The 83,120-nt window shown below is 66.3% G+C and carries 82 protein-coding genes (1 of these 82 cut by a window edge); 42 read left to right on the top strand and 40 right to left on the bottom strand.

Annotated elements, in window-relative coordinates:
• The 4 genes from PSQ39_RS08690 to PSQ39_RS08675 form a co-directional block, all read right to left on the bottom strand.
• Positions 1-589: branched-chain amino acid ABC transporter substrate-binding protein (locus PSQ39_RS08690; RefSeq protein ID WP_273926342.1), on the bottom strand; the 589-nt coding region annotated here is incomplete at its 3' end.
• Positions 590-723: 134 nt separating this feature from the next.
• On the bottom strand, positions 724-1,050 hold the full coding sequence (locus tag PSQ39_RS08685) for a hypothetical protein (RefSeq protein ID WP_273926341.1): 327 nt from the start codon (positions 1,048-1,050) through the stop codon (positions 724-726).
• A gap of 2 nt (positions 1,051-1,052) precedes the next feature.
• Positions 1,053-1,484: a DNA polymerase III subunit chi gene (locus PSQ39_RS08680; RefSeq protein WP_273926340.1), complete on the bottom strand. Its 432-nt coding sequence runs from the start codon at positions 1,482-1,484 to the stop codon at positions 1,053-1,055.
• Positions 1,481-3,004 carry a leucyl aminopeptidase gene (locus PSQ39_RS08675; RefSeq protein WP_273926339.1) on the bottom strand — a complete coding sequence of 508 codons (1,524 nt, stop codon included), beginning with the start codon at positions 3,002-3,004 and terminating at the stop codon, positions 1,481-1,483. The genes PSQ39_RS08680 and PSQ39_RS08675 overlap by 4 nt, the downstream gene beginning before the upstream one ends.
• A gap of 23 nt (positions 3,005-3,027) precedes the next feature.
• Here PSQ39_RS08675 and lptF point away from each other — a divergent pair, with 23 nt between their 5' ends.
• From lptF to PSQ39_RS08650, 5 genes are read left to right on the top strand one after another with little or no spacing between them, the layout of a single operon-like run.
• The gene (gene lptF, locus PSQ39_RS08670; protein WP_273926338.1) at positions 3,028-4,149 is read left to right on the top strand and encodes an LPS export ABC transporter permease LptF; all 1,122 of its coding nucleotides are present in this window, start codon (positions 3,028-3,030) and stop codon (positions 4,147-4,149) included.
• Positions 4,146-5,243, top strand: a complete 1,098-nt coding sequence (gene lptG / locus PSQ39_RS08665) for an LPS export ABC transporter permease LptG (RefSeq protein WP_273926337.1) — start codon at positions 4,146-4,148, stop codon at positions 5,241-5,243. The genes lptF and lptG overlap by 4 nt, the downstream gene beginning before the upstream one ends.
• A gap of 41 nt (positions 5,244-5,284) precedes the next feature.
• A complete protein-coding gene (locus tag PSQ39_RS08660; RefSeq protein WP_273926336.1) occupies positions 5,285-5,641 on the top strand; it encodes a sirohydrochlorin chelatase in 357 nt (118 codons plus the stop codon).
• 60 nt (positions 5,642-5,701) lie between these two features.
• Positions 5,702-6,643, top strand: a complete 942-nt coding sequence (locus PSQ39_RS08655) for a CysB family HTH-type transcriptional regulator (protein ID WP_273926335.1) — start codon at positions 5,702-5,704, stop codon at positions 6,641-6,643.
• Between the two features lie 34 nt (positions 6,644-6,677).
• Positions 6,678-7,853: a pyridoxal phosphate-dependent aminotransferase gene (locus PSQ39_RS08650; RefSeq protein ID WP_273926334.1), complete on the top strand. Its 1,176-nt coding sequence runs from the start codon at positions 6,678-6,680 to the stop codon at positions 7,851-7,853.
• Positions 7,854-7,944: 91 nt separating this feature from the next.
• Here the strand turns inward: PSQ39_RS08650 and PSQ39_RS08645 are convergent, their stop codons facing one another.
• A complete protein-coding gene (locus tag PSQ39_RS08645; protein WP_273926333.1) occupies positions 7,945-9,159 on the bottom strand; it encodes an HD-GYP domain-containing protein in 1,215 nt (404 codons plus the stop codon).
• Between the two features lie 203 nt (positions 9,160-9,362).
• On the opposite strand from PSQ39_RS08645, the gene PSQ39_RS08640 reads away from it, so the two are divergent.
• Positions 9,363-9,635, top strand: coding sequence for a hypothetical protein (locus PSQ39_RS08640; protein WP_273926332.1), 273 nt, complete (start codon positions 9,363-9,365; stop codon positions 9,633-9,635).
• Between the two features lie 13 nt (positions 9,636-9,648).
• Here PSQ39_RS08640 and PSQ39_RS08635 read toward each other — a convergent pair whose 3' ends face one another.
• The gene (locus tag PSQ39_RS08635; RefSeq protein ID WP_273926331.1) at positions 9,649-10,131 is read right to left on the bottom strand and encodes a MerR family transcriptional regulator; all 483 of its coding nucleotides are present in this window, start codon (positions 10,129-10,131) and stop codon (positions 9,649-9,651) included.
• Positions 10,132-10,206: 75 nt separating this feature from the next.
• Here PSQ39_RS08635 and PSQ39_RS08630 point away from each other — a divergent pair, with 75 nt between their 5' ends.
• The 6 genes from PSQ39_RS08630 to PSQ39_RS08605 all read left to right on the top strand — a co-directional run bounded on the left by PSQ39_RS08630 (position 10,207) and on the right by PSQ39_RS08605 (position 18,529).
• The gene (locus PSQ39_RS08630) at positions 10,207-12,231 is read left to right on the top strand and encodes a heavy metal translocating P-type ATPase (protein ID WP_273926330.1); all 2,025 of its coding nucleotides are present in this window, start codon (positions 10,207-10,209) and stop codon (positions 12,229-12,231) included.
• A 41-nt stretch (positions 12,232-12,272) separates the two neighbouring features.
• The gene (locus PSQ39_RS08625; protein WP_273926329.1) at positions 12,273-12,695 is read left to right on the top strand and encodes a hypothetical protein; all 423 of its coding nucleotides are present in this window, start codon (positions 12,273-12,275) and stop codon (positions 12,693-12,695) included.
• A gap of 226 nt (positions 12,696-12,921) precedes the next feature.
• Positions 12,922-14,346, top strand: a complete 1,425-nt coding sequence (locus PSQ39_RS08620; RefSeq protein ID WP_273926328.1) for a TolC family protein — start codon at positions 12,922-12,924, stop codon at positions 14,344-14,346.
• A 2-nt stretch (positions 14,347-14,348) separates the two neighbouring features.
• On the top strand, positions 14,349-15,818 hold the full coding sequence (locus tag PSQ39_RS08615; RefSeq protein ID WP_273926327.1) for a multicopper oxidase family protein: 1,470 nt from the start codon (positions 14,349-14,351) through the stop codon (positions 15,816-15,818).
• 118 nt (positions 15,819-15,936) lie between these two features.
• A complete protein-coding gene (locus PSQ39_RS08610; protein ID WP_409242011.1) occupies positions 15,937-17,112 on the top strand; it encodes a P1 family peptidase in 1,176 nt (391 codons plus the stop codon).
• A 4-nt stretch (positions 17,113-17,116) separates the two neighbouring features.
• A complete protein-coding gene (locus PSQ39_RS08605; protein WP_273926325.1) occupies positions 17,117-18,529 on the top strand; it encodes a TAXI family TRAP transporter solute-binding subunit in 1,413 nt (470 codons plus the stop codon).
• Between the two features lie 13 nt (positions 18,530-18,542).
• On the opposite strand, the gene PSQ39_RS08600 is transcribed toward PSQ39_RS08605, so the two are convergent.
• Together PSQ39_RS08600 and ettA are read right to left on the bottom strand one after the other, a co-directional pair.
• Positions 18,543-21,098, bottom strand: a complete 2,556-nt coding sequence (locus tag PSQ39_RS08600; RefSeq protein ID WP_273926324.1) for a DUF1631 family protein — start codon at positions 21,096-21,098, stop codon at positions 18,543-18,545.
• A 117-nt stretch (positions 21,099-21,215) separates the two neighbouring features.
• The gene (gene ettA / locus PSQ39_RS08595; protein ID WP_273926323.1) at positions 21,216-22,877 is read right to left on the bottom strand and encodes an energy-dependent translational throttle protein EttA; all 1,662 of its coding nucleotides are present in this window, start codon (positions 22,875-22,877) and stop codon (positions 21,216-21,218) included.
• Positions 22,878-23,111: 234 nt separating this feature from the next.
• On the opposite strand from ettA, the gene PSQ39_RS08590 reads away from it, so the two are divergent.
• Positions 23,112-24,962: a DEAD/DEAH box helicase gene (locus tag PSQ39_RS08590; RefSeq protein WP_273926322.1), complete on the top strand. Its 1,851-nt coding sequence runs from the start codon at positions 23,112-23,114 to the stop codon at positions 24,960-24,962.
• A gap of 69 nt (positions 24,963-25,031) precedes the next feature.
• Here the strand turns inward: PSQ39_RS08590 and PSQ39_RS08585 are convergent, their stop codons facing one another.
• The 9 genes from PSQ39_RS08585 to PSQ39_RS08545 form a co-directional block, all read right to left on the bottom strand.
• The gene (locus PSQ39_RS08585; RefSeq protein ID WP_273926321.1) at positions 25,032-25,427 is read right to left on the bottom strand and encodes a cupin domain-containing protein; all 396 of its coding nucleotides are present in this window, start codon (positions 25,425-25,427) and stop codon (positions 25,032-25,034) included.
• A gap of 124 nt (positions 25,428-25,551) precedes the next feature.
• Positions 25,552-26,604, bottom strand: a complete 1,053-nt coding sequence (locus PSQ39_RS08580) for an L-idonate 5-dehydrogenase (RefSeq protein ID WP_273926320.1) — start codon at positions 26,602-26,604, stop codon at positions 25,552-25,554.
• A gap of 34 nt (positions 26,605-26,638) precedes the next feature.
• A complete protein-coding gene (locus PSQ39_RS08575; RefSeq protein WP_273926319.1) occupies positions 26,639-27,703 on the bottom strand; it encodes an ABC transporter ATP-binding protein in 1,065 nt (354 codons plus the stop codon).
• Between the two features lie 35 nt (positions 27,704-27,738).
• A complete protein-coding gene (locus tag PSQ39_RS08570) occupies positions 27,739-28,590 on the bottom strand; it encodes a carbohydrate ABC transporter permease (protein ID WP_273926318.1) in 852 nt (283 codons plus the stop codon).
• Positions 28,587-29,486, bottom strand: a complete 900-nt coding sequence (locus tag PSQ39_RS08565; RefSeq protein ID WP_273926317.1) for a carbohydrate ABC transporter permease — start codon at positions 29,484-29,486, stop codon at positions 28,587-28,589. The genes PSQ39_RS08570 and PSQ39_RS08565 overlap by 4 nt, the downstream gene beginning before the upstream one ends.
• A gap of 93 nt (positions 29,487-29,579) precedes the next feature.
• Positions 29,580-30,956, bottom strand: coding sequence for an ABC transporter substrate-binding protein (locus tag PSQ39_RS08560; protein ID WP_273926316.1), 1,377 nt, complete (start codon positions 30,954-30,956; stop codon positions 29,580-29,582).
• A gap of 51 nt (positions 30,957-31,007) precedes the next feature.
• Entirely contained in the window at positions 31,008-31,751 is a 744-nt protein-coding gene (locus PSQ39_RS08555; protein WP_273926375.1) for a FadR/GntR family transcriptional regulator, read from the bottom strand.
• A 112-nt stretch (positions 31,752-31,863) separates the two neighbouring features.
• A complete protein-coding gene (locus PSQ39_RS08550) occupies positions 31,864-32,811 on the bottom strand; it encodes a 2-hydroxyacid dehydrogenase (protein ID WP_273926315.1) in 948 nt (315 codons plus the stop codon).
• A gap of 42 nt (positions 32,812-32,853) precedes the next feature.
• The gene (locus tag PSQ39_RS08545) at positions 32,854-33,831 is read right to left on the bottom strand and encodes a Bug family tripartite tricarboxylate transporter substrate binding protein (protein WP_273926314.1); all 978 of its coding nucleotides are present in this window, start codon (positions 33,829-33,831) and stop codon (positions 32,854-32,856) included.
• A 174-nt stretch (positions 33,832-34,005) separates the two neighbouring features.
• On the opposite strand from PSQ39_RS08545, the gene PSQ39_RS08540 reads away from it, so the two are divergent.
• From PSQ39_RS08540 to PSQ39_RS08525, 4 genes are all read left to right on the top strand, one after another.
• Entirely contained in the window at positions 34,006-35,739 is a 1,734-nt protein-coding gene (locus PSQ39_RS08540; protein ID WP_273926313.1) for an IlvD/Edd family dehydratase, read from the top strand.
• Between the two features lie 65 nt (positions 35,740-35,804).
• Positions 35,805-36,728, top strand: coding sequence for a 2-dehydro-3-deoxygalactonokinase (locus PSQ39_RS08535; RefSeq protein WP_273926312.1), 924 nt, complete (start codon positions 35,805-35,807; stop codon positions 36,726-36,728).
• Between the two features lie 41 nt (positions 36,729-36,769).
• Positions 36,770-37,423, top strand: a complete 654-nt coding sequence (locus PSQ39_RS08530; protein WP_273926311.1) for a 2-dehydro-3-deoxy-6-phosphogalactonate aldolase — start codon at positions 36,770-36,772, stop codon at positions 37,421-37,423.
• Entirely contained in the window at positions 37,420-38,232 is an 813-nt protein-coding gene (locus PSQ39_RS08525; RefSeq protein ID WP_273926310.1) for an SDR family NAD(P)-dependent oxidoreductase, read from the top strand. The genes PSQ39_RS08530 and PSQ39_RS08525 overlap by 4 nt, the downstream gene beginning before the upstream one ends.
• Positions 38,233-38,275: 43 nt before the next feature.
• On the opposite strand, the gene PSQ39_RS08520 is transcribed toward PSQ39_RS08525, so the two are convergent.
• Complete coding sequence (locus PSQ39_RS08520) at positions 38,276-38,788, bottom strand: MarR family winged helix-turn-helix transcriptional regulator (protein WP_273926309.1); 513 nt, start codon at positions 38,786-38,788, stop codon at positions 38,276-38,278.
• Between the two features lie 50 nt (positions 38,789-38,838).
• Between PSQ39_RS08520 and PSQ39_RS08515 the strand changes: the two genes are divergently transcribed.
• Complete coding sequence (locus PSQ39_RS08515) at positions 38,839-39,417, top strand: PaaI family thioesterase (RefSeq protein ID WP_273926308.1); 579 nt, start codon at positions 38,839-38,841, stop codon at positions 39,415-39,417.
• A gap of 57 nt (positions 39,418-39,474) precedes the next feature.
• Positions 39,475-39,885 carry a lactoylglutathione lyase gene (gene gloA, locus PSQ39_RS08510; RefSeq protein ID WP_273926307.1) on the top strand — a complete coding sequence of 137 codons (411 nt, stop codon included), beginning with the start codon at positions 39,475-39,477 and terminating at the stop codon, positions 39,883-39,885.
• Positions 39,886-39,996: 111 nt separating this feature from the next.
• Here the strand turns inward: gloA and eda are convergent, their stop codons facing one another.
• Positions 39,997-40,650, bottom strand: a complete 654-nt coding sequence (eda, locus tag PSQ39_RS08505; protein WP_273926306.1) for a bifunctional 4-hydroxy-2-oxoglutarate aldolase/2-dehydro-3-deoxy-phosphogluconate aldolase — start codon at positions 40,648-40,650, stop codon at positions 39,997-39,999.
• Positions 40,641-42,464: a phosphogluconate dehydratase gene (gene edd, locus PSQ39_RS08500; protein WP_273926305.1), complete on the bottom strand. Its 1,824-nt coding sequence runs from the start codon at positions 42,462-42,464 to the stop codon at positions 40,641-40,643. The genes eda and edd overlap by 10 nt, the downstream gene beginning before the upstream one ends.
• Before the next feature lie 281 nt (positions 42,465-42,745).
• Here edd and PSQ39_RS08495 point away from each other — a divergent pair, with 281 nt between their 5' ends.
• The 9 genes from PSQ39_RS08495 (at position 42,746) to PSQ39_RS08455 (ending at position 50,749) form a co-directional block, all read left to right on the top strand.
• Positions 42,746-43,768: an AraC family transcriptional regulator gene (locus PSQ39_RS08495; protein ID WP_273926304.1), complete on the top strand. Its 1,023-nt coding sequence runs from the start codon at positions 42,746-42,748 to the stop codon at positions 43,766-43,768.
• 206 nt (positions 43,769-43,974) lie between these two features.
• Complete coding sequence (gene andAc, locus PSQ39_RS08490; protein WP_273926303.1) at positions 43,975-45,240, top strand: anthranilate 1,2-dioxygenase large subunit AndAc; 1,266 nt, start codon at positions 43,975-43,977, stop codon at positions 45,238-45,240.
• 4 nt (positions 45,241-45,244) lie between these two features.
• A complete protein-coding gene (gene andAd / locus PSQ39_RS08485; RefSeq protein ID WP_273926302.1) occupies positions 45,245-45,721 on the top strand; it encodes an anthranilate 1,2-dioxygenase small subunit AndAd in 477 nt (158 codons plus the stop codon).
• A 10-nt stretch (positions 45,722-45,731) separates the two neighbouring features.
• Positions 45,732-46,085 (top strand): anthranilate 1,2-dioxygenase ferredoxin subunit AndAb, encoded by a 354-nt coding sequence (andAb, locus tag PSQ39_RS08480; protein ID WP_273926301.1) that lies wholly within the window; start codon positions 45,732-45,734, stop codon positions 46,083-46,085.
• A 56-nt stretch (positions 46,086-46,141) separates the two neighbouring features.
• Entirely contained in the window at positions 46,142-47,341 is a 1,200-nt protein-coding gene (locus PSQ39_RS08475; RefSeq protein WP_273926300.1) for an ABC transporter substrate-binding protein, read from the top strand.
• A gap of 25 nt (positions 47,342-47,366) precedes the next feature.
• Positions 47,367-48,287 carry a branched-chain amino acid ABC transporter permease gene (locus PSQ39_RS08470; protein ID WP_273926299.1) on the top strand — a complete coding sequence of 307 codons (921 nt, stop codon included), beginning with the start codon at positions 47,367-47,369 and terminating at the stop codon, positions 48,285-48,287.
• Positions 48,288-48,300: 13 nt separating this feature from the next.
• Positions 48,301-49,278: a branched-chain amino acid ABC transporter permease gene (locus tag PSQ39_RS08465; protein WP_273926298.1), complete on the top strand. Its 978-nt coding sequence runs from the start codon at positions 48,301-48,303 to the stop codon at positions 49,276-49,278.
• On the top strand, positions 49,275-50,033 hold the full coding sequence (locus tag PSQ39_RS08460; RefSeq protein ID WP_273926297.1) for an ABC transporter ATP-binding protein: 759 nt from the start codon (positions 49,275-49,277) through the stop codon (positions 50,031-50,033). Before PSQ39_RS08465 ends, PSQ39_RS08460 begins: the two co-directional genes overlap by 4 nt.
• The gene (locus tag PSQ39_RS08455; RefSeq protein WP_273926296.1) at positions 50,030-50,749 is read left to right on the top strand and encodes an ABC transporter ATP-binding protein; all 720 of its coding nucleotides are present in this window, start codon (positions 50,030-50,032) and stop codon (positions 50,747-50,749) included. The genes PSQ39_RS08460 and PSQ39_RS08455 overlap by 4 nt, the downstream gene beginning before the upstream one ends.
• Before the next feature lie 114 nt (positions 50,750-50,863).
• On the opposite strand, the gene PSQ39_RS08450 is transcribed toward PSQ39_RS08455, so the two are convergent.
• Positions 50,864-51,409 carry a phasin family protein gene (locus PSQ39_RS08450; protein ID WP_273926295.1) on the bottom strand — a complete coding sequence of 182 codons (546 nt, stop codon included), beginning with the start codon at positions 51,407-51,409 and terminating at the stop codon, positions 50,864-50,866.
• A gap of 386 nt (positions 51,410-51,795) precedes the next feature.
• Here PSQ39_RS08450 and PSQ39_RS08445 point away from each other — a divergent pair, with 386 nt between their 5' ends.
• Positions 51,796-52,551 (top strand): PepSY-associated TM helix domain-containing protein, encoded by a 756-nt coding sequence (locus tag PSQ39_RS08445; RefSeq protein WP_273926294.1) that lies wholly within the window; start codon positions 51,796-51,798, stop codon positions 52,549-52,551.
• A 36-nt stretch (positions 52,552-52,587) separates the two neighbouring features.
• Here the strand turns inward: PSQ39_RS08445 and PSQ39_RS08440 are convergent, their stop codons facing one another.
• From PSQ39_RS08440 to PSQ39_RS08390, 11 genes are all read right to left on the bottom strand, one after another.
• Complete coding sequence (locus PSQ39_RS08440) at positions 52,588-53,943, bottom strand: FAD-binding oxidoreductase (protein ID WP_273926293.1); 1,356 nt, start codon at positions 53,941-53,943, stop codon at positions 52,588-52,590.
• A 52-nt stretch (positions 53,944-53,995) separates the two neighbouring features.
• Complete coding sequence (locus PSQ39_RS08435) at positions 53,996-54,814, bottom strand: ABC transporter permease (protein WP_273926292.1); 819 nt, start codon at positions 54,812-54,814, stop codon at positions 53,996-53,998.
• The gene (locus PSQ39_RS08430) at positions 54,811-55,650 is read right to left on the bottom strand and encodes an ABC transporter ATP-binding protein (RefSeq protein WP_273926291.1); all 840 of its coding nucleotides are present in this window, start codon (positions 55,648-55,650) and stop codon (positions 54,811-54,813) included. The genes PSQ39_RS08435 and PSQ39_RS08430 overlap by 4 nt, the downstream gene beginning before the upstream one ends.
• Before the next feature lie 84 nt (positions 55,651-55,734).
• Positions 55,735-56,763: an ABC transporter substrate-binding protein gene (locus tag PSQ39_RS08425; RefSeq protein ID WP_273926290.1), complete on the bottom strand. Its 1,029-nt coding sequence runs from the start codon at positions 56,761-56,763 to the stop codon at positions 55,735-55,737.
• A 101-nt stretch (positions 56,764-56,864) separates the two neighbouring features.
• Positions 56,865-57,725 (bottom strand): creatininase family protein, encoded by an 861-nt coding sequence (locus PSQ39_RS08420; RefSeq protein ID WP_273926289.1) that lies wholly within the window; start codon positions 57,723-57,725, stop codon positions 56,865-56,867.
• 44 nt (positions 57,726-57,769) lie between these two features.
• The gene (locus tag PSQ39_RS08415) at positions 57,770-58,240 is read right to left on the bottom strand and encodes a RidA family protein (RefSeq protein ID WP_273926288.1); all 471 of its coding nucleotides are present in this window, start codon (positions 58,238-58,240) and stop codon (positions 57,770-57,772) included.
• On the bottom strand, positions 58,237-59,544 hold the full coding sequence (locus tag PSQ39_RS08410) for an amidohydrolase family protein (protein WP_273926287.1): 1,308 nt from the start codon (positions 59,542-59,544) through the stop codon (positions 58,237-58,239). The genes PSQ39_RS08415 and PSQ39_RS08410 overlap by 4 nt, the downstream gene beginning before the upstream one ends.
• Entirely contained in the window at positions 59,541-60,128 is a 588-nt protein-coding gene (locus PSQ39_RS08405; RefSeq protein ID WP_273926286.1) for an NAD(P)H-dependent oxidoreductase, read from the bottom strand. The genes PSQ39_RS08410 and PSQ39_RS08405 overlap by 4 nt, the downstream gene beginning before the upstream one ends.
• Before the next feature lie 123 nt (positions 60,129-60,251).
• Positions 60,252-60,986 carry a TetR/AcrR family transcriptional regulator gene (locus PSQ39_RS08400; protein WP_273926285.1) on the bottom strand — a complete coding sequence of 245 codons (735 nt, stop codon included), beginning with the start codon at positions 60,984-60,986 and terminating at the stop codon, positions 60,252-60,254.
• Positions 60,986-61,546: a nucleoside deaminase gene (locus tag PSQ39_RS08395; protein ID WP_273926284.1), complete on the bottom strand. Its 561-nt coding sequence runs from the start codon at positions 61,544-61,546 to the stop codon at positions 60,986-60,988. The genes PSQ39_RS08400 and PSQ39_RS08395 overlap by 1 nt, the downstream gene beginning before the upstream one ends.
• Positions 61,547-61,709: 163 nt before the next feature.
• Positions 61,710-64,988, bottom strand: a complete 3,279-nt coding sequence (locus PSQ39_RS08390) for an ATP-binding protein (protein ID WP_273926283.1) — start codon at positions 64,986-64,988, stop codon at positions 61,710-61,712.
• A 131-nt stretch (positions 64,989-65,119) separates the two neighbouring features.
• Here PSQ39_RS08390 and PSQ39_RS08385 point away from each other — a divergent pair, with 131 nt between their 5' ends.
• Positions 65,120-65,731, top strand: coding sequence for a gamma-glutamylcyclotransferase (locus PSQ39_RS08385; protein WP_273926282.1), 612 nt, complete (start codon positions 65,120-65,122; stop codon positions 65,729-65,731).
• Between the two features lie 69 nt (positions 65,732-65,800).
• Here the strand turns inward: PSQ39_RS08385 and PSQ39_RS08380 are convergent, their stop codons facing one another.
• Positions 65,801-66,415, bottom strand: coding sequence for a nucleotidyltransferase family protein (locus tag PSQ39_RS08380; RefSeq protein WP_273926281.1), 615 nt, complete (start codon positions 66,413-66,415; stop codon positions 65,801-65,803).
• An 86-nt stretch (positions 66,416-66,501) separates the two neighbouring features.
• Between PSQ39_RS08380 and PSQ39_RS08375 the strand changes: the two genes are divergently transcribed.
• The 3 genes from PSQ39_RS08375 (at position 66,502) to PSQ39_RS08365 (ending at position 70,766) form a co-directional block, all read left to right on the top strand.
• Positions 66,502-68,100 carry a sensor histidine kinase gene (locus PSQ39_RS08375; RefSeq protein WP_273926280.1) on the top strand — a complete coding sequence of 533 codons (1,599 nt, stop codon included), beginning with the start codon at positions 66,502-66,504 and terminating at the stop codon, positions 68,098-68,100.
• Positions 68,097-68,804: a response regulator gene (locus PSQ39_RS08370; protein ID WP_273926279.1), complete on the top strand. Its 708-nt coding sequence runs from the start codon at positions 68,097-68,099 to the stop codon at positions 68,802-68,804. The genes PSQ39_RS08375 and PSQ39_RS08370 overlap by 4 nt, the downstream gene beginning before the upstream one ends.
• An 87-nt stretch (positions 68,805-68,891) precedes the next feature.
• Positions 68,892-70,766, top strand: coding sequence for a potassium transporter Kup (locus PSQ39_RS08365; RefSeq protein ID WP_273926278.1), 1,875 nt, complete (start codon positions 68,892-68,894; stop codon positions 70,764-70,766).
• A gap of 48 nt (positions 70,767-70,814) precedes the next feature.
• On the opposite strand, the gene PSQ39_RS08360 is transcribed toward PSQ39_RS08365, so the two are convergent.
• The 3 genes from PSQ39_RS08360 to PSQ39_RS08350 form a co-directional block, all read right to left on the bottom strand.
• Entirely contained in the window at positions 70,815-71,324 is a 510-nt protein-coding gene (locus PSQ39_RS08360) for a putative Ig domain-containing protein (protein ID WP_273926277.1), read from the bottom strand.
• Between the two features lie 228 nt (positions 71,325-71,552).
• Positions 71,553-72,191 (bottom strand): CoA transferase subunit B, encoded by a 639-nt coding sequence (locus PSQ39_RS08355; RefSeq protein ID WP_273926276.1) that lies wholly within the window; start codon positions 72,189-72,191, stop codon positions 71,553-71,555.
• A gap of 2 nt (positions 72,192-72,193) precedes the next feature.
• A complete protein-coding gene (locus tag PSQ39_RS08350) occupies positions 72,194-72,901 on the bottom strand; it encodes a CoA transferase subunit A (protein ID WP_273926275.1) in 708 nt (235 codons plus the stop codon).
• Between the two features lie 88 nt (positions 72,902-72,989).
• Here PSQ39_RS08350 and PSQ39_RS08345 point away from each other — a divergent pair, with 88 nt between their 5' ends.
• The gene (locus PSQ39_RS08345; protein ID WP_409242005.1) at positions 72,990-73,559 is read left to right on the top strand and encodes a LuxR C-terminal-related transcriptional regulator; all 570 of its coding nucleotides are present in this window, start codon (positions 72,990-72,992) and stop codon (positions 73,557-73,559) included.
• 75 nt (positions 73,560-73,634) lie between these two features.
• Positions 73,635-74,141, top strand: a complete 507-nt coding sequence (locus PSQ39_RS08340; protein WP_273926274.1) for a DUF1993 domain-containing protein — start codon at positions 73,635-73,637, stop codon at positions 74,139-74,141.
• A gap of 120 nt (positions 74,142-74,261) precedes the next feature.
• Here the strand turns inward: PSQ39_RS08340 and PSQ39_RS08335 are convergent, their stop codons facing one another.
• Positions 74,262-74,465: a hypothetical protein gene (locus PSQ39_RS08335; protein WP_273926273.1), complete on the bottom strand. Its 204-nt coding sequence runs from the start codon at positions 74,463-74,465 to the stop codon at positions 74,262-74,264.
• Between the two features lie 182 nt (positions 74,466-74,647).
• Between PSQ39_RS08335 and PSQ39_RS08330 the strand changes: the two genes are divergently transcribed.
• Positions 74,648-75,229: a peroxidase-related enzyme gene (locus PSQ39_RS08330; RefSeq protein WP_273926272.1), complete on the top strand. Its 582-nt coding sequence runs from the start codon at positions 74,648-74,650 to the stop codon at positions 75,227-75,229.
• 28 nt (positions 75,230-75,257) lie between these two features.
• On the opposite strand, the gene PSQ39_RS08325 is transcribed toward PSQ39_RS08330, so the two are convergent.
• Entirely contained in the window at positions 75,258-75,926 is a 669-nt protein-coding gene (locus tag PSQ39_RS08325; protein ID WP_273926271.1) for a TetR/AcrR family transcriptional regulator, read from the bottom strand.
• A gap of 120 nt (positions 75,927-76,046) precedes the next feature.
• Here PSQ39_RS08325 and PSQ39_RS08320 point away from each other — a divergent pair, with 120 nt between their 5' ends.
• Positions 76,047-76,928 carry a metal-dependent hydrolase gene (locus tag PSQ39_RS08320; RefSeq protein ID WP_273926270.1) on the top strand — a complete coding sequence of 294 codons (882 nt, stop codon included), beginning with the start codon at positions 76,047-76,049 and terminating at the stop codon, positions 76,926-76,928.
• A 45-nt stretch (positions 76,929-76,973) separates the two neighbouring features.
• Here the strand turns inward: PSQ39_RS08320 and PSQ39_RS08315 are convergent, their stop codons facing one another.
• A complete protein-coding gene (locus tag PSQ39_RS08315; protein ID WP_273926269.1) occupies positions 76,974-77,396 on the bottom strand; it encodes an acyl-CoA thioesterase in 423 nt (140 codons plus the stop codon).
• Between the two features lie 12 nt (positions 77,397-77,408).
• Positions 77,409-78,191, bottom strand: coding sequence for an SDR family oxidoreductase (locus PSQ39_RS08310; RefSeq protein ID WP_273926268.1), 783 nt, complete (start codon positions 78,189-78,191; stop codon positions 77,409-77,411).
• Between the two features lie 128 nt (positions 78,192-78,319).
• On the opposite strand from PSQ39_RS08310, the gene PSQ39_RS08305 reads away from it, so the two are divergent.
• The 5 genes from PSQ39_RS08305 to PSQ39_RS08285 all read left to right on the top strand — a co-directional run.
• The gene (locus PSQ39_RS08305; protein WP_273926267.1) at positions 78,320-80,011 is read left to right on the top strand and encodes an electron transfer flavoprotein-ubiquinone oxidoreductase; all 1,692 of its coding nucleotides are present in this window, start codon (positions 78,320-78,322) and stop codon (positions 80,009-80,011) included.
• A gap of 256 nt (positions 80,012-80,267) precedes the next feature.
• Positions 80,268-81,281: a D-erythronate dehydrogenase gene (denD, locus tag PSQ39_RS08300; RefSeq protein WP_273926266.1), complete on the top strand. Its 1,014-nt coding sequence runs from the start codon at positions 80,268-80,270 to the stop codon at positions 81,279-81,281.
• A gap of 61 nt (positions 81,282-81,342) precedes the next feature.
• Entirely contained in the window at positions 81,343-82,317 is a 975-nt protein-coding gene (locus PSQ39_RS08295) for a TRAP transporter substrate-binding protein (protein ID WP_273926265.1), read from the top strand.
• Between the two features lie 135 nt (positions 82,318-82,452).
• Positions 82,453-82,965 (top strand): TRAP transporter small permease, encoded by a 513-nt coding sequence (locus PSQ39_RS08290; RefSeq protein WP_273926264.1) that lies wholly within the window; start codon positions 82,453-82,455, stop codon positions 82,963-82,965.
• A gap of 18 nt (positions 82,966-82,983) precedes the next feature.
• Positions 82,984-83,120, top strand: the 5' end (the start) of a protein-coding gene (locus PSQ39_RS08285; protein ID WP_273926263.1) for a TRAP transporter large permease. It continues 1,156 nt past the right edge of the window; only the first 137 of its 1,293 coding nucleotides appear in the window; it begins with the start codon at positions 82,984-82,986; its stop codon lies off the right edge, out of view.

Raw genomic sequence — 83,120 nt, 5'->3', positions numbered from 1 at the left:
TCGTGATGCCCTTGCTGGCCGCGATCTTCTTGAACACATCGGCCACGCCTTGACCGTAAGCGGTGCGGTCATCGACCACGGCAATGCGCTTGAGCTTCAAGGCATCGGCCGCGTAGAACGCCAAGCCAGCGCCCAGGGCGTTGTCGTTGGAGATGATGCGGTAGGTGGTCTTGTAGCCGGGCTTGGTCAGGTTGGGGTTGGTGGCCGCGCCGGTGATGTGGGGGATGCCGCAGTCGTTGTAGACCTTGGCAGCGGGGATGGTGGTGCCCGAGTTCAGGTGACCGACCACGCCAGCGACCTTGGCGTCGCACAGCTTTTGGGCAGCGGCGGTGCCTTGCTTGGGATCGGCGGCGTCGTCTTCAGCGGCCAGCTCGAACTTGATCTTCTTGCCACCGATCACGATGTTTTGCGTGTTCAGGTCTTCCACGGCCAGGCGGGCGCCGTTTTCGTTGTCCTTGCCGTAGTGGGCCTGGGCGCCCGACATCGGGGCGACGTGACCGATCTTCACGACTTGCACGTCTTGCGCAGAGGCAGCACCTGCCAAAACAGCCAAGGCGGCGACAGCGGTGAGTTTCAACTTGATTTGCATAGATTGACTCCGGAAAAGGTCTGAGAACGAGCGTGACTCAGTGGCGCGGACGATAGCTCAATTTACGCTGCGTCAACATCAGGGAACACGCTAGTCATCGAAAAACAACATGCAAACCCTGCGCAGGGTCAAAGTCACTCGCCACGGCGAGGGCCAGCCCCGGCAAGCTCCTGCGCCAAGACCTCGCTCAAGGCATGGCCCAACACCGTCTCCAGCTCCTCACGCAAGCGGGGCACCACGCTGCGCGTCTGCTCTTCCACCACCCGAGCCAAGGCCTGCTGCACCCGCTGCTCCAGCAGTGCATCCAGGCGTTGCATGACACGGTGCAACAACTGTTCTTCAAAAGCCACCAAGTCCAGCGGCGGTGCCGAGGCGATGGGCACCGCACTGGGCACGGGCACCTCGACCACTTCGGTCAAGGTGGGCACGAACTTGGGAGGCGTACGGGGCGGCAGCGACATGATCAAGCTCCTTTGACCGCGATATCGTGCCGCACGATGGCGTAACCCCGGTCGGCGTAATGCCGCCAGCGGGCCCTGCCCGCCTGGCGGTCGGCGTCTTCCAGGCTGACCATTTCGATCACCCGCTCGAAGCGCTCAAAGCCCTGAGGCACCTGAGGGCCGACATTGACCAGCACCTGCGGGCGACTTTGCACCGCCAAATCGGCCGTCAGGAGCACGGGCGAATGGGCCAGCACATGGGCATCCGCCTCGGCCGTGCAGTGCGGCACGAACTCATGCGGGGCCAACTCCCACAGTCGGCTGTCCACCACACGCAGCTGGGCGGGCTCCCCGGTCACGGTCACCCGGGCGCCAGCCTGCACCGCCTTGCGCAACAGCCGCAGCACATAGGGCAGCTTCTGCGGCATGTTGAAGTGAAAAGCGACTTCCGTCATGCCTTCTTGGCGGCGGCGGCCGTCTTGCGACGTGGCTTGGCAGCCACCGCAGGCGCCGCAGCGGTCTGTACCGCCTGAGCTTGGGCCAGCAGATACGTCAACAGCAGGCCCACGGGACGGCCCGTGGCGCCCTTGGCGCCGCCGCTCTTCCAGGCCGTGCCGGCGATGTCCAGGTGGGCCCAAGGAAAGCGCGTGGCAAAGCGTTGCAGGAACTTGGCCGCCGTGATGGCGCCGCCTGCCCGACCGCCCACGTTGGCGACATCGGCAAAGTTGGACTTCAGGCCTTCGGCATAGTCCTCATCCAGCGGCAGGCGCCAGGCCAGGTCTTGTGCTTGCTCACCCGCGTTTTGCAAAGCGATGGCCAAGGCGTCGTCGGTGGAGAACAAACCCGAGCGCACCGCGCCCAGGGCCACGACGCAAGCCCCGGTCAGGGTCGCAATGTCGACCACCGCGCGCGGCTTGAAACGCTCGGCATAGGTCAAGGCATCGCACAGGATCAGGCGGCCTTCGGCGTCGGTGTTGAGCACTTCGATGGTTTGACCGCTCATGCTGGTGACCACATCACCGGGCTTGAGGGCGCGGCCATCGGGCATGTTCTCGCAGGTCGGGATCAAGCCGATCACATTGATGGCCGGCTTGAGTTCGCTCAAAGCACGGAAGGTGCCCAGCACGCTGGCAGCCCCGCACATGTCGAACTTCATCTCGTCCATTTCACCCGCGGGCTTGATGGAGATGCCGCCGGTGTCAAAGGTGATGCCCTTGCCCACCAGCACCACGGGGGCTTCGGTGCGCGCAGCACCCTGGTAGCGCAGCACAATGAAACGCAGTTCTTCTTCAGAGCCACGCGCCACGGCCATGAAGGAGCCCATGCCCAGCTTGGCCACATCACGCGGCAACAGCACCTCGCATTGCAGGCCCGAACCCCGGCTGGCCAGCGCCTTGGCCGCCGCGGCCAAGTGGGTGGGTGTGGCGTGGTTGGCGGGGCGGTTGCCCCATTCCTTGGCGACTTCAACACCGTGCACCGTGGCCTCAGCCAGGGCCAGGGCGGCGCGCTGCTCAGCACTGACTTCGGTCAGGCCGATGGTGATTTTTTGCAATTGGCGCGCTTCCGGGCGCGACTTGGTCAAGGTGTAGCTGTAGCTGCCGTCGGCGACGGCCAACACCACAGCGCGCAAGGCCGCTTCGGACAACTGACCGTCGGCCGGCAGCACCAGCACGCGCTTGACCGAGTCGGCCCGCACCGCGCCCAGACCCGCCAGCACGCCTTGGCGCACCGGCTTGGGGCTGGCGTCACCGATGCCCGCATAGACCACCCGGGTCGTCTGCACAGCCGGCAGGCGGTAGGCACTGAGCAAGCGCCCGGCCTTGGGCACGAAATCTTCGGCCTTGAGGGCGTGGGCCAAAACGCTGGACAGCGCATCCTTGCCCGGCTTGACCGGGTCGCTCACCAGAACCAACAGCAGGTCGGCCTTCTCGTTGACGGCCGCCGCCAGGCTCAGGGGTTTCAGTTCAAAGTTCATAATCACCCTTTTATCTCCGCCTTATGTTATTCCATTCATCCATTCGCAAGGAACTGGCCCGCAGCTTTGGCGCCACCCTGGTGGTGCTGGCCACCGTGGTGATGACCATGATGCTGATCCGCACCCTGGGCCAGGCCTCGCGCGGGGCCGTCAACCCCTCTGATGTGATGATGGTCATGGGTTACACGGTGCTGGGCCACCTGCCCACCATCCTCGCGCTGAGCCTGTTTGTGGCCATCGTCGGCACCTTGTCGCGCATGTACCGCGACAGCGAAATGGTGATCTGGTTTGCCAGCGGACGTGGCCTCGCCAGCTTTGTCGCGCCGCTGTTTCGCTTCGCCTGGCCGGTGTTGCTGGTCATTGCCGTGTTGGCGCTGGTGGGATGGCCTTGGTCCAACCAACAGGTGCAGGGCATGCGTGACCACTACGAGAAACGCGGCGACGTCGAACGCATTGCCCCAGGGCAGTTCCAGGAGTCGGCCAATGGCACCCGGGTGTTCTTTGTCGACAAGCAAAGCAACGACGCCAACACCGGCAACAACGTCTTCATTGCGGCCCTGGAGCGCGGCCAAGAGGCAGTCACCTCGTCCCGCAGCGCACGCATTGAAACCATTGGGCAGGACCGTTTCGTGCTGCTCAGCCAAGGCCAACGCATGGAGCAGTTGCTGGCCGACGGCAGCGTCAAACTGAGCGACTTCAGCGAATACGGCACCCGGGTGGCCAGCAATGTGCTGACCGAATCCGACGGCGGTCCGACCAAGGCCTTGTCCACCCTCAAGCTGCTCAAAGAGCCCAGCCCGGTCAACCAGGGTGAGCTGAGTTGGCGTCTGGGTCTGGCCCTGGCCGGCTTCAATTTTGTGGTGCTGGCCCTGGCGGTGTCGGTGGTCAACCCGCGCGCCGGGCGCACCGGCAGCCTGGTGTTCGCCCTGTTTGCCTTCATCGTGTACTACAACTTCATCAACCTGGGCCAGAACTGGGTCAGCAACAGCTCCATCCCCATGCTCAAGTTCATGGCCTTGCTGCACGGCGGCGCGGCCTTGATGGGCGCCGCCTTGCTGATCCAGCGCCACTACAACTGGAGCTGGCGCCAATGGCTGCGGGTGCGGGCCAACCGCCGACTGAGCGATGAAGGGAGCGCCCGATGAAAACCATCCGCCGCTACCTGTATGGCGAGGTGCTCAGCTCAGTGACCTTTGTGACCTTGGGCTTTTTGGCGCTGTTCTTCTTTTTTGACCTGGTGGACGAACTGCGCTGGGTCAACCAAGGCGGCTACCACATCACCCAGGCACTGATCTATGTGGCACTCGCCATGCCCAGCCACCTGTACGAGCTGTTCCCGATCACGGTCTTGATCGGCACCATCTTCGTGATGGCCAGCCTGGCCCAGAGTTCTGAGTTCACCATCCTGCGCACCAGCGGATTGGGGCCCTGGAAGGCACTGCGCACCCTGCTCGTGTTGGGCCTGGCTTTTGTGGTCACCACCTTTGCCGTGGGCGACTACCTGGCCCCGGCCACCGAACGCGTGGCCCAGCTGATGAAAGCGCGCTACCAAGGCCGCCTGACCACCGGCCAGACCGGCGCCTGGATGAAGGAGAAGCAGGACTACAGCTCTTACGCGGTCAACATCGCCCGCATGACGCCCGAAGGCGACATGCAGAAAATCCGCATCTTTGAATTTGACAACCAGGGCCGCATGGTCTCCATGACCAATGCCGAAAATGGCCGCTTCAACCAAGATGACGCCTGGCTCCTGCTCAAGGTGCACCGGGTCGAATTCCGCAACACCGAGCAAGAACGCGCCCGTGTCGAGCCCTCGGACATGGCCGAGTACCGCTGGCCCACCCGCATCAGCGCCGAGATGGCCTCGGCCGCCTTGCTCAAGCCGGACCGGATGCGCACCATCGACCTGTTCCAGTACATCCAGCATTTGGATGCGAACGGCCAGAGCGCGCAAAGCTACGAGATCGAGTTCTGGCGCAAGGTCTTCTACCCCCTGAGCTGCCTGGTGATGGTGGTGCTGGCCCTGCCTTTTGCCTACCTGCACTTCCGATCCGGCGGCATTGCCGCCTATGTGTTCGGTGGGGTGATGGCCGGCATCAGCTTCTTCCTGCTCAACAACGTGTTTGGCTACATCGGCAACCTGCAGAACTGGACGCCCTGGCTGGTCGCGGCCTCGCCGGGGATGATTTACTCCCTGCTGTCGCTGGCCGCGTTTGGCTGGCTGGTGCTGCGCCGCTGAGGCCCGCGCCCCTTTTCCCCTGACCCTGAAAGCGCTGCCCCATGCATGCCGTGATTCTTTTTGCCCATGGCTCGCGCGACCCGGCCTGGGCCCGCCCGATTGAAGCGGTGGCCCAGCGCATGCGCGAGCGTTCCCCTGATGTCGAGGTGCGCTGCGCCTACCTCGAGCTGACCCGGCCCGACCTGCCCGAAACCGCCGCCGCCTTGGTGGCCGCTGGCGCCCAACGCCTGCGTGTGGTGCCCATGTTCCTGGGCGTGGGCCGGCACGCGCGTGAAGACCTGCCCCTGCTGATGCAGACCTTGCACGAGCAGCACCCTCAAGTCGAGTTCGAACTGTGTGCCGCAGTGGGCGAAAACCCCCAGATCGTCGACGCCCTGGCCCAGGTTGCCCTGGGCTGAACTGGTCAAATCAATAGACTTTTGCAGCATAATGAAAAGCCTCTTTAGGCGATATTCGTTATGAATTTGCACCAATTCCGCTTTGTCCAGGAGGCGGCCCGCCGCAACCTGAACCTCACCGAAGCCGCCAAGGCGCTGCACACCTCGCAGCCTGGCGTGTCCAAGGCCATCATCGAGCTGGAAGAAGAGTTGGGCGTGGAAATTTTCGCCCGCCATGGCAAGCGCCTCAAACGCATCACCGAGCCAGGCCAGCATGTGCTCAAAAGCATTGAGCTGATCATGCGTGAGGTCGGCAACCTGCGCCGCATCGGCGAGCAGTTCAGCGCCCAGGACAGCGGCACCCTGTCCATTGCGACCACCCACACCCAAGCCCGTTATGTGCTGCCGGTGCCGGTGGCGCGCCTGCGTGAGGCCTACCCCAAAGTCAATGTCAGCCTGCACCAGGGCGCGCCCGACCAAGTGGCCAAGATGCTGCTCGACGAGGTGGCTGAAATCGGCATCGCCACCGAGTCCCTGGCCGACTACGCCGACCTGGTCACCCTGCCTTGCTACGAATGGCAACACGTCTTGGTGCTGCCCCCGGACCACCCTCTGGTGCAAAAAGAGCGCATCAGCCTCGAAGACATCGCCGGCGAGCCCATCATCACGTACCACCCCTCCTTCACGGGACGGACCCGGGTGGACAACGCCTTTGCAGCCAAGAAGCTGCAGCCACGCATCGCGCTGGAAGCGATCGACTCCGACGTCATCAAAACCTATGTGCGACTGGGTTTGGGGGTAGGCATCGTGGCCGAGATGGCAGTGCGCGACGACCCCATTGGTGACCTGGCGGTGCGCCCCATGGGCCACCTGTTTGGTCAGAACGTGGCCCGTGTGGCCTTCAAGCGCAGCGCCTACCTGCGCAACTTCGTGTTCAAGTTTGCCGAACTGCTGAGCGACCGCCTCAGCCGTGACCTGATCTCCAAGGCCCTGAGCGGCCACATCAACGACTACGAACTCTGAGTTCAACCACCTCAACCTGCCCTGCACCGCTGCCATGACGACCCTTGACACCGCCTCCGTCCGCACCCCGCCGCTGCAAACCAAGCTGCCCGCCGTCGGCACCACCATCTTCACCGTGATGTCGGCCCTGGCCGCCGAGACCGGCGCGGTCAACCTCGGCCAAGGCTTTCCCGATTTCAACTGCGACCCCAAGCTGGTCAATGACGTGACAGCGGCCATGCAGCAGGGCCTGAACCAATACCCGCCCATGGCGGGCGTCCCGGCCTTGCGCGAAGCGATTTCCCGCAAGATCGAGGCCCTGCACGGCCACCACTACCGCGCGGCCGACGAGATCACGGTCACCGCCGGCGCGACGCAGGCCATCATCACGGCCATCCTGGCCATCGTGCGCCCCGGTGACGAGGTCATCGTGCTCGAGCCCTGCTATGACAGCTATGTGCCCAACATCGAGCTGGCGGGCGGCGTGGTGGTGCGCGTGCCCCTCACCCCGGGCACCTTCCGGCCGGACTTCGACCGCATCGCTGCGGCCATGAGCCCGCGCACCCGCGCCATCCTGATCAACTCGCCGCACAACCCCAGCGCCACCGTGTGGAGCCAGCAAGACATGCTGCGCCTGCAAGAGTTGCTGGCCCCGACCGACATCTTCCTGATCAGCGATGAAGTCTACGAACACATGGTGTTCGACGGCCAGACGCACCAGAGCGCGGCCCGCTTCCCTGGCTTGGCTGCGCGCGCCTTCATCGTGTCGAGCTTTGGCAAGACCTACCATGTCACCGGTTGGAAGGTCGGCTACGTAGCCGCCCCCGCAGCGCTCAGCGCCGAATTCCGCAAGGTGCACCAGTTCAATGTGTTCACCGTCAACACCCCGGTGCAGCACGCGCTGGCCCAGTACATGGCCGACCCCAAGCCCTACCTGGACCTGCCGGCCTTCTACCAGCACAAGCGCGACCTGTTCCGCGCCGGCCTGGCACGCACGCGCTTCAAGCTGCTGCCCAGCGAGGGCAGCTACTTCCAGTGCGTGGACATTTCAGAGGTCAGCGACCTGGGTGAAGCCGACTTTGCCCAGTGGCTGACGCGCGAGATCGGTGTCGCGGCCATCCCGCTGTCGGCCTTTTACGGCGACGGCTTTGACCAACGCGTGGTGCGTTTTTGCTTTGCCAAGAAGGACGAAACCCTCATCGCCGCGCTGGACCGACTGGCCAAGCTCTGAGGGCTGGGCCCCTGGCCTAGCATGTGCCCGCACCCCTTGCGGGGTGGGGGCCGGCCAGCCCATCCAGAGCGCCTCGGGGTGCCCCAGGGGCTCAGGTTTCGGACCAGATTTCGTCCAGGTACTTGAAGCCCCATTTTTCTTTGTCCTCCACCGCCACGATTTTTTCGCGGCAGCTGGGCGAGGACAGGTCCAGCACCACGCGGGGAATGGGTTCGTTGGATTTGGTCGAAAAGAACGCGGTCACCTTTGGGGTCAACAAGGAGGTCGCGTGCTGCTCGGTCACCACCCCCAGACGGCCTGACTCCAGCCGCACCAAAGCCCCCACGGGGTAGATGCCGATGCTGCGGATGAAGGCCTTCATGATCACCGGGTCAAAATGGCCGGCCCAGGAGTTCATGCGGCGAATCGAGCTGCCCGGATCCCAGCCGGCTTTGTAAGGTCGGTTCGAGGTGATGGCGTCGTACACATCGCACACCGCACCCATGCGTGACAGCAATTGGATGCCCTCGCCTTGCAGCTTGTGCGGGTAGCCCGAGCCGTCCACTTTCTCGTGGTGGTGCAGGGCAATGTCCAGGGTGGCCTCGCTGGCCCCACCGCCTTCGCGCAGCAGGCGCCAACCCTCTTCGGGGTGGCTCTTCATGATGGCGTACTCCGCTTCGGTCAAGCTGCCAGGCTTGTTGAGCACCTCCAGCGGCATCATGGCCTTGCCCAGGTCGTGCATCAGGCCGCCCATGGCTGCGTCACGGGTCTGCGCCTCGTCCAGCCCCAGCTGACGTGACAAGGCCACCATCAGCGCGCACACGGCCACCGAGTGCAGGTAGGTGTAATCGTCTCGGTTCTTCAAGCGCACGATGCTGACCAAGGCGCCCGGATTGCGGATCACCGAAGAGGTGACTTCTTCCACCAAGGGGGCGGCGCCATTGACGTCAATGGCCTTGCCCATGCGCACGTCGTTGAACAGGCTGGTCACCGCATCGCGGCTTTGCAAAAGGATCTTTTTGGCGTGCACCAACTCCTGCCCCATGCTGGTGGGTGCGGGCGGCACGCGCTTGGGCACCAACACGGCGGGTGCTTCTGGCACGGCCTCTGGGGCGGGTTGACCCGCCTGTGCGGCTTGTGCGACATCACAGCCTTTGGAGATGTCAATCCAAATCTCGTTGATGCCGCTGGCCACAATGGCGTTGAGGTCTTTGACGTCCTCCAGCAGAAAAGCCGAGCGCCAAAAGGGGTGCTTCAACCAGGACCCACCAAATTTATGCAGGTACATGCCCAGCTGCAGTTGCTCGGCGGTGATGAGTTTCAACATGGTGTGAGATCGGGAGTCCTGGCCGGCCCGGCAGCATGGCCGGTGTGCGATTCCGATGAACGGAATAGCGCCGAAACCATTAGCATGCCATGAGCCAAGGGGCTGTGTCTTGTCACAGCCCTGATTTGGTCAAAAATCTGTCCCAACTCATGGCCTACGCCGCCCAGGCTGGCCCTGCCAGCCCGACACAGCCCGCACTATTCATGAGCGCTCACGATCAACTCCAACTTTTTGAATCCCAACTCCAGCAGTGGGGCCAAGGCGCGATCAGCATCGCGACCCTCAGCCAAACCGCCCGAAGCCAGGGCCTGTTGCTGGCCGCTTTGCCGCCCCAGTTCGAGACGGTGCTGCACCAACTGCTGGACCGCTTGGAGTCCGCCGCTTTGATCACCGAAGAAAGCTGCTCGTTCAGCCAAAAAGACCTGGCAGATCACCTGCACGGCTGGGTGGCCAAAGCCCGGCAACGGCTGAGCTGAGCCGACCCACCGATCAAACGTGCCGGCCCACACCCCGGCCCAACCCGCTGATCTGCGGCTCGGTCGGCAATTGGCGGGCTTGCTGATGGAGGGCCTCGATCAGGCTGCAACGCGGCCCCTCGCCCGCGCAATGGGCCTCCAAATGCTGCAACTGGGCTTCCAGACCGCGCAGCTCGGCCAGGCGGGCCTGCACGTGCTGCAAATGAGCCTGCACCGCCTGCTGGGCACGCTGGCAGTCTTCGGCGCGCGTGAGGTCCAGGGCCAGCAAGGTGCGCACCTCATCCAGCGACATGTCGAAGGAGCGGCACAGGCGGATGAAGCGCAGGCGCTGCAATTCGCCCTCGCCGTACACGCGGTACTGGTTGTCACGGCGCGGTGCGGGGTCCAGCAAGCCCTCGCGTTCGTAGTAGCGCACATTGGCCACCGACACCCCGGAGCGCTGGGCAATCTCGCCAATGCGCCACACGGGTGCACTGGTGTGGGTTGGTGAAGACATGGGTTTTGCCTTGTCTCAAAAAGACGGCATCTTAGGCCTTGACCCTGAAGTCACTTCAGGGTTTCCAATGCCTTCATGACTTCCAAGCCCCACGCCCCCCATGCGAACCACCCACCAACACCACCGGACGCACCATGCCCCGGCCCCTGCCAGGCCGCGCCTGCGGACCACGACCACGACCACGACCATGACCATGACCATGGTCAGGGCCTACCCGGCCCCTGGCGCCTGGGCGCGGCGCTGATCGCGGCAACAGGCGCTGAATTGCTTCCCCTGCTGGCCCCCAGTCCAAGCTGGCTGGCCAGCCCTTGGGCGGCGCAAAGCCTGGCCGTGATGGCCATCGCCCTGGCGGGGCTGGGCACGTGGTGGAGCGGCGTGAAAGCGCTGCGCCACGGCCGCATCAGCATCGAAGCCCTGATGGCCGTGGCCGTGGCGGGCGCCCTGCTGATCGGCCAGTGGGCTGAGGCCGGCATGGTGATGGCCCTCTACGCCTTGGCGGAAACCCTGGAACACCGCGCGGCCGACCGTGCGCGGCACGCCATCTCGGCCCTGCTGCAACTGGTGCCCGCCACCGCCCAGGTCCAGCAAGCAGACGGTCGCTGGCTGGCGCAGCCCCTGGCCCAGGTATCGGTCGGGGCGGTCGTCCTGCTGCCCGCAGGTGAGCGGGTGCCCCTGGATGGCCAAGTGTTGCAAGGCCGCAGCGCCGTGGACGAGTCGCCCCTCACCGGCGAAAGCCTGCCCGTGGACAAAGGGCCTGGCGACCGCCTGCTGGCCGGCAGCCTGAACCAGCAAGCCGCCTTGCAGCTGCGCGTGACCCAGGCTTCGGGGCAAAGCACGCTGGACGGGGTGGTCCAGGCGGTGCAGGCCGCGCAAACCTCGCGCGCGCCCACGCAGCGTTGGGTGGACCGCTTTGCCCGCATCTACACGCCCAGCGTGCTGGCCTTGGCTGTGGCGGTGGCCTTGTTGGGGCCCCTGGTTGTGGGCTGGGCTTGGTCCGAGGCCTTTTACCGCGCCCTGGTGCTGCTGGTCATCGCCTGCCCCTGCGCCCTGGTGATCTCCACCCCCGTCACCCTGGTCAGCGGCCTCACGGCGGCGGCCCGGCGCGGCATCCTGATCAAGGGCGGCCAGCACCTGGAAGCCGCACGCCACCTGCGTGTGATGGGCCTGGACAAAACCGGCACCCTGACCCAGGGCAAGCCCGTGCTGGTGACCCAGGGGGACGTCTTGCCCCCGCCCGCGCAGCCGGGCACCGATTGGCGCCCCCAGGCCTTGGCATTGACCCGGGCCTCCACCCACCCGGTGGCGCAAGCCATCGCCGCAGGCTTGAGCGTCCAACTCGGCCCAACCCAGACCGGCCAAGCCCTGCCCAGCACCCTCAGCGGCCAAGGCCTGGAACTGTGGGACCAGGGCCGCTGCTGGCGGCTGGGCAGCCAGCGCTGGCTGCAAAGCCACTGCGACTGGTCGCCCACCTTGGACGGCGTGGCCGCCGAGCAAAGCGCTCAGGCGCGCAGCCTGTCCTGGGTCAGCTGCGATCGCCAAGTGTTGGGCTGGCTGGCCGTGGCGGACCCGCTGCGCCCCAACAGCCCCCAGGCCGTGGCCGAATTGCGCGCACTCGGTGTCCACCCGGTGCTGCTCAGCGGCGACAACGCCGCCACGGTGGCCGCCATCGCCCGCCAAGCGGGAGTGAGCGACTGGCGCGCCGAGCTGATGCCGCAGGACAAACAGGCCGCCCTGGCCGTGCTGCGCCAGACCCACGGCCCCGTCGGCATGGCGGGCGACGGCATCAACGACGCGCCGGCCCTGGCCAGCGCCGAGCTGGGCTTTGCCATGGGCGGCGTCGGCACCGGGGTGGCGGTCCAGGCCGCCGACATCGTGCTGATGAACGACGATCCGCGCCGCCTGGCCGAGACCATTCGCCTGTCGCAGCGCACGCACCGGGTGCTGCTGCAAAACCTCAGCATCGCCCTGGGCCTGAAGTTGGTGTTTGCCGCGCTGGCCATCGCGGGCCTGGGCACGCTGTGGATGGCGGTGTTTGCTGACCTGGGCGCCAGTTTGATCGTGATCATGAATGGCTTGCGTCTGCTGCGCAGACCGGCCTGAAGCCATGACAGGGCGGCGGGCTGAAGGCTTATCATCGAGCGATGCGCCGCCCCGCCCTCATCGCCTTGATCCTGCTGCTCGCCTGGCGAGCCTGGTTGGGCGACGCCATGGCACTGGGGCTGTCCAGTGAGGCCGCTGTGCCCATCAGGGCTGCGACGGCCCTGAGCCTGAACCTCCTGGACGCCGAGCCCAAGCCCATGTCGGCCCATGCCACTCACGGCGTGACGCCGCCCTGCCATGAGCTGGCCGACACCCCTGAGCCTGGGCTGACCGACGCCAGCCACAGCGCCCACCCCACCCACGGTGGTGCCTGTTCCGCCTGCCAGATCTGCCACCTGGCCCTGCTCAGCCCCCAGCTCAACGCCCAACAGCTGCCAGCACTGCGCTTTGCCACGCCCCCCAGCGCCGAAGGCCGCTTTCAAAGCGCTTGCCTGAACCCGCGCCTCAAGCCACCCATCGCCTGACTTCAGACGGCTTGGCCTGCGCCAAGCCTGAAGGGGCGTCGCTTGGCGCCCCCTCCTGCGCCGCCGCTGAAGCCCAAGGGCCTCGGTGGGTTGCGCCCATCGGCCTGACATCGGCCGCCCCTGATCTTTGGAGCTTTCCATGCACCTCCCCCGTCCCTGGGTGGATGACCTTGACCCCGCACGCCCTACCCTGGGCGTCCCTCCTCGCGCCAGGCACCGAGCCGGGATGGCTTGGCCAGCCCTGGCCCTGGTGCTGATCGGCACACTGACCGGCTGCGCCAGCGGACTGCCCCCCGGGGCCAGCCCCCAAGTCCCTGAGCTGGTCCAGCAGCACGGCGGCCCCGCCGCCACGCAGTGGCCCGCGCCAAGACTGAGCCCCCAGGCGCACTCCGAGGCCGTGGCCAGCCTGTTGGCCCAAGCGCTGGAGGCCGACACCGCGGTGCGCCTGGCCCTGCTCAACAGCCCCAGCCTGCAAGCCCAGTTGGCGGCGCTGGACGTGTCCGCGGCCCAACGCCAACAGATGGCCTTGTTGCCCAACCCCGGCCTGGGCCTGGGGCGGGTGCGTGAAGGCGGCCAGACCGAGATCGAGCGCCTGCTGCGCATCGACCTCTGGAGCCTGGTCACCCTGCCTTGGCGCCTGCAATGGCAAGACCGCCAACTGGCCCAGGCCCGCCTGCAAACCGCCCAAGAGGTGCTGCGCCTGAGCGCCGAGGTGCGCCGCGCCTGGGTGCGTGCCGTCGCGGCCCAGCACGCCACCCGCTACTGGCTGCAGGTGCAGGAGGCCGCCGAAGCCGGCGCCGAACTGGGTCGCCAGATGGTCAAGGCTGGCAACTGGAGCCGGTTGCAACAAGCGCGCGAGCAAAGCGCGCTCCAGGATGCCCGCGTGCAAGGTGCCCGCGCCCGCCTGCAGGCCCAAGCCAGCCGAGAGCAACTGATCCGTCTGCTGGGCCTGAACGACGGCCTCGCACTGCAACTGCCCGCGCAACTGCCCGCCCCCCCCAGCGAACTGCTGCCCGAGGCCGACTACGAGGCCCAAGCCTTGCGCGAGCGCCTGGATGTGCGGGCCGCCCAAGGCGAGTACCAGGCCATCGCCGACTCGCTGGGCTACACCCGCGTCACCGGCTATGTCAGCGCTTTTGAGCTGGGTCTGGGCTACAACACCATCACCCAGCCCGGCAGCCGCGACAGCAAACGCAGCGTGGAAATCGAAGTCCCCCTGCCCTTGTTCGACCAGGGCCAGGCCCGTGTGGCCCGCAGCGAGGCCCAACTCCGCCTCGCCCAGGCCCGCGTGCGCGAGGTGGCCGTGCTGGCGCGCAGCGAAGCGCGGGGCCGCTGGCAGGACTGGCAAAGTGCCTGGACCGTGTCGCGCCAACTGGAGTCCGAGGTCCTGCCCCTGCGGCGGCAAATCACCGACGAAACCCTGCTGCGCTACAACGGCATGCTCAGCAGCGTCTGGGAGCTGCTGGCCGAGGCGCGGCAAAACGCCCTCAGCGTGAACGCGGCCATCGAGGCGCGACGAGACTTCTGGCTGGCCGACACCGACCTGCGCCTGGCCCTGAGCGGCACTGCCAACACCTCACCAGCCAGCAGCGGCAACCTGTTGCGCAGCAACGCCCCGGCTGCCAGCGCTGCCCCCACACCAGGACATTGATCATGCAAAGACGCCAATTTTTCTCGGGTGCCGTGGCCGGCACCCTGGCCAGCGCGGCGGTCGCCCGCAGCGCCCTGGCCGCCCTGCCCGAACTGCACCAGCCCCCCGTCGGCGGCAGCACACCGTGGCGGCCCGAAGGCACACGCTACACCCCCGTGCTCACGCTCAATGGTTGGACCCTGCCTTGGCGCCTGAACCAGGGGGTGAAGGAATTCCACCTGGTGGCCGAGCCCGTGGTGCGCGAGATCGCTCCCGGCATGCAAATGCGCCTGTGGGGTTACAACGGCCAAAGCCCGGGCCCCACCATCGAGGTGGTCGAGGGCGACCGCGTGCGCCTGTTCGTCAGCAACCGCCTGCCCGAACCCACCACCGTCCACTGGCACGGCCAGCGCCTGCCCAACGGCATGGACGGCGTGGCCGGCCTGACCCAGCCCGCCATCGAGCCCGGCAAGACCTGGGTCTATGAGTTCGTGGCGCGCCGTCCCGGCACCTTCATGTACCACCCCCATGCCGACGAAATGACCCAGATGGCCATGGGCCTGATGGGCCTGTGGATCACCCACCCACGCCAGACCAGCCCGCTGATTGCCAAGGTGGACCGGGACTTCGCCTTCCTGATGGCGTCCTACAACGTCGAGCCCGGCAGCGCCACGCCCCAGGTCAACACCATGCTGGACTTCAACCTCTGGACCTGGAACAGCCGCACCTTCCCCGGCATCGACAGCCTCAACGTGCGGCTTGGTGACAAGGTGCGCATCCGCGTCGGCAACCTGACCATGACCAACCACCCCATCCACTTGCACGGCCACGAGTTCACCGTCACCGGCACCGACGGCGGACCGGTGCCGCCCACGGCGCGCTGGCCCGAGGTGACCACGGACGTGGGCGTGGGCCAGATGCGGCAGATCGAGTTCGTGGCCGACGAGGAAGGCGACTGGGCCCTGCACTGCCACAAAAGCCACCACACCATGGGCCCCATGGGCCACAACGTGCCCACCATGATCGGCGTCGACCAAAGCGCCGTGCTGGAGAAGATCCAGAACCTGGTGCCGGGCTACATGGCCATGGGGGAGCGCGGTATGGCCGAAATGGGCAGCATGCGCATGCCCCTGCCCGAGAACACCCTGCCCATGATGGGCGGGCGCGGCCCCCACGGCTCGCTGGACATGGGGGGCATGTTCACCCTGCTCAAGGTGCGGCGCGGCCAAAAGCCGGGCGACCACAGCGACCCCGGCTGGTACCAGCCGCCCGCCGGCACCCTGGCCCGCGAATGGACCGGCCCGGTGCCCGAGGCCCCCCAGGCCCCGGCCCAGCCCACCAGCCCGGCCGCACCTGCCGCAAGCCATGACGCTGCCGCCATGCACAGCCACCAGCACCCCAGCAGCAGCCCTGAAGCCACGCCCGCGGGCGCCTTGCCCGACAGCACCCTGCCCTCGGTGCGCAAACCAGGCGCCGGGGCGCACCAGCACTGAAACGCCTGCGGGCGCTGCACCCATAATCAGCGTCGGCAGGATCCGGGTCATGCCCCAGCCCAAGGCTGGGCATGCCCCACCCACCCTGGCCCGTCACGACCTGTTCACCCCGCCGACCATGCCCCAAGCCACCCCACGCGCCCAGCCCGCCACATCTCAACGCAAGGCCCCCCAGCCCGCCGCAGCCAAGTCGGCCACGGCCGCCGGGCCAGCCCAGCCCCAGCGCACGCCACGCCGCCGAGGCCCGGGCAGCATCACCGACGTGCCGGGCATCGAGGTCGGCCACTTCACCGATGAGCGCCGGCCCACCGGTTGCACGGTGGTGATGGCGCGCGAGGGCGCGGTGGCCGGGGTCGACGTGCGCGGCGCCGCCCCTGGCACCCGCGAAACCGACCTGCTGGACCCGTCCAACCTCGTGCAGCAGGTGCACGCCATTGTTTTGGCCGGTGGCAGCGCCTGGGGCCTGGACGCCGCCAGCGGCGCGGTGCGCTGGCTGGAGGAGCAAGGCGTGGGCTTCAACGTGGGCGTCGGCCGCCTGCCCATCGTGCCCGCTGCCGTGCTGTTTGACCTGCTGGTGGGCGACATGCGCATCCGCCCCGACGCCGCCGCTGGCTACGCGGCCTGCGCAGCTGCCAGCACGCGCCGCCCGGCCGAAGGCAATGTGGGCGCGGGCACGGGGGCGGCCGTGGGCAAGATTTTTGGCATCCACCGCGCCATGAAGGGCGGCATCGGCACCGCCTCGGTCACGGTGGACGGCGTCACCGTGGGCGCGCTGGTGGCCTGCAACGCCCTGGGTGACGTGCTGGACCCCGACACCGGCCGTGTGTTGGCCGGCGCCCGCACCGCCAATGGGCGCCGCCTGCTGGACACGCGCCGCGCCCTGTTGCGCGGCGAGCCGCCCAGGCCCCTGCTGCCCGGCACCAACACCACCCTGGGCGTGATCGCCACCGATGCCCCGCTGACCAAGGCCCAGGCCCAGCGCCTGGCCGTGGCCGGGCAAGACGGCCTGGCCCGCAGCATCAACCCGGTCCACACCTTGTCCGACGGCGACACCGTGTTCGCACTGGCCACGGGGCGGGCCGACCACTCTCCCGGCATGATGGTGCTGGCCACCATGGCCGCCGAAGCCATGGCCCGCGCCACCGTGCGCGCCGTGCTGGCCGCGCGCGGCCTGCGCACCGCCGAGGGCCTGCACCTGCCAGCCGCACTGGACCTGGCGCCACCCCCCGACACCGGCATGGCGCCCGACTTGACCCGCCAGAAGGCCCAGCAGGCCCAGCAGGCCAAGGACTGAGCCCATGTCCAGCCTCTCACGCACCCTGCGCTACTACCTGCTGAACCTGCGCGACCTTCTGCTGTCGGCCGGGCCCATCGCCTTGCTGCCCGTGCTCTTGTTGTGGGGTGCCTACACCTGGCTCAACCCGACGCCGCCGCGCCAGGTGACCCTGGCCACCGGCCCCGCACAAAGCGCCTACGAACGCTTTGGCAAGGCCTACGCCGAGGCGCTGGCGCGCGAGGGCATCGAAGTCAAACTGCTGCCCTCCGACGGTTCGGCCGCCAACCTGCAACTGCTGGCCGAGGGCCAAGCCGACCTGGGCTTTGTGCAAGGCGGCACGGCCACGGCCAACCCCACCGAAGCCGACGAGGAGCTGCAATCCCTGGGCAGCCTATTCATGGAGCCGCTGTGGGTGTTCTACCGCCCCGCGTCCTACGGCCATGTGGGCCCGAACCGGCCTCTGACCTCGCTGGCCCAGCTGCGTGGCCTGCGGGTCAATGTGGGCGCCCAGGGCAGTGGCGCCCCAGCGCTCATGACGCAGTTGCTCAAAGCCAATGGCGTCGAGCCCAGCGCCTTGAAGCTGTCTCAACTGGCCCAAACCCCCGCCACCGTGGCCTTTTTGGGGGGCGAGCTGGACGCGGTGGTGTTTGCGTCCGCCCCTGAATCGCCTCTGGTGCAGATGCTGCTCCAAACGCCCGGCGTGTTTCTGATGGCTTTTGGGCAGAGCGAAGCCTATGCGCGCCGCTTTCCCTTCCTGACGCCGGTGACCCTGCCTCGCGGGGTGGTCGACCTGGCGCGTGACATCCCCTCGCGCGATGCGCGCCTGGTGGCATCCACCACCTCGCTGCTGGTTCGCGCTGATACCCACCCCGCGCTGCAGCAGCTGTTTGCCCAGACCGCGCGCAGCCTGCATGGCAACGCCGGCTGGTTCAACCGCGCGGGTGAGTTCCCCAACCTCAACCACAACGAACTGCCCCTGAGCCGCGAAGCCGAGCGCGCCTACACCGAGGGCCCGTCCTGGCTGCAGCGCCACCTGCCCTTCTGGCTGGCCAATCTGGTGCAGCGCATGGGCCTGGCGCTGGGGGTGGTGCTGGCCATCGTGCTGCCGCTGAGCCGGGTGATCCCGCCGCTCTACACCTTCCGGGTCCGGTCGCGGGTGTTCCGCTGGTACGGCCGGCTGCGCGACATCGAGGCCCGCCTGGACCAAGGCGAGGCCACGCCCGCAGCCTTGTTGCAAGAGCTCGCCGAGGTGGAGCAGCAGGTCACGCAAATCCACCTGCCCCTGTCCTACACCGACGAGCTGTACGCCCTGCGCAGCCACCTGCAGTGGGTGCGCAGGCGCCTGGCGGGTGGCCCGGCCAGCCAGCCGCCCCTTCAGCCGCCAGCCCCTGCCGCGGGCACAGAAGCCAGCCCTCCGGCGCCACCTGGGGCCTGAGGCGGGCGGAGTCTCAGACCACCGGGCCGGGGCCGCGCTCCAAGGGCGAGTCACGCTCCTCGGCCACGGTGTTGCGCAAAGCGGTGCGCGCCACCTCGTCCAAGGCACCGGCCACCACAGGCTGGTCGGCCAGCACCCGCAACAGCCCATCGCTGACCAGCCGGTCCCGCATGCGCCGCGTCATCGACTGGCTGCTGCCATCGGGGCGCGTGAACAGGAAAAGGGTGCCATGGGGGCTGGCCCAGCTGAGCTGGCTGCGGCGCCAGACCCCGTCGCTGAGCAATTCCACCCAGGCGCCGACCTCCCAGGCCATAGGCGCCAACGCCGCCGGGCCCTGGGCCTTGGGCTCGGCCTCCGGCAGGGTCATGAAACCTGACACCCGCGCCTCGCTCGGGGCCAGCCAATCGGAATCATGTTCATCGAACATGGGGTCCTGGCCTGGGGTCGGGGCTGCGGCAGGCGCCTCGGTCGGTTCAGGCACACGGGGAGCCAATACCACCTGCTCAGGGATCGGCGCCGGCGCCGGCGCTGCAGCCACCGGCCGCCGGTAGGCCGCCTGGTGCAAGACCATCAGTTTTTCCAGGAAGGCGCTGCTCATCAGCGGGGGGTAGTCGATGGTCTTGAGCCCTTCGCGCACCCGTCCCAACAGCGAGGGAATCAAGCGCGTCAGATGGGCCGGGTTTTGCCGGGCCAGTGCGGGATTGGCGCTCCACAGCAGGTCGCCGACCAGGGCCCGGTACTGGCCCGGGTCGGTCTCGGAGGCCCGCTCCCCCAGGCGCGACTGGGCCATCACCTGGGTCCAAGGCCCGAGCAAAAAGTCGCGCACCTCGGGCGCCGCCTGGGCCAGCTCCGGCAGAACCCGGAGTTCCTGGCGCAACCGACCCGCCAGCAGGTTGCGCTGCTCGGCATGCATCAAGGCCTTGACCGCCTGCTCCCGCTGGCGCTGCTCGTTTTCTCGGTGTTCATTCCAGGCCCGCTCCAGCTCCTTCAAGGCCACATCGAAGGGCGCCGCCCCCTGAATGGGCGCGGCACTCAACACCTTCACGACCCGACGCACCGGCTGCATGAAGGCGTCAAAACCCGGCGCAGCCTCCGATTCAAACGCCAGGCTGCGCTGGGTCAGCGCGTCCAGAAGGCGCCGGGCGGGATGGGCTTTGTCGCTGAAGAAACGCACATCACTGACCACCAGTTGGGCCAGGGCCGGCTCCAGCTCGCGCACCGCCTGGCGCAAGGCGCCCAACAGGCGGGGGTCGCGCACGATGTTTTCAATCATCAGCGTGACCACCTCCAGCGCCACCACCTGGCCCACATCCTGGCCCTGCTGCTGCAATTGCTGGCGCAGGGCCTGCACGGTGATGGGGGCGTTGCCGCCACGCGCGCCGGGCTGGCGCTGCGCCACGCGTTGCAGCACCTGAGCAACCTCTTGCGGGCTGTCCAAGGCGTCGAAGGCGGCGGGCAAGGTGCTTTGGAAGTCGCTGTGCTGGGCCTCCTCTTGCTCCTGGCGCACTTCAAACTGGCGTTCGAACTGCTGGGCAAAGGCCTCCAGCCGTGTCGACGCGGCCAGTGCGGGCGGCGCAGCGCCTGCTGCGGCCTGATCGCGGCGGCGCCCCGCCCCCCCTTCGTTGCCCAACAACCGGCGCAGGCGGTCCACCGTGAGCACCGTGCCCTCGGGCAAGGCGGGCGCGGCCAAGCCCTCGTCAAGGTAGAGCGCGGGCAACGAGGCCGGGGCCTGGGCGGGCACCGGAGCCAGCCCGCCAGTCAGCGGGGGCGCCGACGGCAGAGGGGCGGCAGGCGCAGGGCGCTTGCGCTCCCAGGTCGATGCGGCGGCCTCTTCTTGCGCGCGCAGGGCCTGGGCCGGGGGGATCACCTCAGGCACGTACAAGGGACGGTTGGTCTGCCCCCCAGCGGGCACCACGGTGTAGTCGGCTGGCCGCACGCCTTGGTCGCGCAGCTTGTGGTTCAAAAAGCCATAAAAGCTGTTGAGTTCCTTGCCCAGCACGGTGCACATCTGTTGGGTCCAGGCCATGCGCACCAAGGGGGTCACCCCGGCAGACTCCATGGCCCCTTGCAGCGCGCGCAGGTAGACCTCGGGCCGGAAGGGATTGCGGTCCGGCATCACATTGGGCAGGCCCTGCATGGCGCAGGTCAGGGCATTGAGCTCGGGCAAGGTGCCCTCCACCGCGTGCAAGGTCATCTGCTGGGTGCGGGCCAGCTCGACCCGGCTTTGCACCTGGTGTTCGTCCATGAGTTCGAGCTGATCAAAGCGCAACTCCATCAAGGACTGCCGCTTGCCCCCCTCCAGCAAAGACACCGGTGGGCTGTCAAAGCCCTGGATGAGCTGGCTCACGAACTGCTCGATCAGCTGCGCCTGGCAACGGTTGAGCTGGTCAATGGCCGCGCTCACGCTGTTGCGCTCGCCGGGGTGGCGCAGCGAGGCTTCGCGCTCGCGCAATTGGTAGCGCGTGTAGTCCACCAGCTTCTCGATCAGCATGCGGGCCTCGCGGCGCGCGTCCTCCACACAGGCTTGGTAAAGGGCTGACGGAACAGGACTGGACGCGTGGGAACTCATGACAACACCTCTGGCAGGAGGACGGCGGCTGGACAACCCAGCAAGACAAACGGGGCCCGCAGGCCCCGTTTTGTAACAAGGCATTGCAGCCTTGTCATTGTTCCAGCTTTTTCAAGCTTATTTGAGTGCCTTGAAGCGCACGCGCTTGGGCTTGGCGCCTTCTTCACCGAGGCGCTTCTTCTTGTCGGCTTCGTACTCTTGGTAGTTGCCGTCGAAGAAGGTCCACTGGCTGTCGCCTTCGGCGGCCAGGATGTGGGTGGCGATGCGGTCCAGGAACCAGCGATCGTGGCTGATCACGAGGATGGTGCCGGCGAACTCGAGCAGCGCGTCTTCCAGCGCGCGCAGGGTTTCCACGTCCAAGTCGTTGGAGGGTTCGTCCAGCAGCAGCACGTTGCCGCCCGCGATCAGGGTCTTGGCCAGGTGCAAGCGACCGCGCTCACCGCCCGACAGCAGACCGACCTTCTTTTGCTGGTCGCCACCGTTGAAGTTGAAGCGACCGCAATATGCGCGGCTGGCCATCTGGAACTTGCCCACGGTCAGGATGTCGAGGCCGCCCGACACGTCTTCCCAGACGGTCTTGTCGTTGCCCAGTTCGTCACGGTTCTGGTCCACATAGGCCATCTTGACCGTGGAGCCCACCACCACTTCGCCCGAATCAGGTTGCTCGCGGCCGGCGATCATCTTGAACAGGGTCGACTTACCGGCGCCGTTGGGGCCGATGATGCCGACGATGGCACCCGCCGGGATGTTGAAGCTGAGGTCATCGATCAGCACGCGGTCACCGAAGGACTTGCTCACGCCCCGGAATTCGATCACCTGGCTGCCCAGGCGGTCAGCCACAGGAATGAAGATTTCCTGGGTTTCGTTGCGCTTTTGGTATTCGTAATCGCTCAATTCCTCGAAGCGGGCAATGCGGGCCTTGCTCTTGGCCTGGCGGCCCTTGGCGTTTTGGCGCACCCATTCCAATTCCTTCTTCAAGGCCTTGGCACGGGCTTCTTCGCCCTTTTGTTCGGACTCCAGGCGGGCACCCTTCTGGTCCAGCCAGGTGCTGTAGTTGCCCTTGTACGGAATGCCATGGCCCCGGTCGAGTTCCAGAATCCACTCGGCCGCGTTGTCCAGGAAGTAGCGATCGTGGGTGATGGCCACCACGGTGCCCGAGAAGCGGGCCAGGAATTGCTCCAGCCAGTCCACCGATTCGGCGTCCAAGTGGTTGGTGGGTTCGTCGAGCAGCAGCATGTCGGGCTTGGACAACAGCAGGCGGCACAGGGCCACACGGCGCTTTTCACCGCCCGACAGCTTGCCGATGATGGCGTCCCAGGCCGGCAGGCGCAGGGCGTCGGCGGCGATCTCGAGTTGGTGGTCAGACGCGTCGCCCGCGGTGGCGATGATGGCTTCGAGCTTGGCCTGCTCAGCGGCCAGGGCGTCGAAGTCAGCGTCTTCTTCGGCATACGCGGCGTACACCTCTTCGAGGCGCGCTTGGGCGGCCTTGATTTCGCCCATGCCGCTTTCGACCGACTCGCGCACGGTTTGCTCAGGGTCGAGCTGCGGCTCTTGCGGCAGGTACCCGATCTTCAGGCCAGCCATGGGAATGGCTTCGCCTTCGATTTCCTTGTCGATGCCAGCCATGATCTTGAGCAAGGTGGACTTGCCCGAGCCGTTCAAGCCCAGCACGCCGATCTTGGCGCCCGGGAAGAAGCTCAGCGAGATGTCCTTCAGGATCTGTCGCTTCGGCGGCACGATCTTGCCGACGCGGTTCATGGAAAAAACGTATTGGGCCATGTTCTACTTTGAATGAAAAAAAAGGCGATGCAGACCGTGATTATCGACTCATGCGACAATGATTGCCGTTGCGGTCTCCAGTAACTCGCAACATCAGCAATCTGCTGCGGGCCGGAAGGGCTTTTTTTCAAGCCTTTGTCCGACCTACCCTGAAGCTCATCTGCCTTGACTGGCCTGGTGCTCCAAGCACCCGGGACAGGCCGATACCCCAGTGCCCGGCAAGGGCACCACACCATGACTTTTGATGATCTGAACCTCGCTCCGGCGATTCTCAAAGCCGTTCGCGAACAAGGCTACGAAAACCCCACCCCGATTCAAGCGCAGGCCATTCCCGCCGTGCTCGAAGGCCACGACCTGTTGGCTGGCGCCCAAACCGGCACCGGCAAGACCGCCGCCTTCACCCTGCCCGTGCTGCACAAGCTCAGCATGAGCCGCAGCGCCACCAACCGCACCGGCGGCGTGGGCGTTCGCGCCCTGGTGCTGACCCCGACCCGTGAATTGGCCGCCCAGGTCGAAGAGTCGGTCCGTGACTACGGCAAGTACCTGCAACTGAGCTCGGCCGTCATCTTTGGCGGCGTGGGCATGAACCCGCAAATCGCCACCCTCAAGCGTGGCGTGGACATCCTGGTGGCCACACCGGGCCGCCTGCTGGACCTGCAACAGCAAGGCCACCTGGACCTGTCCAGCGTGCAGATCCTGATCCTGGACGAAGCCGACCGCATGCTGGACATGGGCTTCATCCACGACGTCAAGAAGGTGTTGGCCCTGGTGCCGCGCGAGAAGCAAAGCCTGCTGTTCTCGGCCACCTTCAGCGACGAAATCCGCGACCTGGCCAACACCCTGCTGAAGAACCCGCAGAGCATCCAGGTCACGCCGCGCAACACCACCGTGCAGCGCATCACCCAGGTGATCCACCCCGTGGGCCGTGGCAAGAAGAAGGCTTTGCTGACCCACATCATCCAGGAGCACAACTGGAGCCAGGTGCTGGTGTTCACGCGCACCAAGTTCGGTGCCAACAACGTCGCCGAGTACCTGACCAAGAATGGCATCAAGGCCATGGCCTTGCACGGCAACAAGAGCCAAAGCGCCCGCACCCAGGCCCTGCAGGGCTTCAAGACCGGTGACATCCGCGCCCTGGTGGCCACGGACATCGCCGCGCGCGGCATCGACATCGACGAGTTGCCCCACGTCGTCAACTACGAAATCCCCAACGTCAGCGAAGACTATGTGCACCGCATCGGCCGCACCGGCCGTGCCGGCGCCAGCGGTGAAGCGGTGAGCCTGGTCTGCCTGGACGAAGAAGGCTTCATGCAAGACATCGAGCGCTTCACCAAACAAACCATCGAAGTGCGCGTGATCGACGGTTTCGGCCCCGAAGCTGGTGAGCGCGCCGAACCCATCGCCATGGGTCGCCAGACCATCTGGGGGGGCGCTGGCAAGCCGCCCAGCCGCGAAGTCATGGCCGCAGCGGCCAAGGCAGCCCGCGCTGAAATGATGCAACGCATCCGCGACAACAAGGCCGGCAACGGTGGCCCGGCCGGCAACGGCGGTGGCAACGGTGGCGGTGGCGGCGGTCGTGGCGCCTCGCAAGGCAATGGTGGTGGTGGCGGCAATGGTGGCCGTGGTGGCCCAGCTCCGCGCAACAAGCCGGCCCGTGACGGCCAAGGCTTTGAGGGCGCCCACCGGGGTCAAGGTCCGCGTCCTGCACGCGGTCCGGGCCAAGGTGCTGGCAATGGCGGTGGATACGGTGGCGGCAATGGCGGTGGCAACCGCGGCCCGCGTTCGGGTGGTTTTGACCGCCAAGACAGCCAGGCCGGTGTGCGCCATGACGCCTCGGCCGCGCTGGCCACGCTGACCGGTCGTGCCGCGCCTGTGCGCAGCACCCCGGTGGGCCAACCAGACCCCATGCGCACCAGCGTGGACATGATGGCCGAACGCGGTCGCGGTGGCCGCGGCCGCAGCGGTGGCGGCGGCGGTGGTTATGGCGGCGGTGGCGGTGGTGGTGGCCGCTCCGGTGGTGGCGGCGGTGGCGGCTTTGGCGGCGGTGGCCGCTCGGGCGGCGGCGGTCGTTCCTTCGGGCGTTGAGCCCCCTGCCCTGACCCCTTGGCCGCCCTGCACGGGAGGCCAGCGCGGGTCAGGCGCTGTGCCTGCGCCTCAGTCGCGCAGGAACAGGGTCACCAGCGGTTCATCACCGACCTGGCGGCTCCAATGGCCATGCACGGCCGCATCGAAGGTGGCGCCCGCCGGCAAGGTGTCGGCCGAGTAGAAATGCTCGCCCGGGCCAAACACGCGCGAGACGCCGCCCTGCAAGCCAATCTCCATCTGCCCCTGCAAGATGAACACCCACTGCGGCTCGCCCGTGCAGTGGAATTCGCTGCGAAAGCCCACCGGGCTGTGGCGCAACTGGTAGCCCTGAGCCGCGGCAAACGGACTCAGCCGAGCCGCCGGTTTGCCCTCGGTCAGCGGCATGAGCTCCTCCCGAAAGCCAGCTCGGCCATCGGCGCCGGTGTAAAGCACCACGCGGGTGAAATGAGGGAATTCAGAAGTCATGCAAAGCACCCGTTAAAAAAACAAAAAAGCCGAAGAAGGCCCATCAAGTCAGGCGATTGTAGGAGGGCCGTGCACGGCCTGAGCCCCACTGGTGGGCACGGGCAGCTCAGGCCAACAGGCCGCCTCAGGTCTCGGCGCAGGCGCCGGCAAAGCTCAATTGCACCTTCATGGACTGGCCTTTGTCGGCCGCCAAAGCAAAGGCCTGGCTGGCCTGATCGGCTTGCAGCACATGCGAAATGACGGGGCGCCCGTCGATCAAGCCCTGACTCAGGAAGGCCACCGCCGTGGCGAACTCGGCATGGAAGCGGAAGGTGCCACGCAGCTCCAACTCCTTGGCGACCAGGGTGTTCAGCGGCAAGGCGGCGTCGCCGCCCAGGCCCACGCTGACGATCACGCCGCGCGGCGCCACCACCGCCAGCCCCGCCTGCAAGGCCCGCGCATTGCCCGAGGCCTCGAACATCACCCCAAACTGGCCCTTGTCGACCGCATAAGGCGCCAAGCCCTCGGTGTCGCTGGCCAGGTTGACCGTGGCGTCGGCCCCCATGGCGCGTGCGCAGGCCAAGGGGCCCTCCGCGATGTCCGCCGCCACAATGCGGGCCGCGCCCGCGCGGCGCAGACCGCCTATCAGCAAGCAGCCAATGGGGCCACAACCCGTGACCAGCACCTGCTGGCCCAGCACCGAGCCCGCGCGCGAGATCGCGTGCAAACCCACTGACAAGGGCTCGGCCAGCGCCGCCTCAGACAGCGACAGGCCCGCCCCCACCGGGTGGGCCTGCGCCGCCGAGATCACCAGCCAGTCCTGGAAGGCGCCCTGGATGTGGGGGAAGCGCATGGCGCTGCCGTAAAAACGCATGTCCAGGCAGTGGTTGTGCTGGCCCAGCTGACAGAAGCGGCACTGGCCACAAGGGCGCGAAGGTGAAATCGCCACCCGCTGGCCCAAGGTCAGGCCTTGTACGCCAGGGCCCAAGGCCGCGACCACGCCCGACACCTCATGGCCCAGCACCATGGGCTCTTGCAGGCGCACCGTGCCAAAGCCACCATGCTGGAAGTAGTGCAGGTCCGAGCCGCAAATGCCGCCATAGGCGACCTGCACCGCGACCTCACCGGGGCCGGGGGCGTCGGCGCTGCGCGCCTCGAGTCGCAAGTCATGGGGAGCATGGCAAACCAAAGCGCGCATGGTGGGGTCCTTGAAGCTTGAAAAAGGGGCTGACTCAGCCCAGGCGCAGGCCGGTATTGCCATCAAAGACATGGGCCTTGGGCGCTGAGATCGCCAGGTGCACCAGGTCGTCAGGCCGCACCTCGGTGCGGCCGTGCATGACCAGCACCACACGGGCGTCGCCCACCTGCAGCAGCAGCTCGGTCTCGGCCCCTGTGGGCTCGACCACCACCACGCGGGCCTGCACGCCCTGCTCGGCCAGGTGCATGTCGCCGGGGCGCACGCCGTAGTGCACGCGCTGGCCGGACTGGGCGCCCGCCACCGGGGCCACGGGCCAGCGCTGGCCCTCGGCCTCCACCCAGGCCTGGTCACCTTCTTGCTGCAAGGTACCGGCCAACACGTTCATGGCGGGCGAGCCAATGAACTGGGCAACGAACAGGTTGCGCGGCCGGTCAAACAAGTCCAGGGGCGTGCCGATCTGTTCGACCAGGCCATCGTGCATGACCACGATGCGGTCGGCCATGGTCATGGCCTCGATCTGGTCGTGGGTCACGTAGATGGTGGTGGTCTTGAGGCGCTGGTGCAGGGCCTTGATCTCGGCGCGCATGGCCACGCGCAGCTTGGCGTCAAGGTTGGACAGGGGCTCGTCGAACAAGAACACCTTGGGGTCGCGCACGATGGCGCGGCCCATGGCCACGCGCTGGCGCTGGCCGCCCGACAACTCGCGCGGGTAGCGGTGCAGCAAGCTGTCGAGGTTGAGGATGCGCGCCGCGTCCTGCACGCGCTGCGCGGTCAGGGCCGCGTCGGCCTTGCGCAGTTTGAGGCTGAAGGCCATGTTCTCGCCCACCGTCATGTGGGGGTACAGCGCGTAGCTTTGGAAGACCATGGCGATGTCGCGGTCCTTGGAGTCCAGCTCATTGACCACGCGACCGTCAATCAGCAGCTCGCCCGCGCTGATGGGCTCCAGGCCCGCCACCATGCGCAGCAAGGTGGACTTGCCACAGCCCGAAGGGCCCACCATGACCACAAACTCCCCATCGGCGATGTCAAAGGACACGCCCTGGATGATCTGAACCTTGCCGAAATACTTCTCGATGTTCTGGAGGGAAACTGCCGCCATGAATGCGTCCTCGTGCTTGCAAGTGGGGTGAAAGCTCAGCTCTTGACGGCGCCAGCCGTCAGGCCCGACACCATGTAGCGCTTGAAGGTGTAGTACACGGCCGCCGGGGGCAGCGCGTAGATCAGCCCCGTGGCCATCAGCAGCTCCCAGGGCGAGTCATCGGCCGACAGGAAGTTGCCCAGGGCCACGGCCAGGGTCAGGTCGCTGTCCTTGGACAGCAACAAGAAGGCGTAGAGGTACTCGTTCCAGGCCAGCAACAAGGCATAGGTGCCCACGGCCACCAGGGAGGGCACCATCAGCGGCAGGTACACCAGGCGGAACAGCTGCAAGGCGGTGGCGCCGTCCATTTTGGCGGCCTCGTCCAGCTCGTAGGGCAGCTTGTCCGAAGCCTGCTTGAGCACCCAGATGCAGTACGGCGAGGCAATCGTCACCATGGCCAGGATCAGCGACCACTGGTTGTTCAACAGCCCATAGTTGCCCATGGTCTTGTACATGGGCACGGCCAAGAAAGCCGCCGGGATGAAGTAGGTGAACAAGGCCAGGTTCATCACCAGGCGCCCACCACGCACGCGCAGCCGGCTGATGGCAAAGGCCGCGCAGGTGGACACCGCCAGCGTCAAAAAGCCCACGCTCAGCGCGATCACCACCGAGTTGCCGAGCTGCGCCCAAAAGTGGTCCAGGTAAAAGTGCTTTTGCTGGAACACGATGGCGAAGTTCTCCAGCGTGGGTTCCTTTGGCCAGAGCCGGCCCGAGGTGGCGGTGTCGCGCGGGGAAATGGCGAACAGCACCAGGTGGTAGACCGGGATCAAGGTCCACAGCAGCACGGGGATGCCGATCAGCAGCAGTTTGGCCTCGGTGGCCACGGCACGCATGGAGGGGCGCTTCATTTGGACAACCTCTTCATCATGAACCAGACCAGGGGCAGCACCAGGGGCAAGGCCACCACGATGGAGGCCATGGACAGGTCCACCTGGTCCAGGCGCAGGTAGCGGATGCCCAGCGTGGCCAGCACATGGGTCAGGTCGGCCGGGCCGCCGCCGGTGAGCAGGTAGACGCTGTTGAAGTCGCCCAGGGTCCAGATCATGGACAGGATGGTCGAGGTCAGGAACAGCGAGCGCATCGAGGGCCAGGTGATGTAGACGAACTTCTGCCAGCGGCTGGCCCCGTCCACCGCCGCAGCCTCGTACTGCTCCGCCGGAATGGCCAGGCGACCGGCCACCAGGATCAGGGTCCAGAAAGGCAGCGACTTCCAGATGTGCATCAGCATGGAAAAGCTCAGCGCCAGCGTGGGGTCGTTGAGCCAGTTGGGCCCGTCCAGGCCGGTGAGGCGGAAAATCAGGCTGTTGATCACCCCCCACTCGGGGTTGAGCATGAAGCGCACCGACAAAATGGTGGGAATGGAAGGCAAGGCCCAGGGCAGGATGAACAAGGCCGACAAGGCCTTGATCCACCAGCGCGACTGGATGAAAAAGCCCGACAGCACCAGGGCCACCACCATCTTGAGGTTGATGGCCACAATCAAAAAGATGACCGTGTTGACGGTGCTGCGGAAAAAAATCGGGTCTTCGAAGAGCTTGACGTAGCTCTGCGGGTGCCGCGCCAGCCACAGGCCATAGCCCACGGGGTAGAGCACGAACACGGCAAACACCAGCAGGTAGGGCAGGACCATGATCAGGCCCCAGCGGTCCCAGGAGGACTCGATGCGCCGCCCCACAGGGGGCGCGGCGCCACTGGTAGCGCTGTCAGTCAAGGTGGCAGGGGCGGAAGCAAGGTGGGTAGACATGAACTCAGACGCTGTCAGGCCGGCCCAGCCCCTGAGCGGGGCTGGGCAGCGGGTTGATGTCAATGGTCAGCACAGACCGAGGGCCGCAGCCGCTCAGCGCGCCACCGTCTTGATGCGCTCGATCATCTCGTCGACCGCCTTGTCCACGGGCACCTTCTCGCTCACGATGCGGTTCATGGCCTTGGCCCAGACGTTCTCGTTGTTGAGGATGGTGAATTTGTAGTTCTTGGTGAACTCAAACGTCACCGTGCCGGCCGCGTACTGGTTGAACACCGAGCGGCGGTGCTCGTCGGCCTGCCAGAAGGGGCGTGCCTGGGCGGCCTTGGTGACCGGGAACCAGCGGCCCAAGGAGCCTTCCACGTAAGGGGTGAGGTTTTCCTCTTGCATGAGGAAGTTCACAAAGTCCTTGGCGCGGGCCTTGTTCTTGGCCTGGCTGAAGATCACCCCGGTCTTGACCGCCGTGCGGTAAACCATCTTGCTGCCATCGGGCTTGGCTGGGAAGCCCGCGGTGCGGATCAGCTCGGTGTAGTTCTTCTTGGCCGTGGCGCGCTGCTCTTCCTTGAGCGTGGGGTTGTTCATGTCGTCCAGCCACTTCGCGGGCAGCGAAATGGTGGCGTTGTGCGTCATGACAATGGTCTTGTTGTGGAAGGCCACGTTGTTGTCCGGGTCCTTCCAGCTGGTTGAGGACGGCGGTGTGCAGCCCTTGAGGTAGGGCGTGGTGTAGTCCGTCATGGCGTTGATCAGGCCGGTGCGCACCGCCGGGTCGTCCACCAGCAACTTGCCGCTGTCATTGACCAGCTGCACGTTGTAGGCGTCCATGAAGGTCAGGAAGGAATAGAAGGCGTCGCTGGAGTCCACGCCCATGGGCATGCCGATGCCAAAGCTGCGGTTGCCACTGGCCTTGCGGTAGGCCGGCTGGACCTTCTCGCACCAGAAGCTCCAGTACTCCTTCCAGGTCTTGGGGATGTCCGCCTCTTTGAAACCCGCCTCGCCCAGCATGTCGACCCAGTACTCGATGTGCATGGTCTGCTGCTTGATCGGGAAGGCGTAGTAGGCCCGGGTCTTGGTGACGTCGTTGTACAGGAACGCGGTCTCGACCGTGTTGGGCGCAAAGCGCGAGCGGATCGGGTTGATCACGCTGCTGATGTCTTCCAGCTTGCCCTCATGCGCCCATTTGCCTGTGACCTGGAAGTCATACACATCCGAGTACGCCACATCAGGCGGGTTGCCCGAGTCCAGCGCCGACACGGTCTTGGGGATCATGTCCTGGATGGGGTACTGGGACAGGTCGACCTTGACGCCCTTGTACTTCTCTTCGAACTTCTTGATGGCGGCAAACAGCGCGTCATCTTCCGACTTGTAGAAACCCTTGACCCACCAGACGGTGAGCTTTTCCTGCGCGAAAGCCTGGCTGGACGCCAGCAGGCCCGCGGCCACCATGGCCGCCGTGAGCACCTTGTTGAACTTCATGGGCTTGTCTCCTGTTGTGAGGGGTGTGGAAGCTTGGAAAGATCAGGCGTCTCAGGCGCCCTTGAGTTGTGAGGCTGGCAAATTGAGTTGGGGCAGGCGTTGGCGCGAGCCCAGCACGTGCTCGATGTCGTCGCTGGCGCCGTGGATCAGGGTCAGGATGGCGCGTTCGGCCTCGTCGGGCTGGTGCGCGACCACCGCGTCCAGCACCGCGCGGTGCAAGGGCAAGGACAGCTTGGAGCCGTCCGGGCGCGAGGATGAAATTTCAAAACTGGTGCGCAGCAAGGCGTTCAAGGCCTTGCTCATCTGGGCCAGCATGCGGTTGTGGGCGGCGCGCAGCAGGCCTCGGTGAAAGGCCAGGTCGTGGGTGATGTAGTCACCGCCCAGGTCGACCGCGCGCTTCATCCCGGCATAGGCGGTTTCCAGCTCGGCCAGGTCTTCGGGGGTGGCACGCTCGGCGGCCAGGCGCACAGCGGCGGGCTCGACCACGCGGCGCAGGTCCTGCAGGTCGCGCAAAAAGTCAGGGGTCAGACCGGCACGCGACTGCCAGCCAATGACGTCGGGGTCAAACCAGTTCCACTCTTCGGCAGGCTGCACCCGGGTGCCCACCTTGGGGCCGGTGGTGATCAAGCCCTTGGCCACCAGGGACTTGATGGCCTCGCGCACGACCGTCCGGCTCACGCCCAGCGATTCGCACAGCACAGGCTCGGCCGGCAAGGACGCCCCCACGGCGTAGTGACCCGAAAGAATCGCTTCTCCCAGGTGGTCTACCGTGTTGCCATGGACGTTTTTGATCATGCTGGACGAGGTGCTCATTGTTATCATATGACGATTGAAAAGCCCAGAGCCTAGCGTAAACCCGGCTCGAAAAGCCCTTCAAACTCAGTGCAGCGCCGGGGTCCCTGCCCTGTCAGCGGCACTCCGGCACCGGGGTCGGCAAAGGCTGGCCGGCGGCATGGGCGCGCAAATTGGCCAAGGCCAAATCCGCCATGGCTTGGCGGGTCTGGCCCGTGGCACTGCCAATGTGCGGCGTCAGCACCACCTGGGGCAGGCTCCATAAGGCCTGGGGCACGTCAGGCTCGTTGGCAAACACATCCAAACCCGCGCCCGCGATCACCCCTTCTTGCAAGGCCTCCAGCAAGGCGTCCTGGTCGACCACCGAGCCGCGTGCCACATTGATCAGGTAGCCCTGTGGGCCCAGCGCTTGCAGCACTTCGGCGTTGATCAGGTGCCGGGTGGCCGCGCCCCCTGGGATGATCACGACCAGAAAATCCACCTCGGCCGCCAGCGCCGCTGGCGTGGGCAGGTAGCGGTACGGCAGGCCAGCGCGCGCGCTGCGTGCCGTGTAGGCCACCGACAAACCAAAGGCTTGGGCACGTTGGGCAATGGCCTGACCGATGCGGCCAATGCCCACCAGGCCCAGGCGCGAGCCCGAGAACTTGCGCGCCAAGGGCAAAGGCCCCTGCGCCCACTGGCCACTGCGCACAAACTGGTCGGCCTGCACCAAACGGCGCGACACGGACAGCATCAGCGCCAGGGCCAGGTCAGCCACGTCGTCGTTGAGCACATCGGGCGTGTGGCTGACGCGGATGCCCCGCTCCAGTGCCGCCGCCACGTCCACACCGTCGTAGCCCACGCCCATGATGGAGATCATCTCCAACGCCGGCAGGCTGGCGATCAGTTCACGGCTGACACGCGACTCGCCGCCGCCCACGATGGCGCGGATGCGCGGCGCGACCTCGGCCAGGCGGGCCGGATCGGTCTCATGCAGGCGCTCATGCACCACGAACTCACGCGACAAGGGTTGGGCCAACAGGGGCGACAGCTTGGCCACCGCCAGGACTTCATAAGCGCTCAATGGGATCTCTCCGTGCTCAAAGGCAATGACAAAGGGGCGGACTCAAGCCTTGATGCCCAGTTTGGCAATCAGCACCTTGAAGCCCTCGTGGTCGCGCTGCATGACGGCCCGGAAGGCGTCCGCGTCCGCGTAGGCAAAACCCAGGTTGAGCTTGTCCAGGGACTGGCGGAAGGCGGGCTCCTCGGCCGCTTTGGCCGTGGCGGTCTTGAGCACGGCCACCACCCCGGCCGGCGTGCCCTTGGCCACGGCCAGGCCGCGCCAGGCGCCAATGGCCAGATCGATCTGGCGCTCGCGCAGCGTGGGGACTTTGTCAAAGCCCTTGACGCGCTGCTCGGACATGGTGACCAGGGTCTTGAGCTTGCCGGCCGCGACATGGGCCGACACCTCGCCGGGGCTGACCGCCACCGCGTCGATGTGACCACCCAGCAGTGCCACCACGCCCGGGGCTGCGCCCTGGTAGGGCACATGGGTGAACTGGGTGCCGGTTTTGTCCTCCAGCGCGGCCGCGGCCAGGTGCCAGATCGAGCCATTGCCCGAGTTGCCAACCTTCATCTCACCGGGCTTTTGCTTGGCAGCGGCGAGGAATTCTTCGATGGTGTTCCAGGGCGCTTCGGCACGCACGGTGATGGCTGCCGGGTCAAAGTTCAGGCGGGCGATGGGCACAAAGTCCTCGAAGGTGAACTTGGCCAGGCCCAGGTGCGGCACGGTGGTCAACTCGACAATGACCATGCCCACTTTGTAGCCGTCGGGCTTGGCGGCCAGCACATCGCCCATGCCAATGGCGCCGCTGGCGCCCGGCTTGTTGTTCACCGTCATGGGCTGGGGCAGGTGCTTCTTCACCGCCTCCGAAAACGCCCGCGCCAGCACATCGGTGCCGCCACCGGCCGAGGCCGGCACCACGATCTCGATCGGGCGGTTGGGGTAGCCCGGCTCGGCCTGGGCCCAGTCGGTCAACAACAAGGCGGCGGTGCCGCTCAAGGCCAGGCGGCGGTTCAGGCCGGTCGGTGCAACAGGGCTCATTCGGGGTCTCCATCCCATGCCCGCTTCAGATCGAAGCGAGCGAGTTGTGATTGCTTTTCTACGCCAGAGACGGGGTGTTCTCGGTGGCGGCTCCAAAGGTATTACGATAATATGAATAAGAAAAAATGACAGCCCTATCGTTTTCCCTAGCCACCTCACCACGGAGACACCAGAATGACACTGCCCCGCAAGAAGCCCGAAGAACTTCGCAGCCAGCAATGGTTTGGACGCCAGGACCGGGACGGCTTTGCCTACCGCAGCTGGGTCAAGGGCAAGGGCGTGCCGCATGATCAATTCGATGGCCGCCCGGTGATTGGCATCTGCAACACCTTCAGCGAACTGACCCCCTGCAACAGCCACTTCCGCACCCTGGCCGAGCAGGTGAAGATCGGGGTGTACGAAGCGGGCGGCTTTCCACTGGAATTCCCGGTCATGTCCTTGGGCGAGACCCTGTTGCGCCCCACCGCCATGCTGTACCGCAATCTGGCCTCCATGGATGTGGAGGAAAGCATCCGCGGCAACCCCATCGACGGCGTGGTGCTGCTCATGGGCTGCGACAAGACCACGCCCTCGCTGCTGATGGGCGCCTCCAGCGTGGACCTGCCCACCATCGGTGTCAGTGGTGGCCCCATGCTGAACGGCAAATGGCGCGGCCAGGAACTGGGCTCTGGCACCGGCGTGTGGAGCATGAGCGAGCAAGTGCGCGCTGGCACCCTCAAGCTGGCTGACTTCTTTGAGGCCGAGAGCTGCATGCACCGCAGCCACGGCCACTGCATGACCATGGGCACGGCCAGCACCATGGCCAGCATGGTCGAGGCCCTGGGCATTGGCTTGCCCGGCAACGCGGCCTACCCGGCCGTGGACGGCCGGCGCAATGTGCTGGCCCGCAACGCAGGGCGGCGCATTGTCGAGATGGTGCACAGCGACCAGACCATTTCGCAGGTGCTGACCATGGAGGCGTTTGAGAACGCCATCCGCACCCTGGCTGCGATCGGCGGCTCGACCAATGCCGTGATCCACCTGATCGCCATCGCGGGACGCCTGGGCCTGAAACTCACCGTGGACGACTTTGAGCGCCTGGGCAGCGACCTGCCCTGCATCCTGAACCTGCAGCCCTCGGGCGAGCACCTGATGGAAGACTTCTGCTACGCCGGCGGTCTGCCCGTGGTGATGAAGGAAATCCAGCACCTGCTGCACCGCGACATCATCACCGTGAGCGGGCGCAGCGTGGGCGACAACATCGCTGACGCCCAAAACCACGACCCGCGCGTGATCAAGACCGTGGCTGAGCCCTTCAAAGAGAAGGCCGGCATCGCCATCCTGCGCGGCAACCTGGCCCCGCGCGGCGCCGTCATCAAGCCCAGCGCCGCCACCCCCGCGCTGATGGTGCACACCGGCCGCGCTGTGGTGTTTGAGAACAGCGACGACTTCCACGCCCGCATTGACGACGAGAACCTCGACGTCGACGAACACTGCATCCTGGTGCTGAAGAACTGCGGCCCCAAGGGCTACCCCGGCATGGCTGAAGTGGGCAACATGCCGCTGCCGCCCAAGGTGCTGCGCAAAGGCATCACCGACATGGTGCGCATCAGCGACGCGCGCATGAGCGGCACGGCCTATGGCACGGTGGTGCTGCACACCACGCCCGAGGCTGCGGCGGGCGGCCCGCTGGCCATCGTGCAAAACGGGGACCTGATCGAGCTCAACGTGCCCGAGCGGCGCCTGCAACTGCGGATCAGTGACGAGGAACTGCAGCGCCGTTTGAGCGGCTGGACCGCGCCGCCCCCGCCCCTGAACTCGGGCTACTGGAAGCTCTACGTCGACCATGTGCTGCAAGCCGACGAAGGGGTGGACCTGGATTTCCTGGTGGGCAAGCGCGGCTCCTTCGTGCCCAAGGACAACCACTGAGCGCCACCGACCCACCGGGCCGGGCAGCCCCCTCCCATGAGGCCCTGTGGCCAGGACCCGCGACCATGACCGATACCGCCACCGCCACGCCCCCCTTGATCGCGATCGACTGGGGCACCACGTCCCTGCGCGGGGCCTTGCTCGGCCCTGAAGGACAGGTGCTGGAAGAACGCCAAGCTGCCCAAGGCATTCTGCAAGTGCCCGCAGGCGGCTTTGCCACGGTGTTTGAACAGCACTTCGGCGACTGGGCACGCCGCCCTGGCAGCCTGACCCTGATCAGTGGCATGGCCGGCAGCCGCCAGGGCTGGCTGGAAGCCCCTTACTGCGCCTGCCCGGCGGGTTTTGCCCAACTGGCCCAAGGCCTGGCCTGGCTGCCTGGTTTGCCTTGGCGGGTGGGCATCGTGCCGGGGGTGAGCACCGAAGCCCAACAGGTGCCCGACGTGATGCGCGGGGAAGAGGTGCAGATCTTCGGCGCCTTGCAGCTGGCCAAGCTGCACAGCGCGACCTTGGTGCTGCCCGGCACGCACAGCAAATGGGCCACGGTGCAGGACGGCCAGATCACGGGCTTCAGCACCTGGATGACGGGTGAGGTCTACGCCCTGCTGAGCCAGCACTCCATCCTGGCGCGCAGCCTGCCCCCCGACGCGGTGTTTGACGAGTTGGCCTTCGAGCGCGGCGTGCAGCAGGCCCAACAAGGTCCCAGCCTGCTGCACACCGCCTTTGGCACCCGCACGCTGCAGCTGATGGGCCGCATGCCAGATGACGCGCTGGCCAGCTACCTGTCCGGCCTGGTGATTGGCGAAGAACTGCGTGGCCAAGCCTTCAGCACGTCCGCCTCGGACACGCCCCTGTTGCTGATCGGATCCCCCAGCCTGACCCAGCGCTACGCGCAGGCCCTGGCCCTGTTGGGTCGGAGCAGCCGGCGCTGGGGCTCGGAAGCCACCTGGGCCGGCCTGTGGGCGCTGTCGCGCCAATGGCCAAGCCCCTGAAGCCCTCTCCCTCGAACCCCTTGCCCCGACACCCCAAGACCATGAGCACCGCCCTCACCCAGCCCGCCACCCCACTCCAAGCCCAGCTCCAACGCCTGCCCCTGGTCGCCATCCTGCGCGGGCTGACACCGGCCGAAGCCCCGGCCATTGGCCAGGCCTTGACCAAGCACGGCTTTGGCCTGATCGAGGTGCCGCTCAACTCACCCCAGCCGCTGGACAGCATTGCCTTGCTGCGCGCGCAATGCCCCCAGGCCCTGGTGGGCGCCGGCACGGTGCTGAGCGTGCAGCAGGTGCGCGATCTTCACGCAGCCGGAGGCCAACTGGTGGTGTCGCCCAACTTCGACCCTGCCGTGGTCGCGGAAGCGCTGCGCCTGGGCCTGGCCTGCCTGCCCGGCGTGGCGACGCCCAGCGAGGCCTTTGCCGCCTTGGCAGCGGGCGCCCATGGCTTGAAACTGTTCCCTGCCGAGATGCTGCCGCCCACCGTGGTCAAGGCCCTGCGTGCGGTGCTGCCCAAGGAGATCCCGGTGCTGCCCGTGGGGGGTATCACGCCGGCCAACATGGCCGCCTACCGTGCGGCCGGGGCCAGCGGCTTTGGCATTGGTTCGGCCCTGTACGCGCCCGGCAAATCAGCCCAGGCGGTGGGCGATGCCGCCCAGGCCTTTGCCAGTGCCTGGGCTGGTAGCATGACCGCATGACATCTGCCCCCTCCCCCATTTCGTTCGGCCTGCAAGGCCGCGTGGCCATCGTCACCGGTGGCTCCCAAGGCATTGGCGAAGCCTGTGTGCGCCGCTTTGTGCGCGAAAACGCCCAGGTCGTGATCGCCGACGTGGCCGACGCCCGAGGCCAAGCCCTGGCGGCCGAAACCGGTGCCCTGTACGTGCACTGCGACGTGGGCGACAAGGCCCAGGTTGACGCTCTGGTGGCCCAGACCGTGCAGGCCTTTGGCCGCATCGACATCCTGGTCAACAACGCGGGCATCTTCAAGGCCGCGGATTTTCTGGAAGTCAGCGAAGCGGACTTCGATGCCGTGCTGCGCGTCAACCTCAAGGGCGCCTTCCTGGTCGGCCAGGCCGTGGCCCGTGAGATGGTGCGCGCCGCGGCCGATCAGCCAGAGGACAGCGGCCGCAGCCGGGGTACCATCGTCAACATGAGTTCGGTCAACGGCGTGCTGACCATTCCCACCATTGCCAGCTACAACGTCAGCAAGGGCGGCATCAACCAGCTGACCCGGGTGATGGCCCTGGCCCTGGCCGACCATGGCATCCGCGTCAACGCGGTGGCCCCAGGCACGATCGCCACCGAACTCGCCGCCCAGGCGGTGTTGACCAGCGAAGAGTCGCGCCAGCGCATCATGAGCCGCACGCCCATGAAGCGCCTGGGCACGCCCGAAGAAATGGCCGATGTGGTGGCCTGGCTGGCCAGCGACGCGTCCAGCTACGTGACGGGTGAGATCGTGGTGGCCGACGGCGGTCGCATGACGCTCAATTACACCGTGTCCACCTGAGCGAAGGCCGCCAAGTCAGGCGGTCTTGGCGCCCCCGCCAGGCTCAGGCAGGCGCCACATCCTGGCTCGCCACGCCCTCGTCCGAACCGCTGGCTTCGGCCTCGAACTTGAGCATGCTGTCGTCAATCAAGGCATGCAAGGCCAGCACCGTGGATTCGCCCAGCAAGGCATTCAAGCCCAGTTGGGCTTTGCGCCAGCGCCGCTGCGCCTCCTGGCGCTTGGCATGGCCCGCCTCGGTGATGTGCACCAGGCGGCTGCGCCCGTTTTGACCAGGCCCCAGCAAGACCCAGCCGGCATCCACCAAGGGCCGCAGGTTGCGCGTCAACGTGGACGCGTCCATGGCCATGGTGCGCGCCAGGTCCGAGGGCTGGATGGGACCGAGCCGGTCCACACAACTCAGCAGCGAGTACTGCGTGGTTTTCAAACCCGCCTGGCTCAGCTCCGCGTCGTAATGCTGGGCCACCTGGCGCATCAAGCGACGCAGCTTGAAGTTGGTGCAGCCTTGCGGCTTGGCTGTCGCCGGTTGGACATCAGAACGGGGGACTGTGCTGGTCATCGCTCAATTGTAGCTGCAATAATTGCCCACACATTCATCAAGCAACGCCCATGACCCAGACCACTGCAACCCTCTCCCCCAGCGCGGCCCCCCGTGCCTCTGACCTGGAGCGCTGGCTGGCCGAAGAAGCCGCCGTCCATGAACGCTTGGGCCAAGGCGTCGGTCCCGGTGTGGCCACCCGCGCGCAAATTGGCCAGAAAAACGGCCTGGAGATGATGCAGGCCATGCTGCGCGGCGAACTGCCCTACGCGCCCATCGCCCAAACGCTGGACTTTTCGCTGATCGACATCGGTGAGGGCCTGGCCGTGTTCCAGGGTCGGCCCGGCCCGCAGCACTTCAACCCCATGGGCACGGTGCATGGCGGCTGGTTCGCCACCTTGCTGGACTCGGCCCTGGGCTGCGCCATCCACACCCGCATGTTGCCGGGCCGGGGCTACACCACGGCCGAGCTGGGCATCAACCTGGTCAAGGCCATCACACCCAAGGTGCAGCGGGTGCGCGCCATCGGCCAGGTCATCCACTGTGGGCGCCAACTGGCCACGGCCGAGGCGCGCCTGGTGGGCCCCGACGGCACGCTCTACGCCCATGCCACCACGACTTGCCTGGTGTTTGACCTGCCCGCCGGTTGACCTGCGCCCCAAGCCGCAAAATAGCGTTTTCGATTTTTGACACCCCACGGACACGACATGCGCCTTTTGCACACCATGCTTCGCGTTGGCAACCTCCAACGCTCCATCGACTTCTACACCCAGGTGCTGGGCATGCAACTGCTGCGCACCTCGGAGAACACCGAGTACAAGTACTCGCTGGCCTTTTTGGGCTACGGCAAGAACCCCGAGCACGCCGAGTTGGAGCTGACCTACAACTGGGGGGTGGAGAGTTACGAACTGGGTACCGCCTACGGCCACATCGCCTTGGGCGTGCCCGACGCCGCTGCGGCCTGCGCCAAGATCAAGGCCGCCGGTGGCAACGTGACCCGCGAAGCCGGCCCGGTCAAGGGCGGCAGCACGGTGATCGCTTTCGTCACGGACCCTGATGGCTACAAGATTGAGCTGATCCAGCGCGCTGAACACGAAGAAGGCAAAGGCCTGCGCTGATTCAGCGCCAGCGGCCCACCCAGCCCGCCATGAAAAACCCGCCCCAGGCCAAGCCCGGGGCGGGTTTTTTGTGCGGGTCGCCACCGCCCCCGGCGGGGCCGAAGTCCGGATTCAGGCGCGCTTCAACTGGCTGGCTTCACGCGCCAGCGCTTCGATGCGGGCCCAGTCACCTGCGGCCACGGCATCGGCGGGGGTCAGCCAGGAGCCGCCCACGCAAGCCACATTGGGCAAGGCCAGGAAGTCCGCCGCATTGCCTGGGCTGACGCCGCCCGTGGGGCAGAAGCGGATGTCACCAAACGGGCCATGCCAGGCCTTGAGCATGGCGGTGCCGCCCGCTTGCAGGGCCGGGAAAAACTTCAACTCGCTCAGGCCGTCTTCCATCGCGGCCATGATTTCGCTGCCAGTGGCCACGCCGGGCAGCAAAGGCAACTTCAAGTCACGGCAGGCCTGGCCCAAGGCGGCGGTGTAGCCCGGGCTGACACCAAAGCGGGCACCGGCGTTCAGGGCCGCCTGGGCGTCGGCGGCACTGCGCAGCGTGCCGGCGCCGGCCACGGCATCGGGCACCTCGCGGGCGATCGCCTCGATGCAGGCCAGGGCCTGGGGCGTGCGCAGCGTCACTTCCAGCATGCGGATGCCACCCGCCACCAGGGCGCGGGCCAAGGGCACGGCATGGGCCACATCGTGCAGCACGATGACGGGAATCACAGGCGCGTCCAGCATCACATCGATGGCACGCAAAACGGTGGGCAGGGGTTTCACAGCCATGTGCAGGCTCCTTCTTCAGCGGTCAGGGCATGGCGACGCATGCCGGTAAACAGTTCGCGGCCGCAGCCTGCCGCGTTGGCGGCCTGCAGCTCGGGGGACATCTGGGCCAGCGGGCGCGCGGCCCACTCGGCGGCGTCGACCAGCACCTCCAGGGTGCCAGCCACGGCGTCGATGCGCACGATATCACCGTCTTGTACCTTGGCCAGCGGGCCACCCGCCAGGGCTTCGGGCGAGACGTGGATGGCCGCGGGCACCTTGCCCGAAGCACCGCTCATGCGGCCATCGGTCACCAAGGCCACCTTGTAGCCCTTGCCCTGCAGCACCGCCAGGGGCGGGGTGAGCTTGTGCAGCTCGGGCATGCCATTGGCGCGCGGACCTTGCCAGCGCACGATGCACACCACGTCGCGGTCCAGCTCGCCGGCCTTGAAGGCGGCTTGCAAGCCTTCCTGCGAGTCAAACACCCGGGCCGGCGCCTGCACCACATGGCGGTCTTCAGGCACGGCCGAGACCTTGATGACGCTGCGGCCCAGCGGGCCCTTGAGCAGCTTGAGGCCCCCCGTGGCACTGAAGGGCTGGCTGGCCGGACGCACCACGTTGAGGTCGCCGCTCTCGCCACTGTCTTGCCAGCTCAGCGTGGTGCCGTCGGCGGCCGCCACCGGGATGCGGGTGTACTCGCGCAGACCGGCGCTGCGCACGGTCAGCACGTCTTCATGCATCAGCCCGGCATCCAGCAGTTCGCGGATCACAAAGCCGGGGCCGCCTGCGGCCTGGAACTGGTTCACGTCGGCGCTGCCGTTGGGGTAGACACGGGTCAGCAAGGGCACCACATCGGACAGGGCCGAAAAATCATCCCAGTCGATCACAATGCCCGCGGCACGGGCCACGGCCACCCAATGGATCAGGTGGTTGGTGGACCCCCCGGTGGCCAGCAAGGCCACCATGGCGTTGACGATGCAGCGCTCATCCACCACCTGGCCAATGGGGGCATAGCGGCGCGCGCGGGTGATGTCCAGCACGGTTCGCGTGGCTTCGCGGGTGAGTTCCGCGCGCAGGGTCTGGCCCGGGTTGACGAAGGCCGTGCCGGGCACATGCAGGCCCATGGCTTCGAGCAGCATCTGGTTGCTGTTGGCCGTGCCGTAAAAAGTGCAGGTGCCTTCGCCGTGGTAGGCCTTGATCTCGGCCTCCAGCAAGGCATCACGCCCGACCAGGCCCTGGGCCGCCTGTTCGCGCACCTTGGCCTTGTCGCCATTGGACAGGCCCGAAGTCATGGGGCCGGCCGGCACAAACACCGTGGGCAGGTGGCCGAACTGCAGCGCGCCAATCAGCAGGCCCGGCACGATCTTGTCGCACACGCCCAGCATCAAGGTGGCGTCGAACATGTCATGGCTCAGGGCCACGGCCGTGGCCATGGCGATCACATCGCGGCTGAACAGGCTCAGCTCCATGCCCTCGGTGCCCTGGGTCACGCCGTCGCACATGGCGGGCACGCCCCCCGCCACCTGGGCCGTGGCGCCCAGGCGGCGCGCTTCGGTCTTGATCAGGTCGGGGTAGTGCTGGAACGGCGCATGGGCCGACAGCATGTCGTTGTAGGCGGTGACGATGCCGATGTTGGGCGCCTTCTCGGCCACGATGCGAAAGCGGTCGTCGCTGGGCACGCCCGCAAAAGCATGGGCCACGTTGGCGCAGCCCATGCGGTCCGGGCCCCGGGTGCGGCGGGCCGCTTGATCGATTTGCTGAAGGTAAGCGCTGCGGGTGGGGCCGCTGCGTTCGCGAATGCGGCGGGTCACCGCGTCAACCGTGGGGTGGAGTGTCATGTGGTATGTAACAAAATTACAGATCTATGGTAACCGCGAACCGCTGCAGGCAGCCCACCCGCAGGTTACAGAACGGGTACGAACTTGTCTGTGGGCCCGGCCCCGAGGAGGCCACCCGGCTGCTGGGTGCGGCCAGACAGCCCCGAAGCCCCTCCACCAACCCAGAGACAAGGCCCTGATTCCCTCTGGGAAATAGGGACGTTGTGGCATGCATCTTGCGCGTTGACCCTGAACCACCCAACAGCACAGGCATCTCCTGATGCTGAAGCAGCCCACCCGCGATGCCCACCCAGTCTGCCCCCCTGCCGCCCGCTGGCTCGCTCGATCTGAGCCACCTCTACCAGCACTGCCTGTTCCGCTCGGATGCGCCAGTGGATTCGCACGACCAAGTGGCCCGAGAGCTGTCGGACCACGACCTGCGCTGGCGCCACGGGGCGGTGGACACCGCCATGTACAAGGCCGGCATGCGGCGCATGGAGATGTTCGTGCTGCGCTACGGGGCTGAAGTCGAAGTCCGGCCCCGGCCGTTCCAGGACTTTGCTTTGGTGCATCTCTCGCTGCGAGGCAGCGCCGACATCGAGGCCGACGGCGTGCGGGTGTCCATTCCACCAGGCCGCACGGCCCTGATCGCGCCACGCCGAAGCCTGCGCATGGCTTGGGAGCGCGGCTGCGAACAGTTCATTCTGAAAGTGCCCCACAGCCTGTTGCGGGAGTGCGATGGGGCCAGTCCTGACGAGCTGGACCTGCCCGCGGCCGCCCTCATGTCCGCGCCACACGAGGGCCCCTGGCGCTCACTGGTTCAGTCCCTGGTCCACACCACGGCCTTGCCCCATGGCAGTCAGGCCCATTCGGCCTGGGTGGACCATTTCGAGCGCAATGTGGCGCTGTTCCTGCGCTCGCATTCGGGACTGGGCACGGCCCCGGCCACGGACACCAGCCCCAGCGGGGCCCGGCCCGCGATCACGCTCAGCGAGTCATCGGCCTACGCCCGGCTGGACGCCATGGAGGCCTACATGCGACGGCGTTTGGCCGCCCCCATCGCGCTCATCGACCTGGCTCAAGCCGCGGGGGTGAGCATCCGCACGCTGACCATGCTGTGCCAGCGACACCGGGGCGCTTCGCCCATGGACCTGCTGCGCGCCATGCGCCTCGATGCCGTGCGTGCGCACTTGCAAAGCCATGCCAACGCCAGCGTCACAGCGTGTGCGCTCGAGTATGGATTTGGCCACCTGGGCCGCTTTTCCGCCTATTACCGTGAGCGCTTCGGCGAGCTGCCGAGCGAAACCGGCCCGCGTCGGCCCTGAGGTGAGGCCTGTGCCAGGCCTCGGGGTGCTCGCTGGCTGCCTGTCCGTTTTCGGCAACCGACCACCTCCTTGGGTGGGTGCAGCATCCGTTTCAGGCAAGGCCTTCCGGAAGCGGACAAGCTGACGCGGCGCTTTGCCTTTAGTGGATAGCGGCTGGCAAGAGCGCTTCCTAGACTGGGTTCCAGCGATTTTCTACAGGAGCCCCCATGTCCGAACAAGTCATCAGTGCCCCGCCGCCCCTGGGCCGCCCGGTGTTCTTTCCCCAGCAGGACGGCTCACGCGTGCCTTACCGCGTGTTCAGTTCGCAAGAGGTCTACGAGCGTGAACAGGAGCGCATCTACCGCGGTCCGGTCTGGAGCTTTCTGGGCCTGGAAGCCGAGATTCCGAACGTCAACGACTTCAAGAGCACCTTCGTGGGTGACACCCCGGTGGTGGTCACGCGCACGGCCACCGGCCTGGCCTGCTGGGTCAACCGCTGCGCGCACCGGGGCGCCGTGGTGTGCCGCGAAAAGCGTGGCAACGCGGCCTCGCACACCTGCGTCTACCACCAATGGAGCTACTCCTGCGAAGGCGAGCTGCAAGGCGTGCCCTTCCGCCGAGGGCAAAAAGGCCAGGCTGGCATGCCCAAGGACTTCAGCCCCGAGGGCCATGGTCTGCACAAGCTGCGCGTGGACAGCTACAAGGGCTTGATGTTCGCCACCTTCAGTGACGACACCCCGCCGCTGCCCGACTACCTGGGCGCCGAGATGCGGCCCTGGATCGATCGCCTGTTCCACAAGCCCATCGAGTACCTGGGCTGCACGCGCCAGTACTCCAAGAGCAACTGGAAGCTTTACCTCGAGAACGTCAAAGACCCCTACCACGCCAGCCTGCTGCACCTGTTCCACACCACCTTCAACATCTTTCGGGTGGGCATGAAGGCGCGCTCCATCCCGGACGCCACGCACGGCCTGCACAGCATCATCACGGCGACCAAGATCGAAGAAGCTGGCGACACGGCGGCCGCCTACAACGCGCAGAACATCCGCTCGATGAACGACGGCTTTGCGCTGGAAGACCCCGAGCTGCTGGGCCAGATCAAGGAGTTCGACGAGCTCACCACCAACCACATCCAGCCGATCTTCCCTCAGCTGGTGGTGCAACAGATCCACAACACCCTGGTGGCACGCCAGTTGCTGCCCAAAGGGCCCAACAACTTCGAGCTGGTGTTCCATTTCTTTGGCTACGCCGACGACACCCCCGAGCTGCGCGAAATGCGCCTGCTGCAGGCCAACCTGGTGGGGCCTGCCGGCTACATCTCGATGGAAGACACCGAAGCCACCGAACTGGTGCAGCGCGGCACGGTGCGCGACGCCGATGCGCTCTCCGTGCTGGACATGGCGCGTGACGCACCGGAGCAACAAGACACCTTGATCACCGAAAACCTCATCCGCCGCTTCTGGATGGGCTACCAGAAATTGATGGGGTATTGAACACATGAACACCAAACTGCAACTCTGGCTGGAACTGAGCGAACTGCAAGCCCGCTACGTCAGCGCCCTGGACAGCCTTCAACTCGAGGCCTGGACCGAGTTCTTCACCGAAGACTGCCGCTACGAAATCATCCCGAAGGAAAACGTGGACGCGGGCCTGCCCGCACCAGTGGTCTATTGCCGCAACCGCAAGATGCTGCGCGACCGCGTGCTGTCGCTGCGCCACGCCAACATCTACGAAGGCCACACCTACCGCCACATGACCTCGGGCCTGGTCATCACCGGGCAGGACGGTGAGGTGGTCACCACCACCTCGAGCTATGTCGTGGTCATCACCGGTCAGGCCGGTGAATCGAACGTCTACCAAGCCGGCACCTACCTCGACGAGCTGGTGCGCGTGGACGGCGAATGGCGCTACCGCCAAAAGCGCGTGGTGTTCGACACCCTGCGCGTGCAAACCCTGCTGGCCACACCCATCTGAGGAGCCCCACATGAGCACCGAAAACACCGCCCCAACCGCCTGGCACGACGTCGGCGAACCCGATGACTTCCCCGATGGCGCAGCCTGGCCCGTGGTGGCCGACGGCCTGCCCATCGCGGTGTTCCGCCAGGGCGAAGAGCTGTTCGCCCTGTACGACCTCTGCACCCATGGCGCGGCCAAGCTGTCCGACGGCTGGGTCGAGGATGGCTGCGTCGAATGCCCGCTGCACCAGGGCACTTTTGACCTGCGCACCGGTGCGCCCTGCAAGGCCCCGGTGACCGAAGCGGTGCGCGCCTTCCCGGTGCGCGTCGTGGCCGGCCGGGTCGAAGTGGCCGTGGCGCCCGCGACCCAGGCTTGCCACTGAACCCGTCCGCCGATCTTTGTTCTTTCTGCCTTCATTTCCACCCAAGGAGCGTTCGCATGCCCTCTCCCTTTCTTTCCCCAGTTTCAGCGTTGGGACGTCTGGCCATCCTCGTGGCCTGTGCCTGCAGTGGCGGGACGGCCGTGCACGCGGCAGAAACCATCAAAGTCGGCCTGGCGCTCGACCTGTCCGGCCCGTTTGCCACCGGCGGTGCAGAAGCCCGCGATGCGGTGAACCTGGCCACCAAGCTGCTGGGCAACCAACTGGGTGGCTACCCCGCTGAGTTCATCCAGGTGGACACCGCTGGCAGCCCCGACCAAGCCAAGCAGGCCGTGGACCGCTTGATCCAGCAAAGCAAGATCAGCTTCTTCACCGGGCCGACCCCCTCCAACGTGGCCTTGGCCGTGGGCCCGGCCTTGTTCGCGGCCAAGGTGCCCTTCATCACCAGCAACCCCGGCCCCAGCCAATATGCCGGCGCGCAGTGCAACCCCTATTTCTTTGGTCTGAGCTACCAAAACGACACCTGGGACGAAGCTGCCGGCCAGCACGCCACCGACAAAGGCTACAAGAACGCCTTCATCATTGCCCCCAACTACCCCGCCGGGCGCGACCACCTGACGGGCTTCAAGCGCCGCTACAAGGGTGAGGTCGTGGCAGAGGTCTACAGCAAGGTTGGCCAGCTGGACTACGCGGCCGAGCTCGCCGAGGTGCGTGCCAGCAAGCCGGCCGCGGTGTATTTCTTCCTGCCCGGGGCCATGGGCATCAACTTCATCAAGCAGTTTGTGGCCTCAGGCCTGTCCAAGGACACGGTCTTGGTGACCAGCCCCGCCTCGGCCGACGAAGACACCATCGCCGCCGTGGGTGAGCCGATGCTGGGCTTGTTCAGCACCTCGCAGTGGTCGCACGACCTGCCAGCGGCGGCCAACCAGAAGTTTGTGAGCGAGTTCCGCAAGGCCTACAACCGCTACCCCACCTTCTACGCCGCACAAGCGTACGACGCCATCCTGGCCATGGACGCCGCCGTGCGCGACGTCAAGGGCCAGGTGAACGACAAGCCCGCCGTGCTCAAAGCCTTGAAGGCCGCCAACTTTGAATCGGTGCGAGGCCCGTTCAAGTACGACAACAACAACTTCCCGGTGCAGGACTACTACCTGCGGGTGATCGGCAAAAACGCCCAAGGACAGATCACCAACAAGACCTTGGCCACGGCGCTCAAGGGGCACCGCGACGCTTACCACGACCTGTGCAAGATGAAGTGAGTGTCCTGAGACCAAGGCGCACAACATGACCACGATTCTTTTCATCGAGCAAATGCTCAATGGCCTGGGCTACGGCTTCATGCTGTTTCTTTTGGCGGCCGGCTTGACCCTGGTGTTCGGCATCATGGACGTCATGAACCTGGCCCATGGCTCGCTGTTCATGGCTGGCGCCTACGTCGCAGCCCAGGTGCACACCCGCACAGGCTCCTTCCTCATCGCCGTGCTCAGCGCACTGGCCGTGGTGCTGCTGCTGGCCCTGGTGCTGGAGGTCTTTTTGGTGCGTCGCCTGTACGGACGTGACCACCTGGCCCAGGTGCTGGCCACTTTCGGCATCATTTTGGTGGCCGACGACCTGGTCAAGCTGATCTGGGGGGCGGCCCCCATCATGGCGTCCGCGCCGGCCCTGCTGTCAGGGCCCGTCGAGCTGCTGCCCGGGCTGATGTACCCCAGCTACCGACTGCTCATCCTGGGCGCTGGGGTGCTGGTGGCCCTGGGCCTGTACCTGCTGGTCAACCACACCCGGGTGGGCATGCTGGTGCGCGCAGGCGCCTCCAACCGGCGCATGGCGGAGTTCATGGGGGTCCGGGTCGGCCAGGTGTTCTCGATGGTGTTTCTGCTGGGCGCGGCCCTGGCCGCCCTGGCTGGAGCGCTCATGGGGCCCCTGACCGCGGTGCAGATCGGCATGGGCGAAGAGATCCTCATCCCCTCATTGGTCGTGCTGGTGATTGGCGGCATCGGGTCGGTGCGCGGTGCCTTTGTCGCCGCCCTGGTGGTCGGCATGGTCGACACCCTGGGCCGCGCATTTTTGCCCCTGCTGTTGCGCAGTTTCATGTCGCCCGCGCTGGTCTCCGACCTGGCGCCGGCCATGGCCGGCCTGGCGACCTATGCCCTGATGGCTGGCGTCCTGGCGTTCAAGCCAGCCGGCTTGTTCCCTGCCCGAGGCTGAAAAGGAAATGTCCATGAAATCAGAACGTTGGCTCGCCTGCCTGCTCTGTGCCTTGCTGGCACTGTTTCCCCTCTTGGCCCCGGCACTGGGCTTGGACTTCTATGTCAGCTTCGTGCGCCGCGCCATGATCGTGGCGCTGGCGGCCGCCAGCCTGAACTTCATCCTCGGCTTTGGCGGCATGGCGGCGCTGGGCCACGCAGGCTTTGTGGGCGTGGGGGCCTACGCGCTGGTCGCCTTGTACGACGCGGGCTTTGAATCGGCCTGGCTGCTCTGGCCCGCCGCCATGCTGGTGGCCGGGGCGGTGGCCGCCTTGATCGGCCTGATTGCCCTGCGCACGCGGGGGGTGTACCTGATCATGAGCACGCTGGCCTTCGCGCAGATGCTTTACTACGTGGCCGTGTCACTGCGGGCCTATGGCGGAGACGATGGCTACAACCTGGCCGCCCGCCCCCAATTGGGCCTGGGCCTGGACAGCACCGATGAAGCCACGTTCTATTGGGTCGTGCTCGCCTTGCTGGCTCTGGTGATGCTCGGGCTGAACCGCGCCACCCACTCACGCTTTGGCCACGCCTTGATGGGCTTGCGTGACAACGAAACCCGCATGCGGGCCATGGGCTACCCGGTGTTCAAGCTGATGCTGGCAGCGTTTGCGTTGTCGGGCGCGATCGCCGGCCTGTCCGGGGCGCTGCTGGTGTCGCACAACGCGTTTGTCAGCCCCTCGGTGATGCATTGGACCCAGTCCGCCACGCTCATCGTCATGGTGGTGATTGGTGGTGTCGGCCTGCGCTGGGGGGGGCCGGTCGGGGCCATGGTGTGGATCGGGCTGGAGGAAGGCGCCAAGCAGCTGACCGAGTTCTGGCACCTGCCCCTGGGCCTGCTGCTGATCCTGATCGTTTTCGTGGCGCCTCGAGGCCTGGCCAGTGTGGTCGCGCATTGGCGTGCCCCTACCCCCTCGAAAGCGGCCCAAGCCAGCCCCGGAGAAATCGCATGAGCCTGTTTGTTGTCAACGGATTGGTGAAACGCTTCGGCGCGCTGGTCGCCACCGACCACGTAGCGCTGGAAGTGCACCCGAACGAAATTCACGCCCTGATCGGGCCCAACGGGGCCGGCAAATCCACCCTGGTGAACCTGATCTCAGGCCTGCTGCTGCCCGACGAAGGCCAGATCGAACTCGACGGCGCCAAGCTCACGACCCTGCCCATGGAGGCACGCATCCGGGCTGGCCTGTCCCGCTGCTTCCAGATCACCAGCATCTTCCCCAAGGCCACGGTGCTCGACAACCTGCTGCTGGCCGTGCAAGCGCAATCCGGGAGCAGTTTTCGCTTCTGGGCCGATCGAGGTCGCGACCCTGGCCTGGTCGAGGCAGCCCAGGCGCTGGCCGCGCGCGTGGGCTTGACGTACGCCTTGCAACGCTGCGCTGGCACCCTGCCCCACGGCGCACAAAGGCAACTGGACGTGGCCCTGGCGCTGGCGGCGCAGCCCAAGCTGCTGTTGCTCGATGAACCCATGGCCGGCATGGGCCCCGAGGACAGCGAGCGCATGACCGAGCTGATCCATTCACTGCGCCAGGACATGGCCATCTTGCTGATCGAACACGACATGAAAGCGGTGTTCGCCTTGGCGGATCGCATCACCGTGCTGGTGTACGGCAAGGTCCTGCTCTCTGGCGATGTCGAGACCATCCGCAACCACGCCCAGGTGCAAGCCGTCTACCTGGGCACGGAAACCACGGAGACCGCCGCATGACTGCCCCCATCCCCCTTCTCCAAGCGCGTGGCCTGGAGGCTGGCTACGGTGCCAGCGAGGTGCTGCTGGGCATCGACCTGAGCATCGAGGCTGGGCAGGTGGTCACGCTGCTGGGCCGCAATGGCATGGGCAAGAGCACCACCCTCAAGACCCTCATCGGCGACCTGACGCCCCGCCAGGGGAGCATCCACTTCGGCGGCACCCCCATCCACGGGCTGCGCCCCGATGCCATCGCCCGCCTGGGCATGGCCGTGGTCCCCGAGGGACGCCAGTGCTTCCCCAATCTGACAGTCCATGAGCACCTGGTGGCATTTGCCGACCAGCGCAACGGCCAACGCGACAGTTGGACGGCAAGCCGCATCTACCAGCTGTTTCCGCGCCTCAAAGAACGTGCGCAGAACCTGGGCAACCAGCTCTCAGGCGGCGAGCAACAGATGTTGGCCATTGGCCGCGCCCTGTCCACCAACCCTCGGCTGCTGATCCTGGACGAAGCGACAGAGGGCCTGGCGCCCGTGATCCGTGAGGAAATCTGGCAATGCCTGGCCCAGTTGCGCGCAGCTGGCCAAACCATTCTGGTGGTCGACAAGTACGTCGACCGTCTGCTGCGGCTGGCGGACAGGCACTTCATCCTCGAACGCGGTCGGGTCGTTTGGCAGGGCAGCTCGGCCGCACTGGATGGTGACCGCAGCCTGTGGAAGACCTACCTCGGCGTGTGAAGCCCGTCCCAGGCACGCCGCCCGATGCGGCCCCAAAAACAACGTCTCCAACGACAAAGCCCCGCATCGGCGGGGCTTGAGGTCGTCGTCATCAGGGCCTGGCCCTGAGGCGATTTACTTCTTGGCAGCGGTCTTGGCGGCCTTGACAGCGGCGTCGGTGGCGGTGGCCACGTTGGCTTCAGCTTGGGCCAGCGCTTGCTTGGCCGAAGCTTGAGCCGATTCCAGCACTTGCTGGCCGGTGCTCACAGCGCTCTTGAAAGCGGCCACAAAGGCTTCGCTGCCAGCCGGGGCGTTCTTCAGCAGGCCGTCGAAGGCGCTGGAGACGGTCTTTTGGGCTTCGGCCAGCTTGGCTTCGGTGGACTTGCTCAGTTCAGCACCGGTTTCGCTGCTGATTTGGTAGACAGTGCGGCTGTAGGCAGCCAGCTTTTCAGCTGCGGGCTGGACCAGGGCGGCTTGCACAGCCAGCAGGTCTTGCGGGGTCTTGGCCGCGGTGACGGCTTGCAGGGACTCCAGCGAGTCGCTCAGGGCGTTCTTGGCGGTGGCCAGGTTGAACTCAGCCAGCTTTTCGAAACCAGCGAAGGCGGTAACGGCCAGCGCGCTGAAGTCAGCCACAGCAGCCTTGTTGGCGGCAACGAATTGGTCGGCGTTGAATTGGGTCATGAAAAGCTCCTGAGTTAAAAAAGGGGCCGTTGCGCCAACCCTCTTGCCGAGAGATGTTGCAGTGCAGCATAGAGCCTATCTTAGGGCCACCCAAAAGCTTTGCAAGTGTTTTTTGTTGCGCTGCAACAAATATTTTTTGAGGCAGGTCATCTGGAGGTCATGAACCGGCCCCAATCAGGGGTTCAGGCCGGGCTCCGGTGACAGGACCACAGGCCCAGCGGATCTTTACCAAGCCGAGACGGGGACTTGACATCAGAAAATATATGAGATTAATTCTCATTTAAAATTTATAACACTCTCCACCTCTGCGCCCTTGAGGGCCCCAGCACTGAAGGCGCTCGCCCGCTTTTCATGGCCTGTTGCCCCCGCTGCGAACTGCCCACACCATGAACACCGCCATCCGATCGGCCACCACCACGGGCTTGCCCCACTCGCCCGCCTCGGCCCCAGTCACGGCGTCCGCCCCTCAGACCCCAGTGCGGACCTCGGCCACTTCAACACGTTCTCGCTATGCCAGCTTTGTGCAGTGGACGCGCAAAACGCACGGGTGGATCGGTCTCTGGGGCGCGGTGCTGGGCTTGGTGTTCGGGCTCAGTGGCATTTGGCTGAACCACCGCGCGGTGCTCAAGCTGCCGCCGGTGGCCCAGGTGCGCGAACAATCCCAGCTCACCCTGCCTGAGCCTGCTCCGACCACCCAGGACGAGATGGCGCAATGGCTCCAAACCGCGCTGGGGCTCGACAAGGGACCGAACACGGTGCGGGTGGACCCCAGTCGTCCCGTGCCCTGGACCGACAAAAGCGCCCCTGGCTCTGCCCCGGTGCTGCGTCAACCCGAGCGTTGGCAGTTCAACTTCGGCGGCCCCCATGCCCTGGTGCAGGTCGAATACTGGCAAGGCAACCGATCGGTCGGCGTGACCACGACCCACAACGGTGTGCTGGCCACGCTGAACAACCTGCACAAGGGCACAGGGATGAGCGTGCCCTGGATCCTTCTGGTGGATGCCCTGGCCGGCAGCATGATCTTTCTGTCGCTGTCTGGCCTGGTCTTGTGGGTCCAGATGAATCGGCGCCGAGCGCTGGGCGTCGGCATCTTCAGCGCCTCGCTGGGCCTGACCCTGGCCTGCGTGCTGCCGCGCTTGTGAGCTAGGCGGCTTTGACAAAGCGCCCCAGCCAAGCCCTCAGGCGCTCATCCAGCTGCGCAGCTTGCCTGGGTTGAGCAAGCCCTGGGGGTCAAAACGCCGCTTCATGGCCAATACGCCCGGCGCCAGTTGCCCAGCTTGTTTGCCGTCCTCCACCACGTAGACGTGGGGGTTGTTGATGAAGACGCCTTGGTCGCGGTAGGTCTGCATGATCTCGTTGAGCCGCGCCTCGCTGCTGTAGCGGATGATCTGCAAACCGCTGCAGGTGAAAGCCCCCTCTTTGGTGCGCAGGAACTCCAGGTGCATCAACACCTCGCCGGCCAGCGCCTGTTCGAGCGCCAGCACCTGAGCCTGGTAGCGCTGAGGGTCAAAACCGCTTTGGATGTAGGTCAGGCCCTTGTCCACCTTGAGCGCATGCAGCGTGGTGTGGTTCCAGGTGTATTCCAGCAGGGTGCGGTGACTGGCGGCCACTTCGTCGGCACTTTTTCGGTAGCACAGGCGGCCGCCATGGCGTGCCACCATCTCCTGCAAGGTGGACTCGGCTTCGGGGGCCAGCACCAACAGCAACACATGGGCGCCTGGCGTCAGGTGCTCGGCCAAGGCGGTGAAGTAGTCCGCGATCGGCGCGCCCAAAAAGCACACCTCCTTTTTCAGCAGACCGGGGGCGGCACCGAACTCACTGGCCAGCTGCAGAGCGGCCTCGAAGTCATCCAACTCGACCAGGCACTCCAGCCAGGGTGTGGCAGGGGCCAAGGCCACTTCCAACTCCAGCACGATGCCATTGGCGCCATAGGTGTGGTGCAGCAACATGGCCTCGGCGCCGCGCAGCTCCAGCACCTGGGGCTCCGGCTCGACGGACATCACCTTCACGCCCAGCACATTGCCAGGCGCCGCCAGTGGGCCGTAGGTGATGGAGCCCGCGCCGCCAAAGCCGCCGCCAAACAGCCCCCCCAGGGTGGCGCTGCGGAAGGTGGACGGCAGCCAGCGCAACTCCTGCCCCTGGGGGCGACAACGCTCGTCAAAGTCAGCCAAGCGGATCCCGGCCTGGGCCCGGCCGACCTGGCCCCGGCACCAGAGAAAGCTGTTGTACGCACTCAAATCAAGGACCACGCCGCCTTCCAGTGGCGTGCACTGGCCGTAGTTGCCGGTCCCACTGCCGCGCACGGTGATGGGCACGCCCTCCCGGGCGCACAGGCCCACCACCTGGCGAATCTCCTCCTCGGTGCGCGGGCGCGCCACCACCTCGCCCACCTTGCCCTGCAAATCGCGCTTGAGCACCGGGCTGAACCAGGCAAAGTCCTGCGACAGGCGGGCCACGCGGGAGGGGTCGGTGATCCAGTCGATCATCGGCAGGTGTTGGGGCAGCTCGGTGGCGGCCACGGTGCAAGCGGTCATGGTCTCTCTCCAGCCATCAAAAAGGGGCAACTCATAAGGATCCGAAGGGGGCTCAGCCGCCCTCACGCGAGGTCTCGCTGGCGTGCCAACCGCCCAGGGCCCAGCGGCTGAGCCAGGACATCAGGGCGAACAAGGCCACACCTGTGAACGAAATCAGCAGCAGCGCCGCAAACATGCGCGGGATGTTGAGCTGAAAGCCGGCCTGCAGAATTTGGTAGGCCAGACCCGCCCCTGCGCCGCCCGTGCCCGCCACGAACTCGGCCACCACCGCGCCAATCAAGGCCAGGCCGCTGGAGATGCGCAGGCCACCGAAAAAGTAAGGCAAGGCGCTGGGGATGCGCAGGCGCACCAGCGACTGCCAGCGCGTCGCGCGGTTCAGCTGGAAGTAGGCTTGCAGGTCGGGCTCCACGCTGCGCAGGCCCAGGGTGGTGTTGCTGATGATCGGAAACAAGGCCACCAGGGCCGCGCAGATCACCATGGACAGCGTGGCGTCGCGCACCCAGATGATGATCAAGGGCGCCACCGCCACAATCGGCGTGACCTGCAACAGCACCGCGTAAGGGAACAGCGCCGTCTCGATGCGCTGGCTCTGCACAAACACAAAGGAGATCAACACCCCCACCACCGTGGCCAGCACAAAGGCCAGCAAGGTGACCTTGACCGTGACCCACAGGGCCAGGCCCAGGGTGGGAGCGTCGTTGACCAGGGTCTTGAACATCAGCACCGGGCTGGGCACCAGGTAAGGGGGCAACTCCAGCCCCGTCACCAAGCCCTGCCAGAGAGCGAGCAAAAACACCCCCACCAAGACGGGGTAAACCACGCGCTGCACCTGGGGCCGGTGCAACCACGCGGGAGCGGCTGGGCGGCTCATGGGTGGTCCTCCTCGTGACTGGCGCGCAGCAGGCTGTCTTGCAACTGGCGCGCGTGGACGGCGAACTGCGGGCTCACCAAAAAGTCGGCGGTGCGGGGGTGGGGTTCGTCGATCTGGAACTGCTCCACCACCCGGCCCGGGCGGGCCGCCATCATCACCACCCGGCTGGACAGGAACACCGCCTCGTGGATGGAGTGGGTGACGAAGATCACCGTGAGCTTTTTCTTGCGCCACAACTCCAGCAGCTCAGCGTCCAGCTTGTGGCGCGTGATTTCGTCGAGGGCGCCAAAGGGCTCGTCCATCAGCAGCAGGTCGGGCTCGGTGACCAGGCCGCGGGCGATCGACACCCGCATCTGCATGCCGCCCGACAGCGCGCGCGGCAGGGCCTGGTCAAACTTGGCCAAGCCCACCAGGGCCAACACCTCGCTGACCCGGGCCTCGGCCTCGGCGCGCGGCACACCCGCCAGGTCCAGGGGCAGGCGCACATTGCTGCGCACCGTGGCCCAGGGCATGAGCGTGGGCGACTGGAACACGAAGGCCATCTTGCGCCCGGTCTGGGCCAGTTCAGCCACGGGCTTGCGCCACAGCAACAGGCGGCCGTCGCTGGGCTCGAGCAGGCCGGCAATCATCTTCAGCAATGTGCTCTTGCCGCAGCCCGAGGGACCGAGCAAGGTGACGAACTCGCCCTCGCGCAGGCTCAGGTCCACGGGCAGCAGGGCCCGCGTGCCATTGGGATAGGTCTTCTCGGCCGACAGGATGTCGACCGCAGGCACCTCATCACCCGCCGAAGGCGAGCGGGTGGCGGCGGCAGCGGGCTGCAAGGTGTCAGGACTCATGCCAGGGCTTTCAGGGACAAGGAGGTCATGGAGCAGCGCCCTGCCCTCGCCCACCGGGGCGCAGGGCGCGGCGCAGGCCAGGCGTCAGGGCAGGACCTTGAGGTCTTTCACGAACTCAGTGCTGTAGGCCTCGGTGGGCTTGACCTTGGCCGGGTCGATCAGCTTGGTGCTGACCAGGAAGTCGTAACTGGCCTTGATGCGCGCGTCGGTCATGACACCGATGCCCTGGCTGGCCGCGTCGCCGCCGCCGATCATGCCGGTCTCCTTGAGCTTGGCCACGCTGTAGGCCAGTTGCTCGTCGCTCATCTGCGGGTTGTCCTTCTTGATCAAGGCATTGCCCGGGGCGGGGTCGGCCAGGTAGCTCTTCCAGCCCTCGGCCGAGGCTTTGACGAAGGCGGCCACGGCCTTCTTGCGGTCCTTGACCGTCTTGTCCATGCAGGACACGGTGGTGGCGTAGGCCGGGAAGCCGTGGTCGCTGAACATCAAGGTCGTCGCTTTGACGCCCGCCTTCTGGATGGCAAAGGGTTCCGAGGTCAGGTAGCCCTGCTGGGCCGAGTTCTTGTCGGCCACAAAGGGCTGGATGTTGAAGGTGTAGGGCCGGGTCTGGGCGTCGGTGAAGCCGTACTTGGCCTTGAGCCAGGGCCAAAAGCCCTTTTGCGCCGAACCCGCAATCAGGATGGTCTTGCCCTTGAGGTCTTCAAACTTCTTCACGTCCTCGTGGCCGATCAGCACCTGGGGGTCTTTCTGGAACATGGCCGCCACCGTGGTCACGGGCACGCCGCCTTCGCGAATCTGCACCATTTGCAAATCGCTGGAGCCCATCACGCAGTCGGCCTGGCCGGCGGCCATGATCTGCACCACATTGACCTGCGGGCCGCCCATCTTGAGGCTGACGTCCAGACCCGCCTTCTTGTACAAGCCCGTGGCCAGGGCTTGGTAGAAGCCACCGTGCTCGGCCTGGGCGTACCAGTTGGTCATGTAGACAAAAGGCTCGTCGGCGCGGGCCGTCGTGCTGCCCGCCAGGGCCGCCAGGGCGCAAGCGGCCAGGGCCACGGGCCGCCAGGCGGCCGTCAGGCGAGTCAGGGCGCGGGGGGAAACAGCAGAGTGGGTCATGGCAGAACTCCGGGGGTGGGTGGATGGATTCGTCTCAAGGCAAAGGGCGTGCCAAAGTCAGCTTCGTTTTCGGCAGTCGGTCCGCAGGACTCAGGCCAGGCTCAGCCCGGGGCCCTGCCTTCGACATGGCCGCTGAATTGGCCCCGGCCCCAGGTGGCTTCGGCACGCGGAGCCCAGTGCAGCTCGTGCAGCTCGGTGATGGCCTGGGCCCAGCTCTGGGCCAGCGATTCGAGGATGGCCTGGCCCTGCTCGGCCGTGGCCGGCAAGGGGTCGCCGATGATGCCGCTGGGTCCGAAGTCGCGCGCACTCCAGGCGCAGGCGGGGCGCCCATCGGGCGACAACAGGCGGGAGGGGAACTCGGGCGGGTAGTTGGTCACGGCGTGCGCCATGTGCACCGTGTCGGGCGCCAAGGCCAGCATCAGCGCCGTCTCGGCGTGGCCGGCGTGCATGGCGAGCTTTTTCTCGCGCTCGGACAGGTACTGCCCCGCCACATGGGGCACGCGCCAGGTGAAGCTGGGCACGACGATGAAGTCGCCGTGACGCAAGCGAAGCTCGCGCGCCGCCATCTCCATGACCTGGGGCTGGCCGCCATGGCCGTTGACGATCAGCAGCTTGCGAAAGCCCGCGCGGTAGACCGACTCGCCGATCTCGTTCATGGTGGCGAGCAGGGTCTCGCCGCTGAGCGTCATGGTGCCTGGAAAGTTCAGGTGTTCCTCGCTCTTGCCGTAGGTGATGGGCGCCATCGCATACGCCGGCACCGAGGCGGGCAAGGCCGCCAGGGCGTGGCCAACCACACCGGCGGCGATCACCGTGTCCACCGCACACGGCAGGTGCGGGCCGTGTTGCTCGGTCGCCCCCGTCGGCAGCACGATGACGGTGTTGGCGCGGTCGGGCAGTTCGACGATCTCGCGCCAGCTCAGGTAAGGCAAAAAGCGTTGGGGCGGGTTGTAGCCGTGCAGCATAGGTTGGGCTTTCGCGGGGTGGATCGGAGGGCCAAGGTCGCTGTTCAGCGCAGCGGCAGGTAGGCCGTGGCTTCGACCTCGATCAGGATGTCGGCGCTGGGCAGCATGGCGCTGACCTCGACCACCGTGGACGCCGGCGGCTCGCCCGGGAAGAACAGCTTGCGCACCCGGCTGTAGTGCGGGAAGTGGTCCAGGTTCTTGAAGTACTGCACCAGCTTGAAGACGTCGCTCATCTGGCCGCCGGCGGCCTCAATGGTCAGTCGCACACGGTCCAGCACATACCAGCTCTGGGCCAAGATGGGACCGTCCTTGAAATCACTGGAGAACTCACCCGTGCGCCCAATCAGGTCCGCCGCAGCGTCGGGGATGTCGCCATAGCCTTGCACGATGCGCTGGGCGGCGGGGTCAACCGCGATCACGCCTGACAGGAACACCAAATCCCCGGCGCGGCGCCAGGCCGCGTAGCGCGCCAGGGGCTGGGCGATGGTGGGGAGCGAAGCGGCCGGGGAATTCATGCGGACTCCGATGCAAATGAAGGCTGGGGGATTGGGGCCAGCGGCTGCCCCTGGCGCAGCACCACGCGAGGCTGGGTGCGCGACGGGAAGCCCCAGGCATTGGCCTGCGGGAAGATCAGCACATCCGCCGGGCTGCCCGCGCTGAATGGGGCGGGCGGCGCGCTGCCGGGTCGGGCCAGCGCGTCGCGCCGGCACAGGCTGTCGCTCCACTGATCAAAAGCCTGGCCCAACTGGCCCATGGCCACGCCCACGCCAAAGGCCTCCAGCGGGTCAAAGCTGCCACTGGGGCAAAACGGGTCTTGCACGTTGTCGCTGGCCAGCAGCACCGGGATGCCACGGTCCCGCGCCTCCTTGACCAGGGTGAGCCCGCGCGAGCGCGGGGTGCGCCCGGTGACCGCGTCCTGCAGCAGCAAATTGGTGATGGGCAGGCTGACCAAGGTCAGGCCGGCCTCGGCCACCGCGTCCAGGGTGGCCAGGGCCTCGGCCTCAGGCTGGGCCGCCAACGCACAGGTGTGGCCGCAAACCACACGGGTGCGCAGGCCCAGCGCCTTGACCAGGCGCGCCACATGCCACAGGCCCTGGGCGCGCGGGTTGAGCTCTTCGTCCACATGCAGGTCCACGTCCAGGTCGTGGTGGCGCGCGGCCTCCAGCAGGTGGCGCAAGGCCTGCGGGTCCCAGTTGCTGCTGTGCACGAAGCCGCCCAGGCAAGCACCCGGGCCACTGGCCGCCACTTGGGCCGCCAGCGCCATCGCAGTGTCACGCTGGGCGTAAAGGTGCAAAGGGATCAGGCTGACGCGCTCCAGCTGCAGGCGGCCCTGCCACTCCTGGGCCAGTTCGCGCAACACCGGCCAGGCCACGGGCGTGGTCTGGGGTTCCCACCAGTCGCAATGGCTGCGCAGCTGCACCACGCCGGCCTCGTGGGCCCAGCGCAGGCCTTGGCTGGCGCGTTCGCGCACGTCCTCCGAGGTCCAATGGCGGCGGTCCTGCATCATGGCGTCGATGGCGCCCAGCAAGCCGGGCTGCACCTCGCCCATGCGCGGCAGGGTGAAGGCCTTGTCCAGGTGGGTGTGGGCGTCGACCAGGCCGGGCAGCACCGGGGCGCCCGCCAGGTCCCACACCGGGCCCGCCAGCGGGGCCAAGCCCGCGGGGCTGACGCGGTGGACGCGGCCCTGGGCCAGCTGCACATCGGCCAGCGCGGGCACCAGGCCCTCACGCGGCCAGTCGGCCGGCAGGGCCCAGGCGGGCAAACGGGCGCGGGCCAGGCCCTCGGGGATAGGACTCCAAGGGGGGGCGAGCGCGCTCATGCCAGCCGCCCCATGGCCAAGCCAACCCGGGACTTGAAGGCGTCCAGGCTTTGCGGGGTGGCCACGTTCATGTGGTAGTGCGCGTGGTAGCTGACGCGGGCACTGCCGCCGGTCAACAGGCGCAGGTAGCGTGTGATGACCTTGCGCGGCGGGTCGCCCATGAACCAGGCGGTCCAGCGCGGGCGGCCATAGGTGACCACGGCCGAGATGCGCTTGATGTGGGTCAGCGAGGGTTTGACGTTTTGCGGATCGCTGATGTCAAAGGCCACGCCGGGCATCAGCACCCGGTCAAAAAAGCCCTTCAACATGGCGGGCAGGCCAAAACACCAGGTGGGGAAGCAGAACACCAGGCCCTCGGCCCACAACAGGCGGTCCACATAGCCTTGCACGGGCAGGCGGTTGCCGGGCACCTCGTGGTAGCCCAGGCGCTCTTCACGGGACAAGACCGGGTTGAAGCCTTCAGCGTACAGGTCGCAGTCGTCCACCTCGTGGCCAGCCTGACGCAGGCTTTGCAGCACCTGCTGGTGCAAAGCCGCGTTGTAGCTGGTTTCCACAGGGTGGCAGTAAATCACCAAGATCCGCATCACTCGGGCCCTTTCGCTGGGTCGGAAGGGTCAAGCGCAGCACTGCGCCGCTTTCTTGACCAATTGATTTGATCGATCGGTCAAACTGCTTGCAAACGCTGTGCCAGGGCCCCAGGCCCTGGATCACCTTCCAACCGGGCCCGGCGCTGGCGGCATGTCCTGAAGTGGTGCCAGGCCACAGCCCAGCAGCACGAAGTTGGTGATTTGCAGCGCAATCGGTGCACGGTCCAGTGGCGCATCCGGGGGCAGACCCAGCATCACGCGCACTTGCACGCCATAGTCGGCATAGTGCTGGGTCATGCCCCAGATCTGCATCAGCAGCACGCGCGCGTCCAGGGGACGCACCAGGCCCTGGGCGATCCAGCCTTCAATGACCTCCACCTTGCGCTGGGTGGAGCGCCGCGCCTCGGGCCAATAGCGGCCGAGCTTGGGGCCGCCGCTGAGCACCTCGCCCGTGAAGATGCGCGACAGGCCCGGGTGGTCCAGCGCGTAATCCAGCTTGCGCCGCACGTACTCGGCCAGCACCTGGCGCGGCTCGGCGGGCAAACCTTCACGCGGCGCGTCAAACACAAAGGCGCTGCTCCAGCCTTGCAGCACGGCGCCCAGCAGCTCTTCGTAGAGCTCGTCCTTGCCGCGGATGTAGTAATGCAATTGGGGCTTGGTCAGGCCTGCGCGCTCGGCAATCGCCTGGGTGGAGGCGCCCTTGAAGCCGTGCTGACTGAATTCCACAATGGCAGCGGCTCGGATGGCTGCCAGGGTGCGCTCCCGGCCCGCGCGCAGGCGGTTGACGGGCGCCCCGCCCTCGGCAGCCCCCTCAGCTTGAACAGCCGCCGGCAGAGACGGGTCCACCGCGCCCATCACAGCTTCCAGGCGCCCCGGTGGGACTGGCTGGCCTCTTCGACCAGGGCCGGGCCGATGCACTCAATCGGGTAAGGCGAGGCGGCGAACACATCGCGGCAAGAGAGCTCGGCATCGCGCTGGTCCAGGCGCTCGCCGCGGAAGGCGCGCAGGCGTTGGGCGTCGATGCCATAGACCACCCGCCGCACGTTGGACCAGAAGATGGCGCCCGCGCACATCACGCAGGGCTCGCCCGAGCTGTACAGCGTGGCCTGGGCCAGTTGCTCGCGCGAATAGCGCGGACTGACTTCGCGCACCAGGCCGGTTTCGGCGTGGCCCGTGCAGTCGCCGGTTTCGCTGGTGTTGCACCAGGCCTCGCCCAGCACCTCGTCCTCGGGCGACACCAGCACAGCGCCAAAAGGCCGGTTGCCCCGGGAGCGCCCCCGGTCCGCCAAGGCGATGGCCGCACGCAGGTAGCGGCCATCGCGCTCGTCCAGAGGCACTTCGGTGGGCAGCCCCAGGTCCGAAGAGGCCAGCGCGTCAGGCGCAGAAAGCGGGGTCACAGGGGCCAAGGTCGACATGCAAACTTTCTGGGCCGCGCGCCGCCAAGGCACACGGCAAATGGACAAAGAAAGCTGGGCCGCCGCCCGGGGTGGCGGGCGCTCCAGCAGGGCTGGACCATCGAAGCATTTCCTGTGCCACGGTGCACCGTGACGGGGCATGGCACGGCGCCCCCTTCGTGCATCAGGCCGGCGGCTGGCTCAGCGCGGCGTGGGTTGATCGCAAGGCCGCGCGGGCATCGCGCAGGGCCCAACTGCCCTGCCCCTCGTGCAGCTCGGCCAGCAGTTCCGGCAAGGGCGGGCGGGGCGTGCCGTGCGCGTCCGCCAGGCGCCACAAGCTGGTGGCAATGCGCAAGGCCCAGGGTTTGTAGTCCAGTTGCTGGGCCATGGCCAGGGCCTCTTGCAGGCGCGCGTGTGCCAGGTCGGGTTGATCGGGGTGGCGCCGCCAGGCGATTTCACCGCGCACGCGCAAGATGTCGCTGCGGCCAAACAGGTCTTCATGGGCCAGGCTGGTCGCCAGGGCGGAGTCGATTTCAAGCTCGGCCTGTTCCAGTTGGCCGTCCAGCATCAAGGCCTCGGCCAGCTTGCACCGCCACTGGGGCTGGATCACGCCCGCCCCAATCGAGGCCTGAAAGGCCAGCGCAGCCCGCAGTCCCTCGATGCCCTCTTGGCGGCGGCCGGTCATGGCCCAGGCCCAGGCCCGGGTGGCCAAGGTGGTGGCCAACCAAAAGACATGGCCGACCTCGCGGCAGTGGGCGATGTGGCGGTCCACCTCGGCCAGCACCCGGTGCGGCTCGTGCCGCATGACATCGAAGCCACTGCGAAACACCACGCCCCAGGTCCGGCTGAAGGGGTGGTCCAGGCGCTGGGCCCAGTCGGCAGCGCGCTCGATCGCCGCTTCGGCCTGATCGGCCAGGCCCATGGCAAACAAGGCATAGGACCGGTAACACTCGGCGGCCACCCGGGGGTCGGAGCCGTAGACCTGGGCGGTGTGGGCGTCGCGCACCGGGTCATAGACCTGCACGGCGCGCCACAAGCTGTCATTGGCTTGTCGGAACTGGCCCGACCAGAGTTGCGACACCCCGACCGAAAACACCGCCTGCGCCAGCATGGTGGGCGTGCCGGCCCGCTCCACAAAGGCCAGGTTCTGCTGCGCCAGCGCGATCAAGCCCTGCTGCTGGCCCTTGACCTGGCGGTAGCCCCACAGGCCATTGAGGGCCACGAACATCTCGGGCCGGTCGGGCAGCACCTGGCACAAGGCCTCAACCCGCGCGTACAGCGCTTCCAGCTCGGGCGCCGTGAAGCCGCGCGTCACCTTGAGGGCCGGCGCCATCAAGCCCAGCAGGCTGAGTTCCAGCCGAGCGCCCTCGTCAGGCGGCAGGTGGCGGATCAAGGCCAGGCCGGCGCGCAGGTGCGACAGCGCCTCCAGGTTGGCCGAGCGCGACAGCGCGTGCTGCCCGGCCCGCAACCACAGCTGCACGGCGGGCGCCCACTGCTGGGCTTCGGTGTGGTGGTGGGCCAGCAGCTCGGGTTGGCGCTGCAGCAGCTCCGGCTGCTGGCGGGCCAGTTCGTTGGCCAGCAAGCCGTGCAGCAGGTGATGGTCGCGGCGCAGCAAGGTGTCGTAGGCCGCGGCCTGCACCAGGGCGTGCTTGAACTCATAGCGCTGGCCCGATTCATCCAGGGGCCGCACCAGGCCTGCCGCCAGCAGTTCGTTCAAGCCTTGCTGGACCAGCGCCGGGTCATTGCCGCACAAGGCCTGGAGCAAGGCCCGTTCGAAACGCCGCCCGATGACGGAGGCCCGGCGCGCCACGGCCCGCCCAGCCTCCAGCCGGTCCAAACGGGTCGACAGCGAATCCCGCAGGTTGTCCGGGATCAGGGCCGTCGGTAAGGGGCCGCGCAATTCATAACCCTGGGCGGTTTCCTTGAGCAGATCGGACTCCAGCACGGTGCGGGTGAATTCCTCGATGAACAAGGGAACGCCGTCGGTGTTCTCCAGGATGCGGCGCTGCACCTCGGGCGGCAAAGGCTTGCCTTCGGTGCACTGCAGCAGCAAAGCCTCGGCCTCTTCGGGCTTCAGGCGGTCCAAGACCACGGACTGGGTGCTGGCCGGTAGCGCCGGCGGCGGCTCGGTGGGCGGGCGCTGGGTCAACACCAGCAAGCAGGCCGGACCGGGGTCCTCTTGCAGGGCCCGCGCCAGGGCCAGGGTCGAGGGGTCCGCCCAGTGCAAGTCCTCCAACGCCAGCAGCAAGGGCTGCTGAGCCGACCAGGCGCGCAGGCCACGCAGCAAAGCGGCTTCGCTGCGCTGCTTGAGCACGGCGGCGGGCCAGGTCCATTGCCCGGACTGGGCCGGGTCTTCAGCGCGCAGCAAGCGGGCCAGCAGGCGGGCATCCTCGCCATCCGGGGCCCAGCCTGCAGGGCGTTGCGCGCACCAAACAGCATGGCGCTGCTCGGCACCCGTGGCCTGGCTCAGGCCCAGGTCGGCCTCCAACCCCTCCAGCACCGCATGCCATTCGCTGGCCTGGTGGTGCGGTGAACAGCGCCACACCCAGGCGCGCGCGCCCTGGGCCTGCACCCGCCGGCACAGCCCCATCAGCAAATGGGATTTGCCCAGGCCAGGCTCACCGGTGATGAGCACCGAGCGGCAAGCGTCAGGGCATGGCGGGGCCAAGAGGCCGGCCTGTACCTGGCGCCAGGCCTGCTCCAACAAGGCCCGGTCAGCAGGTCGCCCCGTGAGCGTCGGGTGCCAACCCGGCACTGAGCGGCTGGCGGCCCAAGGCTCGGGCGACAAGCGATGGGCCACCACGGGGTGGGTCACGCCGCGCAGATTCAAAGGCCCCAGCGCCTGCCAGTTCTGGTCTTCTCGAATGGCCCGCCGGGTCGCCTCGGACACCACCACTTCATTGGCCTGGGCACAGGCCTGCAAGCGGGCCGCAATGTGCGGCACCTCGCCAATGGCCAGGCGCTCGCGCCGCTCACCGCTGCCCACATCCCCCACCACCACCATGCCGGTGTGGATGCCAATGCGAACCTGCAGGGCCAGGGTGGTGAGGTGACGCAGGCGCGCGCTGAGCCGCGGCAGCATCGCGACAATGCCGCGCGCGGTGTGGAGGGCGCGGGCCGCAGCCGCTTCTTGCGCCCGTGGGTAGCCGAAATAAACCAGGAGCCCGTCGCCCAGCACCTGGGCCACATGGCCGTCAAACTGCGCCACGATGTCCAGACAACTGGCTTGGTAGGCCTGAAAGATCTCCCGCAAGTCTTCGGCATCCACGGCACCGGCCAGCGCGGTGGAGTCCACCAGGTCGCAAAACAGCACGGTGATGTAGCGTTTCTCCACCGCCTGATCCGCCTCGACAGCCCCGAGTCGCGCACCGCAGGCCGAGCAAAATCGGTGGGTCGCGGCCACGCCCTCAGCGCAGATGGGGCAGCGCATGGCAGAGGCAGCGTCTGGGTGGTAGCGGTTCATGCAAGGGGTGGCGAGTCTTAACTGCTGAAAATATCACAATTGATAAAGCAATAGCGAATCAGGCCTGAAGATTGCTTGGTTTTTCTGGACACCGAGATTTTCAGCCCCCAGGAAAGGGTAAATTCATCACCATGAGCGAGTTGACGAACCCGGCCCTGCGCCCCTTGCGTGACCCCGCCCCCTTGCTGGAGCGCACACGCCAAGAGTGGGGTGGCCGCAGCGATCTGTGGGTGTTTGCCTACGGCTCGCTCATCTGGCGCCCCGAGTTCGGCTTTGCCGAACAACGCCCCGCCCGGGTGCATGGCTGGCACCGGGCCCTCAAAATGTGGAGCCGCATCAACCGCGGCACACCCGAATGCCCCGGTTTGGTGTTTGGCATGTTGTCCGGTGGCAGCTGCCAAGGCGTCGCGTTCCGCATTCCCCAACAAGAAGCCGACACGGCGCTGGAGCGCCTGTGGCGGCGCGAGATGATGACGGCGGTGTACGAGCCGAGGTGGCTGCCCTGCCGCACCGGTGAGGGCGTGGTCTCCGCCCTGGCTTTCACCCTGTCGCGCCGCAGCCCCAGCCACACGGGCGTTCTCAGCGAGCAGGACTACCGACGCATCTTCGCCCAGGCCTGCGGCCAGTTCGGCACCACCCTGGACTACGTGCAGCAAACCCATGACCAATTGCTGAAGCTGGGCATCCACGACCGCAGCCTGTCCCGCCTGCTGAGCCTGGCGCCGCGCGCCGCTGCCGACTGACCTGACGGACCCGACTGGAGTGACCATGCCTGCAACCGCCTGGCGCGCCAACCCAGGTGCGCGGCCCCGTCAAGCGCTGTCGCCCCCCCAATAGCCCAGGCGCTGTCCCAAGACTTCGGCCCGCGCCAGGTCTTCCAGGGTGTCGATGTCAGTCACCACGCCGGGGTCGTCCAGGGTCAATGACCAGCGCTGCGCCGCCGCCTGCTGGCGCAGCACCGAGGCGGCACCGCCCTCCCCGCTCAGGGCCAACAAATCGTCTCGACACCCAGCCGCAAAGCCCACTGGGTGGCCGCGCTCGCCCTGGTGAAGCGGCATGACCACCGTGCCACGCCCCTGTGCCAGGGCCTGGGCCACCTGGACCAGGCTGTCCGGCCGCACCAGGGGCAAATCGGCCGGCAGCACCAACCAGCCTGGGGCCTGGGCGGTGGCGCGCACCGCCGCCGCGATCGAGTCACCCATGCCAGGGTGGCCCGCGTCCTCCACGTGCCAGGGCAAGCCACTGGCCCGAACCGCGTCCAAGGTGCGCTCCAGAACCGGGCGACCGCCCAGCAAGGCTTGGAGCTTGTGCACTTGGGCGCCGGAGGCCTTGAAGCGCTCCCCTCGGCCCGAGGCCAGCACCAACACCACGGGCGCTGTCCACGCGCCGGTGGGGGTTCTGTCCTGAGAAATTGACTCTGCGCTCATGCGGGGCTCCTGAAAGACCGTTTGACCTGGCACCGAGGCCCGCGTTCCTGATGCGATCCTGATGCCGCCCGTAGTATCGTCGCCCCATGTTCACTTTGGCCTCATGTCCCCAAGCGGTCCGCAGCAAGTTGGCGGTCATGGCAGTCTGGGCCTTGGCCTGGGCCCTGATGACGGCGCTGGACCCGCAGGCCGAACTGGCCAATCTGGCCTTGTTGCTGGTGTTGGCCTCGGCCCTGTGCGGGCTGTGGCTCAGCGCGCTGGAGTCGCTGGCCTGCTGCGCCTTGGCTGTGCTGGCCTTCAACTGGCAGTTTGTGCCGCCCCGGGGCACGTTTTCGGTGGACTTGCGCCAGCACCTGTGGCTGTTGCTGACGATGCTGGCCGTGGGCAGCATGGTGGCTTGGCTCACAGGCCGGCAGCGCCAAGTCGCCGAACAAGCCCGGGCGGCGGCCCAAAGTGCCCAACTGCTGCACCAAGTGAACGAGCAGCTGCGCCAGGCGACACCGGCCGAAGGCGCGGCCTTCCTGGCCAGCGCCTTGCGCAGCCTCAGCCAAGGCGAGCTGGCCTGGTCCCTGGCCCACCAGGCCGAGGCCCCGCCGCAGGCCCCCCTGCTGCACTGCGACTGGGGCGAGCCCAGCGCGGAAGACCGGGCCCTGCTGCAGGAGTGCCAGCGCAGCGCCAGCCCCCTTGAACAGGGCCTGCAGCAAGGCCAGTCGCAAGTCCAGCTGGCCCTGCCGCTGCGCGGTGCCACGCAATGCCATGGCGCCGCCTTGCTGCGCCTGCCCCCTGGCCTGAGCTTGAGCCCCCTGCAACGCAGCACCGCCCAGGCCCTGTGCGACCAAGCAGGGCTTCAACTGGAGCGGCGCCAAACCGAGCAGCGCGCCCAACGCAGCAGCGAAGCCGCGCAGGCCCAGCAACTGCGCAACACCTTGCTGGCAGCCATCTCGCACGACTACCGCACCCCTCTGGCCACCATCCTGGGGGCGGCCAGCACCCTGCGCCACCAATGGGGCAAGTTGTCGCCAACCCAGGCCAACGCCTTGGCAGGCACCATCGTCGACGAGGTGGAACAGCTCAGCACCTTGACCGACAACACCTTGCAACTGGCGCGACTGGATGCCCCCCACGCCCGCTTGCAGCGCGACTGGGAGTCGCTGGAGGAGCTGGTGGGCTCGGCCGTGGCGCGCGCACGCAGCCGCTACCCCGGGGTTCGCATGGGCCTGCGCATTGAAGCCGGTCTGCCCCTGCTGCGCTGCAACGCCACCCTGCTGGTGCAGCTGCTCAACAACCTGGTGGACAACGCGGTGCGCTACGCTGGTTCGGGGCCTGCGATCGAAATCGTGGCCCGTCGCCTGGAGTCAGAATTGTTGCTGGCGGTGGCGGACCGGGGGCCCGGCATCCCCAGCGCCCAACGCGAACGCCTGTTCCAGGCCTTCGAACGCGGTCCTGCCTCACCCCAAGACCCGCAACGCCCCAGCCAACGCGGCGCCGGCCTGGGCCTGGCCCTGTGCCGGGCCATCGTGCTGGCCCACGGCGGGCAGATCACGGTGCGCCAGCGCCAACGCGGCGGCGCCAGCATCGAGTGCCGCTTTCCACTGGAAACCCAACCCAGCGCCCAGCCCGAAGCCCTGGAAGGCGACTTGCCACCCGTGCCCGCGCCGGCACGCCCACAGGAGGACACCGCATGAGCCTGGGCGTGTTGCTGGTCGAAGACGACAAAGAACTGCGCGCCACGCTGCGCCAGGCCTTGCTGCTGGAAGGCTACCGAGTCGCGGCCGCCCTGAGCCTGGCCGATGCCCGCGCCCTGTGGCAACACAGCCCCGCCGACGCCGGCCTGGACCTGGTGCTGCTCGACCTGGGCCTGCCCGATGGCGACGGCTCGGCCTTCCTGGCCGAACTGCGCGCCCACAGCCAGGTGCCGGTGCTGCTGATTTCGGCGCGCCAGATCGAGGGAGAGAAAGTCCGTCTGCTGGACCAAGGCGCTGACGACTACCTGGTCAAACCCTTCAGCATCGAAGAGCTGCTGGCCCGCATGCGCGTGGCCTGGCGCCACCGGGGGCGCAGCGTCAGCGCCGCCGTCACGCGCTACAGCCTGGCCAGCCTGGACGTCGACCTGGCCCGCCACAGCGTGCTGCGCGAGGGCAGCGAAGTTCACCTCACCCCGACCGAATTCAAGTTGTTGGCGCGCCTGGTGCGCAGTGCAGGCCAGGTGGTCACGCACCGGCAACTGCTGACCGATGTCTGGGGGCCCGAATACAGCGAGCACACCCACTACCTGCGCCTGTACATGGGCCAGTTGCGCGCCAAGCTCGAGGCCGACCCCGCCCAGCCCCAGTGCCTGCTGACCGAGCCGGGCGTGGGCTACCGGCTCAGCGAGCCCGGGCCCGCCTGAAGACCAGGGCAGGACCCACCGCATCCTTATGCGATCCTGATGCCCGGGGCGGCACCATGGGCCCGTGTTCAATAACGCAGGCCTCCCATGGCACATGCTGCTCATCGCTCTTCCCTCGCCGCCCTGACCTTGGGCGCCATCGGTGTCGTCTACGGCGACATCGGCACCTCGCCGCTTTACGCCTTCAAAGAGGTCTTTGCCAGCGGCCACGTCGAGCTCACCACCGACAACGTGGTGGGCATTCTGTCGCTGTTCTTCTGGACGCTGAGCGTGATCGTGTCCCTGAAGTACGTGGCCTTGATCATGCGCGCCGACAACCACGGCGAAGGCGGGCTGATGGCCTTGCTGGCCCTGGCCTCGCAATCGGTGCAAGACCGCCCTCGCCTGCGCGCCGCCCTGATGAGCGTGGGCGTGTTCGGTGTGGCCCTGTTTTTTGGCGATGGCGTGATCACGCCCGCGGTGTCGGTGCTGTCGGCGGTGGAGGGGCTGGAGGTCATCACCCCACGCGCCAGCCCGTATGTCATGCCGATTTCGCTGGCGGTGTTGCTGAGCCTGTTTTTGGCACAGCGCTTTGGCACCGCCCGCCTGGGACGCTTCTTTGGCGTGGCCATGGTGGGCTGGTTTGTCTGCATTGGCCTGGCCGGCGTGCCCCACATCGCCCAACACCCCGAGGTGCTGGCCGCCCTGTCGCCCCACCATGCCTTGCACTTTGCCTGGGCCCACCAGCAAATCGCCTTCATCACCCTGGGGGCCGTGTTTCTGTGCGTGACCGGGGCCGAGGCCCTGTATGCCGACATGGGCCATTTTGGCGCCCGCCCCATCCGGCTGGCCTGGTTCATCCTGGTGCTGCCCAGCCTGACGCTGAACTACTTCGGCCAGGGTGCGCTGGTGCTGAGCAACCCGGCAGCAGCCGAAAACCCCTTCTTCCGCATGATGCCGGACTGGGCCATGGTGCCCATGGTGGGGCTGGCCACGCTGGCCACGGTGATTGCGTCACAGGCGCTGATCTCGGGTGCGTTCTCGGCCGCCAAGCAGACCATCCAGTTGGGCTACCTGCCGCGCCTGGCCATTCGCCACACCTCGGAGCGTGAATCCGGCCAGATCTACGTGCCCGCCGTCAACTGGGCCCTGCTGGCCGGGGTGGTGCTGGCGGTGGTGGCGTTTCGCAGCTCAGGCGCACTGGCTGCGGCCTATGGCATCTCGGTCAGCCTGGTGATGGTGATCACCACCGTGCTGACCTTCTTCGTCATCCGCTATGGCTGGAAGCTGCCGCTGCCGCTGTGCCTGGCGGCCACCTCGCTGTTCCTGATGGTGGACATCGCCTTCTTCTCGTCCAACCTGCTCAAGATTGCCGAAGGCGGCTGGTTCCCGCTGCTGATGGCCTTGGCCCTCTACCTGATCCTGTCGAGCTGGAAGCAAGGGCGCCACCTGCTGCTGGAGCGGGTGCGATCGGATGCGCTGGACCTGCCCTCCTTTTTGGAGTCGGTCCGAGCCAACCCGCCGCTGCGTGTCGAAGGCACGGCGGTGTTCCTGAGTGCAGCGCCCGGCACCGTGCCCAGCGCCTTGTTGCACAACCTCAAGCACAACAAGGTCTTGCACCGGCACAACCTGTTCCTGAATGTGCAAAACCAGGACCAGCCGCGCATCCCTCTGAGCGAACAGGCCCTGGTCACCGAGCTGGGCCACGACAGCTGGAGCGTGAGCGTGCGCTTCGGCTTCATGGACGAGCCTGATGTGCCGCGTGCCCTGGCCCAGTCGAGCGCCTTGCAAGACCTGCTCGACCCCATGAGCACCAGCTACTTCCTGTCCCGCGACACCGTGGTTCCCAGCTTCGAGCGCGGCATGAGCCTGTGGCGACAAAAGCTGTTCTCGCAGATGCACCACAGCGCCAGCGGCGCAGCCGACTTCCTGAAGTTGCCCAACAACCTGGTGGTCGAGATGGGGTCCAAGATCGAGTTGTGAGCCCCAGAGGCCGCGGATCGGTGCGGCCGGCGCCCAGTTGACTGGCGTTCAGGCCGCGGCGCGACGGGCCCGCAGCTCCCAGCCCCCCAAGCCGGCCGTAACGAGCGCCATCAAGAGCAACACCAACGGGCTGGTCCATGGCACGGCCAGCGCAGGCGGGCGTGACACGGTCACCACCAAGGTGCTGCTGTAGTTGACCGCTGCGGAGAAATTCTGGGCCGCGATGTCCACATTGAAGGTGTACCCCCCGGGTGCGGTGGCCACGCCCGAGAGCACCATGTCATGGTTGCCAGCGTTCGGCGGTGGCGCAGTCACCGTCGTGAGTGACAAGCCCGGCGGTAGCGTGCCGTTCAGGGTGTAGGCATTGTCAATGGTGCCGGTGCCTCGGAAGGTCTGGCTGAAGGACTGCCCCGTCTGCACCGCAATCGGCAGCGTGGCCCCCGAATTCAAGACCGTCTGCGCCTGGGCCAGCAGCGGTGCCGCTAAGCAGCCCCAGAGAGCGCACTTTAGAAAACGTTCCCACCCCCAGGTGAATTCCCCCATCCATCGACTGTGCATAGAGCGCAACCCGTTTCATTCTGAATGGATCGCGCGGCGGTGGTCAAAATGGACTCGCCGGCAACCATGACACGGCATTCTCAAGACATCGTAGATGCGGGTCAAGGTTCATTGGCCATCCCCTGTCCCCCAAAAAAATGGCGGGACCAGCCCGCCATCTGAAAAGGCCGCCTGCCCCACAAAGGGGTGGGCGGCTTGCTGTGTCAACTCAATCAGCCTGCGTCGGCCTCAGATCAGCGTCACGCCGGTCTTGGACTGCAGGAATTCGCGCGTCACGCCCGGGGCCAGTTCGACCACCTTGAGGCCTTCGGGCGTCACGTCCATGACGGCCAGGTCGGTGATGATGCGGTCCACCACGCCCACGCCCGTCAGGGGCAGCGTGCACTGGGGCAGGATCTTCAGGTCTTCGGTGCCGTCTTTCTTCTTGGCCACGTGTTCCATCAGCACGATCACACGCTTGACGCCGGCCACCAAATCCATGGCGCCGCCCATGCCCTTGACCATCTTGCCCGGGATCATCCAGTTGGCCAGGTCACCCTTTTCGCTGACCTGCATGGCGCCCAGGATGGACAGGTTGATCTTGCCGCCACGGATCATGGCAAAGCTGTCATGGCTGCCAAAGATGGACGAGCCCTTGATGGTGGTCACGGTTTGCTTGCCGGCGTTGATCAGGTCGGCATCGACCTCGTCCTCGGTCGGGAAGGGGCCGATGCCCATCATGCCGTTTTCAGATTGCAGCCACACCTCGATGTTCGAGGGCACATGGTTGGCCACCAGGGTCGGAATGCCGATGCCCAGGTTGACGTAGAAACCGTCTTGCAGTTCGTGCGCGGCACGGGCCGCCATTTGGTCTTGATTCCAGGACATGATCAGACTCCTGCCTTTTCGGTGATGGTGCGTTTTTCGATGCGTTTCTCAGGCGTGGCGTTGAGCACCAGGCGGTGCACATAAATGCCCGGCAGGTGCACATCGTCCGGGGCGATTTCACCCACTTCGACGATTTTTTCGACTTCCACGATGCACAGCTTGCCCGCCATGGCCACCGCCGGGTTGAAGTTGCGCGCGGTGTAGCGGAAGCGCAGGTTGCCGGCCTTGTCGGCCACATCGGCCTTGACCAGGGCCACGTCGGGCACCAGTGAGCGTTCCATGACGTAGGTTTCGCCGTCGAATTCACGCAGTTCCTTGCCGTCTGCCACCACGGTGCCCACACCGGTCTTGGTGAAGAAGGCTGGGATGCCCGCGCCGCCCGCGCGCAGCTTTTCAGCCAGCGTGCCCTGGGGGGTGAACTCCAGAGCCAGTTCGCCGGCCAGGTATTGGCGCTCGAACTCTTTGTTTTCGCCCACGTAGCTGGAGATCATTTTCTTGATCTGGCGGGTTTCCAGCAGCTTGCCCAGGCCAAAGCCGTCCACGCCGGCGTTGTTGGAAATGACGGTCAGGTCCTTGACGCCCGTGTCGCGCAGGGCGTCAATCAGGGCTTCAGGGATGCCGCAGAGGCCAAAACCACCGACAGCCAACAACTGGCCGTCGCTGACCACACCCTGCAGTGCAGCGGCGGCAGAAGGAAAAAGTTTGTTCACAAAGGTCTCCTCAGGAAGCGAGCGGTGCCCACACAGAATTCGCTACGATACTACCTATTGAAGTACGTAGAAGCTCGTAAGTACAAGCATGACCCCGCTCCCGATTGAACTCGACTACCAACTGGCTTTCGAGTTGGCCCCCATTGGCCTGGTGCTGTCCCGGCACCGCAGCATCGTGGACTGCAACCAGCGCGTCTGCGAGATGTTTGGCACCACCCGGGAGCGCCTGGTGGGCCAATCCTTTCAAGTGCTTTACCCCAGCGCCGACGAGTACGAACGCACCGGCGCCCGCATTGCGCCCATCCTCAACAAAAGCGGCCATTACGCCGACGATCGGATCATGAAGCGGGTGGATGGGCGACTCAAGGGCGAAACCTTCTGGTGTCACGTCACCGGCCGCGCCCTCAACCGCGACGACCCGCACGAAGCCGGCATCTGGACATTTGAAGACCTGAGCTCCCGCCGCCCCGTCAAGGCAGAACTGACGGCGCGCGAGCGCGAAGTGGCCTCGCACTTGATGGACGGCCTGACCTCCAAGGAAATTGGTCGCGTCCTCGAGATCAGCCACCGCACGGTCGAGATCTACCGCGCCCGCCTGATGCGCAAATACAAGGCCAGCACCACCGCCGACTTGGTGCACAAGCTGATGGCAGGTTGACCCAGGGCGCGCAGCACGAAAACGCGCTTTGAGCGATCATCGCCGCTCCCCCCGTTCTTCAGAAAAGAGACCCCCATGAGCCTTTCGATGTACCAAGCCAGCGTGCCGACCTTTCTGCGCCAACTGCAAGCCCTGTCCGTGATCCTGGACAAAGCCATGGCCCACGCGGAGGCCACCGGTCTGGACCCGGCCCAACTGACCAGCGCCCGCCTGGCGCCGGACATGCTGCCCTTCACCAACCAGATCTTCATCGCCACCGACACCGCCAAGGGCTGTGCCGCCCGCCTGGCCGGTGTGGAAGCCCCGGTGTACGCCGACAGCGAAACCACCCTGCCCGAGCTGCAAGCCCGCATCGCCAAGACCCTGGCGTATTTGAAGGATTTCAGCCCTGAGCAGATCGATGGCTCTGAAGAGCGCACCGTCACGCTCAAGCTGCGCAGCGGCGAAGTGAGCTTCACCGGCCAAAACTACCTGCAAAGCTTTGCCATGCCCAACTTCTTCTTCCATGTGACCACGGCCTACGGCCTGCTGCGTCAACAAGGCGTGCCCCTGGGCAAGCTGGACTTTCTGGGTCCGCGCTGAGCCCAGCCCGTCCCCTCGGGTCTCTTCAGCCCGCCGTGCCGCGCGCCAGCGCCTCGGCCCAGTTCAGCATCGCGGGCTGGAACACCTCGCGCCACCAGGGCGCTGCGCGTTGTGCCGCGCTCATGCGCCCACCCCGGTCGGCACCAAGCCTTGCCAAATCAACACCAGGCCCAGGGCATTCAGGGCCAGCCCCAAGCCCAGCTTCACCCAGCGCGGCTTCTGGCTGGCTCGGCCCATGCGGGCCCAAGGGCGGGACTCCGCCGGGCTCGGGCTGAACAGAACCTCTTTCAGACTGGGAACAAAGGGGGTGCACAAAGCGCTCATGGCTCTCTCCTGGAAATGTCTTGACTGGGTTTGATGGTAGAAATTAAGTACCCATCAATCCAGTTGATTGAGGCAACGCTGGCATTAGTTTTTTTCAATTTAGACCACGCAAACGCCTCGCCAGTCAGCGACCCGGGCGGTCCTATGATGAAGTCACGAACAACCGATCGGAGACTTGGCCCGTGAACCCCAACCGCTTTCCCAGCCCCCACCTGGACGATGTGCCCGCCGACATCCGCGAGAAGATCCTCGCCGTGCAAGAAAAAGCCGGCTTTGTGCCTCAGGTGTTTCTGAGCCTGGCACGCCGCCCGGCCGAGTGGCGCGCCTTTTTTGCTTACCACGACGCCTTGATGCTCAAGGAAGACGGCTCGCTGAGCAAAGGCGACCGCGAGATGATCGTCACCGCCACCAGCGCGGCCAACCAGTGCCTGTACTGCGTGGTGGCGCACGGCGCGCTGCTGCGCATCTACGAGAAGAAACCGCTGGTGGCCGACCAGGTGGCCATCAACTACCGCAAAGCCGACATCAGCCCGCGCCAGCGCGCCATGCTCGACTTTGCGATGAAGGTCTGCGAGCGCTCGCACGAGATCGACGAAGCCGACTACCCACCGCTGTACGCCCATGGCTTCTCGGACGAAGACATTTGGGACATCGCCGCGATCACCGCTTTTTTTGGCCTGTCCAACCGCCTGGCCAGCTTCTCGGGCATGCAGCCCAACCCCGAGTTTTACCTGATGGGCCGGGTGCCCAAAGCCAAGGCCTGAACCCCGGCGGGGCCCCTGTCGCCGGCACTCAGCCCGCAGCGCGGCCGGGCGCTGGTGCCGGGTCCAGGCGCAGCAGGCCCCAGACCATGCGCACCAGCTCAGCCTCGAAGGCCGGCGTGCCCAGCAGGGGCGAGTCCTCCAGCGAGGCGCTGCGGATCACCCCCATCACCGCCCGCGTGGCGACAAACATCAGCGCCGGGTCGGGCGCGCGCAGGCTGGGGTCTTGCAGGGCGATCAAGGCCAGGGTGTTGCGCTCTGAAGCCTCGCGCAAGGCCTGGGTGATGTCCTCGTGGTGGTCCAGACGCCAGGCCAGGCGGATCATGGCGCGGCGCGAGCGCGGCCCGCTGCCGAAGGACTCGACCAGCAAATGAACCAGCTCGGCCAGCACCTCTTGCACCGGTCGGCGCTGGGCCACCGAGGCCTGCATCATGGCTTGCAGGCGGTCCATCACCCGCCGCCGCTCACGCTGGATCATGGCCAGCAGGATGGCCTCCTTGGACGGGAAGTACTGGTACAGCGTGCCAATCGAAAAGCCGGCCCGCTGGGCCACCTTGTTGGTGGTCAGCGCGGCGTCCCCATCGGCTTCCACAATCTGAGCCGTGGCCTCAAAAATGGCCTCGATGGTGCGCTGGGCACGCTCTTGCGTGGGCTGGCGACGCCGTGTGGGCGGGGCTGCAGTTCGGCGGGGGGCGGGCATGCGGGGGGACTCCAAAACCTGAGCTTTATGCGAGTAGCCAGCGCAGACTGGAACCTGAATAATGCTCACAAACGCGCTATTTTCTGTCAGTTTCTGAACACGCCCTGAACCCAACAAGCCATGTTGCCCACTTCCAGCCCCGCCTCCGCCCCGCCTGAACTTCGCGTGCGCAAGCTCGAAGTAGACCTCGGTGAGGGGTTCCCCACCCGCTGGCATGGCGGCGATGCGTTTCGCAGCATGTTCTTCAACGCCCTGTCGATGAGCTTCCCGGTGGGTGAGCAGTTCTTCATCGACTCGGTGCGCGAGGCGCTCAAAAAGCTCCCCGAGGCCCCCGAGCATGAGGCCCTGCGGCGCCAGATCCAGGGCTTCATCGGTCAGGAAGCAACGCACCGCCGCGTGCACGGCCTGTACAACGAACAACTGGCCCAACAAGGCCTGGTCAACCGTTGGCAGCACTGGGCCCAAAAACGCATTGACCGCACGCGCCACTTCAACCCCATGCACCACTTGGCGGTGACCTGCGCTTACGAGCACTTCACCGCCGTGCTGGCCGACATCACGCTGCGCCACGCCGATGTGCTGGACGGCGCTGACGATCGCCTGCAAACCGTCTGGCGCTGGCACGCCGCAGAAGAAACCGAGCACAGCGCCGTGGCCTTTGCGCTGTACCAGGCCCTGGGCGGCAACCACGCCTGGCGCGTGCGCTGGTTCACCTATGTGCTGATCACCTTCATCTGGGAAGCGCTGGCGCAGACCGTGCTCAACCTCTGGCACGACGGCAGCCTGGCCCGCCCCAGCAGTTGGTGGAGCGCACTGTGCTTTGGCTTTGGACGCCAGGGCCTGGTGTGGCGCAGCGTCGGGCCGCTGCTGCGCTACTACCGGCGCGATTTCCACCCGGACCAGCCCCTGCACCCAGCCGATCAGGCCTCGGCCCGGGCCTTGGCCGAGCGCTGGCTGAACGAACACGCCAGCCAATACCGGGTGGTGGGCGCCGCGCGCTGAACGCAGTGCCCCCGGCGGCTTGGCCCGCCGCCAGCGGCCGACGCCTCAGCCCGCCAGGTGGGCCCGCATCCAGTCGGGCAGCGGGGCGGCCTTTTGCTTGGGGAAGTCCACCCAAATCACCGTGGCACCGCCCGCCGCACAGATGACGCCCGGCTGGTCGCTGCGCTCGAGCGTGGCCCAGCTCTCGAAGGTGGTGCGGGCTGGGTCGCTGACAAACAGCTTGGCCAGCACATCGCCTGGATATTCCAGCTGCCGGTAGAAGTTGCAAAACGCGTTGACGATCACAGGCCCCTCGCCCTGCGGCGCGGGCGCACAGCCGATCGAGCACATCCACTCGATGCGCAGGGTCTCCAGGTAGCGAAAGTAGTTGGCGTTGTTGACATGGCCCATGGCGTCCATGTCGCCCCAGCGGATGGGGATCACCATCTCAAACACCTGGCGCTTTTGCTCGGGAATCTCGATGCGCATGCAGGCTCCCGTTCAGAGCGCAAAGCCGTCGTCGGCCGCGATGATGGCGCCGTTGACAAAGTGGCTCTGGTCGCTGGCCAGCATGACCAGCAAGGCGTCCAGGTCCTCGGGCTGGCCCACGCGCTTGCGCGGCAGCATGTTGACCAGCTTTTGGCCCTGCTCGGTTTGCCAGTGGTGGTGGTTGATTTCGGTGTCGATGTAGCCAGGGCAGATGGCATTCACATTGATGCCAAAGCGGCCCCACTCCAGCGCCATGGCCTTGGTCATCTGCACCACGGCGGCCTTGCTCATGCAGTAGGCGCCGATTTGCGGCAGCACCTTCAGGCCCGCCATCGAGGCGATGTTGATGATGCGCCCGCCGGTGTAGGTGCCCGGCGCCGCGCCCCGGGCGCGCGCCAGCATGCGCTTGCCCACCTCCTGGGCGACAAAAAAGGAGCCGCGCACATTGGTGTCGAAGATGAAATCGAAGTCGTCTTCGGTCACATCCTGGATGCGCTGGGTGGTGCTGACGCCCGAGTTGTTGACCAGGATGTCGATCGAGCCCACTTCCGTCTCGGCGTGCGCCACGGCGGCGCGGATGCTGTTCAAGTCGGTCACATCCAGGGCCTGCACATGGGCACTGCCCCCTTCGCCCTCGATGTGGGCGCGCAGCTCTTTGAGCTTTTCCACGCGGCGGCTGGCCAGCACCACCGCCGCCCCGGCCCGCGCCAAGGTGCGCGCGAACTGGGCGCCCAAACCGCTGGAGGCGCCTGTCACAAAGGCCACACGTCCCGATAAGTCGATGCTAAAAGCCATTAGAGTATCTCCAGACTTGGATAAAAAAACGAACGACCGTTCTAATATTGCAGCGCAACGAATAAAATCCCGCGCAGCCGGTTGTCACCGAGTGCCCATTTCCCATTCATTATTGAGCGAGACGCCCCATGACCCACGAAGAAATCCTGTCCCAATACGGCCCCCGAGAGGCCATGGAATACGACGTCGTCGTCGTCGGGGGCGGCCCGGGCGGCTTGGCCACCGCCATCCGCCTGAAGCAGCTGGCCGCAGAAAAAGGCACCGATGTGTCGGTCGTGGTGCTGGAAAAGGGCTCTGAGCCCGGCGCGCACATCCTGTCGGGCGCCATCATGGACCCCAAGGCCCTGACCGAACTGCTGCCCAACTGGAAGGCCGACGGCGCCCCGCTCAAGCAGCCGGTCACCGACGACGCCTATGTCTTCCTGAGCGAAAAATCGGGCTTTCGCGTGCCCAACATGTTCCTGCCCCCGTTCGCGCACAACCACGGCAACTACATCATCAGCCTCGGTGCGGTGACCAAGTGGATGGGTGAACAGGCCGAAGCCCTGGGCGTGGAAATCTTCCCCGGCTTCTCGGCGGCCGAAGTGCTCTACAACGACGACGGTTCGGTCAAGGGCGTGGCCACCGGCAACATGGGCATCAACAAGGAAGGCGAGCCCACCGACGACTTCCAGCTGGGCATGGAACTGCACGCCAAGTACACCGTGTTCGCCGAAGGCGCGCGCGGCCACCTGGGCAAGCAGCTGATCGCCAAGTACAAACTCGACGAAGGCCGTGACCCGCAAAGCTTTGGCATCGGCATCAAGGAACTCTGGGAAATCGACCCCGCCCGCCACAAGCCCGGCTTTGTGATGCACACCGCCGGCTGGCCCATGGAATCCGACACCTACGGCGGCGCTTTCCTGTACCACCTGGACGGCAACAAGGTCGCCCTGGGCTTTGTCACCGGCCTGGGCTACAGCAACCCCTACCTGAGCCCGTTTGAAGAATTCCAACGCTGGAAGACCCACCCCAACGTCCGCTACTACTTCGAGAACGAGAAGGGTGAAGTCACCGCCAAGCGCCTCTCGTATGGTGCGCGCGCCATCAATGCCAGCGGCATCAACGCCCTGCCCAAAACCGTGTTCCCGGGCGGCGCCCTGGTCGGTTGCAACGCCGGTTACCTGAATGTGGGCCGCATCAAGGGCAGCCATGCCGCCATCAAGACCGGCATGCTGGCCGCTGAAGCCGCCTACGATGCCGTGGTGGCGGGCCGCCAGCACGACGAGCTGAGCGCCTACCCCGAGGCCTTCGACAAGAGTTGGCTGCACACCGAGCTGAACAAGGACCGCAACTTCAAGAACTGGTTCAAGTACGGCCTGACCACCGCCACGCTGATGAACGGCTTCGAGCAGTTCGTGCTGCGCGGTCACATCCCCTGGACCCTGCGCCGCGACAAGCCTGACCACGCCTACCTGAAGCCGGCGGCCGAGTGCAAGCCCATCCACTACCCCAAGCCCGATGGCAAGCTGACCTTTGACCGCCTCTCCAGCGTCTTCATCAGCAACACCAACCACGCTGAAAACCAACCCGCTCACCTGACGCTGAAAGACGCCTCGGTGCCGGTCGCGGTGAACCTGGCCAAGTACGCCGGCCCCGAAGCCCGCTACTGCCCGGCGGGGGTGTACGAGTTCGTGAAGAACGCGGACAACAGCGATCGTCTGCAGATCAATGCGCAGAACTGCGTGCACTGCAAGACCTGCGACATCAAAGACCCGACGCAAAACATCGTCTGGGTCACGCCAGAAGGCGGCGGCGGCCCGAACTACTCGGGCATGTAAAAGCCGCAGCGCCAGCCCCCCCACAGGCTGGCCTGGCAGCCGCAACGCCGCTGTGAAGCGGTCCAGCACGCGCCCCTCGGGGCGCGTGTTGCTTTGGGGACGGGCCCCAGGCGCGTCAAATGCCCTCAAAACCAAGCGTAAACCCGTATGCCGACAGCGCTCGGGGGCTCCGATAATCAAAAAGTTGTATGACAAATTTACACACTCGGGCCTGCCGCCCGGTTTGTCATGCCGTTGACGAAGGGAACCCGACTCCATGAACATCGTGATCACCGGCGGCGCCGGCTTTTTGGGCGTCCGCCTGGCCCGCGCCCTGCTGGCCCAAGGCCACTTGGCCCTGATTGGCGCCCCGGCCCAAGCCATCACCCGCTTGACCCTGCTGGACCGCGCCGCGCCGCCCGCCGACCTGCTGGCCGACCCACGCGTCCACGCCCTGACGGGTGACCTCAACACCCAGCTGGAAAAAGGCCAGGCCCTGCCCGCCGGCACCCAGCTGGTGTTCCACCTGGCGGCCGCCGTCAGCGGCGAATGCGAAGCCGACTTCGACCTGGGCATGCGCAGCAATTTGGCTGCGACACACGGCCTGCTTGAAGCCTGCCGCCTAGGTGGCGAGCGCCCGGTGTTTGTGTTCGCCAGCTCGCTGGCGGTGTTTGGCAACTCGCCGGAGCAACCCTTGCCCGCCGTCATCACCGACACCACCTTGCCCACGCCGCAAAGCAGCTACGGCATCCAGAAGTTCATTGGCGAGCAGCTGGTGGCCGACTACGGCCGCAAGGGCTTTGTCACCGCGCGCAACGTGCGCCTGATGACGGTCAGCGTGCGCCCTGGTCGCCCCAATGGCGCCGCCTCCAGCTTCTTGAGCGGCATGATCCGCGAGCCCCTGGCCGGTGTGAAAGCGCCCTGCCCGGTGCCGCCCGACACCCCGGTGGCCCTGTCCTCCCCGGCCCGCACCGTCGAAGGCCTGGTGCGCGCCGCCAACGCCAGCCCGGCTGAGTGGGGTGCTCGCACCGCCATCAACCTGCCCGCCATCAAGACCACCGCAGGCGAGATGGCCGCCGCCCTGGGCAAAGTGGCTGGCAGCGCAGCGACGGATTTGCTGGACTGGACGCCCGACCCCGCCATCGTGCGCATCGTCAGCACCTGGCCGGCCGACATCGACGCTGCGCGCGCCAAGGGCCTGGGCTTGCTGCCCGACACCAGCTTTGAAGCCATCGTGCGTGACTATGCTAGAGAAAACCCGGATGCCGTGCGCTTGCCCCTCCAGCCATAATCAAAAAGTTGTATGACAAATTGAGTTTGGACTGACAACGAAACCCCCTCCAGGAGACAAAATGACCTTTTCCCGTACCGCCCTGTCCGTTTTGCTCGCCGCCGGTCTTTCTGGCACGGCGTTCGCGCAAACCACCACGCTGAAGATTGGTTACGCCACCACCAAGGAATCGCATTACGGCGTGGGCTCCACCGCCTTCTGCGACGAAGTGGAAAAAGGCACCCAAGGTCGCTACAAGTGCCAACAATTCCCCAGCTCGGCCCTGGGTGGCGAGCGCGAAATGATCGAGTCGGTGCAACTGGGGACCCAAGACCTGGTGAACACCTCGACGGGCCCGGTCGGTAACTTCGTGCCCGAAGTGAAGATCGTGGACATCCCCTTCCTGTTCCGCGACTACGACCACGCCCGCAAGGTCATGGACGGTCCCATCGGCCAGGACCTGCTGACCAAGTTCCCCGCCAAGGGCCTGATCGCCCTGTCCTGGACGGAAAACGGTTTCCGCCACATGACCAACAACAAGCGTGACATCGTGAAGCCCGCCGATGCCGCTGGCCTGAAGATGCGCACCATGGAAAACAAGGTGCACATGGACGGCTACAAGACCTTCGGCATCCTGCCCACGCCCATGGCTTTCCCGGAACTGTTCGGCGCCCTGCAACAAGGCACGGTTGACGGCCAGGAAAACCCGATCCCGGTGATCTTGTCGTCCAAGTTCTCGCAAGTGCAAAAGCACCTGTCGCTGACCGGCCACGTTTACTCGCCCGCCCTGTTGCTGATCTCTCCGCGCGTCTGGAACAAGCTCAACGACGCCGACAAGAAGGTCTTCCAGGAAGCCGCCAAGAAGGCTTCTGTGGCCCAACGCAAGAAGGTCAACGAAGACGAAAACAACGGCATCGCCCAGCTCGAAAAAGACGGCATGACCGTGACCCGCAAGGTCGACAGCAACGCCTTCCGCGAAGCCCTCAAGCCCGCCTACGCTGGCTACGCCAAGGAATTTGGCGCTGACAACATCAAGAAGATCCAAGACATCCACTGATCCCCTGACAGGGCTGGCCCCGGCCGGCCCTGTTTTCTTCCAGAGCCTTGCTCAGACGCCACCCCACCCGGTGGCGTCTGAGCAGCGCCCCGGCGCCGCCGCCTTCCTCTTTGCGCCCCGCACTCCCGAGACACCATGAACACCTTTGAACGCTACTTTGTGGCCACCAACCGCTGGGCCCTGATCCTGCTGCTGGCCGCCATGTCGGTCATCATCTTTGCCAACGTGGCCCTGCGCTACCTGACCAACGCGTCCATCGAATGGGCCGAAGAAGTGGCCCGCCACATGATGATCTGGCTCACCTTCATCGGCTCCGGCATGGTGATGCGCTACGGCGGTCACATCGCCGTGGAGAACCTGCAGGACGCGTTTCCGCGCCCCATCAGCCAAGCCATCCGCGTCGTGGTGGCGATTCTGCTGATGAGCTTCTTCGTCATGATGACCTGGACCGGCTACCAGTACACCCAGCGCGCCATGTTCCAGCTGACCGCTGCCACCCAAATCCCGTTTGGCTACATCTACGCGGCCATCCCCACCGGCGGCCTGCTGCTGTGCATCCACTTCGCCTTGGTACTGCGAAGCTACATCAGCGAACGCAAGTTTTCAACGGACACCAATTTCGACGCGACCGCCAGCGCCTCCATCTGACCCAGCAGGCTTTTTGACATGAACCCCAGTCTCGTCCTCATCATTGCCGCCTGCGTCTATCTGGCGATTGGCGTGCCCGTGGCCTTTGCCCTCGGCCTGGCCACCGCCACCGCCTTGCTGCTCACCGACGCCTACCCCATGCTGGTGCTGCTCAA

The organism is Curvibacter microcysteis (genome assembly GCF_028649455.1).
Classification (GTDB): domain Bacteria; phylum Pseudomonadota; class Gammaproteobacteria; order Burkholderiales; family Burkholderiaceae_C; genus Curvibacter; species Curvibacter microcysteis.
The sequence above is the reverse complement of the archived record's forward strand: the minus strand, read 5'-3'. Positions and strand labels throughout refer to the sequence as shown.

Coding starts and splice junctions, on each gene's coding strand:
- PSQ39_RS08685 (WP_273926341.1), bottom strand. CDS start 1,050: ATGTCGCTGCCGCCCCGTACGCCTCCCAAGTTCGTGCCCACCTTGACC.
- PSQ39_RS08680 (WP_273926340.1), bottom strand. CDS start 1,484: ATGACGGAAGTCGCTTTTCACTTCAACATGCCGCAGAAGCTGCCCTAT.
- PSQ39_RS08675 (WP_273926339.1), bottom strand. CDS start 3,004: ATGAACTTTGAACTGAAACCCCTGAGCCTGGCGGCGGCCGTCAACGAG.
- lptF (WP_273926338.1), top strand. CDS start 3,028: ATGTTATTCCATTCATCCATTCGCAAGGAACTGGCCCGCAGCTTTGGC.
- lptG (WP_273926337.1), top strand. CDS start 4,146: ATGAAAACCATCCGCCGCTACCTGTATGGCGAGGTGCTCAGCTCAGTG.
- PSQ39_RS08660 (WP_273926336.1), top strand. CDS start 5,285: ATGCATGCCGTGATTCTTTTTGCCCATGGCTCGCGCGACCCGGCCTGG.
- PSQ39_RS08655 (WP_273926335.1), top strand. CDS start 5,702: ATGAATTTGCACCAATTCCGCTTTGTCCAGGAGGCGGCCCGCCGCAAC.
- PSQ39_RS08650 (WP_273926334.1), top strand. CDS start 6,678: ATGACGACCCTTGACACCGCCTCCGTCCGCACCCCGCCGCTGCAAACC.
- PSQ39_RS08645 (WP_273926333.1), bottom strand. CDS start 9,159: ATGTTGAAACTCATCACCGCCGAGCAACTGCAGCTGGGCATGTACCTG.
- PSQ39_RS08640 (WP_273926332.1), top strand. CDS start 9,363: ATGAGCGCTCACGATCAACTCCAACTTTTTGAATCCCAACTCCAGCAG.
- PSQ39_RS08635 (WP_273926331.1), bottom strand. CDS start 10,131: ATGTCTTCACCAACCCACACCAGTGCACCCGTGTGGCGCATTGGCGAG.
- PSQ39_RS08630 (WP_273926330.1), top strand. CDS start 10,207: ATGACTTCCAAGCCCCACGCCCCCCATGCGAACCACCCACCAACACCA.
- PSQ39_RS08625 (WP_273926329.1), top strand. CDS start 12,273: ATGCGCCGCCCCGCCCTCATCGCCTTGATCCTGCTGCTCGCCTGGCGA.
- PSQ39_RS08620 (WP_273926328.1), top strand. CDS start 12,922: ATGGCTTGGCCAGCCCTGGCCCTGGTGCTGATCGGCACACTGACCGGC.
- PSQ39_RS08615 (WP_273926327.1), top strand. CDS start 14,349: ATGCAAAGACGCCAATTTTTCTCGGGTGCCGTGGCCGGCACCCTGGCC.
- PSQ39_RS08610 (WP_409242011.1), top strand. CDS start 15,937: ATGCCCCAAGCCACCCCACGCGCCCAGCCCGCCACATCTCAACGCAAG.
- PSQ39_RS08605 (WP_273926325.1), top strand. CDS start 17,117: ATGTCCAGCCTCTCACGCACCCTGCGCTACTACCTGCTGAACCTGCGC.
- PSQ39_RS08600 (WP_273926324.1), bottom strand. CDS start 21,098: ATGAGTTCCCACGCGTCCAGTCCTGTTCCGTCAGCCCTTTACCAAGCC.
- ettA (WP_273926323.1), bottom strand. CDS start 22,877: ATGGCCCAATACGTTTTTTCCATGAACCGCGTCGGCAAGATCGTGCCG.
- PSQ39_RS08590 (WP_273926322.1), top strand. CDS start 23,112: ATGACTTTTGATGATCTGAACCTCGCTCCGGCGATTCTCAAAGCCGTT.
- PSQ39_RS08585 (WP_273926321.1), bottom strand. CDS start 25,427: ATGACTTCTGAATTCCCTCATTTCACCCGCGTGGTGCTTTACACCGGC.
- PSQ39_RS08580 (WP_273926320.1), bottom strand. CDS start 26,604: ATGCGCGCTTTGGTTTGCCATGCTCCCCATGACTTGCGACTCGAGGCG.
- PSQ39_RS08575 (WP_273926319.1), bottom strand. CDS start 27,703: ATGGCGGCAGTTTCCCTCCAGAACATCGAGAAGTATTTCGGCAAGGTT.
- PSQ39_RS08570 (WP_273926318.1), bottom strand. CDS start 28,590: ATGAAGCGCCCCTCCATGCGTGCCGTGGCCACCGAGGCCAAACTGCTG.
- PSQ39_RS08565 (WP_273926317.1), bottom strand. CDS start 29,486: ATGTCTACCCACCTTGCTTCCGCCCCTGCCACCTTGACTGACAGCGCT.
- PSQ39_RS08560 (WP_273926316.1), bottom strand. CDS start 30,956: ATGAAGTTCAACAAGGTGCTCACGGCGGCCATGGTGGCCGCGGGCCTG.
- PSQ39_RS08555 (WP_273926375.1), bottom strand. CDS start 31,751: ATGATCAAAAACGTCCATGGCAACACGGTAGACCACCTGGGAGAAGCG.
- PSQ39_RS08545 (WP_273926314.1), bottom strand. CDS start 33,831: ATGAGCCCTGTTGCACCGACCGGCCTGAACCGCCGCCTGGCCTTGAGC.
- PSQ39_RS08540 (WP_273926313.1), top strand. CDS start 34,006: ATGACACTGCCCCGCAAGAAGCCCGAAGAACTTCGCAGCCAGCAATGG.
- PSQ39_RS08535 (WP_273926312.1), top strand. CDS start 35,805: ATGACCGATACCGCCACCGCCACGCCCCCCTTGATCGCGATCGACTGG.
- PSQ39_RS08530 (WP_273926311.1), top strand. CDS start 36,770: ATGAGCACCGCCCTCACCCAGCCCGCCACCCCACTCCAAGCCCAGCTC.
- PSQ39_RS08525 (WP_273926310.1), top strand. CDS start 37,420: ATGACATCTGCCCCCTCCCCCATTTCGTTCGGCCTGCAAGGCCGCGTG.
- PSQ39_RS08520 (WP_273926309.1), bottom strand. CDS start 38,788: ATGACCAGCACAGTCCCCCGTTCTGATGTCCAACCGGCGACAGCCAAG.
- PSQ39_RS08515 (WP_273926308.1), top strand. CDS start 38,839: ATGACCCAGACCACTGCAACCCTCTCCCCCAGCGCGGCCCCCCGTGCC.
- gloA (WP_273926307.1), top strand. CDS start 39,475: ATGCGCCTTTTGCACACCATGCTTCGCGTTGGCAACCTCCAACGCTCC.
- eda (WP_273926306.1), bottom strand. CDS start 40,650: ATGGCTGTGAAACCCCTGCCCACCGTTTTGCGTGCCATCGATGTGATG.
- edd (WP_273926305.1), bottom strand. CDS start 42,464: ATGACACTCCACCCCACGGTTGACGCGGTGACCCGCCGCATTCGCGAA.
- PSQ39_RS08495 (WP_273926304.1), top strand. CDS start 42,746: ATGCCCACCCAGTCTGCCCCCCTGCCGCCCGCTGGCTCGCTCGATCTG.
- andAc (WP_273926303.1), top strand. CDS start 43,975: ATGTCCGAACAAGTCATCAGTGCCCCGCCGCCCCTGGGCCGCCCGGTG.
- andAd (WP_273926302.1), top strand. CDS start 45,245: ATGAACACCAAACTGCAACTCTGGCTGGAACTGAGCGAACTGCAAGCC.
- andAb (WP_273926301.1), top strand. CDS start 45,732: ATGAGCACCGAAAACACCGCCCCAACCGCCTGGCACGACGTCGGCGAA.
- PSQ39_RS08475 (WP_273926300.1), top strand. CDS start 46,142: ATGCCCTCTCCCTTTCTTTCCCCAGTTTCAGCGTTGGGACGTCTGGCC.
- PSQ39_RS08470 (WP_273926299.1), top strand. CDS start 47,367: ATGACCACGATTCTTTTCATCGAGCAAATGCTCAATGGCCTGGGCTAC.
- PSQ39_RS08465 (WP_273926298.1), top strand. CDS start 48,301: ATGAAATCAGAACGTTGGCTCGCCTGCCTGCTCTGTGCCTTGCTGGCA.
- PSQ39_RS08460 (WP_273926297.1), top strand. CDS start 49,275: ATGAGCCTGTTTGTTGTCAACGGATTGGTGAAACGCTTCGGCGCGCTG.
- PSQ39_RS08455 (WP_273926296.1), top strand. CDS start 50,030: ATGACTGCCCCCATCCCCCTTCTCCAAGCGCGTGGCCTGGAGGCTGGC.
- PSQ39_RS08450 (WP_273926295.1), bottom strand. CDS start 51,409: ATGACCCAATTCAACGCCGACCAATTCGTTGCCGCCAACAAGGCTGCT.
- PSQ39_RS08445 (WP_273926294.1), top strand. CDS start 51,796: ATGAACACCGCCATCCGATCGGCCACCACCACGGGCTTGCCCCACTCG.
- PSQ39_RS08440 (WP_273926293.1), bottom strand. CDS start 53,943: ATGACCGCTTGCACCGTGGCCGCCACCGAGCTGCCCCAACACCTGCCG.
- PSQ39_RS08435 (WP_273926292.1), bottom strand. CDS start 54,814: ATGAGCCGCCCAGCCGCTCCCGCGTGGTTGCACCGGCCCCAGGTGCAG.
- PSQ39_RS08430 (WP_273926291.1), bottom strand. CDS start 55,650: ATGAGTCCTGACACCTTGCAGCCCGCTGCCGCCGCCACCCGCTCGCCT.
- PSQ39_RS08425 (WP_273926290.1), bottom strand. CDS start 56,763: ATGACCCACTCTGCTGTTTCCCCCCGCGCCCTGACTCGCCTGACGGCC.
- PSQ39_RS08420 (WP_273926289.1), bottom strand. CDS start 57,725: ATGCTGCACGGCTACAACCCGCCCCAACGCTTTTTGCCTTACCTGAGC.
- PSQ39_RS08415 (WP_273926288.1), bottom strand. CDS start 58,240: ATGAATTCCCCGGCCGCTTCGCTCCCCACCATCGCCCAGCCCCTGGCG.
- PSQ39_RS08410 (WP_273926287.1), bottom strand. CDS start 59,544: ATGAGCGCGCTCGCCCCCCCTTGGAGTCCTATCCCCGAGGGCCTGGCC.
- PSQ39_RS08405 (WP_273926286.1), bottom strand. CDS start 60,128: ATGCGGATCTTGGTGATTTACTGCCACCCTGTGGAAACCAGCTACAAC.
- PSQ39_RS08400 (WP_273926285.1), bottom strand. CDS start 60,986: ATGGGCGCGGTGGACCCGTCTCTGCCGGCGGCTGTTCAAGCTGAGGGG.
- PSQ39_RS08395 (WP_273926284.1), bottom strand. CDS start 61,546: ATGTCGACCTTGGCCCCTGTGACCCCGCTTTCTGCGCCTGACGCGCTG.
- PSQ39_RS08390 (WP_273926283.1), bottom strand. CDS start 64,988: ATGAACCGCTACCACCCAGACGCTGCCTCTGCCATGCGCTGCCCCATC.
- PSQ39_RS08385 (WP_273926282.1), top strand. CDS start 65,120: ATGAGCGAGTTGACGAACCCGGCCCTGCGCCCCTTGCGTGACCCCGCC.
- PSQ39_RS08380 (WP_273926281.1), bottom strand. CDS start 66,415: ATGAGCGCAGAGTCAATTTCTCAGGACAGAACCCCCACCGGCGCGTGG.
- PSQ39_RS08375 (WP_273926280.1), top strand. CDS start 66,502: ATGTTCACTTTGGCCTCATGTCCCCAAGCGGTCCGCAGCAAGTTGGCG.
- PSQ39_RS08370 (WP_273926279.1), top strand. CDS start 68,097: ATGAGCCTGGGCGTGTTGCTGGTCGAAGACGACAAAGAACTGCGCGCC.
- PSQ39_RS08365 (WP_273926278.1), top strand. CDS start 68,892: ATGGCACATGCTGCTCATCGCTCTTCCCTCGCCGCCCTGACCTTGGGC.
- PSQ39_RS08360 (WP_273926277.1), bottom strand. CDS start 71,324: ATGCACAGTCGATGGATGGGGGAATTCACCTGGGGGTGGGAACGTTTT.
- PSQ39_RS08355 (WP_273926276.1), bottom strand. CDS start 72,191: ATGTCCTGGAATCAAGACCAAATGGCGGCCCGTGCCGCGCACGAACTG.
- PSQ39_RS08345 (WP_409242005.1), top strand. CDS start 72,990: ATGACCCCGCTCCCGATTGAACTCGACTACCAACTGGCTTTCGAGTTG.
- PSQ39_RS08340 (WP_273926274.1), top strand. CDS start 73,635: ATGAGCCTTTCGATGTACCAAGCCAGCGTGCCGACCTTTCTGCGCCAA.
- PSQ39_RS08335 (WP_273926273.1), bottom strand. CDS start 74,465: ATGAGCGCTTTGTGCACCCCCTTTGTTCCCAGTCTGAAAGAGGTTCTG.
- PSQ39_RS08325 (WP_273926271.1), bottom strand. CDS start 75,926: ATGCCCGCCCCCCGCCGAACTGCAGCCCCGCCCACACGGCGTCGCCAG.
- PSQ39_RS08320 (WP_273926270.1), top strand. CDS start 76,047: ATGTTGCCCACTTCCAGCCCCGCCTCCGCCCCGCCTGAACTTCGCGTG.
- PSQ39_RS08315 (WP_273926269.1), bottom strand. CDS start 77,396: ATGCGCATCGAGATTCCCGAGCAAAAGCGCCAGGTGTTTGAGATGGTG.
- PSQ39_RS08310 (WP_273926268.1), bottom strand. CDS start 78,191: ATGGCTTTTAGCATCGACTTATCGGGACGTGTGGCCTTTGTGACAGGC.
- PSQ39_RS08305 (WP_273926267.1), top strand. CDS start 78,320: ATGACCCACGAAGAAATCCTGTCCCAATACGGCCCCCGAGAGGCCATG.
- denD (WP_273926266.1), top strand. CDS start 80,268: ATGAACATCGTGATCACCGGCGGCGCCGGCTTTTTGGGCGTCCGCCTG.
- PSQ39_RS08295 (WP_273926265.1), top strand. CDS start 81,343: ATGACCTTTTCCCGTACCGCCCTGTCCGTTTTGCTCGCCGCCGGTCTT.
- PSQ39_RS08290 (WP_273926264.1), top strand. CDS start 82,453: ATGAACACCTTTGAACGCTACTTTGTGGCCACCAACCGCTGGGCCCTG.